The organism is Cellulomonas sp. JH27-2 (assembly GCF_014837175.1).
Taxonomy (GTDB): Bacteria; Actinomycetota; Actinomycetes; order Actinomycetales; family Cellulomonadaceae; genus Cellulomonas.
Map to the genome: position 1 here is coordinate 965,386 of NZ_JACYFR010000001.1, position 81,507 is coordinate 1,046,892.

An 81,507-nucleotide genomic window follows, 5' to 3' on the forward strand; every position below is an offset into this window, starting at 1 on the left:
TCGTCCAGGCCCCCGAGGGCCGCGGCGTGTTCCCTGGCATGACCGTCGTCGAGAACCTCGAGATGGGCTCCTACGCCCGCACCTTCAAGACGAAGTCCGAGCACGACGCGACCGTGGAGCGGGTGTTCGACCTGTTCCCGCGCCTGCTCGAGCGGCGCACCCAGGTCGGCGGCACCCTGTCGGGCGGGGAGCAGCAGATGCTCGCCATCGGCCGCGCGCTCATGGCCCGTCCGCGCCTGCTGCTGCTCGACGAGCCGTCCATGGGGCTGGCTCCGCTGGTCATCCAGCAGATCTTCCGCATCATCACGGAGATCAACAAGGAGGGCACCACCATCCTCCTCGTCGAGCAGAACGCCCAGCAGGCCCTGTCCCGCTCCGACCGGGCCTACATCCTCGAGACCGGCGAGGTCACGACCTCGGGTCGCGGCAAGGACCTGCTCGCCGACCCGGCGGTGAAGCAGGCCTACCTGGGCGTCGCCTGACCTCGCTCGCGGACCTGCTCCACCGCGCACCCGCGCTCAAGTGCTGGTTTCCTGCCGCTATTCGGGCGAAACCCAGAACGCGACCGCGGCGTGCCGCGCGCTGACGACGAAGCGCCCCGCCCCGGACGGATCCGGGACGGGGCGCTCTCGCGTGTGCTGACTGACGTCAGGCGGCGACGACCTTGACGGTCACCGTCGCGGCCACGTCTGCGTGCAGACGGACCGACACCTTGTACTCGCCCAGGGCGCGGATCGGCTGACCGATCTCGACCTTGCGCTTGTCGATCGCCGGGGCGCCGGCCGCCTTGACCGCGTCAGCGATCTCGGCGGTCGTGACCGCACCGAACAGGCGACCCGAGTCGCCGGCCTTGGCCGACACGACGACGGGCTTCGCCTGCAGCGAGTCGCGGACGGCCTTGGCGTCGTCCAGCGTCGCGATCTCGCGGGCCTTGCGGGCCTTGCGGATCGCGGTGATGTCCTTCTCGGCACCCTTGGTCCACGGCGTGGCCAGGCTGCGCGGGATGAGGTAGTTGCGGGCGTACCCGTCCTTCACCTCGACGACGTCACCCGGGGCACCGAGTCCGGTGACCTCGTGGGTCAGGATGATCTTGGCCATGAGTGTCTCCTTCCTCAGCGAGCCGACGACGAGTACGGCAGCAGGGCCATCTCGCGGGCGTTCTTGACGGCGCGCGCGATCGCACGCTGCTCCTGCACGGACACACCGGTCACCCGGCGAGCGCGGATCTTCCCGCGGTCGGAGATGAACTTGCGCAGCAGCGCGGTGTCCTTGTAGTCGACGACGTCGATCTTCGCCGCCTTGAGCGGGTTCTGCTTCTTCTTGGGCTTGCGTACCACGGCCTTGGCCATCGTGGTGCTCCTCCTTCGGTGGAGCCCCGGGCGTTGCCGTGCCCGGGGATGGGATGTTGTCTGGGGTTACCTAGGGATCAGAACGGGGGCTCGTCGGAGTAGCCGCCGCCGGAACCGCCTGCGGGCGTGGCCCACGGGTCGTCCTGCTGGCCGCCACCGCCAGTGCCGCCGCCCTGGTTGCCGCCGCTGTAGCCGCCGCCACCACCGCCGCCGAAGCCGCCGCCACCCGAACGCTGGGTCCGGGTGACCTTGGCCGTGGCGTAACGGAGCGACGGGCCGACCTCGTCGACCTGCAGCTCGACCACGGTTCGCTTCTCGCCCTCACGGGTCTCGTACGAACGCTGGATGAGCCGGCCGGTCACGATGACGCGGGTGCCCTTGGTGAGCGACTCGGCGACCGACTCGGCCGCCTCCCGCCAGATCGAGCAGCGCATGAACAGCGTGTCGCCGTCCTTCCACTCGTTGCTCTGGCGGTCGAACGTGCGGGGGGTGGACGCGACGGTGAAGTTCGCGACCGCTGCACCCGACGGGGTGAAGCGCAGCTCAGGGTCCCCCGTGAGGTTCCCGATCACCGTGATGACGGTCTCGCCGGCCATGCCATCTCCTCGTTCGTTCGATCAGTCGTGTGTGGTCCTGCGCACGCTAGCGGTGCCTACCGACACGCGCAGCGTTCGTGCACAGGCTCAGGCGTCGGCGCGCAGGACCTTCGTCCGCAGGACGACCTCGTTGAGGCCGAGCTGGCGGTCGAGCTCCTTGGCGGTGGCGGGCGTCGCCTTGAAGTCGACGACGGCGTAGATGCCCTCGGACTTCTTCTTGATGTCGTACGCCAGGCGGCGACGACCCCAGATGTCGACCTTGTCGACCGAGCCACCGTCGGTCGTGATGACCGACAGGTACTTGTCGAGCGAAGGAGCAACGGTGCGCTCCTCGATCTCAGGGTCGAGGATGATCATGATCTCGTACGGACGCAGGCTCATACCCACCTCCTCTGGTCTTGGCGGTCACGGTCGATCCGTGACAGGAGGGTTCTCGTGCGTCGCTGTGGGACGAGCAGTGCTCGTCGGGCTCCCTCACCTGCGACCGATGGCGGCCGAGGATGTGGGCACAGCAGTGTTCTAGCCTACCGGGCGTGCCCGCCCCGCCGGAAATCGGCCGAACGGTCACCCGGACGTGGAGGGTCAGCCGGCCGATGCTGCCGCGTCGGCGTCGGCCTTCTCCGTCGCCTCCGGCGTCGGATCCTGGGTCGGCTGCGGAGTCTTTGCCGGCTTCGTCGGTTGCGGCGTGGGCTGTGCGGTCTGGGTGGGCTTCGGCGCCTTCGTGGGCTCGGGCTTCGGTCCGCTGGAGACCACCAGCGTCACGGTGGCACCGGGCTTGATCTTCTTGCCCTCGCCGGGGCTCACGCTGATCACGCGCCCGACGACGACGTCGTCGGAGTAGGCCGTCGTGACGGCCGGGTTCAGGCCCGCCTGGACCAGGATCCCGCTCGCGTCGGCCTGCAGCTTGCCCACCAGGCCGCTCGGCACCCTGTCGACCGTCTCCTGCGTCTCGGTCGGCGTGGGGGTGGGCGTCGGGGTCGTTGTCGCCTTGGGCCTCGCGGTCGGGGTCGGCCCGACGTTGGCGCGGGCCGGGAAGTCCTCGACCTTCTCGTACTGCGGCAGCTCGAAGACGCCCTTCATGTACGACGCCCAGATCTCGGCCGGCGTCTTCCCACCGGTCACGCCGCCGAGCGACGCCGGGACGGCCTCGATCGTCTCCTGCGACTTCCCGTCCTCACCGACCTGGCTGAGGGAGACGGCGGTGGCGATCTGCGGCGTGAAGCCGACGAACCACGCCGCCTTCCACTCGTTCGTCGTCCCGGTCTTGCCGGCGATCGGACGGTCGAGGGGCTTGATCCACGTCTCGCCCGAGCCGGACTGCACGACCTGCTGCATCGCGTACGTCGCGTCGGCGACCACGTCCGCGTCGAAGACCCGCTTGCCCTTGGACTTGGCCTCGTACGCCGTCGTGCCGTCGTAGTTCTCGATCTTCTCGATCATGTAGGGGTCGTGGTGCACGCCCTGCGCCGCCAGCGTCGCGTACGCGCTGGCCATGTCGAGCGGGTGCACGTCGGCCGTGCCCAGCACGTTCGAGGGGTCGGTGCCGACCGGCGTCGTGATCCCCGCACGGACGGCGACGTCGGCCGTCTTCTCCGGGCCGATCTCCTCGTTCAGCTGCGCGTAGACGGTGTTGACCGATTCCGCGGTGGCCTTGATGAGGTTGATGTTGCCGAACTGCTCGCCGCCGAAGTTCGGGACCGGCTTGCTCCAGCCCGGGACGGTCATCGGTGAGTACCCGTTGTACCGCGACTCCAGCGTCTTCCCGCTCTCGAGCGCGGCGATCAGCGTGAACGGCTTGAACGTCGAGCCGGCCTGGATCTTGTCGTACGTCACGCGGTTGATCTGGTCGTCGACGAAGTTGGACCCGCCGTACATGCCGACGATCGCACCGCTGGACGGGTCCACCGACACCATCGCCAGCTTCGTGCGCTTGTTGGGCTTCTCGCCCAGCATCTCGCCGTTGCGGTACGACTTCGCCGTGCTCTCCATGTCCTTCTGGACCGGCTTCTGGATCGTCGTGACGATCTTGTAGCCGCCGCGCATCAGCTCGTCCTTGGTGATCTTCAGCGGACCGGTCTCGAGCTCCTTCTCGACCTCCGTCAGCAGGTAGCCCTTGGTGCCGGTGTAGCGCTCGGTCCGCTTGTAGTCGACAGTGTCGGGGAACGTCAGCTTCGCGCGCTGCGCGTCGGACAGCTTCCCCATGTCCTGCAGGCCGTCCAGGATGATGTTCCAGCGCTGCTCGGACTTGGCCGCGTCGACCGCGGGGTCCCAGTTGTTGGGCGACGGGATGACGGCGGCCAGCAGGGCGGCCTGGGCCTGCGTCAGGTCCTTGGCGTCGACACCGAAGTACGACTGCGCCGCCGCCTGGATGCCGTACGAGTCGCGGCCGAAGTAGATGGTGTTGAGGTAGTTGCCGAGGATCTCCTGCTTGCTCTGCGACTGCGCGATCTTGATGGCGAGCAGCGCCTCCCGGGCCTTGCCCACGTAGTCGGTCGTCGTCTTGTCGACGTAGTACCGCTCCACGTACTGCTGGGTCAGGGTCGATCCACCCTGCGTGGTGCCGTCGTCGGCCGTCGCGTTGTGCAGGAACGCGCGGGCCATGCCCGTGATGGACACACCGCGGTTGGTGAAGAACGTGCGGTCCTCGCCGGCCACGACGCTCTCCCCGACGTAGGCGGGCAGCGTGTCGTAGTCGACGATCTCGCGCTTCTGGACCGCGTACGTGCCCATGACGGCGCCCTGGCTGCCGTCCGCGTTGTCCGCGTAGTAGATCGTCGACGTCTGGGCGCTCACGTCCTCGCCGGGCTTCGGGACGTCGATCGTCGCGTAGGCCGCGACGCCGGCGCCCAGCAGCAGGAACGCGCCGCCCAGGACGGTGCCCAGCACGACGCGCCACGACGGCAGCCAGCGATGCAGGCCGGTGTAGCCGGTCCGCGGGTAGTCGAAGAAGCGCTTCTTGCCCGCCGGACGGGTCGGGGTCGCCGCGCGGGTGCCGCGCCCGGAGCTGCGACGGCTCCGCGGGGGTGCGGACCTCGGGGTGGACGAGCCTGCCAACGTGCTGCCTTCCGTACGACGACTGGGGTGGGCCGGGCGCCCCGGGATCACAGGATCCGGGCAGGGCTCGGCCGAGATCCTCAGTATGGGGGGCCTCGATCGGGCCAGGGAGGGACGTTTCGGACGTCGGGCGCGACCTTCACACGATCGGCACCGCGCCCCGACGTCTGGTCCGGAAACCACGCCTGCGCTGTGACGACGGCCACGACGCGACGGCGCGCGACGGCACGGACTTGTGTCGATACGTCCATCCGACATACTCTGCGGATGTATCGAGTTGATACATCGTGCAGAACCCGACGCTCTCGTCGGGAGCACGCAGACTCTAGCCCCAACCCAGGAGGTGGCACTGTGCGCGGTCGTTCCGACGTGCTCGAGCCCGCCATCCTCGGGCTGCTGCACGAGTCGCCCATGCACGGGTACGAGCTGCGCAAGCGGCTCAACCTGGTGCTCGGCTCGTTCCGCGCGCTGTCCTACGGCTCGCTCTACCCGTGCCTCAAGGGCCTGGTCGAGCGCGGCTGGATCGTCGGCCTCGAGTCGACGGACAGCGGGCACGGCGTCAGCAAGCGGGCCCGCATCGTCTACCAGCTCACGGCCGACGGCAAGGAGCACCTCCAGCAGGTGCTGTCGTCGTCGGGCCCGTCGACCTGGGAGGACGAGAACTTCGACGTCCGCTTCGCGTTCTTCGCGCAGACGGACGCCGAGACCCGGCTGCGGATCCTCGAGGGCAGGCGCACGCGTCTGACCGAACGACTCGAGACCGTCCGCCAGTCCTTCGCCCGCACCCGCGAGCGCATGGACGAGTACACGCTCGAGCTGCAGCGCCACGGCCTCGAACAGGTCGAGCGTGAGGTCCGTTGGCTCGACGGGCTCATCGACAACGAGCGCGGCCGCCGCCGCGTGCGTCCCACAGGCACCGGTCATCCGACCGATGCTGACTCCACCGCCGCTGTGCCGCAGAGCACCCCGGCGCGAACCACCGAGAAGGAGCGAGGATGACCTCCATCCGCGTCGCCATCGTCGGCGTCGGCAACTGCGCCGCGTCGCTCGTCCAGGGCGTCCACTACTACGCCGACGCAGCTGCGGACAGCAAGGTCCCCGGCCTGATGCACGTCCAGTTCGGCGACTACCACGTCAAGGACATCGAGTTCGTGGCCGCGTTCGACGTCGACGCGAAGAAGGTCGGCTTCGACCTCTCGGAGGCCATCGGCGCCTCGGAGAACAACACGATCAAGATCGCCGACGTCCCGCCGCTCGGCGTGACCGTGCAGCGTGGCCACACGCTCGACGGCATCGGCAAGTACTACTCGCAGACCATCGAGCTGTCGGACGCCGAGCCGGTCGACGTCGTCGCCGCGCTGCGCGAGGCCGAGGTCGACGTCCTGATCTGCTACCTCCCCGTCGGTTCGGACGCTGCCGCGAAGTTCTACGCGCAGGCCGCCATCGACGCGAACGTCGCGTTCGTCAACGCGCTCCCCGTCTTCATCGCGTCCGACCCGGAGTGGGCCGCCAAGTTCGAGGCCGCCGGTGTCCCGATCGTCGGCGACGACATCAAGTCGCAGGTCGGCGCCACCATCACGCACCGCGTGCTGGCCCGCCTGTTCGAGGACCGCGGCGTCGTCCTGGACCGCACGTACCAGCTGAACGTCGGCGGCAACATGGACTTCAAGAACATGCTCGAGCGCGAGCGCCTGGAGTCCAAGAAGATCTCCAAGACGCAGGCCGTCACCTCGAACCTGCAGGACGGCCCGCTGGCCGGCAAGAAGGACGACCGCAACGTCCACATCGGCCCGTCGGACTACGTCGCCTGGCTCGACGACCGCAAGTGGGCGTACGTGCGCCTCGAGGGTCGCGCGTTCGGCGAGGTGCCCCTGAACCTGGAGTACAAGCTCGAGGTCTGGGACTCCCCCAACTCGGCCGGCATCATCATCGACGCCCTGCGCGCCGCGAAGATCGCCAAGGACCGCGGCGTCGGCGGCCCCATCCTGTCCGCGTCGACGTACTTCATGAAGTCGCCGCCGGTCCAGATGGAGGACGGCCAGGGCCGCGCCGAGCTCGAGGCCTTCATCGCCGGCACCAACGAGCGCTGAGCCGGAGTGCAGCGGGTGGTGAGGGTGCGAAGCGCACTCGCCACCCGCGGAACGCAGGCTCAGCGCGACCACGAGAACGAGCGCTGAGCTAGCTAGCTCCACCCCCGAAGGGGCCCCTCGCCACCAGCGAGGGGCCCCTTCGCATTCACCATGTGATCGCTCTGCATTTGTTCGCGTCACACGTACAAATGCAGAGCGATGGTCCGGGAGGTGCCGAACTTGTGGATGCGAGCCGACGACGCGTCGGCCATTCCGCGAGCATCGGGGCGTGGATCGTTCCCGTGTGGTCACGCTGAGCCCCGAACTCGTCGCGCTCGGCCGGGACGCGGTGGACGCGCTCACGCGGCAGGACCGGGTGGCGACGACCGCGCAGCTGGTCCGGTGGGGGCTGAAGCGCGGCCTCGTCGCGCAACGAGTCACCCAGGGGCGTTGGCAACGGATGCACCAAGGAGTGGTCCTCCTTCACTCGGGTTCGCCGTCCTGGCGTGAGCAGGCTCGTTCCGCGCTCCTCTACGCCGGGCCGACGGCGGCGCTCTCCCACTCGTCGGCCGCGTACGTCCACGGCATCGTGAAGCAACCGGGGCGGCTCGTCGAGGTCAGTACGCCGCGGGCGACCCGGCCGACGGACGGGGTCGTCGTCCACCGACGCCGCGCGATGCCGTGGGCCGGCGGGCGGCTCCGCTCCGTCTCGCAGGACGCCGCCGTGATCGACCTCGTCGAACGGGCGGGGGACGTCGACGGCGTCGTGGCCGTCGTCGGTGCGGCGATGCTGCGCGGCATGATCCCCGACCGCATCCTGCTGGAAGCGTCGTCGCGAACCCGCGTTCGGCACCGGGCGCTGCTCCACGCCCTGCTCGATCCCGGCTCCGAGCTGATCGAGTCCCCGCTCGAGCACCGGTACGCGCGTGACGTCGAGCGAGCGCACGCGTTGCCTCGCGGACGCACCCAGGTCCGGCAGAAGGTGGGCGACCGATGGATCCGCGCCGACCGTGTCTACCGAGGTCTCGGTGTCCGCATCGAGCTCGACGGCCAGTTCGCCCACCCGCTCGCCAGCACGGACGACGACGTCTGGCGGGACAACGCCGTCGTGCTCGCCCACTCCGAGGTCACGCTGCGCTACCGCTGGTCACACGTCGCGACAAGCCCTTGCGCAACCGCGGTCCAGGTCGCAGCAGCCCTGCGGTCGCGCGGTTGGGTGGGCGCCGCGCGCGCGTGCCGCGAGGCGTGCACCGCGAGCCGCTCCGGCTGAACCCCAAGGGACGACATCGCTCTGCGAATGTTCGACAGGCGCGAACATTCGCAGAGCGATCACCGGCGACAGCCAGGCCGCGTCACGAGTCGGACGACGGTCCGTCCGCGAGCACCCAGGACTGCAGCCCGGAGCCGGGTTCCGGTGCTTCGCCGAGCAGGTTCGCCCCGACCCCGAGCGTCGACGTGATCGGCGCGACCAGCTCTGCCTCGTTCTCGCAGCGGACCTGGGCACGGACGAAGACGGAGCCCTCGTCACCGCGCATCGTCAACCAGCCGTGCGGGGCGTCGAGCGTCGAGAACTCTCCGTCCTGCCACGTGTAGGCGGCCTGGCACTGCGGGTCGCTGCTGAGCTGCGCCGCCAGCGCGACGACACCGTCCAGCACCGGCGCTCCCGAGCCCGCGACCGGCAGCGGGCCGTCCGCGTCGAGGTCGTCGACCTTGCGCGTCGGATCCGCGCCGGTCACCGAGACCGCGTAGAGAGCCGGGTGCCCGGGCTTGTCGCCCCAGGTCCAGGTGCCTGCGAGATCGTCGTCGTTGCTGTCGCGGCACGCGGCGAGGACGTGGTCGTCGTCGTACCAGGACACGACCTGGCACTGCGCGCCGTCGACCCCGTACGACACGTCGCGGGCGTCGCCGTTCGCCACGTCGACAGCGCGGAACTTCTCCTGCAGCGATGTCCCGGACCCCGTCACCAGCCGCGTGCGGGAGGGATTGAAGTGCAGCGAGGCCCAGCCGGACGGGACGGACAGGGTGCCGTGCGCCTCGCCCCCGTCCAGACCGACGATCGTGCCCGACCCGCCGCCGTCGCCCGCGTCGGTGTACTCCACCCACAGCGGGGTTCCGTTGAAGTCGAGCCCCAGGTACGCGGCAGGAGCCGTCAGGCCGCTGTCCTGCTCGCTGACCTCACCCGTCGCCAGGTTCAGCACGCCGCGTGCGTAGCCGTCGTCACCCGGCTGGCTGACGATCGCCTCGGACGACCCCGACATCCAGCTCAGAAGTCGGAGCCTCCCACCCCCCGGCAGGTCGGCGACGCGGTATCGCGCGCCGTCCGGTGACGTGAGGACGACCGTCCCCGTGCCCGGCTTCTCGGCCTCCGGGGTCGCGTCGTAGAGCGCCAGCATCCAGCCAGGACCGGTGGTCTCCAGGAGCCCGGCCGGCATCGGCTGCAGGCCGGCGGGCGGTGCAGACGACTCGGCCGACGCGGTCGGCGCGGCAGTCGCCTTCGGGGTCGGGCCGGCGGTCGGCGTGCTCGACGTGATCGGCACCGGCGGTGCAGGCTCCACGGCGTCCCGGTGGGTGCCGGTCCAGCCGACCGCACCGACGACGGCGACGACGGCAACCGCCGCCACCCCTTCGAACGCGTGCCGTCGGTTGCGGCGCCGCCGCACCCCGCGCCACGTCCGCGCCCGGGCGCTGGCCGTGGGCTGCAGCCCGTCGACGCTCTCCTCACGGGCGGACAGGTTGGCCGCCAGGACCTTGTCGAAGTCACGCATCGCGCTGCACCTCCGCGGTGGGGATGAGCCGGACGGGGGTCGAGCCGGCGGGCTCGGCCGTGCCGAGCAGGGTGTTCAGGGTGCGCAGGCCGTCGTAGGTGTACCGCTTCACGGCACCCTCGCTGAGCCCGAGCTGGTCGGCGCACTCGGCGACGCTCATCGACTCCATGTGCCGCAGGACCACGCAGGCCCGTTCACGCGGAGGGATCTGCGCGAGGGCGATCTCCAGCTCCGTCGCATCGAGGTCCCGGGCGTCGTGGCGAAGCACCGCGGCCTGGTCCAGCGCCACGCGCTCGCGGCCGGCGCGGCGGGTGTGGTCCACGAACCGCGAGACGATCGCGCGCCGCACGTACTGCTCGGCCTGCTCGACGGACCGGAACGTGGCCCGCCCGCCGAACGCGGAGATCAACGCCTCCTGGACCAGGTCCTCGGCGTCGCCGACTCCTCGCGTCAGCAGCATCGCACGCGCGACGAGCCTGCCGTAGCGCTCTCGCACCAGCTGGTCCAGCACCGGCTCCCACGGCCTGCGCATGGCACTCCTCATGACTCGACGACGAAACCACCCAGACAACGACGCGCCCGGCCGATCGGTTGGGGCACATCGTGCACGAGTTTTCCGACGCCCGGATGCGGCGGTCACGAGTCCTGGCTGATCCGTCGGTCGGGGTGAGGGAGCCGGCGCGCACGAGGAGCGCCGCACGACGTCCGGCACGCGGCGCACAGGTGCGAGGATGAGGCACGTGCAGGTGATCGCGGACCTCAGGACGCTGGCGCCGCTGCGCGACTTCCGCAAGCTGCTCGCGGTCCGGCTGACGAGCCAGTGCGCCGACGGCATCTTCCAGGCAGGCCTCGCCACGCTGTTCTTCTTCTCCCCCGAGCACGCGAGCACGGCGACGGGGGTCGCGACGGCGTTCGCGGTGCTGCTGCTGCCGTTCACGATCGTCGGGCCGTGGGCCGGCGTGCTGCTGGACCGGTGGCGACGCCGGCAGGTGCTGCTGTACGGGAACGCGGTGCGCGTCGTGCTCACGCTGGCCGCGGGGGTGCTCATGATCGTGTCCGGGCCAGGACCGGCACTGTACGTGCTGGCGCTGGTCACGCTGTCGGTCAACCGGTTCCTGCTCGCGGCGCTGTCGGCGTCGCTCCCCCGCGTCGTCGACGGCCCGCTGCTGCTCACGGCCAACTCGGTGACCCCGACGCTGGGCACGGCCGCCGCGGGCGTGGGCGCGGGCATCGGGTTCGTCGTCGGGCTGGTGCTGCCGGACGGGGCCGCGCACGACGCAGGTTCGCTGGTGGTCGCGGCCCTCGTCATGGCCGCCGCGAGCGCGCTGGCGCTGCGGCTCGGCCGCGACCGGCTGGGCCCCGACGAGCGCGCGGACGCCGCCCAGCTCCGCGCCGCGCTCGGCGATCTCGCGCGCGGGCTGGCGGCCGGTGCCCGTTACCTCGTCGCCCGCCGCACCCCGGCCCGCGCGCTGGGGATCATGGCCGTGCACCGGTTCCTGTACGGCGTCGTGTTCGTCGCGAGCCTGCTGATCTCCCGCAACCTGCTCTCCGACCCGGCCGACACCGACGCGGGCCTCGCGACGTTCGGCACGGTCCTGGGCGCGACGGTCGTCGGCTTCGCCCTGGCCGTCGTGCTGACGCCGACGATCACGCCCCGCATCGGGCCGCACGCGTGGATCGTGACGTGCCTGGTGGTCGCGGCGGCCAGCCAGCTGGTGCTCGTCGTGACGTACGCGCTGCCGGCGATCCTCGTGGCCGCGGCCGCCCTGGGCCTGGCCGCGCAGGGCGCCAAGATCGCCGTCGACACGATCGTCCAGCGGGACACCGACGACGCGTTCCGGGGCCGCGCGTTCGCGCTGTACGACGTCATGTACAACGCCGCGTTCGTCGCGGCCGCCGCGCTGGCCGCGTTCACGCTGCCCGACGACGGCTACTCCCCCGCCCTGTTCACCGCGCTGACCCTCGGCTACGTGGCCGCGGCCGTGGTGTACGGCGCGGCCGCCCGACGAGTGCCGAGCGCGCTGCCGGTCACCACCTGACTCAGGACGACGGGCGGTTCTGCTCCCACCACGCCAGCAGCTCGTCGCGCGCGACGTCCGGCCCCAGCGGACCGCGCTCCATCCGCAGCTCCATCAGGAACTTGTACGCGGCGCCGACCTCGCGACTCGGCTTCAGGCCCAGGATCTCCATGATCTGCGTACCGTCCAGGTCGGGCCTCACGGCGTCGAGCTCCTCCTGCTCGCGCAGGCGCGCGATGCGGACCTCGAGGTCGTCGTAGGCGGCGGACAGCCGCGCGGCCTTGCGCTGGTTGCGGGTGGTGCAGTCGGAGCGGGTCAGCCGGTGCAGGCGCTCGAGCAACGGACCGGCGTCGGTGACGTAGCGGCGCACCGCCGAGTCGGTCCACTCCCCGTCGCCGTAGCCGTGGAAGCGCAGGTGCAGCTCGGTGAGGCGCGCGACGTCGTGCACGGTCGCCTTGTCGAACCGCAGCTCGCGCAACCGCTTGGCGGCCATCTTGGCGCCGACGACCTCGTGGTGGTGGAAGCTGACGCCGCCGTCGGCCTCGAACCGGCGCGTGCGAGGCTTGCCGATGTCGTGGAGCAGGGCGGCGAGCCGCAGCGTCAGGTCGGGTCCGGGCACCGGCCCGGACGGGCCGGTCTCCAGCGCGATCGCCTTGTCCAGCACCGTGAGCGTGTGCTCGTAGACGTTCTTGTGCCGGTGGTGCTCGTCGATCGCGAGCTGCAGCGCGGGCAGCTCGGGCAGCACGTGCTCCGCGAGCCCGGTCTCCACCAGCACCAGCAGGCCGAGGCGCGGCTGGGCGGCGAGCAGCAGCTTCGACAGCTCGTCGCGCACGCGCTCGGCGGACACGATCGAGATCCGGTCGGCCATGTCGACGATCGCCGTGTGCGCGCCGGGTTCGACGGTGAACCCGAGCTGCGCCGCGAACCGCGCGGCGCGCATCATGCGCAGAGGGTCGTCGTCGAACGACTGCCGCGGGTCAACGGGTGTGCGCAGCACCCCGACCGCCAGGTCGGACAGCCCGTCGAATGGGTCCACGAACGTCAGGTCCGGGACGCGCACGGCCATCGAGTTCACGGTGAAGTCGCGCCGGGACAGGTCACCCTCGAGCGAGTCGCCGAACACGACCTCGGGCTTGCGGGAGGCCGGGTCGTAGGCGTCCGTCCGGTAGGTCGTCACCTCGACGACGACGTCCTGGCCCGACGAGTGCCGCGAGGCGAACCGGCGCGCGCCGATGGTCCCGAACTCGCGCCCGATGTCCCAGTGCGCGTCGCCCCACCGGGCCAGGATCTGCTCGGTCTGGTCGGGCGACGCCGACGTCGTGAAGTCGAGGTCGGCGCTGAGCCGCCCCAGGAACGCGTCGCGCACCGGGCCGCCCACCAGCGCGAGCTCGTGGCCGGCGGCGCGGAACAGCTCGCCCAGCTCGATCGCGTCGGGCGAGAGCCCCGCCAGCACGCCGAGCGCGCGGCGCTGCAGGGCGATCAGCGAGGGGTTGGTCGTGTCGTCGGGCACCCGCACGAGTCTAGGTGCCCGCCCGACGTGCCGGTTCGGGCGCAGACCACGCGAGTAAGTACAGTGGCCCGTATGTCCAGTCCGGCCCGACCCCTGCCTTCGCGGGGTGTCCCGGCGCCTCCGGGCGGGCACGCGCTGCACATCGACCCCCGCGTGATGGCCCCTCGGCCCACCCCGGTGGTCCTGCCGGTCGTCGACGAGACCAGCGCCGGCGGCCTCGTCGTCCGCCAGCGCGAGGGCACCTTCCACGCCGCGGTCATCGCGCGCCGCAACCGCGCGGGACGCCTCGAGTGGTGCCTGCCCAAGGGGCACCTCGAGGGCACGGAGACGCCTGAGGAGGCCGCCGTCCGCGAGATCGCGGAGGAGACGGGCATCCAGGGCCGCGTGCTGCGCCGGCTCGGCGTCATCGACTACTGGTTCAGCGGCACCGATCGGCGCGTGCACAAGGTGGTGCACCACTTCCTGCTCGGCGCCACCGGCGGGATCATCTCCGTCGAGGGCGACCCCGACGGCGAGGCGGAGGACGCCGCGTGGGTTCCGGTCGCCGAGCTGCCGCAGCGCCTGGCGTACCCCAACGAACGACGACTCGCCGAGGCCGCCCTCGTGGTGCTCGTCGGCGAGGCATGAGCGGGCGCCTGGCACAGCGGGCCGTGAGTGCGACGCTCGCCCTGCTCGCCGCCGTGGTCGCGGTGCCGGTGGGTCTGGCCGGGCAGGCGTCTGCGGCCGTCGACGAGACGACGCTGCCGGTCCGCGTCGAAATCACCGCCGTCAGCCCCACGGTCCTGCGCCCGGGCGAGGACCTCACGGTCCGGGCGACGCTGCACAACGACGGCACCACCGAGCTCGAGCACGTGGCCGCCGACGTCCGCATCAACGCGTTCCGCGTGGGCACCCGCGACGCCGTCGCCGAGTGGGCCGGCCGCGGTGCGGACGACGCCGCGGGTGACGTCGAGGCCACGACGACCGTCGACGACCCCCTCGCCCCCGGCGACGCGGTCGCCGTCGAGCTCACGGTGCCGGCGGCCAAGATCCCCCTCTACAACCTTCCCGGCGTGTGGGGCCCGCGCGGCCTGGCGGTCGAGGCCACGGACTCGGGTCGGCGGGTGGGCCTGGAACGCAGCTTCGTGCTCTGGTACCCGGAGGAGTCCGTCACGCCCGTCCCGGTCTCGGTGCTGCTGCCGTTCGCGGGACCGGCCGACGACCCGTCGTCGACCACCGCGGACACCGAGCTCGACGCCCAGACGGCACCGACGGGCGCACTCGGCCAGATGCTCGCCGCGGCGCAGGCGGACAACGACGTCGGCCTGGTCGTCGACCCGTCCCTCGTCACGCGTGCCCGCGCCGGCGACGAGCAGTCGCAGACGTGGGCGAACCAGCTCACGGCCGCGGTGAACGCCCACGACACCTTCACGCTCCCCTGGGCGGACCCCGACGTCGCCGCCCTCGGCCACGCGGACCACGCCGACCTGCTGAAGGTCGCCGTCGACGCGTCCCGGACCTCGGACGCGATCGGCACCGGGCGCCCGACGATCGTCTGGTCCGCCGCCGACCAGACGCTCGACCAGGCGACCGCGGGCGCCGCCGCCGCGGCGCGGGTCTCGGCCGTGGTCGCGCGCACCCCGGCCGCCGGCGCCGCGTCGTCGGTCACGCACTCCACGGTCAGCACCGACGACGGCGAGCTCGACCGGTTCACCCCCGACGGGACGCTGTCCTCGATGCTCGTCGACCCGACGGCCGTCGAACCGGGTGCGACGAGCGCGACCATCACGCAGCGTGCGCTCGCCGAGCTGGCCGTGATCGCACGCGAGGACGAGGACGACCCGCAGCCCGTGCTCCTGGCGCCGGGCCGCGACGAGGTCGCCGATCCCCAGGCCGTCCGGACGCTCATGGCGGCCTTCCGGTCGGCGCCCTGGGCCCGCGTGGACGACGTGTCGACGCTCCTGATCGGTTCGGCGTCGGACGCCAAGGCACTGCCGGAGGACCAGACCGACGACTCCGAGGTCAGCCCCGCAGCCGTGACGGCCCTCGCCGACGCCCGGCAGCACGCGATCGACTTCTCCGCCGTCACCCCGCAGCCCGACGCGCTGCTGGAGGGCGTGGACGACGAGACGCTCGCGCCGCTGTCGATCGCCTGGCGCTCCGACGCCGCCGGACGCGCGCAGGTCGTCGAGAGGTCGGTCGGGTCCATCACGGCCCGCACGGTCGGCCTCACGGTGGCGCCGCTGTCGACCGTCAACGTCCTGGGCGCGACGGGCACGATCCGTCCCGTCGTCCGCAACGACCTGGACGTGCCCGCGACGGTGCAGCTCGTCATCACACCGCGCAAGGCGTGCCTGCAGGTGCTGCCCATCGACCCGATCACGATCGACGCGAACTCGAGCGACTCCGTGCTGGTGGACCTGCGCGCCACCGCCAACTGCGAGGTCGCCATCACCGCCTACCTGGAGTCGACCGACGGGGCTCGCGTCTCACCGGTCCGCGCCTTCGACGCCCGGGTCGCGCCGACCATCGAGAGCGTCGGCACGTACGTCGTGGCAGGCCTGCTCGCGATCGGTCTGATCCTGGGCATCGTGCGCACCGTCCGGCGCGGTCAGAGCGCCCGCCGCGGTGCCCGGACCGAGGCCGAGACGGGCCCGGCACCATCGCTGCCCGTGCTGGGTGGGACGCCCGACGAGGACGCCGGGCCGTGAGCGAGCCCACCGGGGGGGTGCGCCGCGGCGTGGCCCTGATGGCGTCCGGCACCGGCGCGTCGCGTGTGCTGGGCCTGCTGCGTCAGATGGTCCTGGCCAGCGCCATCGGTGCGACCGGGCAGGCAGCCGACGCGTTCTCGGTGGCGAACAAGCTGCCGAACATCCTGTACATGCTGCTCGCGGGCGGCGTCCTCAACGCCGTGCTCGTGCCGCAGGTGGTGCAGGCCTACCGACGCAAGGCCGGGCAGGAGTACGTCGACCGTCTCCTGACCTTCGGCTTCGCGGTGCTGGCCGGCGCGACCCTGCTCCTGACGATGTGCGCCCCGCTGCTCGTCCACCTCTATGCCTCCAAGGGGTTCACCGGCGCGCAGCGCGACCTCGCGACCGCGTTCGCGTTCTGGTGCATCCCGCAGATGTTCTTCTACGGGATGTACGCCCTGCTCGGACAGGTGCTGAACGCGCGCAACTCGTTCGGGCCGTTCATGTGGGCGCCCGTCGTCAACAACGTCGTCTCGATCGCGGGCTTCGGGGCGTTCATCGCGATGTTCGGCACCGCGAAGGCGGGTCCGGACGGCATCGAGGTCGCGGCCAACTGGACCACGGGTCAGACGACGCTGCTCGCCGGCTCGGCGACGCTCGGCGTCATCGCCCAGGCCGTGGTCCTCATCCCGGCCCTACGGGCGTCGGGGGTCCACTACCGGGTGCGCTGGGGGCTGCGCGGCTCAGGGCTCGGGCGGGCCGGCAAGGTGGCGAGCTGGACGCTCGTCGGGCTGGCGATCGGCCAGCTCGGGTACATCGTCGTGTCCCAGGTCAACGCGGCCGCGCCCAAGTCGGCCGGGGGTGGCACCGTCGCCGGCCCCGCCGCCTACGACTGGGCCTTCCTCATCTTCATGCTCCCGCACTCGCTGGTGACGGTGTCGCTGGCGACCGCGCTGTTCACCCGCCTGTCCGGACAGGCGCACGAGAAGGACGTCGACGGCGTCCGGTCGACCCTGTCCGGCGGCCTGCGCGTCGTCGGGCTCTTCACCATGGTCGCGACGGCGGTCGTCGCGGTGCTGGCGGTGCCGATCACGCAGATCCTGCTGTGGACCTCGACAGACGCGCAGGTGCGCGCCGTCTCCCCGGTCGTCGTCGCGATGATCGTCGGGCTGCCCGCCTTCGGGGCGTGGTCGATGTGCCAGCGCGTGTTCTACGCGTACGAGGACGCTCGCGGCATGATCCCGATCCAGCTGGCCATGGCCGGGGTCGTCGTCGGCGGGTCGCTCCTCGGACTCGTGGTGCTGCCGCCGCGGCTGTGGGTGGCCGGTGGCGGGCTCTCGATGAGCGTGTCGTACCTCGTCGGCGCGGTCATGGCGCTGTGGTTGCTGCGTCGGCGCCTGCGGTCGGTCGACGGGCCGCGTGTCGCACGCGTGCACGTGCAGGCGGCCGCGGCCGCACTGGTCACGGCCGGCGTGGGTGCGCTGGTCCTGGTGCTGCTGCGACACCTGCTCCCGGCGGGGCACATCGCGTCCATCCTCGAGTGCGCCGTCGTCGGGACCGTCATGGGCCTGGCGTACGTCGCGCTGCTGCGGCTCATGCGTGTCGCCGAGCTCGACGCGCTCCTGGGCCCTCTGGTCGCGAAGCTGGGCGGTCGCGCGTCTAGGCTGGTCACCGGGACGAGGGCCCCGCAGGGTCCGCCGAGCGACGAAGTGGGAGCTGACGTGAGCGAGGTCGTCGAGCGTGGCACCGTGCTCTCCGGGCGGTACCGCGTGGTCGACGAGGCCACGTCCGACCTTCCCGGCGCCACGTCGTGGCACGCGACCGACCAGATCCTGGACCGACCGGTCCGCGTGCAGGTGCTGTCGTCCGGCCACATCTCGGCCGCGCTCGACGGCGCACGCCGCGCGGCGCTCGTCACCGACGCCCGCCTGGTGCGCGTGCTCGACGTCGGCACGCACGAGGGTCACGGCTACGTGGTGTCCGAGCAGGTCGCCGGCCCGTCGCTGGCCGACCTGCTCAGCCGCGGCACGCTGACCGCGGACCAGGCGCGGGCCATCGTCGGCGAGGCCGCCGCCGCGCTCGAGGTCGCCCGCCGCCGTGGCGTCCACCATCTCGCGCTGCGACCCTCGGTCGTCCACGTGACCGACGACGGCCGCATCGTCGTCAGCGGGCTCGGGCTCGACGCCGGGCTGCTGGGCGTCGTCTCCCGCGACGCGCACCTGACCACGCGCGCGGACACCGTCGGCCTGGTCCGCCTGCTGTACGCCGCGCTGACCGGTCACTGGGTCGCGGACGCGGGCGTACCGGACCTCGCGGTGGACCTGCCCGCGGCGCCCGACGAGGACGGCGTGCCCGTCGCGCCCGCCGACCTCGTCGACGGCGTGCCCGGCGACCTCGACACGCTGTGCGCCGTGACGCTCGGGCGCAACGACGACGGCCCGCACAGCCCCGGTGAGCTGGTGCGCGAGCTCGAGCCGTGGGGTGCGATCCGCGCCGTCCAGGTCCCGACGGGCTCGATCCCCGTGGTGCCGACGGCCATCAGCGCCGCCGCGATCGCCGCCGACGACGAGGCCGACGCGGCGCTGAGCCCGCCGGACGACGACTTCGAGCCCGACGACATGGAGGACACCGCCCCCATCGCGGTGACCCGCGAGTCCATCCGCACGACGTTCGAGAACCAGCCGCCCCCCGCGGGCGTGAACCGTCCCGGCACGCCGCCGCCTGCCGCACCCACCCGGACCAGCGCGTTCGGTGCCGCGGGCGCCCTGGGGGCCGCGGCCGGCCCACGCACCTGGGACTCCGCGCCGCCGCCTCCCGAGCGCACCACCGCGCAGGTCTTCCCCCCGGCTGCACCCGCCGAGCCCGGCCCCGCCGTGACCGCGGAGGCCACCGCACCGCCCGCGACCGGCGGGTTCGACTTCGACCGCATCGTCGAGGAGCAGGAGTACGAGACAGCCGGGGAGCGCCGGTTCAACCCCACAGCGCTCGTGCTCGTCCTGGTCGGCATCGCGGTCGTCATCGGCGTCGTGCTCGCGTTCAAGGCGCTGTTCGCCTCGCTCGACACAGGGACGCCGGCAGCCGCACCGTCCTCGTCGAGCGCGGCCGCGACCAGCCCGCCGCCCAGCGACACGCCGTCCGAGGAGCCGTCGACCGAGCCCAGCACCCCCGCCGACGAAGGGCCGCCGCCCGTCATCGCGTCCGCGACGACCGTGGACCCGTCGGACGACGACGGTGAGCACCAGGAAGCCGTCGACCGCGCATTCGACGGCGACGAGTCGACGTACTGGTACACGATGACCTACAAGCGGGCCGACTTCGCCGGGTTCAAGAACGGCGTCGGCTACGTCATGACGCTCGAGGAGCCCACCACCGTCAGCAAGGTGACGCTGCACACCAACGGGTCCGGCGGGAAGGTCGAGATCCGCGACACCGACAAGAGCGACCCGAGCGGCGGCAAGCTGCTCGCGTCGGGCTCGTTCGACTCCGACGTCACGTTCACGCTCGACCCGGCGACGAGGACGGACCACCTGACGCTGTGGATCACCGAGCTGCCGACCGCGGCGGACGGGTCCTTCCGTCTCGAGCTGGCGGAGATCGAGCTGTCCTGAGCGGTGATCGCGCGGAACGCGCAGGAACAGATCCCGCCTAGGATCGGTTGACTGCGACAGCACCAACCACCGACTTGCAAGGACCTTCCGTGAACCAGCAGGACACTGTGCGCGACCTCGTGATCGTCGGCTCCGGGCCCGCCGGTTACACCGCGGCGATCTACGCCGCGCGTGCCGGGCTCGCGCCCCTGATCGTCGCCGGGTCCGTGACCGCCGGTGGTGCGCTCATGAACACCACCGAGGTCGAGAACTTCCCCGGCTTCCCCGACGGCATCCAGGGCCCTGAGCTCATGGAGAACCTGCAGAAGCAGGCCGAGCGATTCGGCGCCGAGGTGCTGTGGGACGACGCGGTCCGCCTCGACCTCGACGGACCGGTCAAGACCATCGAGGTTTCCGGCGGCGAGACGTTCCAGGCGCGTGCCGTGATCATCTCGACCGGGTCGGCGTACCGGGAGCTGGGTCTCGACGACGAGAAGCGCCTGTCGGGTCGTGGCGTGTCGTGGTGCGCGACGTGCGACGGGTTCTTCTTCCGGGACCAGGAGATCATCGTGGTCGGTGGCGGCGACTCGGCCGTCGAGGAGGCCACGTTCCTGACCCGGTTCGGCAAGCGCGTCACGATGGTCCACCGTCGCGACCAGCTGCGGGCGTCGAAGATCATGGCCGACCGCGCCGCCAACGACCCGAAGATCGAGTTCGCGTGGAACTCCGAGGTCGTCGGGATCCACGGCGACGAGAAGGTCACCGGCGTGACGCTGCGCGACACCGTCACCGGCGAGGAGCGTGAGCACCCCGCCACGGGCGTGTTCGTCGCGATCGGCCACGTCCCGCGCACCGAGCTCCTGGTGGGCCAGCTCGACCTCGACGACAGCGGCTACGTGTCCGTCGTCGGCCGCTCCACCCACACCAACCTCACCGGCGTCTTCGCCTGCGGCGACGTCGTGGACCACACGTACCGCCAGGCGATCACGGCCGCCGGGTCGGGCTGTGCGGCCGCGCTCGACGCGCAGCACTACCTGGCCGGGCTCGGCGACGCCGTCGACCCCGTCCCGCCCACCGAGGCACCCGGTTTCCCTGAGGAGGCATGATGCTGGACGTCACCGACGATTCCTTCGACGCCGAGGTGCTCGGCTCCGACATCCCCGTGGTCGTCGACTTCTGGGCTCCCTGGTGCGGTCCGTGCCGCATGGTCGCGCCCGTCCTCGAGGAGCTGTCCAAGACCTACGAGGGCCGCGTCAAGATCGTCAAGGTGAACGCCGACGAGAACCCGCGCCTGACCGGTGACTACGGCGTGGTCTCCATCCCGACGCTCAACATCTACGCGGGCGGCGAGCTCGTCCAGTCGACGATCGGGGCGCGCCCCAAGGCCGCCATCGCGGAGCAGATCGAGGGCGTTCTCGCCACGGCGTGACCCCTCGCACCGCGCAGGCGGGCACGCGTGCGACACTGCTCGGATGATCGAGCGCATCGTGCCCGCCGGCGAGACGGCGGGTCAGAACCCCACGTCCACCGCCGCTGCCGGCACCCGCCTCGACCCGTGGCTCGGCTCCTACGCCGCCCGCACGCACGGCATGCGTGCCTCCGAGATCCGCGCACTGTTCGCCGTCGCGAACCGGCCCGAGGTCGTCTCGCTGGCCGGCGGTATGCCGTACCTCGACGGGCTGCCGCTGGACATCCTGTCCGACGTGGCCGCGCGTGTGGTCGCCACCCGCGGCGCCCAGGCCCTGCAGTACGGCTCCGGCCAGGGCGACGTCACCTTGCGTGAGCAGATCCTCGACGTCGTCCGGCTCGAGGGCATCGACGCCCACCCCGACGACGTCGTCGTCACCACCGGTTCGCAGCAGGCGTTGGACCTGGTCACACGCATCTTCATCGACCCGGGCGACGTCGTCGTCGCGGAGGCTCCGTCCTACGTCGGGGCGCTCGGAGTCTTCCGGGCCTACGAGGCGGAGGTCGTGCACGTCCCCATCGACGAGCACGGACTGGTCCCCGAGCTCCTCGAGTCCACCCTCGCCGACCTCGCCCGCGCCGGTCGTCGGGTCAAGTTCCTGTACACCGTCCCGAACTTCCACAACCCCGCCGGCGTGAGCATCTCGCTCGAGCGTCGCCCGCGGATCGTCGAGATCGCGCGCCGGTTCGGCGTCCTGGTCCTCGAGGACAACCCGTACGGCCTGCTCGGGTTCTCGGGCGAGCCGACGCCCGCGCTCCGGTCGATCGACGACGAGGGCGTGCTGTACCTCGGCTCCTTCTCCAAGACGTTCGCCCCCGGGTACCGCGTCGGCTGGGTCATCGCGCCCCACGCCGTGCGCGAGAAGCTGGTGCTCGCCTCCGAGTCCGCCATCCTCTGCCCGGCCAACGCGTCGCAGATCGCCATCTCCACCTACCTGTCGACGTGCGACTGGCAGGGGCAGATCAAGTCCTTCCGCGAGCTGTACCGCGAACGGCGCGACGCGATGGTGGGCGCCCTGGCCGAGCACCTTCCCGACGCGTCGTGGAACGTGCCCGACGGCGGCTTCTACGTCTGGGTCCGTCTCCCCGAAGGGCTCGACGCGAAGGACATGCTGCCGCGCGCCGTCACCGCCCGCGTCGCCTACGTCCCCGGCACGGCCTTCTACTACGACGGTGGCGGCGCCGACCACATGCGCCTGTCGTTCTGCTTCCCGACGCCCGAGCGCATCCGCGAGGGCGTGCGCCGGCTCGCTACCGTCGTCGCGGGAGAGCGAGAGCTCGTCGAGCTGTTCGGGACGACGTCCGCCGACCCCACGCGCGTCGTCGACGCGCCGGGCCCTGATCTGCACTGACCTTCCCTGACATGCACTGCGTTGCTGTGACCAGCACCGATGTGCGCTGACGCGGCTGCCGGCCGCCCGTCACCTGGAGTCAAGACACCGTGAGCTCTGCCTCGTCCACCCCTGCGGCTGACGCGTCAGCCGCGCGAGTTCCCAGCGTCGTCATCCTGGCCGGCGGGCTGTCGCACGAGCGCGACGTCTCGCTGCGCTCGGGCCGGCGCGTGGCGGACGCGCTGCGCTCGGTCGGCGTCGACGTCGCGGTGCTCGACCTCGACGCCGACCTGGTCCCGGCGCTGCGGGATCTCCACCCGGACCTCGTCTGGCCGCTGCTCCACGGCGCGTCCGGAGAGGACGGCTCTGTCCAGGACATGATCCAGCTGCTCGGCTACCCGATCCTCGGGACGGGTCCGCGCGCCAGCCGGGTCGCATGGAGCAAGCCGATCGCCAAGCGGGTCGTCGCGCAGGCCGGGCTCGCGACGCCGGACTTCGTGACTCTTCCCCAGTCGCTCTTCCGTGAGCTCGGCGCCAGCCGCGTGCTCGACGCGGTGGTCTCCCGCCTGGGCCTGCCCCTGGTGGTGAAGCCCGCGAGCGGCGGGTCGGCCCTGGGCGTCAGTCTCGTGACGTCCGCCGACGACCTGCCCCGGGCCATGGTCGACTGCTTCGCCTACGGCGACACCGCCCTCATCGAGCACGCGGTCCTCGGCACCGAGCTCGCGGTCTCGGTGGTCGACACCGGGTCGGGTCCGACCGCACTCCCCGTCGTCGAGATCGTGACCGACGGCGCGTACGACTTCGATGCCCGTTACAACCCCGGCCGCACCGAGTACTTCACTCCCGCCCGACTGGATCCGTCGGTCGCGGCATCCGTCGCGGCAGCCGGCGTCGCGGCACACGTCGCCCTCGGTCTCGAACGTCTGTCGCGCACGGACCTGATCCTGACCGACGACGGGGTGGTGCACTTCCTCGAGGTCAACATCGCCCCCGGGATGACCGAGACCTCGCTCTTTCCACAGGCCGTCGGGGCGTCCGGCCACAATCTCGGAGACTTGTACCGATCCCTCGTAGCGGCTTCCCTGAGCGTCTGAACTGGCACTCGGGACGCGTTCCAGCCGTCCTTTTCGCCCTGAATTCGGCCGATTCCGCGGTCGAGCCGCCGATTGTCGGTCTCGGCCGCGCGAGCCGGTCCCATCCGGCGTCGGCGTCACCCGCGGCCACGGGGCTCGGCCGCGGGTGACGAACGATCAGTTCTTGAGCAGGCCCGGGTCCTCCGGAGCGAGGCTGCCAAGGATGCGGTTGAGGTCCTGCACCGACGCGAACTCGACCGTGAGGCGGCCTCGTGACTTGCCGAGGCTGACCTTCACGCGCGTCTCGAACCGGTCGGACAGCCGCGACGCGAGGTCGTCGAGAGCCTCGTTCCGAATCCCCGCGCGCGGTGCGGCCCGCTTGCGCGGCGCGTCGTCGGCGCCGAGCGCGACGATCTCCTCGACCGCGCGAACCGAGAGTCCCTCCGCGACGATGCGCTGCGCGAGCCGCTCGATCGCCGCACCGTCGCTGAGCCCGAGCAGTGCGCGAGCATGCCCGGCACTGAGCACGCCGGCGGCGACTCGCCGCTGAACCAGTGGCGGCAGCTTCAGCAGGCGGAGGGTGTTCGAGATCTGCGGGCGCGACCGGCTGATGCGCGTCGCGAGCTGATCGTGCGTGCAGCCGAAGTCGTCCAGCAGCTGCTGGTAGGCGGCTGCCTCCTCGAGCGGGTTGAGCTGAGACCGGTGCAGGTTCTCCAGCAGAGCGTCCCGCAGCAGGTCGTTGTCACCCGTCTCCCTGATGATCGCGGGGATCGTCGTCAGGCCGGCTTCCTGAGTCGCCCGCCACCGACGCTCGCCCATGATCAGCTCGTAGCCGTCCGACACCTGGCGCACGACGACCGGCTGGAGGACGCCGATCTCCTTGATCGAGCCGACCAGCTCGGCCAGCGCGTCCTCGTCGAACACGGTCCGCGGCTGGCGCGGATTGGGCCGGATGTCCCCGACCGGCAGCTCCGCGAAGCGTGCTCCCGGAACGGGGACCAGCCCGTCGTCCGACAACACATCGGCCGACGGAGCGGTGCTCCCGCCGAGGCTGGCCCCGGCACCGTTCTCAGCCGCGGCACCCGAAGGAGCCGTGGCGTCCGGGCTCGCTACGTCGGCGGAGCTCGGTGCTCCACCTGCTGGCGTTCCGTTCGTCGTGGGCGGACTCTCGTTCTCCGCGTCCACACCAGGATCGGCGCTGATCGCACCGTCCGCGAGGGCGGTCGAAGTCGCGCCGTTGGACGTACCGCCCGCCACACCCTCCCCGGACGCGGACGGTGCCACCGGAGCTACGGCCGCCGGCGATGCGGCCGTCGGCGCATCCGCTGCAGATGCCGCAGCGCCCGCGTCCGATGCCGCCGCACGCGGCTTCCCGAAGAAGAGGTCGGCGGGACGCTCGCCCGTCGTCGGACGCTGCTCCCCCTCGGCGCTCGTCGGGATCAGCGCACCGAGCCCACGGCCCAGCCCACGCCGCTTCTCGCTCATCGTTCCTCCTGGGCGTTCACGTTCGTTTCGTCGTTGACCTGCGTGTTCGTCGCGCCGCGCTCCGCGACCTCGCGAGCTGCCTCGAGGTACGCGAGCGCCCCCGATGAGCCGGGGTCGTACGTCATCACCGTCTGGCCGTAGCTCGGAGCCTCGGAGATGCGGACCGATCGCGGCACAGTGGTGCGCAGGGTCTTGTCGGGGAAGTGGGTACGCACCTCCTCGGCCACCTGCTGCGCCAAGTTCGTCCGGGCGTCGTACATCGTGAGCAGGATGGTCGAGACGTGCAACTCTCGGTTGAGGTGTGCCTGGATGAGCTCGATGGTCTTGAGGAGCTGGCTCAGGCCCTCGAGCGCGTAGTACTCGCACTGGATCGGGATGAGCACCTCGCGGCCCACCACGAAGGCGTTGACCGTCAGCAGCCCGAGGCTCGGCGGGCAGTCGACGAAGACGTAGTCGAGTGGCTCCATCCCCTCGGCCGCGCGATGCTCGAAGTATGCGTCGAGCGCGACCCGTAGGCGCGTCTCACGGGCGACCATCGACACGAGCTCGATCTCGGCGCCCGAGAGGTCGATCGTGGCCGGGACGCACCACAGCGTCTCGATGTCGGGGCAGACCTGGACCGCCTCCGCCATCGGCTGCCCTTCCACGAGCACCTCATAGATCGACGGAGTGCCGGCACGGTGGTCGACACCGATGGCCGTCGATGCGTTCCCCTGGGGGTCGTTGTCGATGACCAGGACGTTGAGACCCGACTGCGCGAGCGCCGCGGCAAGGTTCACCGTCGTGGTGGTCTTGCCGACTCCGCCCTTCTGGTTCGCCACCGTGATGACCCGGGTCGCGTCAGGCTTCGGGAACCTTCGCCCGCGGAGCTCGATGCGGCGCCGGGCGTCTCGCTGGAGCTCCGCCATGAGCGGAGTGTCGTCACTGGCGGACGGGAGGCTCTCGACGAGCGCAGCGCGCCGGCGCTCGTCGGGGTCAAGATCGGTCACGGGTGCTCTGGCTCCGTCGGAGGATGGGTTCCCGGCGCTCGCCGGTTCGTCGGTGCTCACTGTTTCACGTGAAACGTGGCGCGCCGAATCCCCTCCCCCGTCCGGCGTATCACTGTGCGCGATGCCACTGGGGGCCTGCGTTGCGGCATCGGACGATCCGCCATGATGGTGCGTCGTTTCACGTGAAACAGGAACCTCGAGCCTCTCGGTGGCATCACTCGCAGTCAGAGACCCGCGCCGATGCGCGTCGGCGGTTGGCGCTCCGCCGTTCGGTGGTGTCGTTTCACGTGAAACGGGCTCCGCCGCGCCTGCGACCACGCCGTGACGCCTCGGCATGCCGGTCGTCGGCGTTGGACCACCGACGACGGACCTGTCAGCTGGTGCCGCTTCGCGGGAACCGCCAGCACCTGCTCGCACGTCGCCGTCCGCTGTTGAGTCTCCGGGGGCCCTCGAGTCTGTGTCCGCAGCCTCGCGTCTGTCAGAAGGCCCGGCCGTGTCGGCCGACGAGTCGATGTCGGCCTGCGCGCCCGCGTCGGACGCCAGATCTCCACCGGCCTGCGTTTCAGCTGAGAAGGAGCTTCCAGCCATGTCGCCAGCGTGCACCGCTGTTTCACGTGAAACAGGGCCCGCCGGCGTGACGCCGACATGCATCTCCGTTTCACGTGAAACGCCACCGGCCTCGGCCGGATCGATCTCCCCACCGACATGTGGGACGGACTCCGAGCTCCCGGGTGTGCCAACTGCTCTCGCGGACTCGGGTGCCCCGCCGGGTGACTCAGCAGCGGAAGTGACTGAGACTCCAACACCCGCCGACTCGCCCAGGCCCTGGCCCTGGCGCCCGAAGTACCGAGGCTCGGGCATCGGACCGGCGCCAGCGCCCTCGACAATCTGCCCGCCACTGCCATGGTCCTTCGCGGCCCCGGAACCACCGGCTGCAGGCGCGGCCATGGCGTCCGGGGAAGAAGCTCCAGTCGCGGCACTCGTCGTGCCGTTCGTCGCCCAGCTCGAAGGGGCCACGCGGTCCTCTGTGGGCAGGGCTTGGGTGGCGGCCCGTGTGGAGCCCTCGGCGTTCTCGGTGTTCTCGGAGTGCGTGCTCTGCTGGTTGTCCTTCTTCTTCCTACCGAACACGCGCGACACCGTCCCTCGTGGCACGCACAACTCGAGTTGGTTCAACGCCAGCGAGCGATGCCGCGAGCGCGACCGAGGCTGGCGAAAATCCGGACCGCGCTCCAACCTTCACCGCCGCATCAACCTCCTCCTGTGCTCGCTCCCCCTTGAGCGCGACCAGGTCACCGCCCACACGGAGGAGTGGCCCGCTCCAGCGGTAGAGCTTGTCCATCGATGCCACCGCACGCGATGTGACCACGTCCGCAACGACCTCCCCCTCAACGTCCTGCGCACGGCCGCGAAGCACCGTGACATTGGCGAGCGAGAGCTCAGCAGCCACCTCCGTCAGCCAGGTCGTGCGACGCTCCATCGGCTCCAACAGAACCACCTCGGCACGAGGGCGCATCGCAGCCACGACGATGCCCGGGAGTCCGGCGCCGCTCCCGAGATCGATGATCCGTCCGTCGTCGGGAAGGAACTGCACCGCCGCGGCTGAGTTCAGGAGGTGACGGGCCCATAGCCGTTCTACCTCACGAGGTCCGATCAAGCCCCGGAGCACGCCTTCGCGCATCAGCAAGGTACGAAAGCCGTCCACCGCCTGCCAGGCTTCGCCGAAGTACTCGGGCAGTCGATCATCGCCGTCGAGTGGGTCGTGTTCCACTGCGGCGTCGTCGCGCGCATCCGTCATTGAGGCCTCCTTGTTTCACGTGAAACAGAGTCTGCGTCGAGCCCTGCACCACACGCATTGGGGACCCAATCAAGGACGAGACGCCCTACCGTATCGCGATCCTCTGACGCAGGAAGTCCCCCTTCCACACCGCTGGCCTTTGAGCAGGTGACCCCGCCCGAGCCCGGTTCCTCACCCGGTTACCTGGCGGCCCACGACCACGCCGAGGTCGATACAGGACCGCCGCGGACTCCATACAGCACCGGGGCAGAGATCACCTCTGGCTACCCCGGTGCCCGGACGACCCACGGCTGGGATAGCTCGCGCGGGTCGACGCCGGCCAGCCAGGAAGCGCCGGCCGAGGCCGGTCACGAGCGGGGCGCCGTCCAGAACGCCGTACCAGCAGCGGGCATGTGCGTGTGCCTACCCTCGCCCGCAACTTCTGTTCCCCGAGTTCGCCGCTCCCGTTTCACGAGAGACCTGGTCGCGTGAGGCCGCCTTCGGCGGCTGTGGCATCGGGGCGTGGGGCTCCGGGCGACGGCTCGGCCTCGGGCTCGAGCTCGGGCTCGGCCTCGGGCTCGGGCTCGAGCTCGAGCTCGGCCTCGGCCTCGGGCTCGGGCTCGGGCTCGGGCTCGGGGCATCCTCGGATCGGAGAGCTGGCGAGTTCACGAACGTATGGCCACCACGTCAGCACCGTGTGTACGCACCTCACGGCGCACCCATGAGCGCACCTTGGCCACTGCCCCCTAGCGACACCCGACGCGGGCACGCAGACCTGGACCTCCACCCCGCTCGTCCGCGCAGCCCCGACGCACTCAACTGCCGAGCGATCCGGACCACGCCCCGACTACTCCCCCTTTGCGTTGACGCATCGCGTGCCGTACCCGCGCACCTCGACGCCCGGTGACGTCCCGTCCCCGCGGGAGCAGAGGAGACAAAGGCGTCGCGGCGAAGCACAGCAGCGAAACGGAGCGGGAGCAGCGCAGCGGAGAAAGGAGCAGCGCAGGAGGTAGATGGTTGACGACGGCCGCCGCCACCCGCAGCCGCCGGACAGGCGCCTGCGCCTTCCCCTCACACGCGCGACGTCGTCGGTTGGTGCCCGCTATACCGCCTATGCGGGGCGCACCCGGCCCGGCCCGTGGCAGGGCGTCGGTGGCCCATTCCGGTGAAGTGCCGACTGAGTTGCGGGCGAAGCCGCACGCCGCAGCCGACCCATCGTCGTGGACGCTGGGACCAGTCCGCCTCAGCTACGGTCGCTGGGACCAGTCCGCCTCGGCAGGTCGGCCCCCAGGACCCGACCTGGCTGACAGCGACCGGCTCTTGTCTCTCTGATCAACTACCGCGGGCAAGTCGGGATCACATCGTGGTGGCGGGTTGGCTCGGCAACGTTTCACGTGAAACGTCGCCGACACCCGCGACGGATCCAACCGTGCGTACACCTATCCATGCCGTAGACCGATGGGGGCCACCCTGGAGCGTCGCGGTGCGAAGGACTCATAGCGTCGACCGCCGGATCCCGCGCCGTCCCTCACCCCACCACCCGACACCACCTACCGACACCACGACAGGAGCGGGCCGGTTTCACGTGAAACGACGTACACCCCCGCGAAGACCGCGCCGTGGCGTGCACCATCCCGCCGCCCGCACCAAAGGCCGAGACCTGCCCGCAGCCACGCCCCATGCAACCCCACACGTTGCCTGCGCAAAGCCTCGCGCCGGGCGCACCAGCCCTGTTTCACGTGGAACGACGCCCACCGCGATAGCCGCAACGTTGCCCTGAACCGCAGCATCTAGGGGCCCGCGCCCGCGGCCGAGGCCTGCTCACAGCCGTGCCCGGCGTCTCGGCACGTTGCAGGCCCGTGCGCCGACCAGCCGTGTTGACCCGAGCGAGGCACGCCAAGTCCCCAGCGACGACGAAGGGCGACCCGACGGAGTCGGATCGCCCTTCGTGGTGGTTCAAACGCGCAGTGTCAGGCTGGTCGGATCACCACGCGCCGGTGGGGCTCGACGCCATCGGAGTCGCTGACGAGCCCGGCCGCGGCCACGGCGTCGTGCACGACCTTGCGCTCGAAGGGGTTCATCGGTGCGAGAGCGACGGAGGCGCCACCCTCCCGGACGCGACCGATGGCCTCCTCCGCCACGGTCACCAGCTCCGCCCGGCGACGCGCGCGGTAGCCGTCGACATCGAGCATGAGCCGGCTGCGTTCCCCCGTCTTCGCCTGAACGGCCAGACGGGTCAGCTCTTGGAGGGCGTCGACCACGACGCCGTCGCGGCCAGCCAGCTTGCGCAGCGACGTGTCGGCCTCGTCCTCGGAGACGATCTCCACCGCGGCGCGTCCGTGGTCGATGTCGATGTCGATGTCACCGTCCAGGTCGGCGATGTCGAGCAGCTCCTCGAGATAGTCGGCGGCGATCTCGCCCTCCTCCTCGAGGCGTGAGGTGGCGGGCGCGACGGCCGCGTCAGGTGCAGGTGACGTCATGACTTCTCCGATCAGCGGGCGTGAGCCGAGCTACTTCTTCGGCTTTGGCTTGGGCGAGGGGGAACCACCGGGCTTCTTCGCGGACGGCGGCGTAGCGGGCTTCTTCTTGGCAGGAGGTGCAGAGGGCTTCTCGTCGAGCGCGGTGGCGGAGTCATCCGCGGACGCCGTATCAGCATCCGAGGCGGGCGCCGCCGCCGAGGACGGCGACCCGGGCTCGGCGAGCGGCCGCCCCTTGGCACGGTCCTTGCGCTTGGGCTGGACCCGCTGACCGCGGGGTCGTTCGTCGATCGCGACGGTCGACGTCTCCTCCGCGAGGGCACCGCCGTGATGCGCGGCCTTGCGTGCCTTGCGCTCGAGCAGCGCCTTCTCGGCCTGCGAACCGGGTGCCGGCATGCGCCTGATCGTGTAGAACTGCTGACCCATCGACCACAGGTTGGTGGTGGTCCAGTAGATGAGGACGCCGATCGGGAAGTTGACGCCCGAGAAGGCGAAGATCAGCGGCAGGACGTAGAGCAGGACCTTCTGCTGCTGCGCCATCGGGCCCTCGAGCGCCGACGGCGGCATGTTCTTCATCGTGAGCTGGCGCTGCGTCGTGAAGGTGGTCAAGCACATCGCAACGATCAGGACCGCGCTGACGATCTTGACGTGGATGTTGCCCTCGGCGTGCATGAACGAGTCGGACAGCTTCGCGCCGAAGATGCTCGCGTTCTCCGCCGAGTGGGCGAGCTCCTGCGTGAGCGGTCCGATGTGGTCCTTGTCGCCGCGGTACGTGCCGTCGGCGATCTGCGGGAGCGAGTTCAGCACCCGGAACAGCGCGAAGAAGATGGGCGACTGCAGCAGGATCGGCAGGCAGGACGCGAACGGGTTGGTCCCGTGCTTGCGGTAGAGCGCCATGGTCTCGCGGCTCATCGCCTCGCGGGACGCGGGGTCGGTCTTCCCCTTGTACTTCTTCTGGATCGCCTTCATCTCGGGCGCCAGCAGCTGCATTCCGCGTGACGCCTTGATCTGCTTGAAGAACAGCGGGATCAGCGCGATGCGGATCACGATCACGAGGCCGACGATCGACAGCGTCCAGGCCGCACCGCCGTCCGGGTCCAGGCCAATGCCCGTCCAGACCTTGTGCCACATGACCATGATCCAGGCGACGACGACCATGATCGGGTGAAGCAGGCTATCGAACCAGCCCATGAGCAGAGCTCCTCATTCGGGGTGTCAGTGCGTGGGCTGAGCCACTACGTGATGGTGGTGGTGCGCGCTACGCGCTGGAGGAACGTCGTCGACGCCGCCCAGGTTCCACGGGTTGCACCGCAGCAGACGCCACACGGCGAGCCACGTCCCGTAGAGCGCGCCGTGTCGCCGGACGGCGATCACGGCGTACTGGGAGCAGGACGGGTAGAACTTGCACGTCGGCGGCGTCAGCGGCGAGATGAAGCGCTGGTAGCCGCGGAGCACCAGGAGCAGGAACAGTGCCGGCAGACGAAGGATGGTGTGGACGACGGGACGCACGGCGCTACCGCCCTGCCCGCTCGAGCCGGCGCCGCGCGGTGGCCAACGCCCCGTCGAGGTCCGTGGCCAGCGCCGCGTACTCGGCCTGCGACGCCGCAGGCAGTGCGCGGACCACGACCGAGGACGACGACGGCAACGACGTCAGCCGCTCGTGCACCAAGGCACGCAGGCGACGCTTGACGAGATTCCTGGTCACAGCGTTGCCCACCCCCTTGGACACGACGAAACCGACCACCGGGCCAGGCCCGGGGTCGGTCCGTTGCGTCAGGTGCACCACCACCGTGTCCCGTCCGCCACGCGCACCACGGCGCACCGCCTGCTCGAAATCGGCAGAACGGCGCATCCGGTGCGCGGGGGGCAGCACCGAGGCTGGTGTCAGGCCGACAGCTCCGCGCGGCCCTTACGGCGACGCGCGGCGAGGATCGCGCGACCCGCGCGGGTGCGCATGCGCAGACGGAAGCCGTGCGTCTTGGCGCGACGCCGGTTGTTCGGCTGGAACGTGCGCTTGCTCACGAGGATCTCCTACAGATCAATACGGATGACGCGCGTCTGCGCGACCAGGTCTGGCTGCCGATCTCGGCGACTCCATGAGCACGTCGTGAGGACGTGTGGCGTCTGGGCGCGCCGGAAGGAGCCATCGGAAGGCTTGCCAACGGTACGCCGTCGACCTGACAGGGTCAAATGCCGAGCCGCGGGACACTACGCGAACCGGCGTCGGGATGCCGGGCGCGACACGCCACGAAGTGCCCGGCCGTGGCAGACCTCACCCGGTCGGGGCGATGTCAGCGCCCCGCACGCCCGGTTAGCATCGTCCACGTCGCTCGTCCGTCCACACCTGTGGAACGTAGAACGCCGTCGCGCATCGAGGGAGTGCCACAGAACCCCTCCCCGCCCCGCATGCTCGTCGGTCACGTGCGCACCGGATGCACCACTCACATGTGTGGACAACTATGTGGACAACCGAACGCGTGCGAAACTCGTCGCTCCGTGCGATCAAGACAACCGAGGGTAGGACGTGCCGCAGGACGAAGAGCTCACCCGGGTCTGGGGTCACGTCGTGTCGACGCTCGAGGAGAGCCCCGACATCACTCCCCGCCAGCTCGCGTTCGTGCGCCTGGCCAAGCCCCTCGGTCTCCTGGACGGCACGTTGCTGCTTGCCGTCGGCAACGACCTGACGAAGGACTACCTCGAGTCGCGCGTGCGGCAGGAGGTCAGCGACGCCCTGGGTGACGCCCTCGGTCGCGAGGCCAGGTTCGCGATCACGGTCGACCCTGATCTGGCCGACGACGCTCCCCCGGCGCTCCGGGTCGTCCCTGCTGCCAACCCGCCGGCCGCCGTTCCGCCCCCTACGGACGAGCAGGCCGACACCGCCGCGCTGCAGCCCGAGCCGGCGCGACCGCTGGCCGACCAGGGCTCGCCGATGCCCGTCTCGCGCCGCCCGAACGCCGAGCCGGCGCGCCTGAACCCCAAGTACCTGTTCGAGACGTTCGTCATCGGCTCGTCCAACCGGTTCGCGCACGCGGCCGCCGTCGCTGTGGCCGAGGCACCCGCCAAGGCCTACAACCCGCTGTTCATCTACGGCGACTCCGGGCTGGGCAAGACTCACCTGCTCCACGCGATCGGTCACTACGCGCAGAACCTCTACCCGAGCGTCCGCGTGCGGTACGTGAACTCCGAGGAGTTCACCAACGACTTCATCAACTCGATCTCCGAGGGCAAGGCCGGCGCGTTCCAGCGCCGCTACCGCGAGGTCGACGTGCTCCTCATCGACGACATCCAGTTCCTGCAGGGCAAGGAACAGACGATGGAGGAGTTCTTCCACACGTTCAACACGCTGCACAACTCCAACAAGCAGGTCGTGATCACCTCCGACCTGCCCCCCAAGCAGCTCAACGGCTTCGAGGACCGCATGCGGTCCCGGTTCGAGTGGGGTCTGATCACCGACGTCCAGCCGCCGGACCTCGAGACGCGCATCGCGATCCTGCGCAAGAAGGCCGTCAGCGAGCGGCTCGAGGCGCCGCCGGACGTGCTGGAGTACATCGCGTCCAAGATCTCCACGAACATCCGTGAGCTCGAGGGTGCGCTGATCCGTGTGACGGCGTTCGCGAACCTCAACCGCCAGCAGGTCGACCTGTCGTTGGCCGAGATCGTGCTCAAGGACCTCATCACCGACGACCAGACCGCAGAGATCACCGCGACGCAGATCATCGGTCAGACGGCTGCATACTTCGGCCTCTCGATCGACGACCTGTGCGGCTCCAGCCGCTCGCGCGTGCTCGTCACGGCGCGTCAGATCGCGATGTACCTGTGCCGTGAGCTCACCGACCTCTCGCTCCCCAAGATCGGTCAGGCGTTCGGCGGTCGCGACCACACGACCGTCATGCACGCCAACCGCAAGATCCGCGAGCTGATGGCCGAGAGGCGCTCGATCTACAACCAGGTCACCGAGCTGACCAACCGGATCAAGCAGCAGAGCCGGGGCTGACACCCTCCATCCCCAGGTTTTTCCACAACGGCGTGTTCGGACCTGGGGATCATGTGAATCACTTCACTCTTTCGGCGGAAGGCTCCGCGAGCGGCCCGCTGACCTGCGAGAACGCCAGAAACCCGACATCTCGCCCGTACGCATGACCGTGCGACCACCGATTTGTCCCACGTTGTCAATCTGGACGGGCGTCCTTCATCCCCAGGCTGAAGGATCCATGGGACGAATGTTCACATGTGTGCACAGCCCTGTGGATGACGGTGGATGACGGGTCCGAGCGTGTGGACGAACGACAGCTCTGCAGTGGACGGTGGATGACGGTGCCATGCCCGTCCACGGCCATCCACCGAAAGGGACCAAAACGTTTCACCCCGGGTCCACAGTGGAATCTGCACCTGACCAGCGTTGATGCCACGCTTCCACAGAATCCACACCACCGATGACGACGACGACACTTCTCTGCTGGGTGGATCCACACACCGGCGTTGGGCCCGGCCACGGCGCCGACTCACGGTCCACCGGGACGGAGGCCCCGACCACAAGGATTCGTCCGTCCGCCTGTACCGACGTGTCACACCACTCGCGTAAGGTTCGGCTGACGCCTGCCGTCGACATTTGTGTCATTCGATGCGCCCGTGCGCCTGAGCACACGACGAGCATCGCCGGACGAGTGTGGCGAGCAGGACGACGTCAGCAGGAGCCTGCTCCGAACAGCGAGGCAGGCCGTCGCACGGCAGAAGTGCACGACGAGAGGTGAGTCGATGAGGTTCCGGGTCGAACGTGACGTGCTCGCCGATGCGGTCACGTGGACAGCCCGCAGCCTGCCGACCAGGCCCCCGGTGCCCGTCCTCGCCGGTGTGCGCATCGAGGCAGACAGCACGGGGTCGATCCAGCTCTCGAGCTTCGACTACGAGGTGTCCGCGCGGTCGCAGATCCCGGCGGACGTGAGCGAGCCCGGAACGGTCCTGGTCTCGGGTCGTCTGCTGGCCGAGATCTCGCGAGCGCTCCCTGCCAAGCCGGTCGACGTCGTCCTCGAGGGCACCAAGGTGGTCGTCACCTGCGGTGCGAGCCGCTTCACGCTCCTGACGATGCCGGTCGAGGACTACCCGAACCTGCCGGCGATGCCCCCGGTGAGCGGGACGGTCGACGGTGAGGAGCTCACGCACGCCGTCGCGCAGGTCTCGGTCGCCGCGAGCCGCGACGACACGCTGCCACTGCTCACGGGCGTGCGTGTCGAGATCGAAGGCGAGAAGGTCACGCTCCTGGCGACCGACCGCTACCGCCTCGCGCTGCGCGAGCTGACGTGGAAGCCGGCCGCGCCGGACATCTCGACCGTCGCGCTGGTCCGCGCCCGCACCCTCTCGGACGCCGCCAAGTCGCTCGGTGGGGCCGGTGACGTCACGGTCGCCCTGTCGACGGGCGGCGGCGTCGACCTCATCGGCTTCGAGGCCGCGGGGCGGCACACCACGAGCCTGCTCGTCGACGGTGACTACCCGGCGGTGCGCCGCCTGTTCCCCGACGAGACCCCCATCCACGCGGTCGTCGGGACGCAGCAGCTGGCCGACGCGGCGAAGCGCGTCGCGCTGGTCGCCGAGCGCAACACCCCGATCCGGCTGTCGTTCTCCGAGGGTCAGGTCGTCCTCGACGCGGGTCAGGGCGACGACGCGCAGGCGTCCGAGGCGCTCGAGGCGACGCTGGTCGGCGAGGAGATCTCGGTCGCGTTCAACCCACAGTTCCTGCTCGACGGTCTGGGTGCGCTCGACACTCCCTTCGTGCGGTTGTCGTTCACGCACCCCAACAAGCCGGTGGAGTTCACGGGTCAGGGCTCGCTCGAGGGCGACGACGACCAGAACTACCGCTACCTGCTGGTCCCGATCCGCTTCGCGAGCTGATCGCACCGCTCGTCCGCGCGTGCGCGCCAGCCCGCGGAAGAGCACAGTGGTCCTGCACCTGCGCGCCCGAGGCGCGCACCGAAAGACAGAAGAGGCGGACGGCATGCACATCGGTCTGGTCGGGCTCGGCAAGATGGGCGCCAACATGCGGGAACGCATTCGCGGCGCCGGCATCGAGGTCACGGGATACGACCGCAACCAAGACGTCAGCGACTCGTCGAGCCTGGCGGACATGGTCGGCAAGCTGCCGGAAGGCGGTCGCATCGTCTGGGTGATGGTCCCCTCCGGCGACATCACCGACGGTGTGATCCACGAGCTGAGCGAGCTGCTGGCCGAGGGCGACATCGTCATCGACGGCGGGAACTCGTACTACCAGGACGACAAGCCGCACGGTGACCTGCTGGCCGCCAAGGGCATCGGCTTCATCGACGCCGGCGTATCGGGCGGTGTGTGGGGCCTGAAGAACGGCTACGGCCTCATGGTCGGCGGCGACGCGGACAAGGTCGAGGCGGCGATGCCGATCTTCGACGCGCTGCGTCCCGAGGGTGACCGCGAGGACGGGTTCGTGCACGCGGGCGCGGTGGGTGCCGGGCACTTCGCCAAGATGGTGCACAACGGTATCGAGTACGGCCTGATGCAGGCGTATGCCGAGGGGTACGAGCTGTTGGCCGCGAAGGACCTGGTCACGGACGTGCACGGCACCATGCGCGCGTGGACCAAGGGCACCGTCGTGCGGTCCTGGCTGCTCGAGCTCCTGGTGCAGGCCCTGCAGCAGGACCCGGGCCTGGGGGCGATCGACGACTGGGTCGAGGACTCGGGCGAGGGTCGCTGGACGGTCGACGAGGCGATCGACCTGGCCGTGCCGGCTCCGGTGATCTCGGCCGCGCTGTTCGCGCGGTTCGCCAGCCGCCAGGGCGAGTCCCCGGCGATGAAGGCCGTCGCCGCGCTACGTCAGCAGTTCGGTGGCCACGCGGTCAAGCCCGCCGGCACCACGGGTCCCCAGTCGAGCACCACGCCCGTACCGGGTGCCGCCGTCCCTCCGCACGCGTGACGAAGTCTGCCGGCCTGCACCGCGCGGCACGTCGCCGCGCGGTGACGGGCTGACCCCATGTACGTCGCGCACCTCAACCTGACCGACTTCCGCTCCTACGCGCAGGTCGATCTGGCCCTGGAGCCCGGGATCACGGCGCTCGTCGGTCCCAACGGGCAGGGCAAGACGAACCTGGTCGAGGCGATCGGGTACGCCGCGACGCTCGGTAGCCACCGGGTGCCGAGCGACGCGGCGATGGTGCGCGCAGGAACCAGCCGGGCCGTCGTCCGCGCGCGTGTCGTCCGCGAACTCGAGCCCGGGAAGCCGCGTGCGACGCTCGTCGAGATCGAGGTGACGCCCGGCAAGGCGAACCGCGCGCGCATCAACGGCGCGAACCCGGTCAGGGCGAGAGACGCGCTCGGCATCTTGCGCACCGTGCTGTTCGCACCGGAGGACCTGGCGCTCGTCAAGGGTGACCCCGACGGCAGGCGACGGTTCCTGGACGACCTACTCGTCCAGCTCACGCCCCGCATCGCGTCGGTCACCCAGGACTATGACCGGGTGCTGCGCCAGCGGTCGGCGCTGCTCAAGTCGGCGGGGGCCGCGCGCCGCGGGGGTGGCGCCGACCTGCGCACGCTCGACGTGTGGGACGCCAAGCTCGCGCAGGTGGGGGCGCGGATCGTCGTCGAGCGGCGACGCCTCGTCGAGACCTTGCGACCGCACGTCGAGCAGGCGTACGAGCAGGTCAGCTCCGGGCAAGGTGCGGCCGTGGTGAGCTACAAGACGTCGCTGGACGCGGCCCTGGAGATCGAGGGCGGGGCCGACGACCCCGTCGACCTGGTCGAGGCGCAGCTGCTCGAGGCCATGGGGCGCCTGCGCGGCAAGGAGCTGGACCGCGGCGTGTGCCTCGTCGGCCCGCACCGCGACGACCTCGTCCTCACGCTCGGTGGCCTGCCCGCCAAGGGGTACGCGAGCCACGGCGAGTCGTGGTCGTTCGCGCTCGCGCTCCGGCTCGCGTCGTACACGGTGCTGACGAACGGCGTCGACGCGGCGGACTGGGGCCCCGACGGCGAACCCGTGCTGATCCTCGACGACGTCTTCGCCGAGCTCGACGCGCGGCGGCGCGAGCGGCTCGCGGAGCTCGTCGCCCCCGCCCGTCAGGTGCTCATCACGGCGGCGGTCGCCGGCGACGTCCCGGAGCCGCTGACCGGCGCACGGGTGGATGTGATGGGCGGCGAGGTCGCTCGTGTCCTTTGAGGACTTCCCCCCGCAGCGGCGGCCCACCGAGGGCCAGCCCCTGCGCGACATCGTCGAGCTGGTGCCGGAACGGCAGGTCGCGGCCGCCGCGCTGAACCGGGCGCGGGAGGCCGCGAAGGCACGCGGCATCCGCCCGGGCGACGCGCCACGCTCGAAGCGCCCGCTGGAGACTCAGCTGTCCGGCGCAGCCGCCGGCGGCCGCGACCCTCAGACGTTATCGACGACGCTCGGCGGCGTGATCGGGCAGTTCGGCTGGGGTGCGGGGGTGACGGGCGGCACGATGCAGGCCCGGTGGACGCAGATCCTGGGTGAGCAGGTCGCCGAGCATGCCGTGTACCAGTCGTTCGAGCGCGGCGTCCTGACGATGCGCGCCTCGTCGACCGCCTGGGCCAACAACCTCAAGTTCAGCGTGCCGGCCATGCTGCGCAACTTCGCCGAGGAGCTCGGCGAGGGTCAGGTCACCGAGATCGTCGTTCTCGGGCCCGGCGGACCGGGATTCGGACGCGGTCCCAAGCGGGTCCAGGGCCGAGGTGAGAGGGACACGTTCGGGTGATGTGAAAGCCCTGTCCACATCCACCCCTCAAAGCGGGGTCCAGGGCCCTTCGCCAGGTAGACTGATCTGGTCATTCCTGGCGCTCTGGTGCCCGGAAGTCCAGCGTCATGGAGTGATCCGCCCTCCCACCGGTCCGGCGGCGCGCTCGACGGCGTGTAAACCTTTGAGGAGCACCACCGCCCGTGGCAGAGCAGAGCAGCCCGAAGCCTGACATCAACGGCGGTTACGACGCCAGCGCCATCACCGTCCTCGAGGGGCTCGAGGCGGTGCGCAAGCGCCCCGGCATGTACATCGGCTCCACGGGTGAGCGCGGCCTGCACCACCTCGTCTACGAGGTCGTCGACAACTCCGTGGACGAGGCCCTGGCCGGCTACTGCGACCACATCGAGGTGACGCTGCTGGCCGACGGTGGCGTACGGGTGGTCGACAACGGCCGAGGCATCCCGGTCGCCATGCACCCCACCGAGGGCAAGCCCACCCTCGAGGTCGTCATGACGATCCTGCACGCGGGCGGAAAGTTCGGCGGCGCCGGCTACGCGGTCTCCGGTGGTCTGCACGGCGTCGGCATCTCGGTCGTCAACGCGCTGTCCAAGCGTGTGACCAGCGTCGTCAGGCGCGACGGCTACACGTGGGAGATGGACTTCGCGGACGGCGGCAAGCCCGTCGGCGGCATCCGTCAGGGCGCGGCCACCGACGAGACCGGGACCACGCAGACCTTCTGGGCCGACGACACGATCTTCGAGACGGTCGAGTACGACTTCGAGACCCTGCGCGCCCGCTTCCAGCAGATGGCGTTCCTCAACAAGGGCCTCGCCATCACGCTGACCGACGAGCGGCCCGAGCACGCGGACACTTCCGCGGACGACGTCGACGGCGAGGACGCGGCGCCCAAGCCGCGCGTCGTCAGCTACAAGTACGACGACGGCCTGCTCGACTACGTCAAGCACCTCAACTCGGCCAAGAAGGTGGACCTGATCCACCCCGAGGTCATCGCGTTCGAGTCGGAGGACAAGGACAAGCGCATCTCGGTGGAGATCGCGTTGCAGTGGACGTCGGCCTACTCCGAGTCCGTGCACACGTACGCCAACACGATCTCGACGACCGAGGGCGGCACGCACGAGGAGGGCTTCCGCGCGGCCATGACCGCGCTGGTCAACCGCTATGCGCGCGACAAGGGCCTGCTCAAGGAGAAGGACGACAACCTCACGGGCGACGACATCCGCGAGGGACTCACGGCCGTCATCTCCGTCAAGCTCGGCGAGCCGCAGTTCGAAGGGCAGACGAAGACCAAGCTCGGCAACACCATCGCCAAGACGTTCGTGCAGAAGGTGGTCAACGACCAGCTGGGCGACTGGCTGGACTCGCACCCGGTCGAGGCGCGTGACGTCATCCGCAAGTCGATCCAGGCGTCGGCCGCCCGCATGGCCGCCCGCAAGGCGCGCGAGGCGACGCGGCGCAAGGGTCTGCTGGAGTCCGGCGGCATGCCCGGCAAGCTCAAGGACTGCCAGTCGAACAACCCCGCCGAGTGCGAGGTGTTCGTGGTCGAGGGTGACTCGGCCGGTGGTTCCGCGGTGCGCGGGCGCAACCCGCGCACGCAGGCGATCCTGCCCATCCGCGGAAAGATCCTCAACGTCGAGCGTGCTCGTCTGGACAAGGCCCTGAGCAACCAGGAGGTCCAGGCGCTGATCACGGCCTTCGGCACCGGGATCGGCGAGGACTTCGACATCGCCAAGCTGCGGTACCACAAGATCGTGCTCATGGCCGATGCCGACGTCGACGGTCAGCACATCACGACGCTGCTGCTCACACTGCTGTTCCGGTACATGCCGGACCTCATCACGCACGGCCACGTCTACCTGGCGCAGCCCCCGCTGTACCGGATCAAGTGGAGCAACGCGGCCGACGACTACGTCTACTCCGACCGGGAGCGGGACGCGTACGTCAAGGACGGCACCGCCGCGGGCAAGCGCCTGCCGAAGGAGAACGGGATCCAGCGCTACAAGGGTCTCGGCGAGATGGACTACTCCGAGCTGTGGGAGACGACCATGTCCCCCGAGCACCGGACCCTGCTGCAGATCACGCTCGACGAGGCCGCGGCGGCCGACGAGATCTTCTCCGTGCTCATGGGCGAGGACGTCGAGTCCCGCCGCTCGTTCATCCAGCGCAACGCGAAGGACGTCAGGTTCCTCGACATCTGAGGAATCTGACCGGCCTCCACGACGCGCGACGAGATAGAGGAATTCTGTGACTGACACGACCGGACCCGACGGCATCGAGCACGGCCGCATCGACCAGGTGGACCTGCAGCTCGAGATGCAGCGGTCCTACCTGGACTACGCGATGTCCGTCATCGTCGGGCGCGCGCTGCCCGACGTGCGCGACGGCCTCAAGCCCGTCCACAAGCGTGTGCTGTACGCGATGTACGACGGCGGCTACCGGCCGGACCGGCAGTTCTCCAAGTGCAGCCGCGTCGTCGGCGACGTCATGGGCAAGTTCCACCCGCACGGCGACTCGGCCATCTACGACGCGCTCGTGCGCCTGGTGCAGGACTGGTCGATGCGCTACCCGCTGGTCGCCGGCCAGGGCAACTTCGGCTCCCCCGGCGACGATCCCGCGGCCGCACCCCGGTACACCGAGTGCAAGATGGCGCCGCTGGCCATGGAGATGGTCCGGGACATCGACGAGGACACCGTCGACTTCCAGGACAACTACGACGGCCGCACGCAGGAGCCCACGGTGCTGCCGTCGCGGTTCCCGAACCTGCTGGTCAACGGCTCGGCCGGCATCGCCGTCGGCATGGCGACCAACATCCCGCCGCACAACCTGCGCGAGGTCGCGGACGGTGTGCAGTGGCACCTGGCGCACCCCGAGGCGACGCGCGAGGAGCTGCTCGAGGCCCTGCTCGGCAAGATCAAGGGCCCCGACTTCCCGACCGGCGCGACGATCCTGGGCCACCGCGGCATCGAGGACGCCTACCGGACCGGCCGTGGGTCGATCACGATGCGTGCCGTCGTCGAGGTCGAGGAGATCCAGGGCCGCATCTGCCTGGTGGTCACCGAGCTGCCGTACCAGGTCAACCCGGACACGCTGGCGAAGAAGATCGCCGACCTGGTCCGTGAGAACCGGGTCACGGGCATCGCGGACATCCGCGACGAGACGTCGGGCCGCACCGGTCAGCGCCTGGTCATCGTGCTCAAGCGCGACGCCGTCGCCAAGGTCGTCCTGAACAACCTCTACAAGCACACGCAGCTGCAGGACACGTTCGGCGCCAACATGCTGGCGCTCGTCGACGGTGTCCCCCGCACGCTGTCGATCGACGCGTTCGTCCGGCACTGGACCACGCACCAGCTCGACGTCATCCAGCGTCGCACCCGCTTCCGCCTGCGCAAGGCCGAGGAAGCGATCCACATCTTCAACGGCTACCTCAAGGCGCTCGACGCGCTCGACGAGGTCATCGCGCTGATCCGGCGCTCGCCGGACGTCGACGAGGCGCGCGCGGGCCTGATCGAGCTGCTCGACGTCGACGAGGTGCAGGCCAACGCGATCCTGTCGTTGCAGCTGCGCCGACTGGCCGCGCTGGAGCGGGACAAGATCCTGCGCGACCACGCGGAGCTGCAGGCGCGGATCACCGAGCTGAACGAGATCCTCGCGTCGGACGAGAAGCAGCGCGACATCGTCTCGACCGAGCTCTCGGAGATCGTCGACAAGTACGGCGACGACCGTCGCACGCAGATCCTGCCGTTCGACGGCGAGGTCTCGATCGAGGACCTCATCGCCGAGGAGGAGATGGTCGTCACCATCACCCGTGGCGGCTACGCGAAGCGCACCCGCTCGGACAACTACCGGGCGCAGCGTCGCGGCGGCAAGGGTGTGCGCGGCGCGCAGCTGCGCGAGGACGACCTCGTCGACCACTTCTTCGTCACCACGACCCACCACTGGCTGCTGTTCTTCACCAACCTGGGCCGCGTCTACCGCGCCAAGGCGTACGAGTTGCCCGAGGGCGGTCGCGACGCGAAGGGCCAGCACGTCGCGAACCTGCTGGCGTTCCAGCCCGGTGAGCAGATCGCGCAGGTGCTGGACATCCGCGACTACGAGCAGGCCGAGCACCTGGTCCTGGCCACCATGCGTGGCCTGGTCAAGAAGACTCGGCTGGCGGAGTACGACTCCAACCGGTCCGGCGGCGTCATCGCGATCAACCTGCGCGAGGACGAGGAGGGCAGGCCCGACGAGCTGGTCTCTGCGCGCCTGATCAACTCCGACCAGGACCTGATCCTGGTGTCCCGCAAGGGGCAGTCCGTGCGGTTCACGGCGTCCGACGAGGCGCTGCGGCCCATGGGTCGTGCGACCTCCGGTGTCACGGGCATGAAGTTCCGCGGCGACGACGAGCTGCTCGCGGCCGACGTCGTGCGCGAGGACGCCTACCTGTTCACCGTGACCGAGGGCGGCATCGCCAAGCGGACCGCGCTGACGGTGGAGAACTACCGCCAGCAGGGCCGCGGCGGCCTGGGCATCCGGGTGGCCAACTTGCCCGAGGCGAACGGTGACCTCGTTGGGGCGTTGGTCACAGACGCCGAGGACGAGGTCCTGGTGATCATGGAGCGCGGCAAGATCGTGCGTTCCGCCACGTCAGAGGTGCACGCGACGGGCCGCACGACCCAGGGCGTCATCTTCGCGAAGCCCGACTCGGGCGACCGGATCATCGCCGTGGCGCGCAACACTGAGCGACACCTGTCGGACGATGCGGGTACGGTGGGCGAGGCTGACGGGACAGACCCGGCAGTTCCGGGCACCGATGCGGCCGACACCACGGTGTCCGACGCAGCAGTGCCGCCCACCGACGCCGACCCGTCAGCGGAGGATGAATGAGCGAGTCCACGCCCCCGTCGATCCCCCCGCGCCAGCGGCCCACGTCGTCGACCTCCAACGGTCGTTCGACGACGTCGTCGCGTGCGAACCCGACGAGCGCATGGACCGTCACGCCGGTCGAGGAAGGCGCCGCAGGTGCGCCTTCTGACGGACCCACCCGCACCGTGAGCACGGGGCGCAGCACGACGAGCAAGACGCGTGGCGGACCGGAGCAGAGCTCGTCGTCCTCCCCGAGCGGTTCGTCCCACGGCTCGTCGAACGGGTCCGCCTCCAGCTCGTCGAACGGCTCGTCCAGCGGTTCAGCAGCTCGGTCGTCGAGCGAGAACGGCTCGACCTCACGCGTGTCCACGGCGACTCGTCCCCCTCGCTCGTCGGCGCCCACGGACGCCGGGACGCGGGACGCGGGGGCGAAGGACACGAAGCCCGCGGACCCCAAGCCCGCGGACGCCAAGCCTGCAGCGGCGAAGCCCGCCGGCTCTGCCGCAGCCCCCGTCGCGGACGCCGGCGACGAGGACCAGCCCTCTCCCCTCGCCATGGCGGTCGACTCGACCACCAGCTGGCTCAAGAAGGTCGCCGGCGCCACGTCCGCTGCGATCACCACGGCCACCACCCGGCCCCCGACCGAGGACAAGACCATGACCAGCATCCCTGTGGCCGCACCGCCGGCCTCGGTCGCGCCCGCGACGGGCTCGGCCCGGCCGGTCGCCGGTGCGAACCCGGCGGGGACCGCCGCACGCCCCAGCACGGGTCGCATCCCGACGGTCCAGCAGGGCTCGGGCCCGCGCCGCGTGCGTCTGGCGATCTCCCGCCTGGACCCGTGGTCGGTCATGAAGCTGTCGTTCCTGCTGTCGGTCGCCGTCGGCATCATGATCGTCGTCGGCGTGGCAGTCGGCTGGTTCACCCTGAACGAGCTGCACGTGTTCAAGCAGGTCGACGACCTGGTCACGCAGGTCACGGGCACCGGCGCCAACAGCCCGAACATCCTGCAGTACGTCGAGTTCAAGAAGGTCATCTCGGCCGCGACGCTGATCGCGGTCGTCGACGTCTTCCTCCTGACGGCCCTCGCGACGATCGGTGCGTTCCTGTACAACATCGTGGCCGCGCTCGTGGGCGGCGTGCACGTCACCATGACCGACGAGTAGGCCGGTTTGGGCGCCACGCTCCGGGTGGGGTAGTCTCATGCGGCGCGCAGCGCATACGGGCCTATAGCTCAGACGGTTAGAGCGCTTCCCTGATAAGGAAGAGGTCACAGGTTCAAGTCCTGTTAGGCCCACTCCCGAACACCCGTGGGGGACACGTTGAAGAAGATCCTGCTCCTGGCGGTCGTGGCCGCTGCTGGATACGTCGTGTACACCAAGTTCGTCCAGGACCGCGACGAGCGGGACCTGTGGGCAGAGGTCACCGACACCTTCGAGTGACCGCCTGCCCCACCCGAGGGGCCATGGCGCAATTGGTAGCGCACCTGCTTTGCAAGCAGGGGGTTAGGGGTTCGAGTCCCCTTGGCTCCACGCCGAGATGAGTCGGGACATCGTTCACGGATGTCCCGACTCGCTGCGTTCGGGGCTCTTCGCACTGGATGACGGTCTGCCTTTCGTCCGCATAGCAGGAGGAACCCAGCACGCGAGCGCCCCTCGGGGTGCTACGGACGTAGGGCGGCCATCAGGAGGTCGAGCAGGCGGGTGGTCTGTTCCCCGTCGGGTGACGTGGCCGTAGCCAGGAAGATGCCGACGAGCATCGTCGTGACGTCGTCGGCCGTGATGTCCTTGCGCAACGTCGCGTCGGCGGCGCCCGCGGAGAGCAAGGGCTCGACGGCGGCGTTGATGCGGGCGCGGGTCGTCGACGGATTCAAGCGACCGGCGGCCATGCCCGCCTTGAGGGTCTCGTGGACCCCGCGCTTGGTGCGGGCGAAGTCGGCGTAGGCGCCGATCCACTCGCGCAGCGCGATCGCCGGCGGGTGAGCGGCCAGGAGCTCGTCGGCCCCCGCCGTGAGGTCGTCGAGCTGGGAGCCGTACACGGCCTCGAAGAGTGCCTGGCGGGTGGGGAAGTGTCGGTAGAGCGTGCCGATGCCGACGCCCGCGTCTCGCGCGATCCCCTCGAGCGACACGGCGCCGTCGCTGTCGGTGGCGGCCAGGGCGCGACGAGCGGCGGCGAGGAGCTCGTCGCGGTTGCGGCGGGCGTGCGCGCGCATCGGACGGTCCGTCGACAGCACGCCAGGAGTCTCTGGCGTCACATCACCAGGCATAGCGGAGGCTCCTCCGGTAGTGCTACCGTCGAGTAAGCGGAGCCACCTCCGCTTCGACTCTCATCCTAGCGAACCGAGGTCACCATGAACTCCACCGACAAGATCCGTCCCGGAGGTGTCGGAACGCTCGCCGGCACCGAGGTCTCTCGCGTCGGTTTCGGCGCCATGCAGCTGGAGCGCCTGCGCGACGATCGCGCAGCAGCGGTCCGGCTCATCCGGCGGGCCGTCGAGCTCGGAGTGGACCACGTCGACACCGCGCAGTTCTACGGCAACGGTCTTTCGAACGACCTGCTGCGCGAGGCGCTGAGTCCGGCGGACGGCGTCGTGGTCGTGTCGAAGGTCGGTGCCGACCCCAACCCGGGCGGACCCGTCCCGCTGCGGCCCGCGCAGCGCCCCGAGGAGCTGCGAGCGAGCGTCGAGGACAACCTGCGCAGCCTGGGCCTGGACCAGGTCCCGGTGGTGAACCTGCGTCGCATGGACAGCGGGGCCCGCATCCCGCTGCCTGCGGACCAGGTCGTCGACCTCGACGACCAGCTCGCCTCGATGGTGGCGATGCGGGACGAGGGCCTCATCGGCGCCATCGGCATCAGCAGCGTCGACCTGAACACGCTGACGCGCGCGCTGCCCGCGGGCATCGTCTGCGTCCAGAACGCGTACAGCCTCGTGACGCGCGACGACGAGGGCCTGGTCGCGCTCTGCGAGGAGAACGGGATCGCGTGGGTGCCGTACTTCCCGCTCGGTGGCGCGTTCCCCGGCATCCCCAAGGTCGTCGACGAGCCGGCCGTGCAGCAGGCGGCCGCCGACCTCGGCGTCAGTCCTGCCCAGGTCGGCCTGGCCTGGTTGCTCGCCCACTCCCCCGCCACGTTGCTGATCCCCGGCACGGCGGACATCGCTCACCTGGAGGCCAACGTCGCCGCCGGTGACATCACCTTCGATCCCGACACGCTGGCCGCACTGGACGCCGTCCGGTCGGTGCCGTCGGGGAACGTCACGTCAGAGAGCTGAGAACCATGAGCCTGAACTCCGCCGAGCTGGTGCGCACGCGCGCCGAGCTCACCGCCAACCTCGACCTGACGGGCCTGACCCGCGACCAGGTCGCCGCCGACCTCGGCTACGACGCCACGCGACTGCGCGCCGCGCTCGAGCCCGACGGCTCCGGTGACCCGGTGGACGTCTGGCAGCTGCGCGACTACCTCGACCAGGCCGTGCGCGACGCGGGCCGGACGCCCGTGCCGTTCACGGTGCTGACCGAGCGGTCGCGCCTGCGCGCCCGCATGTGGTTCCACCTGAGCGAGGCACCCAGGCACGACTTCGCGGCCGCCGTCTGATCCGGGATTCGTCCGACCGACGACGGCCGCGCAGACGACCCGTCACGCGTGCCGGTCGGCGAGCGCCTCACGTGCTGCGGTCACCTCGACCCAGTGTGGGTTGGTCATCACGGCGAGCAGGTTGCCGAACGGGTCAACGACCGACGCCGTGACGAAGCCGGCTCCGCGCTCGCGGATCCCGTCGTGCACGGTGGCGCCGAGCTCGACGAGCCGCGCGAACGTGCCGGCCAGGTCGTCGACGTGCCAAGAGACGACCGCGCCGCTCGGGCCGCCGGCTCCAGGCGCGTAGCGACGGTCGATGATGCCGATCTCGTCCAGATCGTCGCCGACGCGGAACTCGACGTAGCCGTCCCGGGCGAAGTACGGCTCGATGCCGAACACATCGGTGTACCAGCGGCGGGCGGCGTCGAGGTCGTCGGCGAAGAACGACACGTTGGCGAGGCCCCGGAAAGTGCTCTGTGAAGTGGTCATGACTCCACCTTGGTCGCTGAAGTGCTCACCAACTGAGCACTTTGTCTGAAAGTCTTGATTCATGCGCGCGGACCGGCTGGTCGCCACCCTCCTGCTCATGCAGTCGCGTGGACGGGTGACCGCTGCGGAAGTGGCCTCCGAGCTCGAGGTCTCGTTGGCGACCGCGCGCCGCGACCTCGAGGCGCTCTCCGCGGCAGGAATCCCGGTCTATCCGCAACCAGGCCGCGGCGGAGGTTGGTCGCTGGTCGGCGGCGCACGCACCGACCTGACCGGGTTGACGTCGAGCGAGGCGCGGGCCCTCTTCCTGCTCGTCGGCGCCCCGGCCAGCCGCTCCCCCGAGGCGACGTCGGCCCTGCGCAAGCTGGTGCGCGCGCTGCCCGCGACGTTCCGCGCCGAGGCGGAGGCAGCGGGGAGCGCGGTGGTCGTCGACCCGGCCGGATGGGGCGCGCCGGCGCGTCCCCGTTCACCGTGGCTCGACGAGCTGCAGAGCGCGGTGATCCGTCGCCGCCAGGTGACCATCGTCTACGCCGGACGTGCGGGCCCGTCCGAGCGGACCGTCGACCCGTGGGCACTCGTCGACAAGGGGGAGCACTGGTACCTCGTCGCGGGGACCTCGCACGGACGCCGGACGTTCCGCCTGGACCGCATCAGCGCAGTGACGCTCGAGGTGACGCCGGCGAGCCGACCGGACGACCTGGACGTCGAGCGGATCTGGGAGTCCGTCGTCGACGAGATGAAGCAGCACCGGTCGCGCGTCACGGCAGTGATCATGACCTCGGCCCGCCTGGTCCCGGTCCTGCGCGGACAGTTCGGTCGGCACGTGAGCGTCCTGGCCGACGAGGACGGCGGACGCGCACGCGTCGCCGTCTCGTCGCACACGGCTCGTTCGGTGGCGGAGCACCTCGCAGGGTTCGGCGCGGCCGTCGAGGTCCTGGAGCCCGACGACGTCCGTGCGGAGCTGGCGAACCTGGGCGCTGAGCTGGTGTCCCTCTATGCGCGCCACGACGGAACCTGAGACGTCGACGAGCCGACCCGCGCGCCGGGCCGAACGGTGCGATGATCCCGTCGTGCTCACACCCGAGGATGTCGAGGCCGTCCGGTTCAAGGCCACCAAGTTCCGCGACGGCTACGACCAGGACGAGGTCGACGACTTCCTGGACCGCGTCGTCGCGGGGCTGCGCGCTCGCCTGGCCGGCGCGCCCGGCGCGCTGACGCCGGCCGACCTGGACGGCGCCCGGTTCACGGCGACGAAGTTCCGCGAGGGCTACGACATGGCCGACGTCGACGAGTTCCTCGACCGGGTGCGCGCCGAGCTCGACGGATCGCCGGCGCCGCGGACCACCGCGGACGAGGCGACGGTCCCGGCGCCCGCTCAGGCGCCGACGTCGAAGACGACCGACGAACAGATCCCCGGCATGATCCCCCAGAGTCGCGGTCTTTTCGGTCGTCGCCGGTGACCACCTACCCGGACGTCGGCGCGACGACGCCCGCCGAGCGCGCCTGGTCGCCGCGGGACGGGTACCGCGCGTTCGAGAAGACGATCGCGATCGGCCGGGGCGACGAGCACTGGGCGTGGGCCTCGGAGCAGGTGCTGCGTTGGGGCATCAAGACCCGCAGCGGGTTTCACGTGAAACCGGGGAGCCGGGTGGTCGAAGGTGACGAGCACCGCCTCGTGGCCCTCGTCTGGCCGTTGCGGATCACCGAGCCGGTGGTCGTCGTCGCGGTCGTCGACGAACCCGACCGTGCAGGGTTCGCCTACGGCACGCTGCCCGGCCACCCTGTCAGCGGTGAGGAGGCCTTCGTCGTGCACCGCGACGACGACGGAACGGTCAACCTGACCCTGCGCTCCCTCACTCGCCCCGGCCGCGGGCGGTGGCGCGTGGCGTTCCCTGCGATCCTGGTGGCGCAGCGGGTCTACCGTCGGCGTTACCTGCGTGCTCTCGCTCGTTGACGCACATCGCTCCGGTCACCGCCTCGTGGACGTGAACGTCGGGCCGTGGGGGCCCGGGGCCATGACGATGTCGACCTCGATGCCGAGCCTGTCCAGGAAGCTGCGGTCGTGGCTGACCACGAGGACGGCACCTCGGTAGGCGGACAGGGCTTCCACGAGTCGGTCGACGGACGCGATGTCGAGGTTGTTGGTCGGCTCGTCGAGGATGAGGAGCTGAGCGGGAGGGTCGGCGAGGAGGAGCCGCGCGAGGGTGACACGGAAGCGCTCACCGCCGGACAGTGACGCCACGGGCCGATGCACCTGGTCGCCGCGGACGAGGAACCGTGCGAGGCGGTTGCGCAGCTCGGGGACCGGCGTCGTCGGAGCGCCCGCGGAAACGGCGGCCAGCACCGTCGCGTCGTCCTCGATCAGGTCGAGGCCCTGCGGCAGGTAGGCGACCCGGTCGGTGAACAGGCCGCGGCCCGCCGCGAGCTCGCGGAGCAGGGTCGTCTTGCCGACGCCGTTGGGCCCGGTGAGGGCCACGCGTTCGGGACCGACGACGACGTGCCCGCCGACCTCGGCGATCCGACGGCCGGACGGTAGGTCCGGATCGGGCAGGTCGATGACGATGCGGTCGTCGCTCCGGACGGCCCGCTCGGCCGCAGCGACAGCGGCACGAGCGTCCTCCTCCTTGCCGATGGCCAGGCCACGGCGCGCACCCTGGGCCTTCTCAGCGGCGTTCCGTCGCATGTCCACGACGGCGCCGATGTACTTCCGGTTCGCGGTGTCCTTGCGACCCTGCCGTTGCGAGTGGGCGATCTTCTCCTCGGCCTCGATCCGCTGCCGCTTCTCCTTGCGGAGCGTGGCCTCGGCATCGCGGAGGGAGCGGAGGGCCGCCTGCTGCTGGGTGTCGACGACGGCCTCGTACGCGGTGTACGTCCCACCGAACGTCGTCAGGGCACCGGTGCGCAGCTCCGCCGTCTCGTCGACGAGCTCGAGGAGCGCCCGGTCGTGGGAGACGACGACGAGCGCACCGCGCCACGACCGGATGAGGTCGTAGAGCCGTTCGCGTCCGGCACCGTCGAGATTGTTGGTCGGCTCGTCCAGCAGCGCGACGTCGGCGGCACGCAGACGGATGCCGGTCACGGCTGCGAGCATCCCCTCCCCACCGGACAACGTCGCCGTCCGACGATCGAGGTCCGTCGGCAGGCCGATGGCAGCGAGTGCCGCCACAGCACGCTCCTCCACGTCCCAGCCGTCGTCCCCGACGCGTTCGAACAGGTCCGGGGACGCATCTCCGGAGGTGATGGCACGGACGGCGTCGACGACGTCACGCACACCGAGGAGGTCGGCGAGCGTCCCGGCGGAGTCGAAGCGCTGGGGCAGGTAGTCGGCGATCCCGGCGATCGAGATCGAGCCCGAGGATGGCGCGAGGTGGCCGGCGATGAGCCGTAGCAGCGTGGACTTGCCGGCGCCGTTGGCGCCGACGAGCCCTGTGCGGCCGACGCCGAAGGCGCCGGACACGCCGGTGAGAACGGGCTGGCCGTCGGGCCAGGCGAAGGACACGTCCGTGAGAACGACGGACGACGAAATGACAGGCATGCGGGTACTCCTGGTCGGCGTCGGTGCGCCGTGATGCCTCGACCCCGCAGGGAAGGCATCGGCGCGCTGTCAGGCGGCTGGAGTACCCGTCATCTTTCCTTCACTCTCGTTCGGCCTCTGTCACGCGCGGCTGGATCCGCGAGGCTGCCCGCAACGATACATCGAGCAGCAACGCAAAAACCGAGAGGGCCGCCGCACCCGCGCTGCAGACGCGGGTGCGACGGCCCTTCGACCAGGCGGCGATCAGCTCACGCTGCAGGCGGCTCCGTTCAGCGTGATCGTCGTCGGGCGCGTGTTGGTGCCCGTGTGGCTGGCGTTGAAGCCGACGTCGGTGCTCGCGCCCGGCGCCAGGTTGCCGTTCCAGCCCAGCGACGTGCCGGTGAGCACGGTGCCGGTCTGCGACCAGGTGGCGCTCCAGCCCTGCTGGAGCTGCTGGCCGGCGGGGAACGTGATCTTCAGGGTCCAGCCGTTGGTGGCGGTGGTGCCCGTGTTGGTGATCTTGAGCGCGGCGGTGAAGCCGACGTTCCAGTCGCTCGTCGTGTACTTCACGGCGCACGCACCGGCGGGCGTCGTGTCGGTGAGCGTCGTGAACGTGATCGCGGCGCTGGACGCCGAGACGTTGCCGGCGCCGTCCTTGGCCCGCACCACGTAGGTGTAGGCGGTGGACGGCGTCAGGCCCGCCAGGGTGGTGGTCGCCGTGGTGGGCGAGGCGACGAGCGTCGTCGTCGTGCCGTCCACCCGCAGCACCTGGTAGCCCGCCAGACCCGACCCGCCGGTGTCCGTGGACGCCGTCCAGCTCAGGGTCGCGCCCGACGAGGTGATCGCGGAGGCCGCTCCCCCGGTCGGGACGGACGGCGCCGTGGTGTCGGTGACGGGCGCCGCGGTGGTCTTGAACGTGACCGCGGTGCTTGCTGCGGACACGTTGCCGGCGCCGTCCTTGGCGCGCACCGCGTAGGTGTACGACGTGTCGGCGGTGAGGCCGGTGAGGGTCGTCGACGTGGTGGTGGGCGCCGCGACGACCGTCGTCGTCGTGCCGTTGACCCGCAGGACCTCGTAGCCCGCCAGACCCGACCCGCCGGTGTCCGTGGACGCGGCCCAGGTGAGGGTCGCGCCCGAGGACGTGACGGCCGACGACGTCAGCGACGCGGGCACCGAGGGTGCCGTCGTGTCGGTGATCGGCGCGGCGGTGGTCTTGAACGTGACCGCGGTGCTTGCTGCGGACACGTTGCCGGCGCCGTCCTTGGCGCGGACGGCGTAGGTGTAGGAGGTGTCCGCCGTGAGCCCGGTGAGGGTCGTCGACGTGGTGGTGGGCGCCGCGACGACCGTCGTCGTCGTGCCGTTGACCCGCAGGACCTCGTAACCCGCCAGCCCCGACCCGCCCGTGTCCGTCGACGCGCCCCAGGACAGCGTCGCGCCCGAGGACGTGACGGCCGACGACGTCAGCGCGGTCGGCACCGAGGGCGCCGTCGTGTCCGTCGTCGTGCCCGTCGGCTCGGTGCCCCAGATCAGCTTGCCGCCGTCGTACAGCGTGATCGCCTTGGTCTTGGCGAGCGCCGTGGTGTTCAGGCCCGCGAACGACGGGTCGTTGGTCGCGTCCCAGCCCGCCGCGCCGGTCACGCGGAACTGGATCTCACGCCGGTGCTGCGACTGCCCGCCCGGGTAGATGTTCTGGCCCACGCAGCTGATCTCCGCGTAGTACAGGTTGCCGCCGGCCGAGACGGGCTTGGCGGTCTGCGGGCCGCACTCGCTGTAGTTGGCGGACAGCGCCAGGCTCGAGGCCGGGACGCCGGAGTCGAGCGTGAACCAGTAGCGCAGGGTCGCGTTCTTCAGCGAGCGGGCCGGGAAGGCCGACTCGTTGCGGATCATGGTCTTGACCTCGGTGAACGTGGAGCCCGGAGGCTGGTTCAGCATGGCCTCGACGAAGATCTCGTCCTGGTCCGGCTTCTCCGCGACGGGGAAGCTCGCCAGCGGCGTGCCGCCGTACTCCTGCGTCAGGCGCGCCAGCGCGCTGGAGAACCCGGCGTTGTAGTCGGTCGCGACCTCGTTGGACGTGTAGTCGCTGCGGCTGTCGGTGTAGGCGTCGTTGGCAGACGACGGCCCGCCGACGAGCGCGCCGTACAGGACGTGCCGCGTCTTGACCGGGTCGGTCATCGAGTCCAGCCACGACCCGTGCGCCGTGCGGTGGTGCGGGTTCTGCGGTGCGTTGGTGCCGAAGCCGACGACGTAGCTGGACTTGCGGGGGTTGTCGCCGAGCGCGTAGTTGATCTGCCGCACGCCGAAGTCGTGGTACCTGGCCTTGCGCGTCGCGTCGGTCAGCCAGTCGGAGTAGACCAGCGCGACGAACGAGGTGTTGGCCGCGTACCGCAGCGAGCCCCACGAGTCGAGGACGGCCTCGCCGCCCGGCGAGTACGGCACCTTCTGACCGTTGACGCCCACGGTCCAGTAGTCGAGCCACCGGTTGGCATCGTCGATGTACTGCTGCTTGCCGGTCTCCATGGCCAGCAGCGCGTACATCGCGTAGGTCTTGTCGTCCCACGCGACCGTCCACTTGTAGGAGTGCGTGGTGGTCTGGTTCTCGCGGCTGAGCTTGTCGTACTCCGACTCGGCCTTGGCCAGGTAGGTCGCGTCGCCGGTCGCCTTGTAGAGCCAGTACGCGCCCCAGACGAGCTCGTCCTGGTAGCCGGACCACGACTTGTAGTACGCGGACGCGGCCGTGACGCAGTCCGAGTACGCGCCGCGGTAGGTGTCCGCGAAGCTGTAGAGCTGCTTGGCGTGCGTGATGAGCTTGGCGGCGTACGTCGGGTCGTCGGACTTGAGGACGATGGCCGACGACGCCAGGGCCGCGGCCGTCTCCCCCGCGACGTCCGAGCCGGGGCAGCTCGGGCTGATCTTGTACGACGGGCGCGCCATTGTCATGACCTCGGCCGGGCCCCACCACTTGTGGTCCGCCTCGCCGTCGCCCACCTGCACGTACAGCTCGTTGGTGGCGGTGTGGGCCTTGACGAAGTAGTCGTCGACCCAGCGCAGGTTGTCCTTGAGCTCGTCGAGCTGACCCGCCTTGGTGTAGCCCTGGGGTGAGGCGATGGCGCCCCAGGCGAGCATCGTCGTCGTGAACGCCATGGGCAGGCCGAACTTCACGTGGTCGCCCGCGTCGTACCAGCCGCCGGTCAGGTCCACGCCGTTGTCGGAGCCGTCGCTCATGCCGGAGTCGCCGCGCCAGGACACGGGGTTGTCCGCGGGCAGGTCGCCGGAGCGCTGCGCCTCGTAGAAGAACATCGACTTCTGCAGGGCCTCGGCGTAGTTGAAGTCGCCGGCGGCCGACGCCGACGTGGCCAGCGGGGCGGCGAGCAGGCCCGCGGCGACGGCCAGGGTGGTGCCCAGCGCTACGGCGGGTCGCCGGCGCGAGGCGGCGGACCCGGCACGTGCACCGGGAGCGAGGCGTGACATGGGGAACCCCTTCTACGACGATGGAGACGGGCGCGGGCGTTCGTGCCCGCTCGCGCATCGTCCGCACGCGGCGGTCCGGGGTCAACGAGCCGAAACGATTAGGCGGGTCGGCGCGGGTCCGTGATCTGCAGGAACTCGCGGACGGCGTCCAGTCCGGCGTACGTGACGTCGAGGCGGTGCTCGTCGGGCCGCTGCTCCCACGCCTCGCGCGTCAGGACGTACCGCAGGTCCTTCGCCGGCACGCCCTCGCGCGCCAGCCAGTGCTCGCCGTTGGGCGCGTAGCCGAGGCGGCGGCTGACGGCGTTCGACGCGGCGTTGTCGGCGAAGGCGCTGGTCAGGGCCCGATCGGCGCCGAAACCGTCGAACGCCAGGTGCAGGATCATCAACCGCATCCGCAGCCCGATCCCCTGCCCCTGGAACTCGCGCCCCAGCCAGGATCCCGACTCGACCTCACGCAGCATCGGGAAGCCCTTGCCCTGGATGCCCTGCATGCCGACGGGCACGCCGTCGCGCAGGACCGCGAGCGTGAGGGACCAGTCGTCCGCGGCCATGCGCGCGTGCAGGCCCCGGTTGTAGGTGACGACGGCCCGCGCGACGTCGCGCGGCTCGCCGCGGGTCCACGGCGTCAGGAACGGCATCGCGTCCTCCGCGTGCACGCCGCGCCCCGCGACCTCGCCCAGCGCGACGAGCGTGGGCGTGTCGGGGACCGTGAGCACGAGGTCGCCGCAGGTCAGCGACAGACCTGCGGGGGGCCAGAGGTCCGCGAGGGTGGTCATGGTGGCAGCGTCGTCGTCGGGCTCACGTCGGGCAAGTCCTTTGCCCGACGAAGGTGCCGGGTGATCCTGGCGCGGCGGTCGACCCGCCGCCGCGCCCCGCCTTCAGGCGGCCCCCGCCAGCAGGGCGCTGCCGAGGTCGCTGCGCAGGTAGAGGACGCTGCGGCCGTACCGGCTCGAGGTGACCAGGCCCGCGTCGCGCAGCACGCGCAGGTGCTGGTTCACCGCGGACGTGGTGACGTCGAACCGCACGGCCAGCTCGGTGGACGACGCGGGTTCGGCCAGCGCGACGAGCAGGCGCGCGCGGACGGCACCCAGGACGGCGGTGACGGCCGCGGGGTCCGACACGTCCTCCGTCTCCCACAGCGCGCCCTGACCGCGTGCGCTGTACAGGATCATGGGCGGCCCGAACGAGACGGGCGCCGATGCGCGACGCGTGAACATGGTCGGCACGAGGGTCAGCCCGGCGCCGTCGGTCGCGTAGCTGCGTGGGCGGGGGTCGCAGGTCGTCATCGACACGGCCCGCCCGTCGAACGACACCGTCGGCGCCAGCTCGTTGAGCATGCGGGACAGCCCGGACTGCGCCAGCACGCGCCCGCGGAACGCGATGTCCGCCTCGAGCACGGCTCGGATCCGGGGCCAGTACGGCTCGAAGCACAGGTCCCACATCTCGTGCAGCGCCGCCACGATCCGCGCCAACGCCTCGGCCGGCGTGCGGCCCAGGGCGGCCGGGATGCTGCCGTGGACCGCTACGAGGTCGTGCTCGACGACGTCGTCGGGCGTCCCCGCCAGCGCCGCGAGCTCGTCGTCGATCCTGGTCAGCGGGGACGCCGGGCTCGGGTTGAGGAAGTCAGGGGTCCACTGGCGGTCGTCGACCAGCGCCAGCAGCGTGCGCATGTCGAGGCGCTGGCGTGCGGGCTCGGTGCGGCGCAGCCACGGCAGCTGCAGCGGGAAGCGCGACGGGTCGTGCACCGCGCGCAGCGACAGGCCCAGCTCGCACAGCGGGGAGATGCCGAACCGCACGCCCCCGACGTCGGCGTCCGTCAGCTCGTAGCGCAACATGTAGCCAGACGCTACATCCGTTCCGCGAGTTGGCGGTCGTCGGTGAACCTACGGACGTGCCCACGCAGCCCGCGCTCGACGTCCCGCTCCCCCTCGACGCGGCGGGCGATCCCACGCCCGTCCTCAGCGCCGAACCGCGCGATCCACACACGCTCGTCGCACGCCTGGCCGCTTCGGTCGCGGATCCCGTGCTGCGCGTGCTGGTCGCCGCCACGCTCGTCGGGCGCCTGGGCCGGGGCGTGTTCCTGGCGGTCACGGCGGTCTACCTGACGCTCGTGGTCGGCCTGCACCCCGCCCAGGTCGCGGCGGTGCTGACGGTCTCCGGAGCGGCGGGGGTCGCGGCGTCGGCACCGGCCGGCTACCTCGCGGACAGGTTCCGCGCCAGGCGCCTCATGTTCGCGTTCATGGCGCTCGAGGGCGTCGCGCTGTGCGGGTACGTCGCGGTGCAGTCCTTCGCCGCGGCGCTGGTGGTCGCGGCGCTCGTCGGGATGTTCGACTCCGCGGGCAACACCGTGCGCATGGCCGTGATCGCGCGGGCCTTCGAGGGGCCCGCGCGCGTCCACGCGCGCGCCGTGCTGCGGACCGTGACCAACCTGTCGATCGCGGTGGGTTCCCTGGTGGGCGGCGTCGCGCTGGCCCTGGACTCCGACCTCGCGTTCCGCCTGGTCATCGGCGCGTCCGGGGCTGTCTTCGCGCTCAGCAGCCTCGTCGTGCTGCGCCTTCCGGCCCGCGTGGACGCGCACGTCGACGAGCGCATGCGGCCGGCACCTGCCCGCGCGTCGCTCGTCGAGCGGCCGCGCTCCCCCTGGCGCGACCCGCGCTACCTGACCCTGAGCGTGCTGAGCGCCGTGTTCGGCATGCAGTTCGGCCTCGCCGAGGTGGGCGTCCCGCTGTGGATCGTGCACCACACCCAGGCGCCGACGGCGGTCGTCGCCGCGCTGCTGATCCTCAACACGATCGTCGTCGTGCTCTTCCAGGTCCCCCTGTCCCGCGGGACCGACGATCTGCGCCACGCCGGCCGCGTCATGATCGTCGCCGGCGGGCTCATGGCCGTCGCCTGTGCGGCCTACGAGCTCGCGAGCGGGCATCGGCCGTGGGTGGCCGTCGCGATCCTGGTGGCGGCCGCGCTCGCGCACGCGTTCGCGGAGGTGCTGTCCCAGGCGGCGGCGTGGGGGCTGAGCTTCGAGCTCGCCGACCCGCGGGCGCCGGGTGCCTATCAGGGCGTGTTCTCGATGGGCTACAACCTGGGCGCCATGGCCGCTCCGGTCCTGCTCACCGCCGCGATCGGGCTGAGGATGGGCGGATGGGCCCTCCTCGCGGCCGTCTTCGTGGCGTCCGCGCTGGGTACGACGACGATCGCGTTCCGGGCGGCCCACGACGGAGCCGCGGCCACCTCGAGGTGACCGCGGCTCCGGGTGATCGATCGGCGTGGATCAGGAGGCGGTGTCGCCCTCCGTGGCGGTCGGCGGCACATCGGTCGCGGGCTTGGCCGGCGCGCGGCGGGTGACCTTCTTGGCCGTCTCGGTGGCGGCGTCCTTCGCGTCGGACACCTTCTCCGAGATGGCGTCGCCGGCGTCGGAGAGCTTCTCGGTGAGCGCGTCCTTGGCGTCGGAGACCTTCTCGGCCGCCTTGTGGGTGGCCTCGCGGCCCTTCGCGACGGCGGAACCGGCCGCCTCACCGAGCGCGTCGGCGGCGTCACCCGCGCTGGACCGCGCGGTGCTCGACGACCCGAACGAGTCGGTCGGCTCCCACGGCTCGGCCCACGGGTCGACGGTGGTCTGCGACCGGCGCCAGGCGGCGAACGCGGCGCCCGCACCCAGCAGGCCGACGACGAGAAGGACGACCTTGCCGCCTCGGTGCTTCTTCTCCGCCTTCGCGGCAGCAGCCGCGGCGACGGCCGACGCCTTCGCGTTGGCCTTGTCGGAGGCCGCGTCGGCGGCCTTCTCCACGGCGGCGCCGGCCTTGACTGCGGCGTCGTTCATCGCCTGGATCAGCCGGGGAAGAACGTCGTCGACCAGCTTGTCGTGCGCCGTGTCGATGGCCGGGCTCGCCTTCTCGGCGGCGGTCTGCACCTTGGGTGCGGCCACCTTCACGCTCTCCTTGTACAGGTGCTCGACGCGCGGGACGAGCCAGTCGACGAACGCCTCGACCTTGGGAGTGGTCCACTCCTTGGCCTGCTCCGCGGCATCGGCCGCCTTGCCGGCGGCCTGCTTGGCGCCGGACGCCGCCTGGCTCGCCGCACCGCTCAGCGTGGAGCCGAGGTCGGAGGCCTGGTCCTTGAGCTTGTCGGTGTCGACGTCGATCTTCGAACGGGTGAAGGGCATGTTCACTCCCACGTCAGGTTCGCTGCACTGACTACACACTCTGCCACCTGGGTGCTTGGTGCGCAGGGGCTGGCGAGCGCCTCCGTCGGACCTTCACAGGCCGCCCCGTGCCAGACTGGAGGCATGTTCGCCACCCTGCACACGTCCGCCGGAGACATCCGGATCGAGCTCTACCCCAACCACGCGCCGACGACGGTCGAGAACTTCGTCGGCCTCGCCACGGGCACCAAGCCGTGGAAGGACCCGGCCACCGGCGCCGAGCGCACCGACCCGCTGTACGACGGCGTGGTCTTCCACCGTGTCATCTCCGGCTTCATGATCCAGGGCGGCGACCCGCTCGGTTCCGGCCGTGGCGGCCCCGGCTACCAGTTCGACGACGAGATCCACCCGGAGCTCCGCTTCGACGAGCCCTACCTGCTGGCGATGGCCAACGCGGGCAAGGCCCTCAACCCGGTCACCGGCAAGGTGGGCGGCACCAACGGTTCGCAGTTCTTCATCTCCGTGGCCCCCACGGACTGGCTGACCGGCAAGCACACGATCTTCGGCAAGGTGGCCGACGACGAGAGCCGCGCGGTGGTCGACGCGATCGCCGGTGCCCGCACGCGTCCCGGCGACCGCCCGGTCGAGGACATCACCATCACCTCGATCGAGATCGAGGACTGACATCTCGCAAGAGCAGGTAGGCCAGCCGGCCGCACCACCGGTGTGCCCGCGCCACCCCGACCGGGTGTCGTACGTGCGCTGCCAACGGTGCGGCCGGCCTGTTTGCGCGGACTGCCAGCGGCAGGCGGCGGTCGGGGTCCAGTGCGTCGACTGCGTCGCTGAGGCCGCCGCGGCCGTGCCTGCTCGGCGCACGATCCTCGGCGGGCAGGTCCGCCAGGGCCGACCCGTGGTGACGCTGACGTTCATCGGGCTGTGCGTGGCGAGCTACGTGCTCCAGCAGGTCGACGACCCCGGCTGGATCAACCGGTTCGCGTTCAACCCGGTCGTGGCCTCGGCCGAGCCGTGGCGGTTCGTCACCGCGGCCTTCCTGCACGGCTCGGTCATGCACCTGGCGCTCAACATGATCGCCCTGTGGTTCGTCGGCCCGTTCCTGGAGCAAGGGCTCGGGCGGGTCCGGTTCGCCACGTTGTACCTGCTCAGCGCCGTGGCCGGGCAGGTCGGGGTCGTCCTGCTGGCGGGTCCCACCGACACGTGGACGACGTGGGTCGTGGGTGCGTCCGGGGCCGTGTTCGGGCTCTTCGGTGCCATCTTCTTCGTCATGCGCCGCGTCGGCGGCAACGTGAGCGGCATCGTCGGCGTCATCGTGCTGAACGTGGTGCTGGGCTTCGTGGTCTCCGGCATCGCGTGGCAGGCGCACATCGGCGGGCTCGTCGCCGGTGCTGTGCTAGGCGCCGCGTACTCGCTCGCGCCGCGCGCCTATCAGCGGACGGTCGCCGTCGCCGTGCCCGTCGCGCTGCTCGTCCTCATGTACGTGCTGGTGAACGCCGCGTACGCGAACGTGCACCTCTCGTTCCTCTGAGACGACCGTTCCAGACCCCCGACGGACATCAACAGCGTTACTCACACCTGTGGAATTACACCGGTGTAGTTATCCACAGTGTGCGTAAGTCCTGTTGACGGACCGGGCGAAGCTGTGGGGAAGCGTCAGCGCCAGCGGGTCGTCATGATGAAGCCCGCGACGATCAGCACGCCGCCGATGGCGAGGTTCCAGCTGTCGATCCCCGGGATCGGGTACTGCGACTGCGACAGGTACGTGACGACGATCCACGCGAGGCCGACGAGCATCAGACCGAGCATCACGGGGACGAACCACGGCGGGTTGACCTTGGGGCCCGACGACTTCACGGGGGGCGGGGTGTACTCGGCCTTCTTGCGCGACTTCGACTCGGGCACGTCCGGTGGCTCCTGTCCGACGACGGCCGCGCGCGAGAGGCGGAGGCCGGGTGACGTTCGTGTGGTGATACGAGCGGGGTCGGTCCGAGCGCATCATCACGCGCGAACCATGGCCTAGCGTAGTGGCCGAGCACAACCACCCCGACCCGGGAGCCCTCCGTTGACCGATCACCCGCACCGGGCGCGCCGCCGCGTGGCGCGCGGCACCGTGTCGGTGGCGGTCGTGCTGGCGCTGTCCGGGGCGCTGTTCGCGGCCAACGCCAAGTTCGCGCAGGCGTCCGGCGAGCGCCGCCCGCAGGACATCCACGACCTGGCGCAGGCGGAGCTCAAGCGCGTCGACACGTTGACGACCGAGGTCGACGACCTGCACGACGAGGTGAACGGCCTGGCCGACGCGGCCAGCACCGCCGGCGGCGACGACGTCACGCCACCCGACACGGCGTACCAGGTCGAGGCAGGGACCGTCGCGGTCACGGGCCCGGGGCTGACGGTCGAGCTGGACGACGCCCCGGCGGACTCGCCGCGCCGCGCCGACGTGGCTGCGGACGTGCTCGTCGTGCACCAGCAGGACTTGCAGGCCGTCATGAACGCGCTGTGGGCCGGCGGCGCCGAAGCCATGTCGCTCATGGACCAGCGCGTGATCGCGACGAGCGCCTTCCGGTGCGTCGGGAACGTGCTTCGGCTGCAGGGTCAGGTGTACTCGCCGCCCTACCGGGTGCGCGCGATCGGCGACCCCACGGCCCTGAGGGCGGCGCTGGACACCTCCTCCGCCGTCTCGGCGTACCGGCGTGACGCGGTCGACGTCGGGCTCGGCTGGTCGGTGGCCTCCGGGAAGCTGGACCTGCCCGCCTACGCGGGGGCCACGGAGCTCTCGTCGGCCACCGTGCCCGACGGCACACCCGTGCTCCCCGGGCTGCCCGACGCTGGCGAGCCGTCGCCCGCGCTCGACGCGCCGGCGCTCGACGTCCCTGCCGCGCCCAGCCCCACACCCAGCGCGAGCGAGCACAAGAAGAAGGCGAAGCCCTCCCCCAGCGCGAGCGCCTCGTGAGCGCCCGCCGCGGGCACCGGCCCCGCCCGCAGTCGCGCGCGTCGCGGATCGCCTACGGGGTCGTGGGCGTGGTCGGCGAGCTCCTCATCACGGTCGGTGTCCTGCTGTTCGGCTTCCTCGTCTGGCAGCTCTGGTGGACGGACGTGCAGGGCAACCGAGCCCAGGCGGAGATCGTGCGCGAGGTGGTACGCGCGACGCCGCCGGCGCCGACCCCGCAGCCCAGCGGACCGCCCGCCGTCGTCATCGCGAAGCCCCGCCACGACGAGCCGCCCGTGATGAAGGAGCCCGCGCACGCGGTCACGTTCGCCACGATGCAGGTGCCGCGCTGGGACGGTGAGCCCGAGCGACCCATCAGCCAGGGCACGGACCGCCCGACGGTGCTCGACCCCAAGGGAGTGGGCCACTACGAGGGCACCGCGATGCCCGGCGGGGTGGGCAACTTCGCCGTCGCGGGCCACCGCACCACGTACGCCAAGCCGTTCAACCGGATCGCCGAGCTGAAGAAGGGCGACGCCGTCGTCGTGCGCACCAACACGATGGACGGCGGGGACGGCACCGACACCTGGTACGTCTACAAGGTCGTCTCGACGCAGATCGTGGCGCCCACCGACGTCGCCGTGATCGCTCCGGTGCCCAACGAGCCGGGCGCCACGCCCACCGAGCGCATGATGACGATGACGACGTGCCACCCCATGTTCTCCGCGCGGGAGCGGTACATCGTGCACCTCGTCCTGGACTACTGGGCGCCCGTGAGCAGCGGGACGCCGGCCGAGCTGGTGAAGGGTGCGAAGGTGCCCAGCGCTGCGCCCACGGGTACGCCCACGAGTACGCCGACGAGCACGAAGGGGTCATGATGTACGGATGGTTGTGGCGGCACCTGCCCGGGCCGACCGTCGTGCGGATCCTGATCGCCGCGCTGCTCGTCGCCGGCGTGGTCGCCGCGTGCTTCGCCTGGCTCTACCCGGCCATCGCGCCGTACATGCCCTTCAACGACACCACGGTGGGTGAGTGATGACCCGGATCCTCGTGATCGACAACTACGACTCGTTCGTCTACACGATCGTCGGCTACCTGCAGCAACTGGGTGCCGAGACCGTCGTGGTGCGCAACGACGCCGTGCCGCCGCTCGCGGAGCGCGCCCAGTACGACGGCATTCTGGTCTCCCCCGGTCCCGGGACGCCGGCCGAGGCGGGCGCCAGCATGGACGTCATCCGCGACTGCGCCGCCACCGGCACGCCGATGCTGGGCGTCTGCCTGGGCCACCAGGCGCTCGGTGAGGTGTTCGGCGGCACCGTCACGCACGCGCCCGAGCTCATGCACGGCAAGACGAGCGAGGTCGCGCACGACGGTGGGAGCGTCCTGGCCGGCCTCCCGTCGCCGTTCACCGCCACGCGCTACCACTCGCTGGCCGTCGTGAACGGGACCGTGTCCGACGAGCTCGAGGTCACCGCCACGACGCACGGCATCATCATGGGCCTGCAGCACCGCACGCTGCCGCTGCACGGTGTGCAGTTCCACCCCGAGTCCGTGCTGACCGAGGGCGGCCACCGCCTGCTCGCCAACTGGCTCGAGCTGTGCGGGTCCACCGACGCCGTCGAGCGTTCCGAGGGGCTGCATCCGCTCGTACGGGCCTGACCGTACCGACGACGAAGGGGGCCGGCTGAGCCGGCCCCCTTCGTCATGTCCATCTACCCCGCCGGTGGTGGCTGCGTGGCCGCCGGGTCCGTCGCGGTGTCCGTCGGGGCGGGCTGGTTCTGCGGGCCCTTCGAGACGTGGATCGTGATGATGGCGTCGGGCTCGACCTGGTCGCCGCCCGCCGGTTCGGTGAAGATGACCGAGCCCTCGGGCTTGTCGTCGGAGAAGTCGTCGACCCGTACCGGCGTCCCCGTGATCCCGGCGTCCTTGATCGCCTTCACGGCGTCGTCGTACGACATGTCCGTGACGTTGGGAACCACCGCGTTGGTCGGCGCGATCGCCACCTTGAGCGTGATCAGGGTGCCCTGCTTGAGCAGGCCGTCACGGTCCTGGTCGATGACGGTGCCGGGCTTCTCGTCGCTGGTCTCCACCTGATCGGTGTTGACCTGCATGCTCAGGTCGTTGAGCTTCTTCTTGGCTTCCTTCTCGTCCTTGCCCGTGAAGTTGGGGACGTCCACGTTGCCGGTCGAGACCGAGAGCTTGACCGGGCTGTCCTTGGCAACGGACGCGTCAGCCGCGGGATCCTGCTTGGTGACCTCGCCCTTGGGGTAGTCGGGGTTGTCGTCGTCCTCGCGGGTCGGGTCGACGGTCAGGCCTGCGGCCGTGAGTGTCGCGGTCGCGTCAGCGGCGGACTGGCCGACGACGTTCGGGACCGTGACGGAGTCCGCGCCGCTGGAGACGACCACCGTGACCGTGCTGCCCTCGTCGATCTCGGTGCCCGCCGCGGGGTCCGTGCTGATGACGTTGTTCTCCTCGACGGTGTCGTCGGCCTTCGTCTCGACCTTCGGCACGAACCCGTCCTGCGTGAGGGCGTTGAGCGCGTCCTCCTGGCTCTGGCCGACGACGTCGGTGACGGGCACCTGCGTCGGGCCGTCGTCCCCCTTGCCGAGCAGCAGCCACAGGATGCCGGCGACGGCGAGGACGGCGATCCCCACCAGCAGCCAGATCAGCCACGGCTTGCCGTTGTCCTCCTCGTCCTCGAGAGTCGCGACCTCGGCGAGCCCGGTGGTGCCCCACGGGGACGTCGCGGGCGGGATCGCTTGCGTCGCCGTGACGGGGACCGGCGCGGCCATGACCTGCGTGGCCTCGGCGGCGGCGACCGCCGGCACGATGGCGCCGACGGCGGGCGCGGCGACCGCGCTGCCGCGGAGCACGGCCTCCAGGTCGGAGCGGAACTCGGCGGCGGTGGAGTAGCGCGAGTCGCGCTCCTTGGCCAGCGCCTTGAGCGTGATGCGGTCCAGGCTGTCCGGGACGTCGGACGCGAGCGAGCTGGGCACCGGCGCGGCCTCGCGGACGTGCTGGTAGGCGACGGAGACCGGCGAGTCGCCCGTGAACGGCGGGCGGCCCGTGAGCAGCTCGAACAGCAGGCAGCCGGCCGAGTACAGGTCGGAGCGGGCGTCGACCGTCTCACCGCGGGCCTGCTCGGGCGACAGGTACTGCGCGGTGCCGATGACGGCCTGCGTCTGCGTCATGGTCGCGGCGCTGTCCGCCACCGCGCGGGCGATGCCGAAGTCCATCACCTTGACCGCGCCCGTGGGCGTCAGCATGACGTTGGCGGGCTTGATGTCGCGGTGCACGATGCCCGCGTGGTGCGAGTACTCGAGCGCCGAGAGCACGCCGGCGGTGATCTCGACGGCCTCCTCGATCGGCACGGCGGCGCCGTCACGCAGGATGTCGCGGACCGTGTGGCCCTCGACGTACTCCATGACGATGAACGGCACGTGCCCGACGACGCCCGTCGGCTCGGTGATCACGTCCTCGCCCGTGTCGTACACGGCGACGATGGCGGGGTGGTTGAGCGACGCGGCGGCCTGCGCCTCGCGCCGGAACCGGTTCTGGAACGAGGGGTCGCGTGCGAGATCGGAGCGCAGGATCTTGATCGCGACCGTGCGTCCGAGCCGCGTGTCGTGGCCGATGTGCACCTCGGCCATGCCACCACGGCCGATGAGCTCACCGACCTCGTACCGTCCGGCGAGGATCCGGGATCCGTCGTCCACCACTAGGCGTCCTTCACTTCCGTCGCAAGGGCTGTTGCGTCACTCGAACCCGGGTTGGCACCGGACGCACTGTCATGAGGGTACTGATCCCCGTCGTCCGGTGCGACGACCTGGGCCTGGACCACCAGGATCGATGCCGGACCTTCACCGGAAGCACCCGTGAGCTTGCCCGCGAACGCGGCCCCGAGCAGGCCGATCAGCAGCAGGACCAGGGCGATCAGGGGCCAGCCGAAGCGCCGGCTGCCCACCTGCACGCCGGTCTCGCCGCGTTCCGTGCGGTGCACGGCATGGGCGCCGTGCCCGGAGGTGCGGGTGCCTGAGGTGCTGCGGGAGGCGGGGCGCGCGTCGCCGGGAGGGCGCGACGCCGGGGCGAAGGACGGCGGCGCCGCGGTCACCGGCTGCACCATCGGGTCCGGAGCGCGCTCCGGCCGGCTGACGAGCACCGGGACACCGCTGGGCGGGGTGCGCGGTACCAGCCGGTCGAACGTGTCCGCGAGCTCCGCGCCCGACTGCGGTCGTGCTGCCGGGTCCTTGGACAGCAGCTGCAGGACCACGTCCGCCAGCGCGCGGTCGACGGTCGCGGGCAGCGGCGGGACGTGGTTGTTGACGTGGGCGACGGCGATGTCGACGGCCGTCGGCCCCGTGAAGGGCCGGTGCCCGACGAGCGCCTCGTACGCGATGATCCCCAGCGAGTAGAGGTCAGACAGCGGCGTCGCCGCCCGGCCCACGGCCTGCTCGGGCGAGAGGTACTGGGCGGTGCCCATCACCATGCCGGTCGCGGTCATGACCATCTGGTTCTGCGCCAGCGAGACCCCGAAGTCGGTGATCTTCACGCGGCCGCCGCGGCCCAGCAGGATGTTGCCGGGCTTGACGTCGCGGTGCACCACGCCCGCCTCGTGCGCCGAGTGCAGTCCGCGGGCGGACTGGGCCAGGATCGGCAGCAGCCGGGCCGCGGGCAGGACCGGCTCGCGCTCGAGCAGGTCGGCCAGCGGCTCCCCCACCACCAGCTCGATCACCAAGTAGCTCGAGCCGTCCTGCTCGCCGTAGTCGAAGAGCTGGGCGATGTTGGGGTGCGACAGGGCCGCGGAGTTGCGCGCCTCCGTGCGGAACCGGTCGAGGAAGCCCTTGTCCCCCGCGAACTCGGCCTTGAGCACCTTGACGGCGACCGAGCGGGCCAGCGACTCGTCGTACGCCTCCCATACCTCGCCCATGCCGCCGACGGCGATCTGCCGCACCAGCCGGTAGCGGTCGCCGAGTGCGATCCCGATGGCCGTCCTCACGAGTTCAGCACCGCCTGGATGACGGCCTTCGCGATGGGCGCCGCGACCTTGCCGCCCGTCGCCTCGCTGCCGGCGCTGCCGCCGTGCTCGACGATCACCGCGACGGCCACCTGCGGGTCGTCGGCCGGTGCGAACGCCGTGAACCACGCGTGCGGAGCCTTGCCCTCGGCGTTCTGCGCGGTGCCGGTCTTGCCCGCCACCTGCACACCGCTGATCTGGGCCGCCGTGCCGGAACCGCTCTCGACGACGCCCAGCATCATGTCCTTCAGGGTCGCCGCGGTGCTCGGCGAGACCGCCGTGGACAGCAGGCTCGGCTCGGTCTGGGAGACGACGCTCAGGTCGGCGGCGCGGATGCGGTCGACGAGGTGCGGGGCCATGAGCTTGCCGTCGTTGGCGATGGCGGCCGAGACCATGGCCATCTGCAGCGGCGTCGCGGCGACGTCGTACTGGCCGATGGCCGCCTGGGCGGTCTGAGGCGCGTTCGCCTCCGCCGGGAAACGGCTGGTCGCGGTGCCCGTCGGGATGAACAGGTCGGTCTGGTCGAAGCCGAACTTGTCAGCCTGCGTGCGCAGCGCGTCGTCGCCCAGGTCCATGCCGAGCTGCGCGAACGCGGTGTTGCAGGAGACGCGCAGCGCGTCCTTGAGCGTGATCGGGTTCGCGCCGCAGCCCTCGCCGCCGAAGTTGCCGATGCTGGCCGTGGTCTGCGGCAGGTCCAGGCGGTTGGGTGCCGGGAGCTTCGAGTCCTCGGTGTACTTGCCGCTCTCGAGCGCCGCCGCGGCCGTGACCAGCTTGAACGTCGACCCCGGGGGGTAGACCTCGCGCGTGGCGTTGTTGAGCAGCGGGTTGCCCTCGGCGTCGAGCAGGTCGGAGTACGCCTTGCTGGCCTTCTTGCTGCTGTGCGCCGCAAGGTCGTTGGGGTCGTAGCCGGGCGTCGAGACCATGGCCAGGATGCGGCCGGTGGACGGCTCGATCGCGACGACCGCCCCCTTCTGGTTGCCCAACCCGTCGAACGCGGCCTTCTGCGCCGCCGGGTTGATGGACGTCTCGACCGCCGCGCCCTCGGGCTTCTTCCCGGTGATCAGGTCGCGGACGCGGCTGAAGAAGAGCTGGTCGCTGCGGCCCGTGAGCTGGTCGTTCTCCGCGTACTCGAGGCCGGCGCTGCCGTTGGAGATCGAGTAGAAGCCGGTCACCGCCGAGTACAGCTCGCCGTCGGTGTACTTGCGCTGGTACCCGAAGGCGTCGTCGGACTTCACCGACTCGGCCACGGCCTTCCCGTCCACGACGATGGGCCCGCGGGCGTCACCGAACTCGCGGTACAGCGAGCGGACGTTGCGCTGGTCGGCGTTGAGGGTCTTGGCGTCGAAGAACTGCACGTACGTGGCGCCGCCCATGAGGACCAGGAACATGACGATCACCACGGTGGCCAAGCGGCGCAGGGGCGTGTTCATCGCACCGTCCCGATGCGCTCGGTGACGTTGTCGTCGCCTGTCGGGCGGGGTGCGTCGACCACGGGGATCCCGCCCGTCGGCGTCAGCGCGGACACCGCGGGCGCCGGGCGGCGCGCGTCGTTCGAGATGCGCAGCAGCAGCGCGACGATGACCCAGTTGGCCAGCAGCGACGAGCCCCCGTAGGCGAGGAACGGCGTCGTCAGGCCCGTCAGCGGGATGATCCGCGTGACACCGCCGACCACGACGAACGTCTGGAACGCGACGACGAACGCGAGGCCGCCGGCCAGCAGCTTGCCGAACCCGTCACGCACGCCGATGGCCGTGCGCAGGCCGCGCTCGGCCAGCACCAGGCCGATCATGAGCAGCGCCATCAGGCCCGTCAGGCCCAGCTCCTCGGCCAGCGACGTGATGATGAAGTCCGACTCGGCGTAGGGGACGATGTCCGGCCGCCCCTGGCCCAGCCCCGTGCCGAACAGGCCGCCGGCGGACATGCCGAACAGGCCCTGCACCAGCTGGCCGGAGCCGCCGTAGGCCTTGTTGTACAGCTCCGGGTCGAACGCGTTGAGCCACGCGTCGAAGCGCGCTCCCACGTGCGAGAACGCCTTGGCTGCGACGAGGGCGCCGCCGACGAACAGGGCAAGGCCGATGACCACCCAGCTCAGCCGCTCGGTGGCCAGGTACAGCATCGCGACGAACATGCCGAACAGCAGCAGCGAGGTGCCGAGGTCGTGCTCGAGCACCAGGACCGCGAGCGACGCGGCCCACACGATGATGATCGGGCCCAGGTCGCGGGCGCGCGGCAGCTGCAGGCCCAGGACCTTGCTGCCGGCCAGGGCGAGGGTGTCCCGGTTGGTGACCAGGTACCCGGCGAAGAAGATGGCCAGCGCGATCTTGGCGAACTCCGCGGGCTGCATGCCCACCGAGCCGATGCGGACCCAGATGCGGGCCCCGTTGATCTCCTGGCCGAGCCCGGGGACCAGCGGAAGGGCGACCAGCACCAGACCGACGACCATCGCGGTGTACGTGTAGCGGCGCAGCGTGCGGTGGTCGCGCAGCAGGATGAGCACGGCGGCGGCCAGCACCACCGAGATGGCGGTCCACATGAGCTGGCGGCTCGCGAAGCCGTGGTCGTGGTTCGGGCGTGCCTCGTACGCCAGGTCGAGCCGGTAGATCATGGCGAGGCCGACGCCGTTCAGCGCCACGACCAGCGGCAGGATCACCGGGTCCGCGTACGGCGCGCGCCAGCGCAGCACCAGGTGCAGCAGCAGCGCGAGACCCGTCAGGCCGGCGCCGTACCCGAGCACGTCGGTCGGGACCTTGTCCTCGACGCCCAGGCCGACGAGCGCGTACGCGCCGATGCCGATCGTGAGCGCGATGACCAGCAGGCCGAGCTCCGTGCCGCGGCCGGTCCGAATGCGGTGCGCGTCCACCGTGCTCACGGCGTGACCGTGGCCTGCGAGGTCGGCGGCGTCGTGGCCGGGTCCGTGGTGAGCGGCGTCGACTGCGCGGTCGACGGCGCGGGTGTGGGCTCGAGGGTCGGCTCGGGCGTCGGCGTCGGCTGGACCGCGTCCTGCTCGAGCAGCAGCACCTGGGCGCGGGCGGCGGCCAACGAGTCGGCGTGGATCGTCTCGTCGACGCGTGCGCGCAGGTAGGCGGACTGCAGGTCGTCGGCCGCGATGTCCGTCGTCTCGACGACCGACGACAACGAGACGGGTCCCAGCGACTGCGGGACGCCCTGGAAGATCGCGACCTGGCCGTCGGCGACGCCCACGTAGTACTGCGTCTGCGTCCAGGCCCAGCCGCCCACCCCGACGGCCACGAGCAGGACGACCGCCGCCGCGAGCACCAGAAGGCCGCGCCGTCGACGCGGCTGCTCCTCGGGGTCGTCGTCGTCGTCCTCGTCGTCCTCCGCGGGTGCGGGCTTGGTCAGGTTCGCGGCCCGCGCGGCGGGGCCGTCGGCCGCCGACGTCGGGGCGTCGAAGGTCGCGGCCGCGGAGCCGACCACCGTGGCGGTCGTCGTCGGGCCCTCGCCGTCCGCGACGTCGTCGAGCTCGACGACGTCCGCGAGGACGACCGTCACGTTGTCGCCACCGCCCGCCCGCAGCGCGAGCTGGACGAGCCGGTCCGCGCACTGGTCGACGTCGGCGATCGACGCGACGGTCTCGGCGATGGTCTCGGCGCTGACGAACCCGGACAGGCCGTCGGAGCACAGCAGCCACCGGTCCCCCGGTCGGGCCTCGCGCACCGACATGTCCGGGGTGACCTCGGCGTCGAAGTCCCCGAGCACGCGCATGACGACCGACCGCTGCGGGTGGTGCTCCGCCTCCTCCGGCGTGATCCGGCCGATGTCGACCAGGTGCTGCACGAACGTGTGGTCGGTGGTGACCTGCGTCAGGACCCCGTCGCGCAGCAGGTAGCCGCGGCTGTCGCCCAGGTGGACCATCGCCAGCTTGTTGCCCGCCCGCAGGATCGCGATGACCGTGGTGCCCATGCCGGCGAGCTCGGGCTCGGCCTCGGAGCGGGCGATGATCTCGTCGCGCGCGGACTCCAGCGCCGCCTCGAGCTCGTCGAGCGCGTCGTCGGACCCGTGGGACTCCCCGTCCAGGGGCGCGAACGCGGCGATCGCGACGCTCGAGGCGACGTCGCCGCCGGCATGCCCGCCCATGCCGTCCGCGACCATCAGCAGGTGCGGCCCGGCGTACCCGGAGTCCTGGTTGTTGCTGCGGACCAGGCCCACGTCGGAGCGCGCGGCGTAGCGCAGGGCGATGGTCATCGCTGCAGCTCGATCACGCTCTGGCCCACACGCACGGGGGTGCCCGTGGACAGCTCGACCGGGGACTCGACCTTGCGGTCACCGATGAACGTGCCGTTCGTCGACCCCAGGTCCTCGACGAACCACGCGCCGGCCTGCGGGAAGATCCGGGCGTGGCGCGACGACGAGTAGTCGTCGTCCAGCACCAGCGTGCAGCTCGGGGCCCGGCCGATCAGCACGGACGACGAGCCCAGCGGGACGATCGTGCCCGTCAGCGGGCCCTCGGTGACGACCAGGCGCAGGCTCGGCGTCCGCGCGGGCTTCGTCGTCGGCGGGACCTCCGCCCCGGCGGCGACGGCCGCGGCCGCCTGCTTGCGTGCGGCGCGTCGCGGTGCGATGCGCGTCCCGTACAGGTCGCGGCGCAGCACGGCGATGGCGGTGAGGACGAAGATCCAGAGCAGCGCCAGGTAGCCCAGCCGCAGCAGGGTGATCGTCAGTTCGCTCATCGAATCTGCGTCACTCGTCCGGGTCCGGATCGGCGCCCGTCCAGAACAGGATGCGCGTGCGTCCGATCGTGAGGGTGTTGCCGTCCAGCAAGGTGGCCGCGGGGACCTGGTGGCCCTCGACGAACAGGCCGTTGGTCGAGCCCAGGTCGCTGGCGACGACCCCCTCCGGCGTCACGCGGATCTCCAGGTGCTTGCGGCTCACACCCGGGTCGTCGACGATGATGTCCGCCTCGGACCCGCGGCCGATGACCGTGACCGGGCCGGTCAGCAGGTACCGCTGGCCGTCGATGTCCACCAGGGGGTGCCGCGCGCTGGGCGTGCTGGCCGCCGTCGCCGGGGCCACCGCACCGCGCACCGTCGCGCTGTGGACCTTGAACCGGCCGGCCTCGCCCTCGGTGTCCTCCGTGAAGCTGACGGTCACCGGCCCGACGAACGCGTACCGCTGGCTCGCGGCGTGGTCGGTGACGTTCGCGGCGAACTCGTCCGCCAGCGCCTCCGCTCCCCACGCCTCCACCTGGTCGTAGTCGGCAGTCGAGAGCTCGATCGTGAACTCATTGGGCACCACGGTTCGGTCACGGCCCACGACCGCCGCCCGCTCGTCGACCTCACGCCGCAGCGCGCTCGCCATCTCGACGGGCTTGAGCTCGCCCCGGAAGGCCTTGGCGAAGGCGTTGTTGACCACCCGCTCCACGCCGTTCTCGAACTTGTCGAGGATGCCCACGCCCACCTCCTTCTCTCGTCCGTCGCACTGCTCGTCGGGCGCCCGGAACTGAGGACGCGAGGACCTCGCCGCGGCGCGCGCCGGTGGCGATCTGCCTCGATGGTATCTATCGCAGCCGTGTCTGCGTCCGTACCCGCCGGTCGACGTCCCCGGATCTGACCGCTGCGCACCCGCTTCCTCCCCCATCCTGGCTCGCATCCGGGCCCTCCGGACCGCCGCCGGAGGGCGTGTCCTGGGCGACGTCCGGATCGTGCTAATGTTCTCGGCGCGCGCGAGTGGCGGAACGGCAGACGCGCTGGCTTCAGGTGCCAGTGTCCGAAAGGGCGTGCGGGTTCAAATCCCGCCTCGCGCACAACGAACAGGCCGGACCTTCAGGGGTCCGGCCTGTTCTGCGTCGAGGGGTCGGTGCTCGTGCGAGACTTCGCGCGTGCCGCGCCGGACCGATGCCGCTTCGCCCCGCACCGTGACGACGGTCGCCGTCGTCGCGGTGCTCCTCGCACTCGGGGCGCTCGTGTCGTGGCAGGTGGGCGGGCTGCTGGGCCTGAGCCACACCGCCGCCGACGTGCCGACAGAGGCTTCGTCGGCCGCGCCCGCTCACGCCGACGCCCCAGCTCCCGACGTCCGCACCGTGATCACCCCCGACGAGCTGGACCTTCAGCTGGCGGCGCGGTCCGTCGCCGCGGCGTACGGCGCTCGGGGCCTGGCGCAGCCCGAGGTGTCGACGCAGGACACGACGCGCGGGCCGTGCTGTGCGATCGTCGCCGACGTGGACCCGGGCAGCGGCCTGACGGGGGAGCAGTTCACGCTGACCGCGGGCTCCGGCGTGACGATCACCGCCGGGACGGCCGCCGGCGCGCGGGCGGGGCTGTACACCGTCGCGGACCGGATCCGGTCGGCAACGGCCGTCGTGCCCGCGGCGCAGGACGGGAGGGCGCAGGGCCCGCGCCTGGGGTTGCGACTCACCGACGTCGGGGCCGTCGGGCTCGACGACGACGAGGCCGCGTTCGCCTCCGGCGACAACTACTCGCTCAACTCCGACGTGGTCGGATCGGCGCTGCTGCCGAGCGCGCCCTGGGTCGACGACGCGGCCGTCGCGACCATCGCCACGCAGTTCCACGAGCTCGTCGACCACGCGATGCAGCAGGGGTACAACGGCGTCGTCGTGCAGGGCTTCCTGGAGTACCTGACGTTCGACGACCTGGGCGTCTACCCAGAGGGCGACCCCCACGTGGCCCGCGCTCAGGCCATGGTGAAGGCGTTCGGGCCGGTCTGGCAGTACGCGCACGACATGGGCATGAAGGTCTACTTCATGACCGACATGCTGGCGGTCGACCCGCCGCTGAAGGACTACCTGGAGCGGACCGTCGGGAGCCTCGACACCACGTCGCCGCAGCTCTGGTCGGTCTACCAGGACGGCCTGCGCGAGCTGTTCCGGTCCATGCCGTTCGTCGACGGGCTGATGATCCGGATCGGCGAGGGCGGCTCTGCGTACAAGCTCGCAGGCTGGGACTACGGCTCCGAGGTCGCGGTCACGACGCCCGCGGCCGTCCAGGCGATGCTGCGCGCATTCCTCGCGACGGCGGGGGAGGCGGACAAGGACGTCATCTTCCGCACGTGGACCGTGGGGCTCGGAGCCGTCGGCGACCTGCACACCAACCCGGCGTCGTACGACGAGGTCCTGGGAGACGTCGACGATCCGCACCTGATCGTGTCCACGAAGTACTCCGCTGGCGACTTCTACAGCTACCTGGCGCTCAACCCGACCCTCGAGGTGGGGGACCAGCGGCGCATCGTCGAGCTGCAGGCCCGACGCGAGTTCGAGGGCCAGGGCGCGCTGCCCGACGATCTCGGCGTGCTCGACCAGACGGCGCTGCAGCACTTCCTCGCGGCGAACCCGCACGTCGAGGGCATATGGAACTGGTCGCAGACCGGCGGCCCGCTCGACGCCGGGCCTCGGGACCTGTACCTGCGCGACGGGTTCTGGCAGCTGTGGGACCTCAACTCCTACCTGGCGGCGCGCGTCGCGGCAGATCCCGCGCTCGACGTGGCGGCGGCCCGCGCGGACTGGGTCCGGCAGACGTTTTCGTCGGACCCCACGACCGTCGCGGCGATCACCAAGGCGTACGCACTGTCGCGCTCCGCGATCACCGACGGCCTGTACATCGGCCCGTACGCCGAGCAGTCGGTCAAGGCGCTCGGGCTCGAGCCCCCGCCGATGATGTGGATCTTCGAGTGGGACATCGTCTCCGGGGACACCGCAACGTTCGACACCATCTACGCCCTCGCCAAGGATCACCTCGACGAGGCGATCGAGCAGGGCCACCGCGCCGCGCGCACGGCGGCCCAGATGCGCGACCTCGTGGCCGGGACTGATGCAGCCACGTGGACCGATGCGGCCCAGAGAACCGCGTTCCTCGACGCGCTCGACTACGAGGCGGACCTGTTCACCACGCTCGACGCCTACCGTGAGACGATCCTGCGGCACGCGCAGTGGCTGGACACCGGGTCGGGTGCGGCGCGGACGGCGGCGCAGGCGGCCGAGCGGCGGTTCGCGTCCGCTCGCGCCACGCACGAGGAGCGGTACGGCGACGACCTGCAGCTGCCGGCGTACAACTTCACGGCCGCGGAGCTGGGGCTGGAGCGGTCGGGTCGGGACGCCGCGATGGCGTGGGCGGCGCGAGGGCTGCTGGTGCTCGTCGTCGGTGCCCTCGCCCTCGGTGCGTGGTCCCGACGACGGCCCCGCTTCGCCGGTCACCGCGGGTTCCACCTGCTCTGGACGGGGGCGACCCGCCCGTGGCGGCTCGACACGGCGCTCGCGGGGCGCCTCGATCGAGTGGTTCTGGTAGCCGTCCCAGCAGTTGTACTTCTACTCTCCCGATGCATGTACACATGGTTCGCGGCGCCCGTGCACCTCCTCCTGACGCTCGGCGCATGGGTGCTCTTCGCCCTCGTCGCGGTGTGGTGCGCGCCGAGCGCGAGACGGTCGAGCGTGCTGGCGGCCGTCGGGGGAGTGGCGCTGGTGCGCAGCGCGCTGCTGCTGGCCGTCCTGTCCTGGCGCGGGCCCGGCCGGTACTGGTTCGGGTTCTGGACCCTGCCCGGCCAGCGTGCCGCCTACGTGACCGTCGCGTTCGCGGCATTCTGCTGGCTCTTCGTCGCGGTGTTCGGCGCCCTGCGCGCCGCGGCCACCCGTCGCCGCGCGGCTGGCCTCGTCACGCTCGCGGCCGGCGCGGTGCTGCTCGTCGGCGGTGTGATCGTCGCCCTCGTCGGCCTCGAGGACGTCCTGACCGCCTGGAACGACCAGCTCGCGCTGCTCCCCTGGGGCCTGCACCGCATCCTCGGGTTCTGCGTCTACCTGGGCATCCCGACGAGCCTGCCGACGGACGTCGCGATCCTCGGCGCGGTCGCCTGCGCGGTGGGCCTGGCGCTGGTGCGCGTGCGCCGGTCCGCGAGTGCCGCCGGATCGACGCACGCGGCGGATCGGACGGCAGTGCTCAGGTAGCCGACGCCGGCCGCGCCGCCCACCGCCGCGGGTCGAGCGGGGCCTCAGGTCCAGGGAGTGAGGTCGAGCACTCGCTTGGCGAGCATCACTCGGTCGGAATCGGCCGCGCCGAACCGGCCGGACTCGAGCGCGCGACGAATGGCGTCCGCCAGCCGGTGCGTCTCCTCGGACCCAGGGTCCTGGACCGCGATGACCCGCGCGACGGCGAGCCCGTGGTACTGCTCGAACGCGGACGCCGGGGTCTCGACCGCCTCCATGGCGACCCGATGGCTCGCCGCCGCAGGACGGCCCGTCATCATCGCGAGGGCCATCGCTCGGTCGGCTTCGCCACCACGGTCGAACACCTGCTCGAGCGCGGAGCGCGACGGCGGTACCGCCTGGGCCGCTCGCGACCAGTCGCGCATCTGCCTCTCGAGCTCCGCCGTACGCCGCCAACCGGGCGGTGCCTGACGCGTCAAGGAGAACCGTTCCGCTCGCTCCGCGTTTCCGCTGATCAACGCGAGGGCGTCACCACGCAGCTGCGCGGCGAGCTCCGGGTCGCCGGCGCGCTCGGCGATCTCGGCCTCGCCCAGCTTCTTCGTCGCCTCGAGCTGGACCTTCACCCCACCCGCCTCGAGCGCGGTGATCCGGTCGGCGAGCACCGCGACGAGGAGCAGGACGGAGCCGGCGGCCGTCACCGCTGCCGCGCCCACGCCGTTCTCCGAGACGAACACCGCCACGGTTCCCACGACGAGGAGTGCGCTGCCACCCAGCGCGCACGCCCACCGGACCGAGCCCGAGAGTGGCGAACCCCACGTCTCGGCGACCTCCGATCTGCCCACGGGTCTCCCATCTCGACGCCTGCCGTCGGAGTGTGACGTCGCTGTTGCCCATGTCACGCGAGCCCCAGCAACCAGCATCGTGGCTGATCACGAAGCGCGTCGACAAGCCCCCCGGCCCGACGCCTGGCAACCGCGCTGACCGCGCGGTGCCCCCGGAGGAAGTTCCGCCGTGCCCGGCCGGGCGCGGAAGAAGGTCGAGCCCTCTGAGGCCGTCATGTCCGTCCCGGCGACACCCGATGGCTGTCCTGCGACCTCGCGCTGACCGACTGAGACGATGGCGCCATGGACGACCACGACGCCATGGAAGAGCTGAGGGTGGAGGCCGCGGCGGCGGAGGACGTGGAGGCGTTGTTCGCGCTGCGGCGTTCGCTCGAGGACTGGATGGTGAAGCGAGGTCTGGTGCAGTGGCCGGTCGGGTCGCTGCCGCGGGAGCGGGTCGCCGAGCAGGTGGCGAGCGGGCAGGTGCGTGTGGTGCGGGACGACGACGGCATCGTCGCGAGCCTGCGCCTCATGTGGAGCGACCCGGACTTCTGGGGCGACGACGCCACGCCCGCGGTCTACGTGCACGGGCTCATGGTCGACCGGCGCGCGACGGGATCGGGCCTCGGGCGCCGGCTGCTGGACTGGGCGCGCGAGCAGGGGAAGGCCGCCGGGGTGGGCCTGCAGCGGCTCGACTGCCGGACCACCAACCCCTCGCTGCGGGCGTACTACGAGTCGCTGGGGTTCGTCGCGGTGGGCCGCCAGGTGTTCCCGACGTTCGAGGTCACGCTGCTCGAGCGGCCGGTGACCCCACCGCGGCGCACCTGATGCCCTCCTGATCTGCGGGGTCAGGCGCACGGCGGCATGATCGGCCCATGGGCGACGACGCGACCGCGAAGACCGTCGACTGGCGCGAGATCGTCGTCGTTGTGCTGCTCTCGGTGACCACGATCATGACCGCGTGGGTCGGGTTCCAGTCCAGCAAGTGGGGCGGTGCAATGTCGATCTCGTTCAGCCAGGCGTCGAGCGCCCGGATCGAGGCCAACCGCTACGAGAGCGTGGTCAACCGCAAGACCTCCCTGCAGGCGAATCTCTTCGCCCAGTGGGCGGCCGCCTACGCGGACAAGAACACCGAGCTCGCCGACTTCCTGGCTGATCGGTTCCCCGAGCCGCTCAAGACGGCGTTCCCGGTCTGGATGGCGTCGAAGCCGCTGCAGAACCCGGACGCGGCGCCGACGCCGTTCGACCTGCCCGAGTACGCGATCCCCGAGGCGGCTCTCGCGACGGTGGCCGACCACCGCGCGGACGCCAAGTACGCCGAGGCGCTACGGAACAACCAGCGCGGCGACAACTACACCGTCCTGACGATCGTGTTCGCGTCCGTGCTGTTCTTCGCGGCCATGTCGGGGCGCATGAAGTCACCGCACGGCCGCGACGTGCTGCTGGGCCTCGGGATCGTGCTGTTCCTCGTGGCTGCGTCGCTGCTCGTCTTCTACCCGAAGCTGGTGTGACCCGACCCGCTCACGCGACCGAGGACGTACGGGCCCGGCGTACGCCTGCGAGGGCTGCGGCCAGGCCGATGCGGCCCGCCAGGCCGTCCACCTGCACGATCGCCGTCCGGCCGAGCGTCGCGGTGGCGTCGGCCAGGTCGGTGAAGAGCTGGGCGTCGTAGGGCTCGTCGATCTCCAGCAGCGTCGTCGGGCCGTCCTGCACGACATACGTGACCGTGCCGGCGAAGTCGTCGGCCGGGGCCACCTGCACGCGCAGCGGGCCGTGGTCCACGGCGCGGGCGAGCAGCCGCCCGCTCACGTGGGCGACCTCCAGCAGGTCCTGCACCATGCGCGCCTCCTGCGGGGTGAGGCCCTCGCTCGCGTCGACGGCGTCCAGGTCTGCGAGCACGACGCACGAGACGTCGGGATCGGCCGACGACGGGTGCCAGGCGGCATCCACCTCCAGCGCCAGGAACCCGCTGTGCACCGAGTGCGCAGCGCGGATCACCTCCACCCGGTCGCGCAGCGTGAGCCCCGAGAGCGGGTTGCGCCGGGTCGTCGAGACGGAACCGCAGGAGCAGGAGATCGTGACCATGCCCCCAGGGTGCTCCCGACCACTGACACGACCATCCACGGCACGCCGCGAGGCCAGGATCCAGGGTGATCATCGCCACCTGTGCCCGTTGTGCGGCTTTGGTCCCATGGTGTGCACGGGTGCGGCGCCTACGCTCGACGGTCTGCCTCGCCACGGACCCTTGCGGCGAGGTGGTCGGACGCGAAGGAGAAACATGACCGACCACATGATCAGCACGGTGCCCACCCAGCGCCACGACGCGCACGCCTTCACCGAGGCGAACGCCTTCCTCTCGGAGACCGACCACCTCCCGGCCGTCGACCGGACGGTCCCGGGCCAGCGGACGGTCAACGAGGTGCCGCACCAGCGCGAGCACGCCCGCGACTGATCGGCCTTGCGGACGGCCTCAGCCTCGCTGCGGCAGCTCCTGCACCGCCCACGCGTTCCCGTCGGGGTCCGAGAAGTACGTGAAGCGACCCCAGGCGAGCTGCTCGACGGGCGGCGCGTCGACGCCGTTCCCCGTGAGGAACGCGTGCGTCGCTTCCGCGTCGTCGACCACTACCTGCAGGCCCTTGACGCTCCCGGGCGTCGCGTCGGTGAGCCCCTCGCCGATCGCGATCGAGCATGCCGAGCCGGGTGGCGTGAGCTGGACGAAGCGGAGCGTGTCGGAGACGCGCTGGTCGTGGTCCACGACGAACCCGCACTGGTCCGCGTAGAACGCCTTGGCCCGGTCCACGTCGGTCACGGGCAGGATGATGAGCTCGATCCGGAGGTCCATCGGACGTGCCTCTCGTCGGGGATGTTCCCTGCCATCTTCACCCCCACCACCGACACGACCGTTGCAGTAGCGCGACAGAACGCCACGGCTCATGCTGGGAGAGCCGGCGACGGCGCCGGCCCGACGAAGGGGAGCGGATCGTGGGACTCGACGACCTGGTGAACAAGGCGAAGGGCGCGCTGGGCGGCCACGAGGAGCAGGCCAAGGACGCGCTCGACAAGGCGGGCGAGGCCGTGAAGGCCAAGACCAGCGACAGCCAGGACGGGCAGGTCGACGACGTCATCGACAAGGCCAAGGACTACCTGGACGGGCAGAAGTAGAGCAGGCGAGCGCCCGCGCCACCGACCGCTGACGGCCGGGGACGCGGGCGTGCTGCGTGCGGGTCAGGACCGCGCGGCGGAACGTGCGGTCAGCACGAGGGCGACGACGACGCCCACGGCACCGGCGGCTGCCGCGACCCAGAACGACTGGGAGAAGCCGGCGACGGGGTCGCCTGACGTGGCGCCCGATGCGATGAGCGCGGTGACGACGGGTGCGGCTGCCGCAGAGCCGACCGTGCGGACCACGCTGTTGAGGCCCGTCGCGGCGCCCATCTCCGCGGCTGGCGACCAGGCGGCGACGAGCTGCGCGCAGATCGCGTAGCCGATGCCGTTGCCGAGCCCCAGCACGGCGAACCACACGACGACGGTCCAGGTGGTGCCGGGCCAGAGGGCGAGCCCGGCGGCGCCGACGGCCATGACGGCGGCCGAGGTCACGGCGGCGACGCCCGAGCTGGTGCGGGCGACGAGGGCGGGCGTCACGCGGCCCCCGAGGAACACCAGGACGGCGCTCGGCAGCAGGGCGAGTGCGGAACCGGTGATGCTCATGCCGTGCCCGTACCCGGTGGCCTCGGGCGACTGCAGCAGGACGGGCAGCGCGACGTAGCAGACGTAGGGCACGAAGCCGACGGCGATGGTCAGCAGGCTGATCAGGACGAGCGGGCCGTGCCGGAAGGTGCGCACGTCGACGACGGGGAAGTCGCGGCGCAGCTCGACGACCACGAGCAGCGCGAGCAGCACGAGGCCGCCGATCCCGACGGCCAAGGTCTGCGGCGAGCCCCAGCCCCACGAGCGGCCCTGGGAGACGGCCAGCAGCACGCCGACGAGGCCGGCGGCGAGGAGCGCGATGCCGGGCCAGTCGGTGGGACGGGCGACGGCCGGGGCGGTGCCGCGGGGAACCCAGGCGGCGACCATCGCGCCCGCGACCACGACGAACGCCGCGCCCAGCACGAAGATCCAGCGCCACGACAGGTCCTCGACGACGATGCCGCCCACGACGAGCGCAGCCCCGGCGCCCAGGCCGATCATGCCGGCGATCCAGCCGAACGCGGTCGCGATGCGGTCGGCCGGCAACGACTGGCGGGCCAGCGCGAGCGCGAGCGGGAAGGTCGCCGTGCTGGCGCCCATGAGCACGCGGGCGCCGAGCAGGACACCGATGGACGGTGCGAGCGCGGCGAGGACCGTCGCGAGCGCGAACACCGCGAGGGTGGCCAGCAGGACGCGGCGGTGGCCGAGCCGGTCGCCGACGTTCCCGATCACGGGGGCCAGGACGGCGCCGGCGAGCAGGAACGCCGTCAGGATCCAGCCGGTCGCCTGCGCGCCGGCACCGAGGTCGGCGCCGATCGTCGGCAGCGCGGGGACGACGAGCGTCTGGGCGAGCGAGAACGCGAGGACGGTGATGCTCAGCGCGAGCGTGACGCGCGTGGGGTGGGCGACAGGCCGCGCGGGCGAGGTCGGCGCCGGTGGCGTGACGTGGGTGAGGCGGCCGTCGTCGACGGCGGTGGGGGCGGACACGTGCGCTCGCTCTCTCAGAGGACTCAATCGGAACGGAATCTCGGTTCCGCTTCAATGTAGCACCGTCTGACCGGATACCGTGACCTCAGTGTCAGGGTGACGGTGCCGCTTAGCGGTGGTTGGGTCCTGTCACCGGGGCGTCTGACTCCTAGCGTGACTGCCTTCGTGGCTTGCATGCGAATTGCCGGCGCCCCGGTGGGAGGACCG

73 protein-coding genes, 3 tRNA genes and 1 riboswitch (1 of these 77 only partly in view) are annotated in these 81,507 nt (G+C 71.1%); of the genes, 41 read left to right on the forward strand and 35 right to left on the reverse strand.

Annotated elements, in window-relative coordinates:
- Positions 1-482, forward strand: partial view of an ABC transporter ATP-binding protein gene (locus IC607_RS04575; protein ID WP_191785772.1) — the 3' portion only. It extends 238 nt beyond the left edge of the window; the window shows 482 of its 720 coding nt (coding positions 239-720); its start codon lies off the left edge, out of view; it ends in the stop codon at positions 480-482.
- 166 nt (positions 483-648) lie between these two features.
- Here IC607_RS04575 and rplI read toward each other — a convergent pair whose 3' ends face one another.
- The 5 genes from rplI to IC607_RS04600 all read right to left on the reverse strand — a co-directional run bounded on the left by rplI (position 649) and on the right by IC607_RS04600 (position 4,999).
- Entirely contained in the window at positions 649-1,098 is a 450-nt protein-coding gene (rplI, locus tag IC607_RS04580; protein ID WP_191785773.1) for a 50S ribosomal protein L9, read from the reverse strand.
- 14 nt (positions 1,099-1,112) lie between these two features.
- A complete protein-coding gene (gene rpsR / locus IC607_RS04585; RefSeq protein ID WP_028051084.1) occupies positions 1,113-1,349 on the reverse strand; it encodes a 30S ribosomal protein S18 in 237 nt (78 codons plus the stop codon).
- 77 nt (positions 1,350-1,426) lie between these two features.
- The gene (locus IC607_RS04590; RefSeq protein WP_191785774.1) at positions 1,427-1,945 is read right to left on the reverse strand and encodes a single-stranded DNA-binding protein; all 519 of its coding nucleotides are present in this window, start codon (positions 1,943-1,945) and stop codon (positions 1,427-1,429) included.
- An 87-nt stretch (positions 1,946-2,032) separates the two neighbouring features.
- Complete coding sequence (gene rpsF / locus IC607_RS04595; protein ID WP_123371858.1) at positions 2,033-2,326, reverse strand: 30S ribosomal protein S6; 294 nt, start codon at positions 2,324-2,326, stop codon at positions 2,033-2,035.
- A 201-nt stretch (positions 2,327-2,527) separates the two neighbouring features.
- Positions 2,528-4,999: a penicillin-binding protein gene (locus IC607_RS04600; protein WP_191785775.1), complete on the reverse strand. Its 2,472-nt coding sequence runs from the start codon at positions 4,997-4,999 to the stop codon at positions 2,528-2,530.
- A gap of 351 nt (positions 5,000-5,350) precedes the next feature.
- On the opposite strand from IC607_RS04600, the gene IC607_RS04605 reads away from it, so the two are divergent.
- The 3 genes from IC607_RS04605 to IC607_RS04615 all read left to right on the forward strand — a co-directional run bounded on the left by IC607_RS04605 (position 5,351) and on the right by IC607_RS04615 (position 8,338).
- The gene (locus tag IC607_RS04605) at positions 5,351-5,998 is read left to right on the forward strand and encodes a helix-turn-helix transcriptional regulator (RefSeq protein WP_191785776.1); all 648 of its coding nucleotides are present in this window, start codon (positions 5,351-5,353) and stop codon (positions 5,996-5,998) included.
- The gene (locus tag IC607_RS04610; RefSeq protein WP_191785777.1) at positions 5,995-7,089 is read left to right on the forward strand and encodes an inositol-3-phosphate synthase; all 1,095 of its coding nucleotides are present in this window, start codon (positions 5,995-5,997) and stop codon (positions 7,087-7,089) included. The genes IC607_RS04605 and IC607_RS04610 overlap by 4 nt, the downstream gene beginning before the upstream one ends.
- A gap of 268 nt (positions 7,090-7,357) precedes the next feature.
- Positions 7,358-8,338, forward strand: coding sequence for a hypothetical protein (locus IC607_RS04615; protein ID WP_370526003.1), 981 nt, complete (start codon positions 7,358-7,360; stop codon positions 8,336-8,338).
- Between the two features lie 82 nt (positions 8,339-8,420).
- Here the strand turns inward: IC607_RS04615 and IC607_RS04620 are convergent, their stop codons facing one another.
- Entirely contained in the window at positions 8,421-9,833 is a 1,413-nt protein-coding gene (locus IC607_RS04620) for a hypothetical protein (protein WP_191785778.1), read from the reverse strand.
- Positions 9,826-10,365: an RNA polymerase sigma factor gene (locus IC607_RS04625; protein WP_191785779.1), complete on the reverse strand. Its 540-nt coding sequence runs from the start codon at positions 10,363-10,365 to the stop codon at positions 9,826-9,828. Before IC607_RS04625 ends, IC607_RS04620 begins: the two co-directional genes overlap by 8 nt.
- Before the next feature lie 199 nt (positions 10,366-10,564).
- On the opposite strand from IC607_RS04625, the gene IC607_RS04630 reads away from it, so the two are divergent.
- Positions 10,565-11,872: an MFS transporter gene (locus IC607_RS04630; RefSeq protein WP_191785780.1), complete on the forward strand. Its 1,308-nt coding sequence runs from the start codon at positions 10,565-10,567 to the stop codon at positions 11,870-11,872.
- 1 nt (position 11,873) lies between these two features.
- Here the strand turns inward: IC607_RS04630 and IC607_RS04635 are convergent, their stop codons facing one another.
- Positions 11,874-13,361 (reverse strand): CCA tRNA nucleotidyltransferase, encoded by a 1,488-nt coding sequence (locus tag IC607_RS04635; RefSeq protein ID WP_370526004.1) that lies wholly within the window; start codon positions 13,359-13,361, stop codon positions 11,874-11,876.
- A gap of 72 nt (positions 13,362-13,433) precedes the next feature.
- On the opposite strand from IC607_RS04635, the gene IC607_RS04640 reads away from it, so the two are divergent.
- From IC607_RS04640 to IC607_RS04670, 7 genes are all read left to right on the forward strand, one after another.
- The gene (locus IC607_RS04640) at positions 13,434-13,988 is read left to right on the forward strand and encodes an NUDIX hydrolase (protein WP_191785782.1); all 555 of its coding nucleotides are present in this window, start codon (positions 13,434-13,436) and stop codon (positions 13,986-13,988) included.
- On the forward strand, positions 13,985-16,051 hold the full coding sequence (locus IC607_RS04645) for a DUF6049 family protein (protein WP_191785783.1): 2,067 nt from the start codon (positions 13,985-13,987) through the stop codon (positions 16,049-16,051). Before IC607_RS04640 ends, IC607_RS04645 begins: the two co-directional genes overlap by 4 nt.
- Positions 16,048-19,638, forward strand: a complete 3,591-nt coding sequence (gene murJ / locus IC607_RS17290) for a murein biosynthesis integral membrane protein MurJ (RefSeq protein ID WP_370526005.1) — start codon at positions 16,048-16,050, stop codon at positions 19,636-19,638. Before IC607_RS04645 ends, murJ begins: the two co-directional genes overlap by 4 nt.
- An 89-nt stretch (positions 19,639-19,727) precedes the next feature.
- A complete protein-coding gene (gene trxB, locus IC607_RS04655; protein ID WP_191785784.1) occupies positions 19,728-20,723 on the forward strand; it encodes a thioredoxin-disulfide reductase in 996 nt (331 codons plus the stop codon).
- A complete protein-coding gene (gene trxA, locus IC607_RS04660; protein ID WP_191785785.1) occupies positions 20,723-21,046 on the forward strand; it encodes a thioredoxin in 324 nt (107 codons plus the stop codon). The genes trxB and trxA overlap by 1 nt, the downstream gene beginning before the upstream one ends.
- Positions 21,047-21,089: 43 nt before the next feature.
- Entirely contained in the window at positions 21,090-22,436 is a 1,347-nt protein-coding gene (locus tag IC607_RS04665) for a PLP-dependent aminotransferase family protein (protein ID WP_191785786.1), read from the forward strand.
- Between the two features lie 89 nt (positions 22,437-22,525).
- Positions 22,526-23,509, forward strand: coding sequence for a D-alanine--D-alanine ligase (locus tag IC607_RS04670; RefSeq protein WP_191785787.1), 984 nt, complete (start codon positions 22,526-22,528; stop codon positions 23,507-23,509).
- Between the two features lie 156 nt (positions 23,510-23,665).
- Here IC607_RS04670 and IC607_RS04675 read toward each other — a convergent pair whose 3' ends face one another.
- The 8 genes from IC607_RS04675 to rpmH form a co-directional block, all read right to left on the reverse strand.
- Complete coding sequence (locus IC607_RS04675; protein ID WP_191785788.1) at positions 23,666-24,973, reverse strand: ParB/RepB/Spo0J family partition protein; 1,308 nt, start codon at positions 24,971-24,973, stop codon at positions 23,666-23,668.
- Positions 24,970-26,280 carry a ParA family protein gene (locus IC607_RS04680; protein WP_370526006.1) on the reverse strand — a complete coding sequence of 437 codons (1,311 nt, stop codon included), beginning with the start codon at positions 26,278-26,280 and terminating at the stop codon, positions 24,970-24,972. Before IC607_RS04680 ends, IC607_RS04675 begins: the two co-directional genes overlap by 4 nt.
- Before the next feature lie 799 nt (positions 26,281-27,079).
- The gene (rsmG, locus tag IC607_RS04685; protein WP_191785789.1) at positions 27,080-27,757 is read right to left on the reverse strand and encodes a 16S rRNA (guanine(527)-N(7))-methyltransferase RsmG; all 678 of its coding nucleotides are present in this window, start codon (positions 27,755-27,757) and stop codon (positions 27,080-27,082) included.
- A gap of 1,949 nt (positions 27,758-29,706) precedes the next feature.
- On the reverse strand, positions 29,707-30,216 hold the full coding sequence (locus IC607_RS04690) for a R3H domain-containing nucleic acid-binding protein (RefSeq protein WP_191785790.1): 510 nt from the start codon (positions 30,214-30,216) through the stop codon (positions 29,707-29,709).
- Between the two features lie 30 nt (positions 30,217-30,246).
- On the reverse strand, positions 30,247-31,404 hold the full coding sequence (gene yidC / locus IC607_RS04695; RefSeq protein ID WP_191785791.1) for a membrane protein insertase YidC: 1,158 nt from the start codon (positions 31,402-31,404) through the stop codon (positions 30,247-30,249).
- Positions 31,405-31,428: 24 nt separating this feature from the next.
- The gene (yidD, locus tag IC607_RS04700) at positions 31,429-31,722 is read right to left on the reverse strand and encodes a membrane protein insertion efficiency factor YidD (protein WP_191785792.1); all 294 of its coding nucleotides are present in this window, start codon (positions 31,720-31,722) and stop codon (positions 31,429-31,431) included.
- 4 nt (positions 31,723-31,726) lie between these two features.
- Positions 31,727-32,086 carry a ribonuclease P protein component gene (rnpA, locus tag IC607_RS04705; protein WP_191785793.1) on the reverse strand — a complete coding sequence of 120 codons (360 nt, stop codon included), beginning with the start codon at positions 32,084-32,086 and terminating at the stop codon, positions 31,727-31,729.
- 11 nt (positions 32,087-32,097) lie between these two features.
- Positions 32,098-32,235: a 50S ribosomal protein L34 gene (rpmH, locus tag IC607_RS04710; protein ID WP_010849920.1), complete on the reverse strand. Its 138-nt coding sequence runs from the start codon at positions 32,233-32,235 to the stop codon at positions 32,098-32,100.
- Positions 32,236-32,737: 502 nt separating this feature from the next.
- On the opposite strand from rpmH, the gene dnaA reads away from it, so the two are divergent.
- The 11 genes from dnaA (at position 32,738) to IC607_RS04760 (ending at position 45,313) form a co-directional block, all read left to right on the forward strand.
- Positions 32,738-34,207, forward strand: coding sequence for a chromosomal replication initiator protein DnaA (gene dnaA, locus IC607_RS04715; RefSeq protein ID WP_191785794.1), 1,470 nt, complete (start codon positions 32,738-32,740; stop codon positions 34,205-34,207).
- A gap of 761 nt (positions 34,208-34,968) precedes the next feature.
- On the forward strand, positions 34,969-36,099 hold the full coding sequence (gene dnaN / locus IC607_RS04720; RefSeq protein ID WP_191785795.1) for a DNA polymerase III subunit beta: 1,131 nt from the start codon (positions 34,969-34,971) through the stop codon (positions 36,097-36,099).
- 58 nt (positions 36,100-36,157) lie between these two features.
- On the forward strand, positions 36,158-37,150 hold the full coding sequence (gnd, locus tag IC607_RS04725; protein ID WP_225224540.1) for a phosphogluconate dehydrogenase (NAD(+)-dependent, decarboxylating): 993 nt from the start codon (positions 36,158-36,160) through the stop codon (positions 37,148-37,150).
- A 57-nt stretch (positions 37,151-37,207) separates the two neighbouring features.
- A complete protein-coding gene (gene recF, locus IC607_RS04730) occupies positions 37,208-38,386 on the forward strand; it encodes a DNA replication/repair protein RecF (RefSeq protein ID WP_191785797.1) in 1,179 nt (392 codons plus the stop codon).
- Positions 38,376-38,939: a DciA family protein gene (locus IC607_RS04735; protein ID WP_191785798.1), complete on the forward strand. Its 564-nt coding sequence runs from the start codon at positions 38,376-38,378 to the stop codon at positions 38,937-38,939. Before recF ends, IC607_RS04735 begins: the two co-directional genes overlap by 11 nt.
- Positions 38,940-39,121: 182 nt before the next feature.
- The gene (gene gyrB / locus IC607_RS04740; RefSeq protein WP_191785799.1) at positions 39,122-41,137 is read left to right on the forward strand and encodes a DNA topoisomerase (ATP-hydrolyzing) subunit B; all 2,016 of its coding nucleotides are present in this window, start codon (positions 39,122-39,124) and stop codon (positions 41,135-41,137) included.
- A 46-nt stretch (positions 41,138-41,183) separates the two neighbouring features.
- Complete coding sequence (gene gyrA, locus IC607_RS04745) at positions 41,184-43,805, forward strand: DNA gyrase subunit A (RefSeq protein WP_191785800.1); 2,622 nt, start codon at positions 41,184-41,186, stop codon at positions 43,803-43,805.
- Positions 43,802-44,947, forward strand: coding sequence for a DUF3566 domain-containing protein (locus tag IC607_RS04750; protein WP_191785801.1), 1,146 nt, complete (start codon positions 43,802-43,804; stop codon positions 44,945-44,947). The genes gyrA and IC607_RS04750 overlap by 4 nt, the downstream gene beginning before the upstream one ends.
- 57 nt (positions 44,948-45,004) lie before the next feature.
- Positions 45,005-45,078: transfer RNA gene (locus tag IC607_RS04755), tRNA-Ile, on the forward strand.
- Between the two features lie 13 nt (positions 45,079-45,091).
- On the forward strand, positions 45,092-45,223 hold the full coding sequence (locus tag IC607_RS17295) for a DLW-39 family protein (RefSeq protein ID WP_370526007.1): 132 nt from the start codon (positions 45,092-45,094) through the stop codon (positions 45,221-45,223).
- A gap of 17 nt (positions 45,224-45,240) precedes the next feature.
- Positions 45,241-45,313 (forward strand) — tRNA-Ala (locus tag IC607_RS04760).
- Positions 45,314-45,444: 131 nt separating this feature from the next.
- Here IC607_RS04760 and IC607_RS04765 read toward each other — a convergent pair.
- Positions 45,445-46,014: a TetR/AcrR family transcriptional regulator gene (locus IC607_RS04765; protein WP_370526008.1), complete on the reverse strand. Its 570-nt coding sequence runs from the start codon at positions 46,012-46,014 to the stop codon at positions 45,445-45,447.
- Between the two features lie 117 nt (positions 46,015-46,131).
- Here IC607_RS04765 and IC607_RS04770 point away from each other — a divergent pair, with 117 nt between their 5' ends.
- Complete coding sequence (locus tag IC607_RS04770; RefSeq protein ID WP_191785803.1) at positions 46,132-47,052, forward strand: aldo/keto reductase; 921 nt, start codon at positions 46,132-46,134, stop codon at positions 47,050-47,052.
- A gap of 5 nt (positions 47,053-47,057) precedes the next feature.
- Complete coding sequence (locus IC607_RS04775) at positions 47,058-47,375, forward strand: DUF2316 family protein (protein ID WP_191785804.1); 318 nt, start codon at positions 47,058-47,060, stop codon at positions 47,373-47,375.
- A 42-nt stretch (positions 47,376-47,417) separates the two neighbouring features.
- Here the strand turns inward: IC607_RS04775 and IC607_RS04780 are convergent, their stop codons facing one another.
- Complete coding sequence (locus tag IC607_RS04780) at positions 47,418-47,846, reverse strand: VOC family protein (RefSeq protein ID WP_191785805.1); 429 nt, start codon at positions 47,844-47,846, stop codon at positions 47,418-47,420.
- Positions 47,847-47,907: 61 nt separating this feature from the next.
- Between IC607_RS04780 and IC607_RS04785 the strand changes: the two genes are divergently transcribed.
- Genes IC607_RS04785 through IC607_RS04795 form a run of 3 tightly spaced genes read left to right on the forward strand, consistent with a single transcriptional unit; the run spans position 47,908 to position 49,797 of the window.
- Positions 47,908-48,861, forward strand: coding sequence for a YafY family protein (locus IC607_RS04785; RefSeq protein WP_191785806.1), 954 nt, complete (start codon positions 47,908-47,910; stop codon positions 48,859-48,861).
- Positions 48,862-48,913: 52 nt separating this feature from the next.
- Positions 48,914-49,303, forward strand: coding sequence for a DivIVA domain-containing protein (locus IC607_RS04790; RefSeq protein WP_370526009.1), 390 nt, complete (start codon positions 48,914-48,916; stop codon positions 49,301-49,303).
- Entirely contained in the window at positions 49,300-49,797 is a 498-nt protein-coding gene (locus IC607_RS04795) for a DUF1990 domain-containing protein (RefSeq protein ID WP_191785808.1), read from the forward strand. Before IC607_RS04790 ends, IC607_RS04795 begins: the two co-directional genes overlap by 4 nt.
- A 15-nt stretch (positions 49,798-49,812) precedes the next feature.
- Here IC607_RS04795 and IC607_RS04800 read toward each other — a convergent pair whose 3' ends face one another.
- The 4 genes from IC607_RS04800 to IC607_RS04815 form a co-directional block, all read right to left on the reverse strand.
- Positions 49,813-51,378, reverse strand: coding sequence for an ABC-F family ATP-binding cassette domain-containing protein (locus IC607_RS04800; protein WP_191785809.1), 1,566 nt, complete (start codon positions 51,376-51,378; stop codon positions 49,813-49,815).
- Positions 51,379-51,621: 243 nt separating this feature from the next.
- The gene (locus IC607_RS04805) at positions 51,622-54,825 is read right to left on the reverse strand and encodes a glycoside hydrolase family 9 protein (RefSeq protein WP_191785810.1); all 3,204 of its coding nucleotides are present in this window, start codon (positions 54,823-54,825) and stop codon (positions 51,622-51,624) included.
- A gap of 98 nt (positions 54,826-54,923) precedes the next feature.
- Positions 54,924-55,601 (reverse strand): GNAT family N-acetyltransferase, encoded by a 678-nt coding sequence (locus IC607_RS04810; protein ID WP_191785811.1) that lies wholly within the window; start codon positions 55,599-55,601, stop codon positions 54,924-54,926.
- Positions 55,602-55,703: 102 nt separating this feature from the next.
- Positions 55,704-56,660: a DUF5937 family protein gene (locus IC607_RS04815; RefSeq protein ID WP_191785812.1), complete on the reverse strand. Its 957-nt coding sequence runs from the start codon at positions 56,658-56,660 to the stop codon at positions 55,704-55,706.
- A gap of 56 nt (positions 56,661-56,716) precedes the next feature.
- On the opposite strand from IC607_RS04815, the gene IC607_RS04820 reads away from it, so the two are divergent.
- A complete protein-coding gene (locus tag IC607_RS04820) occupies positions 56,717-58,063 on the forward strand; it encodes an MFS transporter (RefSeq protein ID WP_370526010.1) in 1,347 nt (448 codons plus the stop codon).
- A 30-nt stretch (positions 58,064-58,093) separates the two neighbouring features.
- On the opposite strand, the gene IC607_RS04825 is transcribed toward IC607_RS04820, so the two are convergent.
- The gene (locus IC607_RS04825) at positions 58,094-58,984 is read right to left on the reverse strand and encodes a hypothetical protein (RefSeq protein WP_191785813.1); all 891 of its coding nucleotides are present in this window, start codon (positions 58,982-58,984) and stop codon (positions 58,094-58,096) included.
- A gap of 123 nt (positions 58,985-59,107) precedes the next feature.
- On the opposite strand from IC607_RS04825, the gene IC607_RS04830 reads away from it, so the two are divergent.
- Both IC607_RS04830 and IC607_RS04835 read left to right on the forward strand, forming a co-directional pair.
- On the forward strand, positions 59,108-59,647 hold the full coding sequence (locus IC607_RS04830) for a peptidylprolyl isomerase (protein ID WP_191785814.1): 540 nt from the start codon (positions 59,108-59,110) through the stop codon (positions 59,645-59,647).
- 175 nt (positions 59,648-59,822) lie between these two features.
- A complete protein-coding gene (locus tag IC607_RS04835) occupies positions 59,823-60,506 on the forward strand; it encodes a rhomboid family intramembrane serine protease (RefSeq protein WP_370526011.1) in 684 nt (227 codons plus the stop codon).
- 125 nt (positions 60,507-60,631) lie between these two features.
- Here the strand turns inward: IC607_RS04835 and IC607_RS04840 are convergent, their stop codons facing one another.
- The gene (locus IC607_RS04840; RefSeq protein ID WP_191785815.1) at positions 60,632-60,880 is read right to left on the reverse strand and encodes a cell division protein CrgA; all 249 of its coding nucleotides are present in this window, start codon (positions 60,878-60,880) and stop codon (positions 60,632-60,634) included.
- Between the two features lie 160 nt (positions 60,881-61,040).
- Between IC607_RS04840 and IC607_RS04845 the strand changes: the two genes are divergently transcribed.
- The 4 genes from IC607_RS04845 to IC607_RS04860 are packed head-to-tail and all read left to right on the forward strand — an operon-like array spanning position 61,041 to position 63,563.
- On the forward strand, positions 61,041-61,928 hold the full coding sequence (locus IC607_RS04845) for a DUF881 domain-containing protein (protein ID WP_191785816.1): 888 nt from the start codon (positions 61,041-61,043) through the stop codon (positions 61,926-61,928).
- Entirely contained in the window at positions 61,925-62,782 is an 858-nt protein-coding gene (locus tag IC607_RS04850; RefSeq protein WP_370526012.1) for a class E sortase, read from the forward strand. Before IC607_RS04845 ends, IC607_RS04850 begins: the two co-directional genes overlap by 4 nt.
- Complete coding sequence (locus IC607_RS04855; RefSeq protein ID WP_191785817.1) at positions 62,782-62,940, forward strand: hypothetical protein; 159 nt, start codon at positions 62,782-62,784, stop codon at positions 62,938-62,940. Before IC607_RS04850 ends, IC607_RS04855 begins: the two co-directional genes overlap by 1 nt.
- Entirely contained in the window at positions 62,940-63,563 is a 624-nt protein-coding gene (locus tag IC607_RS04860) for an aminodeoxychorismate/anthranilate synthase component II (protein WP_191785818.1), read from the forward strand. The genes IC607_RS04855 and IC607_RS04860 overlap by 1 nt, the downstream gene beginning before the upstream one ends.
- Positions 63,564-63,616: 53 nt before the next feature.
- On the opposite strand, the gene pknB is transcribed toward IC607_RS04860, so the two are convergent.
- The 7 genes from pknB to IC607_RS04895 are packed head-to-tail and all read right to left on the reverse strand — an operon-like array spanning position 63,617 to position 72,327.
- Positions 63,617-65,623, reverse strand: a complete 2,007-nt coding sequence (gene pknB, locus IC607_RS04865; protein WP_191785819.1) for a Stk1 family PASTA domain-containing Ser/Thr kinase — start codon at positions 65,621-65,623, stop codon at positions 63,617-63,619.
- The gene (locus IC607_RS04870) at positions 65,623-66,900 is read right to left on the reverse strand and encodes a serine/threonine-protein kinase (RefSeq protein ID WP_191785820.1); all 1,278 of its coding nucleotides are present in this window, start codon (positions 66,898-66,900) and stop codon (positions 65,623-65,625) included. The genes pknB and IC607_RS04870 overlap by 1 nt, the downstream gene beginning before the upstream one ends.
- On the reverse strand, positions 66,897-68,348 hold the full coding sequence (locus tag IC607_RS04875; RefSeq protein ID WP_191785821.1) for a penicillin-binding protein 2: 1,452 nt from the start codon (positions 68,346-68,348) through the stop codon (positions 66,897-66,899). Before IC607_RS04875 ends, IC607_RS04870 begins: the two co-directional genes overlap by 4 nt.
- Positions 68,345-69,787, reverse strand: coding sequence for an FtsW/RodA/SpoVE family cell cycle protein (locus IC607_RS04880; RefSeq protein ID WP_191785822.1), 1,443 nt, complete (start codon positions 69,785-69,787; stop codon positions 68,345-68,347). Before IC607_RS04880 ends, IC607_RS04875 begins: the two co-directional genes overlap by 4 nt.
- Entirely contained in the window at positions 69,784-71,121 is a 1,338-nt protein-coding gene (locus IC607_RS04885; RefSeq protein ID WP_191785823.1) for a Stp1/IreP family PP2C-type Ser/Thr phosphatase, read from the reverse strand. The genes IC607_RS04880 and IC607_RS04885 overlap by 4 nt, the downstream gene beginning before the upstream one ends.
- Positions 71,118-71,606: an FHA domain-containing protein gene (locus tag IC607_RS04890; RefSeq protein ID WP_191785824.1), complete on the reverse strand. Its 489-nt coding sequence runs from the start codon at positions 71,604-71,606 to the stop codon at positions 71,118-71,120. The genes IC607_RS04885 and IC607_RS04890 overlap by 4 nt, the downstream gene beginning before the upstream one ends.
- Before the next feature lie 10 nt (positions 71,607-71,616).
- Entirely contained in the window at positions 71,617-72,327 is a 711-nt protein-coding gene (locus IC607_RS04895; protein WP_191785825.1) for an FhaA domain-containing protein, read from the reverse strand.
- 269 nt (positions 72,328-72,596) lie between these two features.
- Here IC607_RS04895 and IC607_RS04900 point away from each other — a divergent pair.
- Both IC607_RS04900 and IC607_RS04905 read left to right on the forward strand, forming a co-directional pair.
- A tRNA-Leu gene (locus IC607_RS04900) sits at positions 72,597-72,679 on the forward strand.
- A 75-nt stretch (positions 72,680-72,754) separates the two neighbouring features.
- Positions 72,755-75,826 carry a hypothetical protein gene (locus IC607_RS04905; protein WP_191785826.1) on the forward strand — a complete coding sequence of 1,024 codons (3,072 nt, stop codon included), beginning with the start codon at positions 72,755-72,757 and terminating at the stop codon, positions 75,824-75,826.
- Between the two features lie 44 nt (positions 75,827-75,870).
- Here IC607_RS04905 and IC607_RS04910 read toward each other — a convergent pair whose 3' ends face one another.
- A complete protein-coding gene (locus IC607_RS04910; protein ID WP_191785827.1) occupies positions 75,871-76,647 on the reverse strand; it encodes a hypothetical protein in 777 nt (258 codons plus the stop codon).
- Positions 76,648-76,732: 85 nt separating this feature from the next.
- Positions 76,733-76,845: riboswitch (SAM riboswitch) on the forward strand.
- 84 nt (positions 76,846-76,929) lie between these two features.
- On the opposite strand from IC607_RS04910, the gene IC607_RS04915 reads away from it, so the two are divergent.
- Together IC607_RS04915 and IC607_RS04920 are read left to right on the forward strand one after the other, a co-directional pair.
- Positions 76,930-77,454 (forward strand): N-acetyltransferase, encoded by a 525-nt coding sequence (locus IC607_RS04915; protein WP_304516301.1) that lies wholly within the window; start codon positions 76,930-76,932, stop codon positions 77,452-77,454.
- A gap of 47 nt (positions 77,455-77,501) precedes the next feature.
- Positions 77,502-78,137, forward strand: coding sequence for a hypothetical protein (locus IC607_RS04920; protein ID WP_191785828.1), 636 nt, complete (start codon positions 77,502-77,504; stop codon positions 78,135-78,137).
- Positions 78,138-78,147: 10 nt separating this feature from the next.
- Here IC607_RS04920 and IC607_RS04925 read toward each other — a convergent pair whose 3' ends face one another.
- Positions 78,148-78,711, reverse strand: coding sequence for a hypothetical protein (locus IC607_RS04925; protein ID WP_191785829.1), 564 nt, complete (start codon positions 78,709-78,711; stop codon positions 78,148-78,150).
- A gap of 193 nt (positions 78,712-78,904) precedes the next feature.
- On the opposite strand from IC607_RS04925, the gene IC607_RS04930 reads away from it, so the two are divergent.
- Positions 78,905-79,078, forward strand: coding sequence for a hypothetical protein (locus IC607_RS04930; RefSeq protein ID WP_191785830.1), 174 nt, complete (start codon positions 78,905-78,907; stop codon positions 79,076-79,078).
- 18 nt (positions 79,079-79,096) lie between these two features.
- On the opposite strand, the gene IC607_RS04935 is transcribed toward IC607_RS04930, so the two are convergent.
- Complete coding sequence (locus IC607_RS04935) at positions 79,097-79,468, reverse strand: glyoxalase superfamily protein (RefSeq protein ID WP_191785831.1); 372 nt, start codon at positions 79,466-79,468, stop codon at positions 79,097-79,099.
- 140 nt (positions 79,469-79,608) lie between these two features.
- Here IC607_RS04935 and IC607_RS04940 point away from each other — a divergent pair, with 140 nt between their 5' ends.
- Positions 79,609-79,788 carry an antitoxin gene (locus IC607_RS04940; protein WP_191785832.1) on the forward strand — a complete coding sequence of 60 codons (180 nt, stop codon included), beginning with the start codon at positions 79,609-79,611 and terminating at the stop codon, positions 79,786-79,788.
- Positions 79,789-79,851: 63 nt separating this feature from the next.
- Here the strand turns inward: IC607_RS04940 and IC607_RS04945 are convergent, their stop codons facing one another.
- Entirely contained in the window at positions 79,852-81,300 is a 1,449-nt protein-coding gene (locus IC607_RS04945; RefSeq protein ID WP_191785833.1) for an MFS transporter, read from the reverse strand.
- Positions 81,301-81,507 lie beyond the last annotated feature (207 nt).

Bases quoted from the DNA above. Each gene is read 5' to 3' on its own strand.
- IC607_RS04590 (WP_191785774.1), bottom strand. From the start codon at position 1,945: ATGGCCGGCGAGACCGTCATCACGGTGATCGGGAACCTCACGGGGGAC.
- IC607_RS04810 (WP_191785811.1), bottom strand. From the start codon at position 55,601: ATGACCACCCTCGCGGACCTCTGGCCCCCCGCAGGTCTGTCGCTGACC.
- recF (WP_191785797.1), top strand. From the start codon at position 37,208: ATGTACGTCGCGCACCTCAACCTGACCGACTTCCGCTCCTACGCGCAG.
- IC607_RS04860 (WP_191785818.1), top strand. From the start codon at position 62,940: ATGACCCGGATCCTCGTGATCGACAACTACGACTCGTTCGTCTACACG.
- rplI (WP_191785773.1), bottom strand. From the start codon at position 1,098: ATGGCCAAGATCATCCTGACCCACGAGGTCACCGGACTCGGTGCCCCG.
- IC607_RS04780 (WP_191785805.1), bottom strand. From the start codon at position 47,846: ATGACCACTTCACAGAGCACTTTCCGGGGCCTCGCCAACGTGTCGTTC.
- IC607_RS04925 (WP_191785829.1), bottom strand. From the start codon at position 78,711: ATGGTCACGATCTCCTGCTCCTGCGGTTCCGTCTCGACGACCCGGCGC.
- IC607_RS04665 (WP_191785786.1), top strand. From the start codon at position 21,090: ATGATCGAGCGCATCGTGCCCGCCGGCGAGACGGCGGGTCAGAACCCC.
- IC607_RS04805 (WP_191785810.1), bottom strand. From the start codon at position 54,825: ATGTCACGCCTCGCTCCCGGTGCACGTGCCGGGTCCGCCGCCTCGCGC.
- IC607_RS04800 (WP_191785809.1), bottom strand. From the start codon at position 51,378: ATGCCTGTCATTTCGTCGTCCGTCGTTCTCACGGACGTGTCCTTCGCC.
- IC607_RS04645 (WP_191785783.1), top strand. From the start codon at position 13,985: ATGAGCGGGCGCCTGGCACAGCGGGCCGTGAGTGCGACGCTCGCCCTG.
- IC607_RS04785 (WP_191785806.1), top strand. From the start codon at position 47,908: ATGCGCGCGGACCGGCTGGTCGCCACCCTCCTGCTCATGCAGTCGCGT.
- dnaN (WP_191785795.1), top strand. From the start codon at position 34,969: ATGAGGTTCCGGGTCGAACGTGACGTGCTCGCCGATGCGGTCACGTGG.
- IC607_RS04640 (WP_191785782.1), top strand. From the start codon at position 13,434: ATGTCCAGTCCGGCCCGACCCCTGCCTTCGCGGGGTGTCCCGGCGCCT.
- yidC (WP_191785791.1), bottom strand. From the start codon at position 31,404: ATGGGCTGGTTCGATAGCCTGCTTCACCCGATCATGGTCGTCGTCGCC.
- IC607_RS04770 (WP_191785803.1), top strand. From the start codon at position 46,132: ATGAACTCCACCGACAAGATCCGTCCCGGAGGTGTCGGAACGCTCGCC.
- IC607_RS04915 (WP_304516301.1), top strand. From the start codon at position 76,930: ATGGACGACCACGACGCCATGGAAGAGCTGAGGGTGGAGGCCGCGGCG.
- IC607_RS04920 (WP_191785828.1), top strand. From the start codon at position 77,502: ATGGGCGACGACGCGACCGCGAAGACCGTCGACTGGCGCGAGATCGTC.
- IC607_RS04930 (WP_191785830.1), top strand. From the start codon at position 78,905: ATGACCGACCACATGATCAGCACGGTGCCCACCCAGCGCCACGACGCG.
- IC607_RS04890 (WP_191785824.1), bottom strand. From the start codon at position 71,606: ATGAGCGAACTGACGATCACCCTGCTGCGGCTGGGCTACCTGGCGCTG.
- IC607_RS04630 (WP_191785780.1), top strand. From the start codon at position 10,565: ATGAGGCACGTGCAGGTGATCGCGGACCTCAGGACGCTGGCGCCGCTG.
- IC607_RS04690 (WP_191785790.1), bottom strand. From the start codon at position 30,216: ATGACGTCACCTGCACCTGACGCGGCCGTCGCGCCCGCCACCTCACGC.
- trxA (WP_191785785.1), top strand. From the start codon at position 20,723: ATGCTGGACGTCACCGACGATTCCTTCGACGCCGAGGTGCTCGGCTCC.
- rpsR (WP_028051084.1), bottom strand. From the start codon at position 1,349: ATGGCCAAGGCCGTGGTACGCAAGCCCAAGAAGAAGCAGAACCCGCTC.
- IC607_RS04825 (WP_191785813.1), bottom strand. From the start codon at position 58,984: ATGCCCTTCACCCGTTCGAAGATCGACGTCGACACCGACAAGCTCAAG.
- IC607_RS04855 (WP_191785817.1), top strand. From the start codon at position 62,782: ATGTACGGATGGTTGTGGCGGCACCTGCCCGGGCCGACCGTCGTGCGG.
- IC607_RS04830 (WP_191785814.1), top strand. From the start codon at position 59,108: ATGTTCGCCACCCTGCACACGTCCGCCGGAGACATCCGGATCGAGCTC.
- IC607_RS04750 (WP_191785801.1), top strand. From the start codon at position 43,802: ATGAGCGAGTCCACGCCCCCGTCGATCCCCCCGCGCCAGCGGCCCACG.
- IC607_RS04815 (WP_191785812.1), bottom strand. From the start codon at position 56,660: ATGTTGCGCTACGAGCTGACGGACGCCGACGTCGGGGGCGTGCGGTTC.
- IC607_RS04875 (WP_191785821.1), bottom strand. From the start codon at position 68,348: ATGAACACGCCCCTGCGCCGCTTGGCCACCGTGGTGATCGTCATGTTC.
- IC607_RS04775 (WP_191785804.1), top strand. From the start codon at position 47,058: ATGAGCCTGAACTCCGCCGAGCTGGTGCGCACGCGCGCCGAGCTCACC.
- IC607_RS04625 (WP_191785779.1), bottom strand. From the start codon at position 10,365: ATGCGCAGGCCGTGGGAGCCGGTGCTGGACCAGCTGGTGCGAGAGCGC.
- rsmG (WP_191785789.1), bottom strand. From the start codon at position 27,757: ATGACGGATGCGCGCGACGACGCCGCAGTGGAACACGACCCACTCGAC.
- IC607_RS04610 (WP_191785777.1), top strand. From the start codon at position 5,995: ATGACCTCCATCCGCGTCGCCATCGTCGGCGTCGGCAACTGCGCCGCG.
- IC607_RS04885 (WP_191785823.1), bottom strand. From the start codon at position 71,121: ATGACCATCGCCCTGCGCTACGCCGCGCGCTCCGACGTGGGCCTGGTC.
- IC607_RS04675 (WP_191785788.1), bottom strand. From the start codon at position 24,973: ATGAGCGAGAAGCGGCGTGGGCTGGGCCGTGGGCTCGGTGCGCTGATC.
- IC607_RS04935 (WP_191785831.1), bottom strand. From the start codon at position 79,468: ATGGACCTCCGGATCGAGCTCATCATCCTGCCCGTGACCGACGTGGAC.
- IC607_RS04620 (WP_191785778.1), bottom strand. From the start codon at position 9,833: ATGCGTGACTTCGACAAGGTCCTGGCGGCCAACCTGTCCGCCCGTGAG.
- rpsF (WP_123371858.1), bottom strand. From the start codon at position 2,326: ATGAGCCTGCGTCCGTACGAGATCATGATCATCCTCGACCCTGAGATC.